General features: G+C 40.3%; 93 protein-coding genes, 1 tRNA gene, 1 other RNA gene, 1 pseudogene and 1 riboswitch (2 of these 97 only partly in view). Of the genes and pseudogenes, 24 read left to right on the top strand and 72 right to left on the bottom strand.

The features are described 5' to 3' along the window. Positions 1-287, top strand: the 3' portion of a protein-coding gene (locus AM608_RS10545) for a helix-turn-helix transcriptional regulator (protein WP_009411287.1). It extends 115 nt beyond the left edge of the window; only the last 287 of its 402 coding nucleotides appear in the window; the start codon falls outside the window, past its left edge; it ends in the stop codon at positions 285-287. 85 nt (positions 288-372) lie between these two features. Here the strand turns inward: AM608_RS10545 and AM608_RS10540 are convergent. The 6 genes from AM608_RS10540 to AM608_RS10515 all read right to left on the bottom strand — a co-directional run bounded on the left by AM608_RS10540 (position 373) and on the right by AM608_RS10515 (position 2,914). Beyond that, positions 373-446, bottom strand: a tRNA-Arg gene (locus tag AM608_RS10540). A 19-nt stretch (positions 447-465) separates the two neighbouring features. Then, entirely contained in the window at positions 466-915 is a 450-nt protein-coding gene (locus AM608_RS10535) for a GatB/YqeY domain-containing protein (RefSeq protein ID WP_053581714.1), read from the bottom strand. A gap of 69 nt (positions 916-984) precedes the next feature. Then, positions 985-1,551: a gliding motility lipoprotein GldD gene (gldD, locus tag AM608_RS10530; RefSeq protein ID WP_053581713.1), complete on the bottom strand. Its 567-nt coding sequence runs from the start codon at positions 1,549-1,551 to the stop codon at positions 985-987. An 81-nt stretch (positions 1,552-1,632) separates the two neighbouring features. Next, positions 1,633-1,935: a hypothetical protein gene (locus AM608_RS10525; RefSeq protein ID WP_002675425.1), complete on the bottom strand. Its 303-nt coding sequence runs from the start codon at positions 1,933-1,935 to the stop codon at positions 1,633-1,635. 51 nt (positions 1,936-1,986) lie between these two features. Further along, positions 1,987-2,676: a ComF family protein gene (locus AM608_RS10520; RefSeq protein ID WP_053581712.1), complete on the bottom strand. Its 690-nt coding sequence runs from the start codon at positions 2,674-2,676 to the stop codon at positions 1,987-1,989. A gap of 22 nt (positions 2,677-2,698) precedes the next feature. After that, positions 2,699-2,914 (bottom strand): hypothetical protein, encoded by a 216-nt coding sequence (locus AM608_RS10515; protein ID WP_053581711.1) that lies wholly within the window; start codon positions 2,912-2,914, stop codon positions 2,699-2,701. A gap of 144 nt (positions 2,915-3,058) precedes the next feature. Between AM608_RS10515 and AM608_RS10510 the strand changes: the two genes are divergently transcribed. From AM608_RS10510 to AM608_RS10500, 3 genes are read left to right on the top strand one after another with little or no spacing between them, the layout of a single operon-like run. After that, a complete protein-coding gene (locus AM608_RS10510) occupies positions 3,059-4,609 on the top strand; it encodes a glycine--tRNA ligase (protein ID WP_053581710.1) in 1,551 nt (516 codons plus the stop codon). 18 nt (positions 4,610-4,627) lie between these two features. Next, entirely contained in the window at positions 4,628-5,230 is a 603-nt protein-coding gene (locus tag AM608_RS10505) for a PAS domain-containing protein (protein WP_009417684.1), read from the top strand. Continuing rightward, positions 5,227-6,264, top strand: a complete 1,038-nt coding sequence (locus AM608_RS10500) for a phosphatase PAP2 family protein (RefSeq protein WP_053581709.1) — start codon at positions 5,227-5,229, stop codon at positions 6,262-6,264. The genes AM608_RS10505 and AM608_RS10500 overlap by 4 nt, the downstream gene beginning before the upstream one ends. Positions 6,265-6,270: 6 nt before the next feature. Here the strand turns inward: AM608_RS10500 and AM608_RS10495 are convergent, their stop codons facing one another. Genes AM608_RS10495 through AM608_RS10485 form a run of 3 tightly spaced genes read right to left on the bottom strand, consistent with a single transcriptional unit; the run spans position 6,271 to position 9,369 of the window. Further along, the gene (locus tag AM608_RS10495; RefSeq protein ID WP_009411280.1) at positions 6,271-6,711 is read right to left on the bottom strand and encodes a dCMP deaminase family protein; all 441 of its coding nucleotides are present in this window, start codon (positions 6,709-6,711) and stop codon (positions 6,271-6,273) included. Continuing rightward, entirely contained in the window at positions 6,674-7,600 is a 927-nt protein-coding gene (locus AM608_RS10490) for a bifunctional riboflavin kinase/FAD synthetase (RefSeq protein ID WP_053581708.1), read from the bottom strand. The genes AM608_RS10495 and AM608_RS10490 overlap by 38 nt, the downstream gene beginning before the upstream one ends. Further along, positions 7,597-9,369 carry a long-chain fatty acid--CoA ligase gene (locus AM608_RS10485; RefSeq protein ID WP_053581707.1) on the bottom strand — a complete coding sequence of 591 codons (1,773 nt, stop codon included), beginning with the start codon at positions 9,367-9,369 and terminating at the stop codon, positions 7,597-7,599. Before AM608_RS10485 ends, AM608_RS10490 begins: the two co-directional genes overlap by 4 nt. Positions 9,370-9,802: 433 nt before the next feature. On the opposite strand from AM608_RS10485, the gene AM608_RS10480 reads away from it, so the two are divergent. Beyond that, positions 9,803-10,162, top strand: a complete 360-nt coding sequence (locus tag AM608_RS10480) for a DUF6567 family protein (protein ID WP_053581706.1) — start codon at positions 9,803-9,805, stop codon at positions 10,160-10,162. 494 nt (positions 10,163-10,656) lie between these two features. Here AM608_RS10480 and glmS read toward each other — a convergent pair whose 3' ends face one another. The 9 genes from glmS to AM608_RS10435 form a co-directional block, all read right to left on the bottom strand. Further along, on the bottom strand, positions 10,657-12,498 hold the full coding sequence (gene glmS / locus AM608_RS10475; protein ID WP_053581705.1) for a glutamine--fructose-6-phosphate transaminase (isomerizing): 1,842 nt from the start codon (positions 12,496-12,498) through the stop codon (positions 10,657-10,659). A gap of 53 nt (positions 12,499-12,551) precedes the next feature. Further along, positions 12,552-13,004, bottom strand: coding sequence for a pantetheine-phosphate adenylyltransferase (gene coaD, locus AM608_RS10470; protein WP_002677379.1), 453 nt, complete (start codon positions 13,002-13,004; stop codon positions 12,552-12,554). Positions 13,005-13,021: 17 nt separating this feature from the next. Continuing rightward, on the bottom strand, positions 13,022-13,975 hold the full coding sequence (locus AM608_RS10465; RefSeq protein WP_053581871.1) for a D-alanine--D-alanine ligase: 954 nt from the start codon (positions 13,973-13,975) through the stop codon (positions 13,022-13,024). 37 nt (positions 13,976-14,012) lie between these two features. Further along, positions 14,013-15,317, bottom strand: coding sequence for a ribosome biogenesis GTPase Der (der, locus tag AM608_RS10460; RefSeq protein WP_053581704.1), 1,305 nt, complete (start codon positions 15,315-15,317; stop codon positions 14,013-14,015). Between the two features lie 59 nt (positions 15,318-15,376). Continuing rightward, positions 15,377-16,300, bottom strand: a complete 924-nt coding sequence (locus AM608_RS10455; RefSeq protein WP_053581870.1) for a DUF4300 family protein — start codon at positions 16,298-16,300, stop codon at positions 15,377-15,379. A 4-nt stretch (positions 16,301-16,304) separates the two neighbouring features. After that, complete coding sequence (gene fic, locus AM608_RS10450) at positions 16,305-16,850, bottom strand: protein adenylyltransferase Fic (protein WP_053581703.1); 546 nt, start codon at positions 16,848-16,850, stop codon at positions 16,305-16,307. A 2-nt stretch (positions 16,851-16,852) separates the two neighbouring features. Further along, entirely contained in the window at positions 16,853-17,380 is a 528-nt protein-coding gene (locus AM608_RS10445) for a GNAT family N-acetyltransferase (RefSeq protein WP_053581702.1), read from the bottom strand. Positions 17,381-17,480: 100 nt separating this feature from the next. After that, positions 17,481-19,949 carry a M1 family metallopeptidase gene (locus tag AM608_RS10440; protein WP_053581701.1) on the bottom strand — a complete coding sequence of 823 codons (2,469 nt, stop codon included), beginning with the start codon at positions 19,947-19,949 and terminating at the stop codon, positions 17,481-17,483. Between the two features lie 99 nt (positions 19,950-20,048). After that, positions 20,049-22,448 carry a TonB-dependent receptor domain-containing protein gene (locus AM608_RS10435; RefSeq protein ID WP_053581700.1) on the bottom strand — a complete coding sequence of 800 codons (2,400 nt, stop codon included), beginning with the start codon at positions 22,446-22,448 and terminating at the stop codon, positions 20,049-20,051. Between the two features lie 885 nt (positions 22,449-23,333). Between AM608_RS10435 and AM608_RS10430 the strand changes: the two genes are divergently transcribed. Further along, positions 23,334-24,308 (top strand): lytic transglycosylase domain-containing protein, encoded by a 975-nt coding sequence (locus AM608_RS10430; RefSeq protein WP_053581699.1) that lies wholly within the window; start codon positions 23,334-23,336, stop codon positions 24,306-24,308. Positions 24,309-24,323: 15 nt separating this feature from the next. On the opposite strand, the gene murI is transcribed toward AM608_RS10430, so the two are convergent. The 6 genes from murI to AM608_RS10400 form a co-directional block, all read right to left on the bottom strand. Then, entirely contained in the window at positions 24,324-25,133 is an 810-nt protein-coding gene (gene murI / locus AM608_RS10425; protein WP_053581698.1) for a glutamate racemase, read from the bottom strand. A 101-nt stretch (positions 25,134-25,234) separates the two neighbouring features. Continuing rightward, positions 25,235-25,768 carry an OmpH family outer membrane protein gene (locus tag AM608_RS10420; RefSeq protein WP_016479699.1) on the bottom strand — a complete coding sequence of 178 codons (534 nt, stop codon included), beginning with the start codon at positions 25,766-25,768 and terminating at the stop codon, positions 25,235-25,237. A gap of 30 nt (positions 25,769-25,798) precedes the next feature. Then, positions 25,799-26,893: an OmpH family outer membrane protein gene (locus AM608_RS10415; protein ID WP_053581697.1), complete on the bottom strand. Its 1,095-nt coding sequence runs from the start codon at positions 26,891-26,893 to the stop codon at positions 25,799-25,801. 69 nt (positions 26,894-26,962) lie between these two features. Beyond that, the gene (gene bamA / locus AM608_RS10410; RefSeq protein ID WP_053581696.1) at positions 26,963-29,497 is read right to left on the bottom strand and encodes an outer membrane protein assembly factor BamA; all 2,535 of its coding nucleotides are present in this window, start codon (positions 29,495-29,497) and stop codon (positions 26,963-26,965) included. Between the two features lie 4 nt (positions 29,498-29,501). Then, the gene (locus AM608_RS10405) at positions 29,502-30,224 is read right to left on the bottom strand and encodes an isoprenyl transferase (protein WP_009411260.1); all 723 of its coding nucleotides are present in this window, start codon (positions 30,222-30,224) and stop codon (positions 29,502-29,504) included. 15 nt (positions 30,225-30,239) lie between these two features. Beyond that, positions 30,240-30,935 (bottom strand): DUF6089 family protein, encoded by a 696-nt coding sequence (locus AM608_RS10400; RefSeq protein WP_034554165.1) that lies wholly within the window; start codon positions 30,933-30,935, stop codon positions 30,240-30,242. Positions 30,936-31,233: 298 nt separating this feature from the next. Between AM608_RS10400 and AM608_RS11900 the strand changes: the two genes are divergently transcribed. Then, positions 31,234-31,380 carry a hypothetical protein gene (locus AM608_RS11900; protein ID WP_371179191.1) on the top strand — a complete coding sequence of 49 codons (147 nt, stop codon included), beginning with the start codon at positions 31,234-31,236 and terminating at the stop codon, positions 31,378-31,380. A gap of 451 nt (positions 31,381-31,831) precedes the next feature. Continuing rightward, positions 31,832-32,773, top strand: a complete 942-nt coding sequence (gene trxB / locus AM608_RS10395; protein ID WP_053581695.1) for a thioredoxin-disulfide reductase — start codon at positions 31,832-31,834, stop codon at positions 32,771-32,773. 111 nt (positions 32,774-32,884) lie between these two features. On the opposite strand, the gene AM608_RS10390 is transcribed toward trxB, so the two are convergent. From AM608_RS10390 to AM608_RS10340, 12 genes are all read right to left on the bottom strand, one after another. Beyond that, positions 32,885-34,807 carry an LTA synthase family protein gene (locus tag AM608_RS10390; RefSeq protein WP_053581694.1) on the bottom strand — a complete coding sequence of 641 codons (1,923 nt, stop codon included), beginning with the start codon at positions 34,805-34,807 and terminating at the stop codon, positions 32,885-32,887. An 11-nt stretch (positions 34,808-34,818) separates the two neighbouring features. Continuing rightward, complete coding sequence (locus AM608_RS10385) at positions 34,819-35,121, bottom strand: hypothetical protein (RefSeq protein ID WP_009411254.1); 303 nt, start codon at positions 35,119-35,121, stop codon at positions 34,819-34,821. Then, complete coding sequence (surE, locus tag AM608_RS10380) at positions 35,109-35,879, bottom strand: 5'/3'-nucleotidase SurE (RefSeq protein ID WP_053581693.1); 771 nt, start codon at positions 35,877-35,879, stop codon at positions 35,109-35,111. The genes AM608_RS10385 and surE overlap by 13 nt, the downstream gene beginning before the upstream one ends. A gap of 100 nt (positions 35,880-35,979) precedes the next feature. Further along, positions 35,980-38,307 carry a family 20 glycosylhydrolase gene (locus AM608_RS10375; RefSeq protein ID WP_053581692.1) on the bottom strand — a complete coding sequence of 776 codons (2,328 nt, stop codon included), beginning with the start codon at positions 38,305-38,307 and terminating at the stop codon, positions 35,980-35,982. A 17-nt stretch (positions 38,308-38,324) separates the two neighbouring features. Next, positions 38,325-39,791 carry an aryl-sulfate sulfotransferase gene (locus AM608_RS10370; RefSeq protein WP_053581691.1) on the bottom strand — a complete coding sequence of 489 codons (1,467 nt, stop codon included), beginning with the start codon at positions 39,789-39,791 and terminating at the stop codon, positions 38,325-38,327. 49 nt (positions 39,792-39,840) lie between these two features. Beyond that, positions 39,841-40,638, bottom strand: coding sequence for a hypothetical protein (locus AM608_RS10365; protein WP_002675362.1), 798 nt, complete (start codon positions 40,636-40,638; stop codon positions 39,841-39,843). Between the two features lie 683 nt (positions 40,639-41,321). Further along, a complete protein-coding gene (locus tag AM608_RS10360; protein ID WP_053581690.1) occupies positions 41,322-42,854 on the bottom strand; it encodes a hypothetical protein in 1,533 nt (510 codons plus the stop codon). 128 nt (positions 42,855-42,982) lie between these two features. Then, complete coding sequence (locus AM608_RS10355) at positions 42,983-44,482, bottom strand: hypothetical protein (protein WP_053581689.1); 1,500 nt, start codon at positions 44,480-44,482, stop codon at positions 42,983-42,985. A gap of 18 nt (positions 44,483-44,500) precedes the next feature. After that, entirely contained in the window at positions 44,501-46,174 is a 1,674-nt protein-coding gene (locus AM608_RS10350; protein ID WP_053581688.1) for a RagB/SusD family nutrient uptake outer membrane protein, read from the bottom strand. A 12-nt stretch (positions 46,175-46,186) separates the two neighbouring features. Further along, on the bottom strand, positions 46,187-49,231 hold the full coding sequence (locus AM608_RS10345) for a TonB-dependent receptor (protein WP_053581687.1): 3,045 nt from the start codon (positions 49,229-49,231) through the stop codon (positions 46,187-46,189). 295 nt (positions 49,232-49,526) lie between these two features. Beyond that, positions 49,527-49,652 carry a FeoB-associated Cys-rich membrane protein gene (locus AM608_RS12190; protein ID WP_157466337.1) on the bottom strand — a complete coding sequence of 42 codons (126 nt, stop codon included), beginning with the start codon at positions 49,650-49,652 and terminating at the stop codon, positions 49,527-49,529. A gap of 8 nt (positions 49,653-49,660) precedes the next feature. Beyond that, the gene (locus AM608_RS10340) at positions 49,661-50,344 is read right to left on the bottom strand and encodes an SIMPL domain-containing protein (protein WP_048748129.1); all 684 of its coding nucleotides are present in this window, start codon (positions 50,342-50,344) and stop codon (positions 49,661-49,663) included. Between the two features lie 430 nt (positions 50,345-50,774). On the opposite strand from AM608_RS10340, the gene uvrA reads away from it, so the two are divergent. Beyond that, positions 50,775-53,531, top strand: a complete 2,757-nt coding sequence (gene uvrA / locus AM608_RS10335) for an excinuclease ABC subunit UvrA (RefSeq protein WP_053581686.1) — start codon at positions 50,775-50,777, stop codon at positions 53,529-53,531. A 55-nt stretch (positions 53,532-53,586) separates the two neighbouring features. Here the strand turns inward: uvrA and ric are convergent, their stop codons facing one another. Both ric and AM608_RS10325 read right to left on the bottom strand, forming a co-directional pair. Beyond that, positions 53,587-54,312 (bottom strand): iron-sulfur cluster repair di-iron protein, encoded by a 726-nt coding sequence (ric, locus tag AM608_RS10330; RefSeq protein WP_016479719.1) that lies wholly within the window; start codon positions 54,310-54,312, stop codon positions 53,587-53,589. A 905-nt stretch (positions 54,313-55,217) separates the two neighbouring features. Continuing rightward, positions 55,218-56,678: a leucine-rich repeat domain-containing protein gene (locus tag AM608_RS10325; protein WP_053581685.1), complete on the bottom strand. Its 1,461-nt coding sequence runs from the start codon at positions 56,676-56,678 to the stop codon at positions 55,218-55,220. Positions 56,679-56,958: 280 nt separating this feature from the next. On the opposite strand from AM608_RS10325, the gene AM608_RS10320 reads away from it, so the two are divergent. Beyond that, a complete protein-coding gene (locus tag AM608_RS10320; RefSeq protein WP_172672754.1) occupies positions 56,959-57,309 on the top strand; it encodes a hypothetical protein in 351 nt (116 codons plus the stop codon). Positions 57,310-57,769: 460 nt separating this feature from the next. On the opposite strand, the gene AM608_RS10315 is transcribed toward AM608_RS10320, so the two are convergent. Beyond that, a complete protein-coding gene (locus AM608_RS10315) occupies positions 57,770-69,937 on the bottom strand; it encodes a T9SS type B sorting domain-containing protein (protein ID WP_053581684.1) in 12,168 nt (4,055 codons plus the stop codon). An 890-nt stretch (positions 69,938-70,827) separates the two neighbouring features. Next, a pseudogene (locus tag AM608_RS12800) lies at positions 70,828-70,948 on the bottom strand (glycosyltransferase). 205 nt (positions 70,949-71,153) lie between these two features. Here AM608_RS12800 and murD point away from each other — a divergent pair. From murD to AM608_RS10275, 8 genes are all read left to right on the top strand, one after another. Further along, positions 71,154-72,488 (top strand): UDP-N-acetylmuramoyl-L-alanine--D-glutamate ligase, encoded by a 1,335-nt coding sequence (gene murD / locus AM608_RS10310; protein WP_053581683.1) that lies wholly within the window; start codon positions 71,154-71,156, stop codon positions 72,486-72,488. A gap of 2 nt (positions 72,489-72,490) precedes the next feature. Further along, a complete protein-coding gene (locus AM608_RS10305; protein WP_009421080.1) occupies positions 72,491-73,723 on the top strand; it encodes an FtsW/RodA/SpoVE family cell cycle protein in 1,233 nt (410 codons plus the stop codon). Positions 73,724-73,748: 25 nt separating this feature from the next. Next, positions 73,749-74,780: a ferrochelatase gene (hemH, locus tag AM608_RS10300; protein ID WP_053581682.1), complete on the top strand. Its 1,032-nt coding sequence runs from the start codon at positions 73,749-73,751 to the stop codon at positions 74,778-74,780. An 85-nt stretch (positions 74,781-74,865) separates the two neighbouring features. Beyond that, entirely contained in the window at positions 74,866-75,411 is a 546-nt protein-coding gene (locus AM608_RS10295; protein ID WP_053581681.1) for a CopD family protein, read from the top strand. A gap of 175 nt (positions 75,412-75,586) precedes the next feature. Next, positions 75,587-77,296 (top strand): 1-deoxy-D-xylulose-5-phosphate synthase, encoded by a 1,710-nt coding sequence (locus AM608_RS10290; RefSeq protein ID WP_053581680.1) that lies wholly within the window; start codon positions 75,587-75,589, stop codon positions 77,294-77,296. 541 nt (positions 77,297-77,837) lie between these two features. After that, entirely contained in the window at positions 77,838-78,857 is a 1,020-nt protein-coding gene (locus AM608_RS10285; protein WP_053581679.1) for a DUF3078 domain-containing protein, read from the top strand. Positions 78,858-78,860: 3 nt separating this feature from the next. Further along, positions 78,861-79,454, top strand: coding sequence for a thymidine kinase (locus AM608_RS10280; RefSeq protein WP_002676216.1), 594 nt, complete (start codon positions 78,861-78,863; stop codon positions 79,452-79,454). Positions 79,455-79,597: 143 nt separating this feature from the next. After that, positions 79,598-80,881, top strand: a complete 1,284-nt coding sequence (locus tag AM608_RS10275; protein WP_053581678.1) for an MFS transporter — start codon at positions 79,598-79,600, stop codon at positions 80,879-80,881. 112 nt (positions 80,882-80,993) lie between these two features. On the opposite strand, the gene AM608_RS10270 is transcribed toward AM608_RS10275, so the two are convergent. Next, the gene (locus AM608_RS10270; RefSeq protein WP_053581677.1) at positions 80,994-82,436 is read right to left on the bottom strand and encodes an arylsulfatase; all 1,443 of its coding nucleotides are present in this window, start codon (positions 82,434-82,436) and stop codon (positions 80,994-80,996) included. Positions 82,437-82,608: 172 nt separating this feature from the next. Then, positions 82,609-82,785 (bottom strand): hypothetical protein, encoded by a 177-nt coding sequence (locus tag AM608_RS10265; RefSeq protein ID WP_053581676.1) that lies wholly within the window; start codon positions 82,783-82,785, stop codon positions 82,609-82,611. Between the two features lie 520 nt (positions 82,786-83,305). On the opposite strand from AM608_RS10265, the gene AM608_RS10260 reads away from it, so the two are divergent. After that, the gene (locus AM608_RS10260) at positions 83,306-85,597 is read left to right on the top strand and encodes an inorganic phosphate transporter (RefSeq protein ID WP_009411219.1); all 2,292 of its coding nucleotides are present in this window, start codon (positions 83,306-83,308) and stop codon (positions 85,595-85,597) included. A gap of 67 nt (positions 85,598-85,664) precedes the next feature. Here the strand turns inward: AM608_RS10260 and pgk are convergent, their stop codons facing one another. After that, positions 85,665-86,855: a phosphoglycerate kinase gene (gene pgk, locus AM608_RS10255; RefSeq protein WP_002675311.1), complete on the bottom strand. Its 1,191-nt coding sequence runs from the start codon at positions 86,853-86,855 to the stop codon at positions 85,665-85,667. A 187-nt stretch (positions 86,856-87,042) separates the two neighbouring features. On the opposite strand from pgk, the gene miaB reads away from it, so the two are divergent. After that, a complete protein-coding gene (miaB, locus tag AM608_RS10250; protein ID WP_053581675.1) occupies positions 87,043-88,491 on the top strand; it encodes a tRNA (N6-isopentenyl adenosine(37)-C2)-methylthiotransferase MiaB in 1,449 nt (482 codons plus the stop codon). Positions 88,492-88,567: 76 nt separating this feature from the next. Here the strand turns inward: miaB and AM608_RS10245 are convergent, their stop codons facing one another. The 19 genes from AM608_RS10245 to AM608_RS10155 form a co-directional block, all read right to left on the bottom strand. After that, positions 88,568-89,071: a metallophosphoesterase family protein gene (locus tag AM608_RS10245; RefSeq protein WP_009417715.1), complete on the bottom strand. Its 504-nt coding sequence runs from the start codon at positions 89,069-89,071 to the stop codon at positions 88,568-88,570. Beyond that, the gene (gene rnc, locus AM608_RS10240; RefSeq protein ID WP_009417665.1) at positions 89,068-89,826 is read right to left on the bottom strand and encodes a ribonuclease III; all 759 of its coding nucleotides are present in this window, start codon (positions 89,824-89,826) and stop codon (positions 89,068-89,070) included. Before rnc ends, AM608_RS10245 begins: the two co-directional genes overlap by 4 nt. A 7-nt stretch (positions 89,827-89,833) precedes the next feature. Beyond that, positions 89,834-91,081: a beta-ketoacyl-ACP synthase II gene (gene fabF / locus AM608_RS10235; protein ID WP_009417598.1), complete on the bottom strand. Its 1,248-nt coding sequence runs from the start codon at positions 91,079-91,081 to the stop codon at positions 89,834-89,836. 97 nt (positions 91,082-91,178) lie between these two features. Continuing rightward, positions 91,179-91,415: an acyl carrier protein gene (locus AM608_RS10230; protein WP_002675303.1), complete on the bottom strand. Its 237-nt coding sequence runs from the start codon at positions 91,413-91,415 to the stop codon at positions 91,179-91,181. 175 nt (positions 91,416-91,590) lie between these two features. After that, positions 91,591-92,679 carry a beta-ketoacyl synthase N-terminal-like domain-containing protein gene (locus tag AM608_RS10225; protein WP_053581674.1) on the bottom strand — a complete coding sequence of 363 codons (1,089 nt, stop codon included), beginning with the start codon at positions 92,677-92,679 and terminating at the stop codon, positions 91,591-91,593. A 17-nt stretch (positions 92,680-92,696) separates the two neighbouring features. Then, complete coding sequence (locus AM608_RS10220; protein WP_053581673.1) at positions 92,697-93,554, bottom strand: NAD-dependent epimerase/dehydratase family protein; 858 nt, start codon at positions 93,552-93,554, stop codon at positions 92,697-92,699. Positions 93,555-93,654: 100 nt separating this feature from the next. Beyond that, positions 93,655-94,026, bottom strand: a complete 372-nt coding sequence (locus tag AM608_RS10215) for a DUF2809 domain-containing protein (protein ID WP_009417662.1) — start codon at positions 94,024-94,026, stop codon at positions 93,655-93,657. A gap of 38 nt (positions 94,027-94,064) precedes the next feature. After that, on the bottom strand, positions 94,065-94,721 hold the full coding sequence (locus AM608_RS10210) for a DUF2461 domain-containing protein (protein ID WP_053581672.1): 657 nt from the start codon (positions 94,719-94,721) through the stop codon (positions 94,065-94,067). Positions 94,722-95,022: 301 nt separating this feature from the next. Further along, positions 95,023-95,553: a hypothetical protein gene (locus tag AM608_RS10205; protein WP_053581868.1), complete on the bottom strand. Its 531-nt coding sequence runs from the start codon at positions 95,551-95,553 to the stop codon at positions 95,023-95,025. 52 nt (positions 95,554-95,605) lie between these two features. Next, positions 95,606-96,067 (bottom strand): hypothetical protein, encoded by a 462-nt coding sequence (locus AM608_RS10200; protein ID WP_053581671.1) that lies wholly within the window; start codon positions 96,065-96,067, stop codon positions 95,606-95,608. A gap of 52 nt (positions 96,068-96,119) precedes the next feature. Continuing rightward, positions 96,120-96,587 carry a hypothetical protein gene (locus AM608_RS10195; protein ID WP_053581867.1) on the bottom strand — a complete coding sequence of 156 codons (468 nt, stop codon included), beginning with the start codon at positions 96,585-96,587 and terminating at the stop codon, positions 96,120-96,122. Between the two features lie 82 nt (positions 96,588-96,669). Beyond that, on the bottom strand, positions 96,670-97,803 hold the full coding sequence (locus AM608_RS10190; protein WP_053581670.1) for a clostripain-related cysteine peptidase: 1,134 nt from the start codon (positions 97,801-97,803) through the stop codon (positions 96,670-96,672). A gap of 15 nt (positions 97,804-97,818) precedes the next feature. After that, entirely contained in the window at positions 97,819-98,133 is a 315-nt protein-coding gene (locus AM608_RS10185; RefSeq protein WP_053581669.1) for a hypothetical protein, read from the bottom strand. A gap of 53 nt (positions 98,134-98,186) precedes the next feature. Further along, positions 98,187-98,630, bottom strand: a complete 444-nt coding sequence (locus tag AM608_RS10180; protein WP_009417717.1) for a hypothetical protein — start codon at positions 98,628-98,630, stop codon at positions 98,187-98,189. Positions 98,631-98,640: 10 nt separating this feature from the next. After that, positions 98,641-100,263, bottom strand: a complete 1,623-nt coding sequence (locus tag AM608_RS10175) for a C10 family peptidase (protein ID WP_053581668.1) — start codon at positions 100,261-100,263, stop codon at positions 98,641-98,643. Between the two features lie 94 nt (positions 100,264-100,357). Beyond that, positions 100,358-102,520 carry a TonB-dependent receptor gene (locus tag AM608_RS10170; protein WP_053581667.1) on the bottom strand — a complete coding sequence of 721 codons (2,163 nt, stop codon included), beginning with the start codon at positions 102,518-102,520 and terminating at the stop codon, positions 100,358-100,360. Positions 102,521-102,615: 95 nt separating this feature from the next. Beyond that, positions 102,616-102,706, bottom strand: a riboswitch (TPP riboswitch). A 44-nt stretch (positions 102,707-102,750) separates the two neighbouring features. Beyond that, on the bottom strand, positions 102,751-104,055 hold the full coding sequence (gene brnQ / locus AM608_RS10165; protein WP_053581666.1) for a branched-chain amino acid transport system II carrier protein: 1,305 nt from the start codon (positions 104,053-104,055) through the stop codon (positions 102,751-102,753). Between the two features lie 39 nt (positions 104,056-104,094). Continuing rightward, positions 104,095-104,976, bottom strand: coding sequence for an SDR family oxidoreductase (locus AM608_RS10160; RefSeq protein WP_053581665.1), 882 nt, complete (start codon positions 104,974-104,976; stop codon positions 104,095-104,097). Between the two features lie 77 nt (positions 104,977-105,053). After that, positions 105,054-105,344, bottom strand: coding sequence for a hypothetical protein (locus tag AM608_RS10155; protein WP_053581664.1), 291 nt, complete (start codon positions 105,342-105,344; stop codon positions 105,054-105,056). Positions 105,345-105,468: 124 nt separating this feature from the next. Between AM608_RS10155 and AM608_RS12185 the strand changes: the two genes are divergently transcribed. Further along, a complete protein-coding gene (locus AM608_RS12185) occupies positions 105,469-105,678 on the top strand; it encodes a hypothetical protein (RefSeq protein ID WP_157466331.1) in 210 nt (69 codons plus the stop codon). Here AM608_RS12185 and AM608_RS10150 read toward each other — a convergent pair. The 7 genes from AM608_RS10150 to AM608_RS10130 form a co-directional block, all read right to left on the bottom strand. After that, the gene (locus AM608_RS10150; protein ID WP_053581663.1) at positions 105,625-106,428 is read right to left on the bottom strand and encodes a CPBP family intramembrane glutamic endopeptidase; all 804 of its coding nucleotides are present in this window, start codon (positions 106,426-106,428) and stop codon (positions 105,625-105,627) included. The two genes, AM608_RS12185 and AM608_RS10150, sit on opposite strands and share 54 nt — an antisense overlap. 38 nt (positions 106,429-106,466) lie before the next feature. After that, a complete protein-coding gene (locus tag AM608_RS12180; protein ID WP_157466328.1) occupies positions 106,467-106,634 on the bottom strand; it encodes a hypothetical protein in 168 nt (55 codons plus the stop codon). Positions 106,635-106,877: 243 nt separating this feature from the next. Beyond that, a complete protein-coding gene (locus AM608_RS10145) occupies positions 106,878-108,050 on the bottom strand; it encodes an AraC family transcriptional regulator (RefSeq protein ID WP_053581662.1) in 1,173 nt (390 codons plus the stop codon). Between the two features lie 192 nt (positions 108,051-108,242). Further along, positions 108,243-108,645: a transfer-messenger RNA gene (ssrA, locus tag AM608_RS11890) on the bottom strand. A gap of 69 nt (positions 108,646-108,714) precedes the next feature. Next, a complete protein-coding gene (locus AM608_RS10140) occupies positions 108,715-109,122 on the bottom strand; it encodes a hypothetical protein (RefSeq protein ID WP_253273477.1) in 408 nt (135 codons plus the stop codon). 68 nt (positions 109,123-109,190) lie between these two features. Continuing rightward, positions 109,191-109,967 (bottom strand): SDR family NAD(P)-dependent oxidoreductase, encoded by a 777-nt coding sequence (locus tag AM608_RS10135; protein WP_053581661.1) that lies wholly within the window; start codon positions 109,965-109,967, stop codon positions 109,191-109,193. Beyond that, the gene (locus tag AM608_RS10130) at positions 109,964-110,191 is read right to left on the bottom strand and encodes a hypothetical protein (RefSeq protein WP_009420217.1); all 228 of its coding nucleotides are present in this window, start codon (positions 110,189-110,191) and stop codon (positions 109,964-109,966) included. The genes AM608_RS10135 and AM608_RS10130 overlap by 4 nt, the downstream gene beginning before the upstream one ends. Before the next feature lie 99 nt (positions 110,192-110,290). On the opposite strand from AM608_RS10130, the gene AM608_RS10125 reads away from it, so the two are divergent. From AM608_RS10125 to AM608_RS10115, 3 genes are all read left to right on the top strand, one after another. After that, positions 110,291-110,623: a MerR family transcriptional regulator gene (locus AM608_RS10125; protein WP_053581660.1), complete on the top strand. Its 333-nt coding sequence runs from the start codon at positions 110,291-110,293 to the stop codon at positions 110,621-110,623. Beyond that, positions 110,623-111,702: a winged helix DNA-binding domain-containing protein gene (locus AM608_RS10120; protein ID WP_053581659.1), complete on the top strand. Its 1,080-nt coding sequence runs from the start codon at positions 110,623-110,625 to the stop codon at positions 111,700-111,702. The genes AM608_RS10125 and AM608_RS10120 overlap by 1 nt, the downstream gene beginning before the upstream one ends. 75 nt (positions 111,703-111,777) lie before the next feature. Then, on the top strand, positions 111,778-112,197 hold the full coding sequence (locus tag AM608_RS10115) for a hypothetical protein (protein WP_053581658.1): 420 nt from the start codon (positions 111,778-111,780) through the stop codon (positions 112,195-112,197). An 85-nt stretch (positions 112,198-112,282) separates the two neighbouring features. Here AM608_RS10115 and AM608_RS10110 read toward each other — a convergent pair whose 3' ends face one another. The 3 genes from AM608_RS10110 to AM608_RS10100 all read right to left on the bottom strand — a co-directional run. Continuing rightward, positions 112,283-113,125, bottom strand: coding sequence for an aldo/keto reductase (locus AM608_RS10110; protein WP_053581657.1), 843 nt, complete (start codon positions 113,123-113,125; stop codon positions 112,283-112,285). A 26-nt stretch (positions 113,126-113,151) separates the two neighbouring features. Then, positions 113,152-113,919 (bottom strand): carboxymuconolactone decarboxylase family protein, encoded by a 768-nt coding sequence (locus AM608_RS10105; RefSeq protein WP_253273476.1) that lies wholly within the window; start codon positions 113,917-113,919, stop codon positions 113,152-113,154. A gap of 567 nt (positions 113,920-114,486) precedes the next feature. Beyond that, positions 114,487-115,343, bottom strand: partial view of an MBL fold metallo-hydrolase gene (locus AM608_RS10100; protein ID WP_053581655.1) — the 3' portion only. The gene runs 148 nt beyond the window's last position; 857 of the gene's 1,005 nt are visible here — the last part of the coding sequence; its start codon lies beyond the right edge, outside the window; it ends in the stop codon at positions 114,487-114,489.

Genomic DNA, 115,343 nt, shown 5'->3' with positions numbered 1-115,343 from the left:
AAGATGACTTTTTATTATGTCGTGATGAGATGAAAGAGTATTACGATGAAATAGGTAAAGAGTTCCCCGATTTAGAATTCATATATCAATACGACACCGCATCTTTCTTAGAATATTACAGCAAAATTATTTCATTGGCAGGATTAGAACGTCTTACTGGAGTAAATCAAGGGCAACTAAGCCACTATCTCACAGGCAAACGTAAACCTAGCGCCAAAACTACTCAAAAAATACAACGTCATTTGCACGCTTTTGGTAAAGAATTACAGCATTTAGAGTTTGCTTAGTATACTGTCTCACATTACACTCTCGTCACTTCACAGAGCACAACCAAAAAAGCAGGTTGCTATATAGCAACCTGCTTTTTTTCCGTGACCGCAAGAGGAGTCGAACCTCCAACCTTCAGAACCGGAATCTGATATTCTATCCAGTTGAACTATGCGGCCTCTTTTAAACTATATATTACTAAGACAATAATCTCTTTACAATCTCCGAAATGAGCTTGCCATCAGCCTTACCTGCCAATTGTTTGGTGGCTACACCCATTACCTTGCCCATATCCTTAGGCGTAGTAGCGCCCACTTGGTTAATAATCCCTCTCAGAGCAGTTTCTACTTCTGCTTCACTGAGTTGAGCCGGTAAGAACTTCTCTATCACCGCCATTTGGGCTAATTCAGGCTTAGCTAAGTCATTCCTACCTTGCTGTGCGTACAAAGCCGCACTGTCCTTGCGCTGTTTTACTAATTTTTGCAACAGTTTAAGTTCATCAGCTTCCGAAAGTTCTTCGGTAGCTCCTGCTTCTGTTTTGGCTAACAAAATAGCCGATTTAATAGCTCTCAACGATTCTAATGCCACTGTGTCCTTGGCTTTCATCGCTTCTTTGAGAGCCTCCATTACTTTAGTTTGTAAACTCATAATTTTTCAGTGTTTTGTGGGGCAAAAGTAATGCTATATTTGTAAACTGCCAACTTTTACCCCTGTTTTTTATTTCCAACGGAGGCTTTCCATTATCCTCCTCACATCTTTCTCTAAATAATTACTCGCAGGTTGTACCGAATCGTAATTAGGAACTACCCTAAAATACACCGAACCTGATATAAAATGACGCACACTATCGGTAGCGTAAAACTGTGCTTGCGAAGCTGCATTGCCATACACTTGGTAAAACATACCGTACACTTTGGTCGTATCGTTCATAAATACTGTCGAAGCAATATTATCTGCCTTAATCGTATGGTCATAAGTAAACTTCTGTGCATCACTCAGCAACTGACGAATATTGCCATTCACATTTTTATAAGTGAGATAAACCGTAGCCTTCATCGCAGGATATTCTATATTAACATCACACGAATGGGGTTTGTATTTCAATTCCGATAGCGTATTTATCTCAAAAGTAAACGGACAATTGGGCAATTCGGTTACTTTCTGATACGATGCTTGCGGGTATTCCAATCGCAATACTCCCTTAGGCTTAGGCAATATATCAGTACCACAAGCTACTAACAATAGCACTACACTACTCAACAGACTATAAATAAGTTTTTTCATACATCACACTAATACCAAAAAACCTCAGCCACTTATGCTAAGGTTTTTCAGTGTAAAAAAGTTTTTATAATGGGTGAAAAATTATTCTACAGGTTTTTCTTCTGCTTTCACTTCTTTTTTCTCACCACCTTTTTCGTGGCAAGACTTTTTGCCATCTTTCTTACCGTCTTTTTTGCAACAAGATTTCTTTTTGCCATCTTTATTGCACTCTTTTTTCTCGCCGTCTTTATCGCAAGATTTCTTCACTTTCACTCCTCCGTTACCATCTTGGTCTACGATAAGGCTTTTAGCGATTTGATTTACATTAAGGGTCATAGCCCCTACATTAGTACTAAATGCAAACATTACAAATGCTGCAACAATTAATTTAAAAGTGTTCTTCATACAATTTTATATTTAGTTATTAATTTTCTGTTTATCAATATATTTCCTTTCTTATCCCAACATCGCATATCCCATTGTAGCAACGCCTATTTCCACATTGGGTACGGTTTTCAAAAGCTCATAACAGTTCGTGAGCGTGGCTCCTGTGGTCACCACATCATCTACCAAAAGCACCTTCTTGCCTTCTATTCTATGAGTGTTTTGAAGAGAAAATATATGCTCACTCTCCTTCAAACGTCGCCACACTACCTTTCGGGTCTGCGTAGTATTAGCTTCAATTTTCACCAATACATCATCTATATAATCAAGGTGTAATACCGAAGCCAATGTCCTGCCAAACAAGGCGACTTGGTTGTATCCTCGCTTGCGTTCTTTGCTTTTGTGCAAAGGCACAGGCAACACCACCTCAGCCTGCTGAAATAGAGGCGCATTCTTTATCTTTTCACCAAGCCATTGTCCTAACCACTCCCCTATCTGCTCATTTCCTTTATACTTTAAAGAATGTATCAAATGTTGTGCCATATTGTCCTTTTTAAAGTAAAATAATGCAGTAGCCGCAAACACTTCGCACTCTTCTGTCAGTCGCTGGGTAAACAAATTTTCCGCCTGCAAATGAAAGTTCGTTTCTTCCAACTTTTCTCTACAATTTACACACAAAAATTGCTCACCTGTAACCAATAATTTTCCACAACCCCTGCAATAAGCAGGTGATAACACCGAAAGTATATCCGATAAAATCATAATTCTTTTAGCTAATAGGTCGTTAATAGCTTCCTCTTAAATCCACCTTCTCTCCTTCCGCTCCTCGTTCATTGTTCGTCTTTTGTTCGTTGTAGAGCCACTGTAGACCCACTGTAGACCCACTGTAGACCCACTGTAGAGCCACTGTAGACCCACTGTAGACCCACTGTAGACCCACTCTTTGTCCATCTATCCTATAAGCTTTGTATAGTCCTCTCCCAATTTCACTATTAACCATTAATCATTAACCTCTAACCATTAATCTAATTTTTTTTCGGCAAATATACTCCTTTTTCCAAAAAATAATAGTATCTTTGTCGAATTATTTTCAATCTCAAACAAGCTTTAATCTATATTTTATAACTGAAAATCAATTGAATATATGGCAAATACAGACGATCAATTCAAAAAAGTTGTTGCTCACGCCAAAGAATATGGCTTTATTTTCCCATCTAGTGAAATCTACGACGGACTTGGTGCCGTGTACGATTATGGGCAAAATGGCGTTGAACTAAAAAAGAATATCCGCGAATATTGGTGGCGCGCAATGGTGCAAATGAACGAGAACATTGTGGGTATCGATGCTGCTATCTTTATGCACCCTACTACGTGGAAGGCTTCTGGGCACGTCGATGCTTTCAACGACCCTCTTATCGATAACAAAGACTCTAAAAAACGCTACCGCGCCGATGTGCTCGTAGAAGATTACGTAGCCAAACTCGACGATAAGATTGAAAAAGAAATCGCTAAAGCTCAAAAACGCTTCGGCGATGCTTTCGACCGCGAGCAGTTTATAACTACCAATCCTCGTGTGTTAGAATACAAAAAACGTGGCGAAGAAATATTACACCGCTTGGGTAAATCGCTTGAGAAAGAAGACCTCGCCGATGTAAAAGCTCTTATTGAAGAACTCGAAATTGCCGACCCCGAAACAGGTTCTCGCAACTGGACAGATGTAAAACAGTTCAACCTAATGTTCGGTACCAAAATAGGCGCCTCTGCCGATGCCTCTATGGATTTATACCTACGTCCCGAAACCGCTCAGGGTATTTTCGTAAACTTCCTAAACGTGCAAAAATCCGGACGTATGAAAATTCCTTTTGGTATCGCCCAAACGGGTAAAGCCTTCCGCAACGAGATTGTGGCACGTCAGTTTATTTTCCGTATGCGTGAGTTCGAACAAATGGAAATGCAATTCTTCATCAAACCAGGCACCCAACAACAATGGTATGAGTACTGGAAAGAAACCCGCCTCAAATGGCACCTGTCCTTAGGAATGGGAGAGGAAAACTATCGCTACCACCCACACGAAAAGCTCGCCCACTACGCCGATGCTGCTTGCGATATCGAGTTCCGTTTTCCATTTGGTTTCAAAGAATTAGAAGGTATCCACTCTCGTACCAATTTCGACCTCGGTAACCACGAAAAGTATTCAGGCAAAAAAATGCAATACTTCGACCCCGAAGAAAACAAGAGCTATACTCCTTACGTACTCGAAACCTCTATCGGGCTCGACCGTATGTTCCTTGCGGTATTCTCCAATTCATTGCAAGAAGAAGCATTAGAAGGAGGAGATACCCGTACCGTATTGCGCTTGCCTTTTGTGTTGGCACCTACCAAATTAGCCGTATTGCCATTGCTCAAAAAAGACGGACTTCCAGAAGTTGCCGAACAAATCGTGAACGAGCTAAAGTACGATTTCAATGTAGCTTACGACGAAAAAGATGCAGTAGGTCGCCGTTATCGCCGCCAAGATGCGGTAGGTACACCTTTCTGCGTAACCGTTGATCATCAAACTTTGGAAGACAACACCGTTACCTTACGCCACCGCGACACTATGGAGCAAGTGCGCATTGCCATTCCCGAATTGCGCGCTGCTATTGCTAAAGAAGTGGATATGCGCAATTGGCTGCACAAATTAGATACGAAGTAAGAGATAAGAGGTAAGAAAATGACTGAAACTCCAACAATCAAACGTCCCGTGCCCATAGACGAAGAAGTATTATGGGATAAAACCACTACCCTGATGAGTCGTACCAACAAGCACGGACATATAATGGAAACCAATAAGGCATTTCAGGAAGTATCAGGCTATACTGAGGCTGAGTTGTATGACCAGCCTCATAGCCTTATCCGCCACCCCGATATGCCCAAGGTAGTTTTCAAAATACTGTGGGAAAACCTCAAAGGGCATAATAATTTCCACGCTATCATCAAGAATCTCTCTAAAAGCGGGCGCTTTTACTGGGTGATTACTAATTTTGAAATAGTACGCAATGAGCAAGATGAGATTACTGCCTTTGTATCACACCGCAAAGCTTTGCCTAAAGCACTTATCAGCGAGCATATAGTCCCTTTGTACGAACGTCTTTTAAAGATAGAAAAAGCCAATGGTTTGGAAGTAAGTGAACGCTATTTCAACGGCTTTTTAGAAGACCGTAAAACTACCTACGATGCTTTCATTCGGCAATTGCTCAAAGAAAACGCCGAAGAAATCAAAGCCTTCTACAACAACGAAAACACCGATAGCTTTTTAACAGAACTCATTCGATGAAATACTTTTTACTATCCTTTCTCCTTTTCTCCCTATATCCTGTTACAGCACAGGAAAACGACTCTATTCCACAAACTACATTGGATAGCATTGCAAATGCTTTGCAAGGCTCACACCCATCTGAAGCAGATTTATCAGGCAAACAATATAAAATCAATGATAATCTAACCTATGTATACCAAAAACCTCGTTTTGTAGATATCTTCAACAAAATACCGCGTAATATAGGAAAATCGGCGGTCGAGATGGTGTCTAAACCGAATTATCCTTACGGATTGGCAGCTATTGGTGCTACTGTTGCACTTATACCCGCTGACCCTTGGCTCATTAGAGAGAGTAGAAATTTGGGAGAGAATTTAGGACTAAATGAAGCTCATACCTATAAGAAGTTAGGCTTTTTGAAGATTATTCCTGCCGATGTAAACTCAGCAATGTACTTTATTGGCAATGGTACGACTTTTATTATCATTAGTGGGGGAATGGCTACTTATGGTCTTATCACAGGTGATTATCGCGCCAAAAGTACTGCTATGCAGATATTGGAAAGCATCATTGTATCGGGTGCTTTTGTACAACCTATCAAGCGACTCACAGGGCGCGAGAGTCCGTTTATAACCGCAGACGACGGGCGTTGGCACAGTCAGTGGACGTTTGCTCCCAGCTTTAAAGCTTACCAAGAAGATACCCCTATGTATGACGCTATGCCCTCTGGACACCTCACTACTGCAATGTCGGCACTCACAGTGATTGCCGAAAACTACCCCGACTACAAATGGATAAAGCCCGTAGGTTACACAGCCTTAGGTTTAATGTGCTACGAGATGATGCAAAGTAAAGTACACTGGGCTTCCGATTACCCTATTGCCCTATTTGTGGGCTATATCACCGGTAAAACGATTGCTAACAGACGCATTACTAAAATAAAAAAAGAAGACACTTTCTTAGTTAATAAAGTAAAATATAATTGGGAATTCTGTACCTCCAACACTTGGGAAGGATATCAGCTACTTGGAGTAAATATTAAATTTAAGTAAGGAAGATTATTCACTTACATCTTCTAAATGGACGACTTCTACACCTGCTTTTTCGAGAAAAGCTAAGCCCTCGTTATCGCGATAGCCTTCCTTATACACCACGCGCTTAATCCCCGATTGGTAGATGAGCTTACTGCACTCTTTGCAAGGTGACATTGTGATATAGAGCGTCGCTCCTTCCGACGATTGTGTAGACGAAGCGACTTTCATTATCGCATTGGCTTCGGCGTGAAGTACATACCAATGGGTATTGCCTTCCTCATCTTCACAACAGTTATCAAAACCAGTGGGCGTACCATTATAACCGTCAGAAATAATCATACGGTCTTTTACTATTATAGCTCCTACTTGCTTGCGCTGTGAATAAGACAATTTTGCCCATTCCATCGCCATACGCATATAAGCTTTGTCATAACGCAATTGCTTTTCTCGCTGTTGTTTCGTCATCTTGTAATTGTTTTTTAAGAAGTGCTACCGAAGAGAACTTTCGTTCTTCACGTAGATATTTTACAAAATATATTGTGAGCTCACGGTCGTAAAGGTCGCCGTTGAAGTCAAAGAAATACACCTCAATAGAAGCCCCTTTACCTTCGATAGTAGGGTTCTTGCCAATGCTCATCATTCCATACACTTTTCGTCTGCCAATGTAACTATACACGGCATATACGCCATCTTTGGGAATGAGTTTGTAGTCCTCAGTTACTTGTATATTAGCCGTAGGGTAGCCTAAGGTACGCCCCAATTTGAGTCCGTGTACCACCGTGCCTGTAAGGCTGTAAGGAGTCCCGAGGTAATGCTCGGCAGTGGTAACGTCGCCTTTATTCAACGCCTCTCTTATCTTGGTGGAACTCACCGATACTTCATCTACTTCTTGCACCGATATTTCTTCCACAGCAAAGCCATACTTTTCGCCAAATAAACGCATATCGTTTATATTTGCGGTACGATTGCGCCCAAAACGGTGGTCGTAACCAATAATCACCTTTTTCACATTGAGATGCTGTACCAAAATAGTACTTACGAACTCCTCGGCAGTAAGTTGGGCAAAAGCCTCATTAAAAGGTTGTACTACGAGCAAATCGACGCCTAATCGCTGGAGTAGTTGCTTCTTCTCTTCCAAAGTGTGAATAAGTTTCAAACTCTTGTCGTGTTGCACTACCATTCGCGGATGCGGAAAGAAAGTGAATATTGTTGCTAAAAGTCCTTCTTGGCGAGCTGTTGTTACTACCCTTTCAATGATTTTCTGATGTCCCAAATGCACACCATCGAACGTGCCTATGGTGAGCACCGTAGGTTGTTGGGTAGTAAAAGTAGTAATATCGGTTATTTCTCTCACTTATTGTAGAACTTATTGTAAATATCTATATACTTTTCTTTAATCACACGTCGTTTGAGTTTGAGAGTAGGAGTGAGATGACCGCCGTCTATCGTCCATTCATCGGGGGTGAAATCAAAAAGTTTTACTTGTTCCCACTTGCCTAAATGATTGTTTACCTTTTCTACCTCTTTAGCAATACGGTCGTGAACGGCTTGATTTTGTATAATCTCTTCGTTGGTCTTTCCTAATTTCACTTTATGACGGCGTGCCCATTCTTTTACAAACGGGAAATTAAGCTGAATAATAGCAGCTGGCATCTTTTCGCCTTCGCCTACTACCATTACATTCTCGATGAAACGAGAGAGTTTCAACTGGTTTTCTATCAGCTGAGGCGATACGTACTTACCGCCTGAAGTTTTGAAGATTTCCTTCTTGCGGTCGGTGATTTTAAGGAAGCCATCAGCGTCAAGCTCGCCTATATCGCCTGTGTGGAAGAAACCATCGGTGATGTTTTGATCCGTTTGCTCGGGGTCTTTATAGTAGCCTAACATTACGTTCTCGCCTTTTACAAGTATTTCACCGTCTTCGGCAATTTTTACATCTACATTCACAATAGGTTTCCCTACGGTACCTATTTTCCAAAATCTACCCGATTCGCGGTTTACTGCAATAACGGGAGCGGTTTCGGTAAGACCATAACCTTCCATAATTTTCAGCCCTGCGGCAGAAAACACTTTCGCCAAACGCGGTGAGAGGGCAGCACTACCTGAGACAATCATCTGTATGCGTCCGCCTAAGGCTTCACGCCATTTACTGAAAATGAGTTTGCGTGCTAATTTTAGCTTGAACTGATACCAAGCGCCATTGGCTCCATAAGGTTCGTACTTGAAGCCCAAATTGAGTGCCCAAAAGAAGAGTTTGCGTTTAATGCCTTTAAGTTCTGCCCCTTTTGCGAAGATTTTGTCGTAAATCTTCTCTATGAGTCGGGGTACTACTGTAATGATATGCGGTTTTACTTCGCGTAAGTTATCACTGATTTTATCGAGAGATTCGGCAAAATAAATGCTTAGGCAATCGTACTGATACAAATAGGTAAGCATACGCTCAAACACGTGGCACACAGGCAAAAAGCTGAGAGCTGTAGAACCTTCGGTAATAGGCAAACGGTCTTGACAGTTCAGTATGTTAGAGATGATATTCCAGTGAGAGAGCATTACCCCTTTTGGACGGCTGGTAGTGCCCGAAGTGTAGATGATAGTCGCTAAATCGTCTTTCTGTATGCTATCTTTGCGCGCTTTCACTTCTGCTTGATTGCTCTCATCGGCGCCTAAATCGAGGATTTCTTGCCAATGGTGAGCATAAGGTACATCGTTGAAGGTAAAAATAGTTTTTAGATGAGGCAATTTATCTTGGATAGAAGAGATTTTCTCCCATAGTTCTTTATCGGAAACGACACAGTATTTACATTCCGAATGGTTGAGGATATACTCGAAATCCTCTAAGTTGATAGTGGGATAGATAGGTACATTCTGTGCACCTACTTGTAAAATCCCGATATCGAGCACGTGCCATTCGGTGCGGTTAGTGCTTGAAATGACTGCTATTTTATCATTTTTTTCAATGCCTAAGCGCAATAAGCCTCGGCTTACGGTATTCGCTTTTTGGATATATTCAGCGGTAGAGGTTTTTTCCCACTCACCGTTGTATTTGGTAGCAAAAGCGACCTCTAAAGGGTGTTTAGATTGTTGATAATAAGGTATATCGAATAAACGATTTACGGTATTCATTGGTTTAAATTTTTGTTACAGAGGGCAAAAGTAATAAATAATTACGAAATACGAAATACGAATGACGAAAAAAGGAAAAAACTTTATTTTTCTGGAAAAAAATTGTCTTTTATCATTTGTAATTTACAATTAATTCATACTTTTGCACCAAATAAAAACAATTGAGATATAGAAGAATAGAAAAATACACATAAGATTTAAAGAGAAAGTTGTTAATATTCCTTTTAAAAAGAATCTGGTAAATTCAATAAAAAAGCAGAGGTAAATTAACAAAAGGTTTCTCGCCCCACAAGGGCGTGAACTGTTTTTGTTACATACCTGTTTTTGGGCATACCAGAGCCTTTTTAAAGTGTGAACAAAACATTCACGCTTTTTTTATGCTCTAAAAGTTGCCCTTATTCGTTTTGTAATATTAAAATTAAATCAATAACAAATGAAAAAAATCGTTTTATTCAGTGTTTTAGCACTACTGTTAGCAAGTTGTGGTGTAACAAGAGAGTTATCACACAATGTAAACAACCATACTACTCAAGTGGTACTGGCTAAAAATAACTTTAAAGTAGTAGAACACGTTAAAGGAGAAGCTTCTAATCAATATTTTCTATTGATTATAGGAGGTGGGAGACGTGCTTTGGTGGAAAAAGCAAGAGCTAAAATGCTTCAAAAAGCCAATTTGGTAGGCTCTTCAAGAGCCGTTATAAATGAAACCGTTGAGTCACATTGGATTTTTATATGGGTAGGAATCCAATATACAGTAACTGTTTCAGCTGACGTAATCGAATTTACTGAATAGTAAAACACAAAAAAGGAGCTGTTCAAAAAGTTTTATTTTTATAGGGGCATTTACAAGCGCCCCTATAAATGTGATACCAATGAGATTGACTATCAATGATTTCAACTTTGAAAAAGCCATAGCAAGACAAGGTGCGAGCTACACGGGCGGACGGAAACTTTGGCAAGGTATAACGGCAGTAAGATGAACGAGGAGTGGGTCTACAGTGGGTCTACAGTGGGTCTACAGTGGGTCTACAACGAACAAAAGACGAACCTAAATAGAAAGTAAGTTAAAGCTAAGATAGAACTAAAAAGAAGGTAGTTAAGGGATTTCTATTTTTGGTAAGAGTCGTAGCGCGAAGAGCGAACAGAAACTTTGGCAAGGTATATAGTAAAAAAGCAATTAAAAAATAGTATTTTGTTATATCGAGCTCACTTCAAACAAAAAAAGAGTCAATTTGTAAGTATACAAATTGACTCTTTTTCTAATTGAGAAATTGGGAAATTACCAAATTATTCTACGGTTACTGATTTGGCTAAATTACGAGGTTGATCGACATTGCAACCGCGCTTGATAGCGATATAATAGGACAACAACTGCAAAGGTACTGAGGCTAAAATAGGGGTAAGCGCCTCACTGATTTCGGGTATTTCAATCACGTGGTTTGCTAAGCCCGCCATTTGGGTATCGCCTTCAGTTACTACGGCTATAATTTTACCTTTGCGCGCCTTTATCTCTTGTGCATTAGAAACTACCTTATCATAATGACCTTTAGACGGTGCGATGAATATCACCGGCATATTCTCATCGATAAGGGCGATAGGTCCGTGTTTCATCTCGGCAGCTGGATAGCCTTCGGCGTGAATATAGGATATTTCTTTGAGTTTTAAAGCCCCTTCCAAAGCGGTAGGGAAATTAAAACCACGACCTAAATACAAGCAGTTGGTAGCTGTTTTATAGCTTTCGGCTATCTCGGCTATCTTGTGATTGACTGTTTCGATAGTGGTTTCGAGCAACTGGGGCACACGTTCTAATTCCTTGCAAAGACGGTGATAGGTTTCCGTACTGAGGGTACCCTTTTTATGTCCTAAATGCAAAGCGATAAGAGTAAGCACCGTGAGTTGGGTAGTAAAGGCTTTGGTAGAAGCTACCCCTATTTCAGGACCTGCGTGAGTGTAAGTACCTGAATGGGTGATACGCGCAATTGATGAACCTACCACATTGCAAATACCGTAGATAAAAGCCCCTTTTTCTTTCGCTAATTTGAGGGCTGCTAAGGTATCGGCGGTCTCGCCTGATTGTGAAATAGCAATGACGATATCCCCTTTATCAATAATTGGATTGCGATAACGGAACTCTGAGGCGTACTCTACTTCCACAGGAATACGAGCGTATTCTTCTAACAGATATTCACCTACCAAGCCTGCGTGCCACGAAGTTCCACACGCTACAATAACAATGCGTTTGGCATTGAGGAAGGTCTCTAAATGATTATCTATTCCTGATAGTTTGGTAGAGTGGTTGGGCAAGAGGCGACCGCGCATCGTGTCTTGGATAGACTTAGTCTGCTCGTAGATTTCTTTGAGCATAAAGTGGTCGTATCCGCCTTTTTCAATAGCTTCGAGGTTGAGTTTGAGTTGTTGTACAAACGGACTCACCTGCTCATTACTGCCTATTTTAATCACTTTCAACGGTTTGTTGAGGTGAATGGTAGCCATTTCGCCATCTTCTAAATACACAGCGTTTTGGGTGTACTCTATAAAAGGAGAGGCATCGGAGGCGATGAAGAACTCGCCATCACCTACCCCTATTACCAACGGACTACCCAAGCGGGCTACTACTATTTCCTCAGGTTTGCTTTCTTCCATTACTGCAATGGCAAAAGCGCCCACCACCTCGTTGAGCGCATAGCGCACGGCAGTCTCTAAATTGACGTTTTCTTTTTCTTTGAAGTATTCGATGAAGTTTACTAATACCTCGGTGTCAGTATCTGAATGAAATACAAACCCCTCTTTGATGAGGTTTTGCTTGATACTTTCGTAATTCTCAATAATACCGTTGTGTACAATGGCAATCTTGCCAGAGTTGGAAAGGTGAGGGTGTGAATTAATATCGTTAGGCACTCCGTGGGTAGCCCAACGGGTATGCCCCATACCGCAGCCATAAGTAGGAACATTTTCTCCTGCCTTGGCTACCAAATCGGATACTTTGCCTTTGGTTTTTTCTCCGTAAAAACTCTCAGCGTTTAAGATAAAACCAGCGCTGTCATATCCGCGATATTCTAAACGTTTTAACCCATCAATCACGATGGGAAAGGCAGCACGTTTGCCTAAATAACCTACAATTCCACACATATTTTTAAGTTTTATTATTATTTCTTCTTTTACTGAGTTCTAATCCCTAATCACTAAACTCTCACACTTTCGGGCACTAATACGGTATAATCACCGTGATTGCGAATAACATCGCGCACAATAGACGATGATATAAACGAAGTGCGTGCTGCCGTAAGTAAAAAGACAGTTTCTATTTGAGATAATTTGCGGTTAGTATGTGCAATAGCTTTTTCAAACTCAAAGTCGGCTGGGTTGCGCAAACCTCTGAGGATGAACTGAGCATCGATTTCTTTGCAGAAGTCTACCGTAAGCCCTTGGTAGGTAGTGACTTTTACTTTGGGTTCATCGGCAAAGGCTTTTTCGATAAACTCTTTGCGTTGTTCTACCGTAAACATATAGTTCTTGTCGCCATTAACACCTATAGCAACCACAATTTCATCGAATAGGTCTAAAGCGCGTTTGATAATATCGTAATGACCTAAGGTAATGGGGTCAAACGACCCTGGAAATAAAGCTCTTTTCAATGATTAACAATTAATGGTTAGTGATTCAATACTCGTTCTATTTCGCTTTCGAATAGTTCTTCAAGGTTAATACCTGCTACTTTAGCTTGTTGAGGTAATAAACTAGCTTCTGAAAGCCCTGGTGTGGTATTCATTTCAAGCAAATAAGGTGTATCGCCTACGATAATGAACTCACTTCGGCTGAAGCCTTCCATTTTCAACAATCGGTATACACGTTCCGCCAAAGCATTGACTTTAGCAGTCATTTCGGCAGAAAGACGCGCAGGGGTAATTTCTTGTGACTTGCCGTTATATTTGGCATCATAATCGAAGAAATCATTTTCGGATACTATTTCGGTCATCGGGAGGACTTTTATTTTCCCGCGATAGTTGATTACCCCGATAGAGATTTCAGTACCTTTCAAGAAACTTTCGATGAGGATTTCGTCGTCTACTTCAAACGCTTTGTCTATATACATAGGCAGTTGAGCCTCTTCATATACTTTATACACTCCAAAACTACTCCCTGATTTATTAGCCTTCACAAAGCAAGGCAAGCCTACTTTGGCTACAATATCAGCAGTGTTGTAGTCTTCACCTTTGTTGAGATAGTAAGAAGGGGCTGAAAGAATGCCAAAAGGTTTGAGTACCGATAGCATATCGCGTTTGTTGAACGTAAGAGCCGAAGCATACATACTACATCCTGTGAGAGGTAAGCCAATCAAATTGAAATAGGCTTGTAAATAACCGTCTTCACCAGGGGTGCCGTGAATGGCATTGAATACGGCATCAAAAGTAATTTTACGTCCGTTTACCGTTACCGAGAAGTCGTTTTTATCAATAGGGTGTTCGTTGTTTTGAGCATCTACGTACACCCATTTATCGCGGTCGATACGCACGGGGTAAGGTACATATTTATCTTGGTTGAGGTTTTTGGCTACTACTGCAGCACTCTTTAAAGAAACGGGAGCTTCATTAGAGTATCCTCCCATTATAATTGCTATATTTTTTTCATTTTTTTCAATAGTATCATTTCTGTCTGAAATACACGTCAATTGGAACACCGTTAAAATCGAAGTTCTCACGGAGTTTGTTTTCTATAAAACGTCGATATGGGTCTTTTACATACTGAGGCAAATTAGCAAAGAAAGCAAACTGTGGCATAGGTGTAGGCAACTGGGTACAGAATTTTATCTTGATGTATTTCCCTTTGATTGCAGGTGGTGGGTAGTTCTCAATAATAGGCAACATCACCTCATTGAGTTTGCGAGTAGGGATACGCTTGGTACGGTTGTTGTACACTGCTACCGCAGTTTCTATGGCTTTGTAGATACGTTGCTTATTCAGTGCTGATACAAACAAGATAGGCACATCGGTGAAAGGTTCTATTTCTTTGCGGATAGTCGCTTCGTACTGTTTAGCTGTATTGTTTTCCTTCTCTACCAAATCCCATTTGTTTACCAATATCACAATGCCTTTGCGATTGCGTTGTGCCAACCAGAAGATATTAGCATCTTGGCTTTCAAAACCACGTGTAGCATCGAGCATCAAAATACACACATCGGAGTGTTCAATGGCGCGAATAGAACGCATTACTGAGTAGAACTCTAAGTCCTCTTTCACTTTGGCTTTACGACGGATACCTGCTGTATCAACTAAGTTAAACTCAAATCCAAAACGGTTATATTTAGTATCAATCGCATCGCGTGTAGTACCTGCAATATCAGTAACAATATAACGATCTTCATCTATAAGAGCATTAATAAATGATGATTTACCCGCATTAGGTCTCCCTACTACGGCAAAGCGCGGTAAGGTGTCTTCTTCTTGTTGTTCTTTTACGGGCAGAAGTGCCACCAAGTCGTCTAACAATTCACCCGTACCGCTACCATTTACACTTGATAGGGCGTAGAGATGTTCAAAGCCTAAGGCATAAAACTCGTGCATATCGTTGCGACGGTTGTTGCTATCTACTTTGTTTACCGCTACTAATATCGGTTTACGGCATTTACGCAACAACTCAGCCACTGATTCGTCCATACCAGTAAGTCCTTCTTCTACGTTTACCATAAAGATAATCGCATCGGCTTCGTCTATGGCTAAGGCGACTTGTTTGTTGATTTCTTTCTCGAAAGAATCGTCACCTCCCGCTAAGTAACCACCTGTATCAATAACAGAAAAAGAGACCCCGTTCCAGTCGGTTTTACCATAATGGCGATCGCGTGTTACGCCACTTACAGCGTCCACGATAGCCTCACGGCGTTTTATCAAACGGTTGAAAAAAGTGGATTTACCTACATTCGGTCGTCCCACAATGGCTACTATAGCACTCATAATACACCTACTTATTTTTTGCAAAGATAGAAATTAATTGACAAATGACAATTATCTTCTTACAATCGCTGTTCTTTTTTATATGGATTGGGGCGATAGCCGTCCATTAGCACATCGTTTTCCATTATAAACGGAATAGCATTAGGTTGCTCCCACTCTACATCATATCGGTTCATTAAATAATCACTGAGCTGGGTGCGATTCTCTAGTTTTATTACCTGATAGGGTTCTTGAAAAGCGAGTTTTTCTATAAAGAGCAACTTGCCATCAAAAGGTACTAATACCCCTACGTGTCCTACAAAAAGAGTGTTCTCCTCTGGGGTGATTTGGGAATGGAAGACTGCCGAGATAAGCGATGCCTTAGTAGGGTCGTTTTTATAACGGAAATTGATTCCGCGCTCTTTCCACGCTTGTTGCATCACCCGCAAATGGGTGTTTATATCTTTGGTATTAGTAGTGGGCACCTCAGTAAAGAGGGTAAAAAAGTTATTTTCTTCCTCTGGGGTAAAGAACTTCTTAGGAGTATTGTGCAAGGATTCACGGTCTATAAAAAGCACCTCGTCTTCCTCTTTGCTAGCAAACTTTTTATCCGTAGGGAAAGAAATTAAATCACGCAAGAGGGTGAAAGAGGTAAGACGACAGTTATAGCCTTGAAACATAGGGTATTTAGCCGTCCAAATGCTTTGTATAGCAACCTCATCATACTTAGGTAGCAAGCTGTCAATAGTGACAAATCCTTTGGGTACTAAGCCTGCTTTATCGCCTACGGTTTGGTTGAAAAGGGCTACACTCTCCAAAAAAGAGGCTACATTTTGCTCAGCTATTCCCGCTGCTATAAGGGCTTTTTGCACTTCATCTTGGGTAGCGGTATCTACTAAATTAGAATAGGTTAGCGAAACACTCGTTTTTTCAGTTGTTGCTTTCTTCTGTTGGCAAGAAATTGTTACCAAAGAAAGAGTAGTTATCAATAGAAGTCTTTTCATTGTTTTAGTCATTACTTTCATAATAATAAGATTGTTCTATACCTTTAAAAATTACTTCACGGTCGTTTACTTTATCAGTAAGGGCAGGTTGCAACAAAAAGCGCAATTCTAAATCGTTGATAGGGCTACGCTCCATTGCTTGGAGGTAAGGAGCTTTATCTATCAGTTGCCAATTCACTACTTTGCCTAAGCGTTTTTTGAGTATCAAGTCGAGCCATATACGAGTAGCACGTGCATTGCCTTCCATAAAAGGGTGGGCAATATTCATCTCTACGTATTTGGCTACAATTTCTTCAAAAGTATTTTCAGGCATTTGGTCTATTACGGGTAGGATAGCGTGCAAAAATATCGCATTGGCAAACTTAAAACCGCCCTTGCTGATGTTTAGCCGACGTATCTCACCTGCAAAATCGTAAAGCCCCTCAAAAAGATAGCGATGTATCTCGCATAATCCTTTAGTGGTACCTACTTCTATCTGCTCTATAATCCCACTCTCAAAAAGATGATAGGCATTTTGCAAACTTTGTGCGTCGATTTCTTGAGTATTCATCTTCAATTTTCTCTGTTTAATGTATATACTAAGCTTGTATGTCTCTCTCCTATAAGTGGAAATAAGAAATCTTCAATGGTATGATGGTAACGGAACCCACATTTTTCAAGTACTCGCTGTGAGGCAATATTTTCCTCGTATGCACCTGCCCATAGCTGGGTAAGATGCAACTCTTCAAAAGCATATTGTATTACCCTTAGGGTAGCTTCAGTAACATAACCCTTGCCCCAAAAGTCTTCTCCAAGCCAATATCCTATTTCAGCTTCACTTTCGCTTATAGGAAGATTGCTCTCTCCTTGTAAAAGCAAGCCTATACTTCCTATGGGAATGTTGTTTGCTAAACAAATAGCAAAACTATGAGGCTTGCTAAGGACAACCTCAATAATCTCTCGGCTCTCTTCTACACTTTTGTGAGGTAGCCAACCGCACATCTTGCCTATAATAGGATTATGAGCTTGTGTGTATAAGGCTTCGGCATCTGTTGTTTTCCAAGGACGAAGCAAAAGACGTGTTGTGTGAAGTGTTTCCATAAACTTAAATATTATAGACACACTTTGCCAAAGGTACGAGCCGCACAGGCAAATAACTTGGCAAAGTTTATCATTAACCACTAATCATTAACCACTAACACTACTTAAACATTTCTTTAATCTCTTCCAACATCTTAATCTGTTTTTTTACCGATTCAGTTTGGTTTAAGCCGCGTTTGATAGTGATTCCCTCGTCCAATACGTTTTTGAGCATCTCTTTAGCAGCAGGGTTCTCCATATCTTTAGCGATTTCTTTGAGTGATTCAGCCAATAGCTCCACGTGTGAAGTATTGTCTAAGTGCATTGCCCACTCATAGCCTTTTTTGAAGTTGACAGCTGTGTCAGGATTGTCTTTTTCAAAGAAAGGATAGTATATAAAATAAGGAAGTATCGCAGGGAGATACTGCTCCATTTGGTTGTCTACAATTACTCCTGATAATCCCGCTAATTGGTCGGTATCAAAGTCTTTAACACTTCCTTTTTCAAGTATACTCTTAGCGCGTGCAGGATCTGTACGAGCTATCCCATTGATAGCAGCATTCTTGATAGCCCCCGAAGGAGTTCCAAGGTATTTTTCAAATAAAGAAACGTATTTGTTTTTGTATTTTGAGGTAGCTAATACCCATATCGCTGCCGATTTAGCCAAGTTCTTAGGGTCAGAAGACGCAATCTTTTCTACCATTGCCATTTCTTTGGCATTCAGTTCATAATTAGCGAGTTTTTGCAATGCTTGTATGCGCACTTGGAAAAAGGGGTCTTTAAGAGCAGCAAGCAAAATATCTTTGCCGTCAGGAGCCATTGGGGCACTTACCGCTTGCATTCTGCTCTTGAGCGATTTAGCGCGTTGCATTTGGTACAAATACTCTGCCCACGTTTTTTGATATTGCTCATCTATCAGCACCACACCTTCGGGGTTCATATCTATCAACTCTGGGGCTTTCTTCATTGCGAAAGTAAAAGTATTTTCTTTACGAGCATCTACCCAAACACTATGACGCTCTGCCTTGCCATTTCTGTAAATATCTATATCCAACGGAAACTGAAACAAGAGGTCTTCGCTTTGTGTTTGAATGATTTTTAAGGTCAATTTACCATTGCTAAACGTCTTTTCTACATTCACAGTAGGATTACCATTACCAAAGTACCATTGGTTAAAGAACCAGTTCAAGTCTTTACCGCTCACTTTTTCTAACGAAAGACGTAATTGGTGAGCTTCCCCCGTGCCGTATTCATTCGTTTTCAGGTAATCGGTAAGCCCTGCAAAAAAAGCCTCATCACCAAGATAATTGCGCAACATATGCAAGATAGCCCCGCCTTTGTTGTAAGATACCAAATCGAACATATCCTCACGTGAATCATAGCCAAAGCGCACCAAATCTTTTGCAAAATCATTGACGCGGTGTTGGTATTGAAGGGTGTTATTGCTAAGGTGGTATTCTGCGGCATCTTTGCCGTATTTGTGTAGCAACCACAAGTATTCGCTGTAGTTAGCAAACGACTCGTTTACGGTGAGATTCGACCAGCTTTCGGTAGTTACCAAATCGCCAAACCAGTGGTGTGCCAATTCGTGTGCGATAATAGGCTCCCAATAGTTTTGGTCAGCCAAAGCTTCTGCGCTCTGATAAGCACTCTCGGCGTGGCTTACAGCCGTAGTGTTTTCCATTGCTCCACTCACAAAATCGCGTACTACCATTTGGGCGTATTTAGCCCACGGATAGTCATAGCCGAAACGCTCAGAGAAGAACGTAATCATCTCGGAAGTATTTCCAAATATCTGTTTTGCAACAGGCTCATATTCCTTTTCTACATAGTATTCAATAGGCACCTTACCGCGCCAAGGCGTATCTTTTACTACGGCAAACTCTCCTGCCCCCATAAAGAAAAGATAAGGTGCGTGAGGCTTGTCCATCACCCAATAATCGGTGCGCATATTGCCTTTCTTATCACTGCTTTTTAGCACCCCGTTAGAGAGGGTAACAAAGCTATCGGGCACTGTCATTTCTATTTCTTGAGTAGTCTTTTGGTTGGGCTTGTCGATGGTAGGAAACCAGCACGAAGAGCCTTCCGTTTCACCCTGCGTCCATACTTGGCGCATAGGCTTGTCGGCTTCTCCGTTAGGGTTGATAAAGTAAAGCCCTTTGGCATCGGTAATCGCACGACTGCCCTTATCGGTTACCTTTTCAGGCTGTGCCGTATAGCGAATGTACACGGTATAGGTCTCCCCTTTTTGGTAAGTTTTGTTGAGTTTTATTCTCAACATATCATTCTTATAGCTATAAGAAAGAGGCTTTTGCTTGCCGTCCTGTTCCAAAGCCACCTTGTGGATAAGCATAGCCTTTGCATCGAGGATAAGGCTATCGGTAGCATAGAAATAAGGAGAAGCAGTAAGCCATTCTTCGCCGTTGAGTGTTTGGTTAGTGAAGTTAAAATCTACCTTCAATTTCGTGTGCTTTAAGGCAGTTTTCTTCTCAGGAGTAGCACGATAGACGCTTCGCCCCGAAGTATCCGTCTGTGCAAAAGTGTAGCCCGAAAGTAACAGGGCAATAATAGTAAAAAGTGTTTTTTTCATTAGCTTATTTTATTGCCTTGAAAAATATATTTCCAAGGGATAATTTCAAATGCAAAGATATAGCTTTTTGCCATTATAGCGAAATAAAACACCGAAAAATCACAACCGTTGTACCTCTTCCAGTTCATTTACGTGTGCCTCTTTAGCTTTTCCAAATTGGTAAGTGAGGTTCAGTCTAAGCTGTCGGCTTTCGCTATTGCCGTAAGCATAAAGGTCTAAGTTAGGCAAATGGCTCTCGCTGTCCCAACGTTGGGTGTGGAAAATATCGGTAAAACTAAAGGTAGCCGTAAGACGATTATTTAAGAAAAGGCGTTGCAAACCGAGGTCTATACCTCCTGACGATTTAGCTGTCTCGTTGATGCCTGCTAATCTGCGCGAATTGTAAACTGCCGTGAGTTCGCCTTTCAGTTGCCAAGGCAAGCGAAAGTAATTTTGCATCGTTAGGCTGTACTGCCAACGATTGAGGTGTAACTCAGTGCCTTCCAACACAGTGCCCTTGTTCTCTATATAACTGAGGTTAGGGGTAATAGTCGTCTGACAGCCGTTGCCCCAGTTGAGTTCTTGATAAAGCGAAAAAAGTAAATGGTGCTGGCTACCTATGTTCTGAGGGATAGAAATAATCTTATTTTGCTGAAAAGGTTCACTAATACTGCTAAAAAAATCAGTAGAATAGCTGTAAGCCATTGTAAAAGATGTCTTTTTATACGAAGCCGAAAGAGTGAGTTTTTGTATCTTCTCAGGGGCTAAAAACGGATTCCCTTTCCAATACGATAATTCGTCTAAGAGGTATTCAAACGGATTGAGATTCTGGTATTCAGGTCGGTTGATACGCGTGCTATAACCTGCAAATAGTTGTAGGTCATCGTTGCATTGGTATTGCAAACTCAGGGTAGAAAAGAAATTGGTATAGTGCTTTTTGTGTTCTTGTTGGCTATTTGCACTGCCCGCAACGGGCAATAGCACTCCCTTAGAAAAAGTGGTCTCGTTGCGCACACCCACCTCAGCATTCAAGCGTTCGGTAATAGGGTAGTGATACTGGGCATATACGGCAAAAATACGCTCTTTGAAGTCGAAAGCATTGGAGCGGTTTACATCTATGATATTGTGGGTTGGCAAGTGCTTGAAGAAATGAAAACTATTATCCGAAAATACTTGTGAATATTTAGCACCTGCTGTAAGACTGCCTCCCCATAACGGTAGCTCCGAACGAAAAGAAGTAGCGAAGATATGTATCTTACGGTCGTTTTCGGAGAGGTACATCTCGTGAGAAAGTATAGTACCCTCAGGCGAACGGTAAGTGTTGGGTTGCCAATTGCCCGAGCCCCCATCAAAGAAAGCGTAATCTATGTCCAACTGATAGCGTTCGTTATCCGAAGGAGTAAACGTGTAGTAAACATTGGCACTGTATCGATTGGCTTTTTGCATAAAGTAATCGTTATAGCCCGATAGCGTCTTTTCCAATACATTAGCAGTATTGAAAAAACGGGTAGTCGTGCTGGTAGTTCCTTTACCAAATAGGGTGTTGGCAGAGAGTTGCACCCCTAAAATATGTTGTTCATCGGGCAAATAGTCATAGCCAATATGCCCTGCAATCGTTTTGCGCTTTTCGGTATCATCGGTAGGACTTTCGTAGCGCAAGCCATTTTGTAGGCGCTCACTGCCGTAATCCATTGCGTAATGCCCCAACTGATGATTATAACCCAAACGCAAAATACCCTTCTTCACGCTGTGTTGCAATTGGAGTTCTGTGTTCTGTCGCAGATTCCACCAATACGACACCCCGTTATTTAAAGAGAAGAACGTGCCTTCCACCGTCTTTTTGTCTAATACTATATTCACCGCTCCTGCTCCTCCCTGTGCCTCATATTCGGCTGGCGGATTAAGTAATAATTCCGTTTTCTTGATTTGCGCCATTGGAATAGATTTCAGGTAGTTCGCCAAATCGTCGGGCTGCATATAAGTAGGCTTCCCATTGATGAGCACCAACACATTGCTTTTTCCGCCAATGCTCAGGTGATTTTGGTTGTCTACCACCACATTGGGCGTACTTTTCAGTGCATCAAGTGCCGTACCCGAGGAGTGTGTTAGGCTGTTTTTAGGTGAAAACACTATCTTGCCTTGCTCCATATACACAGCAGCTTTCTTCTGAGGAGCTGTAAGTACTACTTCTTCCAAATCTACCGCAGTGCTCAGGGCAATAGCAAGCATATCAATATTCTTGTCTAACAGAAAAGGCTCTCCCGTATACGACAAATAATCACCCGTACTTTCAATATAAATGCGCAACTTTCGAGGAGGAGAAGTAAAGCTAAAGAGTCCGTTAGCTCCCGTAAGAGGTTCGCTTACAATAAGGTTCGTATCAGCATTTAATACTTTAATAGCTACTTTGGGAATTCCCTCAAGCGAAGCGTTATGGACGAAGCCTTTTACAGTGTATTGTGCTTGAGCAGAAAGGGTAAGTTCACAAAAAAGAGCAAGAAAGAAAATAAAACTTTTCATTAAAATATTGTTTATGGCGAATAATGGTGCAAATGTAAAATAAAAAACACACTCCATAAAAAGAATTAACTTATTTTATTGTTTTACTTTAACAAAGTTTCTCATTCGTCCTTCGTCCCTCATCATTCGTCATTTCTCCTCTTTTCCCTCGCCACACTCCCCCTTTTCTGTCATACTCCCCCCTATTACCTATGCCCTAAGACTCCAACACCACCCCATTTTCTCATTTTCAAATTTGCTAATTCTCTAATTTCTCTTCCCCTTTTTCCGTCGCTACATTCCCCCTTTGGAGGTAGCCAGCGACAGCTGGGTATGTGTAAAGGGGGGTGTTTCCCCTAGTGCCTATGGCCTAAGGCCTATCACCTCTTCCTCTTTCTTTCGCCTCGAAACCCCGTTTTTACCGTTTTTTACATTGTTGTATTATATTATTAATCAATTATTTATACACCCTTTCTATACCAATCGTCCAAGATTCGTATAAGCTTCCTATAAGCTCTCTATAAGCTAACCCCACCCATCTAATAGCCTTTTTTCACCAAAATTCCTCTTAACCTTCTTCCGAATCTCTCCGATATCTTCCGAAAGTTCAGAACTTCTTTAAGATTCTCCAAAAACTCCGGCGAATCTCTCTCCCCATTTCACAAGGCGTAGACTTGATTTTGTTTAAAATTTGTTTAATTTCTGAGGCACAGCCTCATTCCTCTAACTCAACCTCGCACCTCATTTCCTAATTTGCTAATTTGCTCATTTGCTAATTTGCTCATTTGCTAATTTTCTCATTTGCTAATTTTCTCATTTGCTAATTTTCTAATTTTCTCATTTCTAACATTACTTGGTATTAAAGAATTATTTACTATCTTTGCCCCAATCTATACAAAAGAAAAAATGATGAAAAGAACGATACAATATTTGCTCACAGGTGGAGGAGTAGTTTTGCTCTCTGGTTTTTTGGTCAATGCAATGTCAGTTAAAAAAGAAGAAAACAATATCTACGAACAAGCAGAAGCCGAAGCAGCCCAGAACCCTCTTTCAGCTCAAGAAACTCATCATAAAAGTGATTTCTCTAATGATTACAGAGTTTTTGCCATCGATTTACCCGAAAAATTAGACTTTGCTGGCGAAAGAGTACCTTTGGAAGACCCCGATGTACACGAGCGCTTAGACCGAGAGCTTATCGTAAATACCTATTGGCAATCCAATACTTTGTTGGTACTCAAGCGTGCTAATAAGTACTTCCCTATCATCGAACCTATCCTCAAACGCAATAATATCCCCGATGATTTCAAATATTTAGCCATCATAGAAAGCGGACTCACCAATGCGGTATCACCCTCTGGCGCAAGTGGCTTTTGGCAACTTATGAAACCCGCCGCTCAAGAATACGGCTTAGAAGTAACCGACCAAGTAGACGAGCGTTATCACATAGAAAAAGCTACCCAAGCTGCCTGCGATTATTTAAACAAAGCCAAGCGCAGTACAGGTTCGTGGACGATGGCTGCCGCTGCTTATAATGCCGGTATCTCAGGAATGAATAAGCAAACTTCTTTTCAAGAAACTAATAATTATTATGATTTATGGCTAAGCTCCGAAACTTCACGCTATGTTTTTCGTATTTTAGCCCTAAAAGAGATAATGAAGCACCCTAAGAAGTACGGCTTCATCTTCGAGAAGAAACATTTGTATAACGAACTGCCCACTTACAATGTAATGGTAGATTCTACCATTGAAAATCTCACCCAATTCGCCAAGAGCCAGAACATCACTTATAAAGACCTAAAACTATACAATCCTTGGCTACGCGATAAAAGGCTAGATAATATAGATGGTAAAGCGTATTATATCAGGATTCCCAAGAAATAGTTTTAAGAATAAATATCAGAAAGTAGAAATTTTCAAGTGTTCGACATTCTTGGGCGCAAACTGTTGCAATACTTCTACCTTGCCATTAGCAAGCCAAAGGTGTTGTGCCTCTGCAGTAGCATCATCATTCAGTAAATGATGTTGAGAAAGTATATTGCGCGTTTGTTTAGCTACCGCATACCCCGAATCTATTACCTTTATGTGTGGGGGAATGAGCTCTTGTATTTGTGGTAACAAATAAGGGTAATGAGTGCAACCTAACACCAAATAATCAATCCCTTCGGCAACCATAGGTAAGAGGTATTTGCGTAATAATAGCGTCATTTCAGGACTCTTTATACGTCCCGCTTCTATAAGGTCTACTAGTCCCTCCCCTACTTGCTCTATAATTTCCACTTGCTCTTCCTGTTTAAGGTGCTCACTGGTTTTAGCAAAAAGGTCGCTGGCAAGTGTACTGCGGGTTGCTAATACCCCTATTTTCTTAGTAACACTCTGCAAACTCGCAGGTTTTATAGCAGGTTCTATCCCTATAAAAGGTACTTCTTTATATTTATTCCTCAAATACGATATAGCATTGGTAGTACCCGTATTGCACGCTACTACTATAATTTTTGCATTATTTTCTAACAGAAAACGCGTATTGGCATCGCATAATGCAATGATTTCCTCCTTAGTCTTCTCACCATAAGGAGCATTTCTATTATCTGCTATAAACAGGGTATTCTCATTAGGCATTAGCGCGTTTACTTCTTTCCAGATAGTAGTTCCCCCTACTCCAGAGTCAAACAAACCAATAGGTGCTGTGCGTGATGTTGAGTGAGTCATTTTAAAATAAGGTTCTTTTCAGTTGCAAAAATAAAAAAAAGTGTTCACTTAGCGAACACTTTTCATAAGAAAAAATATCTAATAATTTAAAAATCTACGAACTAAAATCCTAAGTCCTTTTTAACTGTACTGTAAAGGTCATCTCCTGTAGCTACAATCACGCTTGAGCCTGCACTTGAATCCAATACGTACTGAAGTCCTCTTTGCTTAGCAATTTTCTCAATAGAGCTTTTTACCTTTTTAAGCAATGGCTCTACCAATTCTTGTTGCTTTTTCTGTAAATTCTCAGCAGCAGTTTGTTGTGTTTTACGGATATTTTCTTCCATAGTTTTAATTTCCTCTGATTTTTTGAGGAATTCTGCTTCACGAGCTTTAAGTTGTGCCTCTGTAAGAGCAGCAGCTTCATTCTGATACTTTTGAGCCTTAGCTTGCAATTCTTTAATAGCTGCTTGAATATCGTTCATATATCCTTGCTCCATTTTCTTTAATTGTGACTCTATTGATTTTCTTTCAGGCATTTCTTCTAAAAGTTTTTGCACATCAATATGAGCGATTTTCACTTGTGCAGTAAGCATTGTAGTAGCTCCTAAGAATAGAGCCAATGCAATCATCAACGTTCTAATGTTTCTCATCATCTGTTTGTAATATTAGTTATTTAAAAATTTTTACTGATTTGTTGTAGGCGTTTGTGTTCTTGCCTCTTGTTGTTTTTTAAGGCGCTCGGCTTGTTCTTTTTCACGTTGCACCCTTTGCTCTTCAAGTTTTTTTTGGCGTTCAGCTATTTCCTTCTCACGCTGTTCTTTCTGTTCTTGTAACTTCTGTTGGCGTTCGGCTTGCTCTTTGTCGCGTTGTGCCTTTATAGAATCGCGCTGTTGTTGGAACTTCTGCTGGCGCTCAGCTTGCTCTTTCTCGCGTTGTGCTTTAAGAGCATCGCGCTCTTGTTGGAACTTCTGTACACGTTCAGCTTGTTCTTTTTCGCGTTGCGCTTTAAGGGCGTCTCGTTCTTGTTGGAACTTCTGCTGACGCTCGGCTTGCTCTTTCTCGCGTTTTGCTTTGAGCTGTTCGCGCTGTTGCTTCATTTCTTCAGTTTTGCGCAAACGTTCTTGTTCGTATTGTACTCGGCGTTGCTCACGTGCTTTTTCAGCTTCTTTACGTTTCTTAACGCGTTCTTCTACAAACTCAAAATCATAGCTTTCTTTTAAGAGCTGAGCCATATCTTTGTTTCTATCTTCGGCATTGTCTTTCTTCTTCAAGGCACGAAGCACTACTTTACTCAAGTTATGTTGCTCATTAGAGAATAACATAGTGGCGTCACTCTTTTCAAAGATAAAGTCGTATTTACGCATCTTGCCTATCTCTTGCACTATATTGAACACTTGGTCTTGGATAGGCTTAGCAAGCATAAACTTTTGGGTGATATACTCTCCTTCCTTAGCATCAAACTTCTGCTGTTTATAGGCATTCAGGTTGTATTCTAACAGAGCTATTTCTTCTTCTTTATCTTTGATAAGCTCGGGAGTAAGTAAAGCTTTCTCAGCTTCTAACTTATCTTTTTCAGCCTTTATCTTTTCTTGGCGTTTGGCTATTTCAGCCTCCCATTGCTCTACTTGTAAGGCAAACTGCTGGCTTGCTACTTTATAATCTTCGAGGTGTGATAATATGTAATCCATATCCACATAGCCAATACGAGATGGCTTTTGTGCATAAGTAAAACAGGCACTACACAATAGTACTATAAATAACGCTTGTAGTTTGTTCATAACATTTATCAAATGTATATACTACTTTTTAGCCTTCTCTTTCCATAAAAGAAAATATCGTGCCAAAAATTAGAATTGTTGTCCAAAAATAAAGTGTGTTTGCCAGCCACTGCGGTTATTGCTATTGGCAGGGTTATCGAAACCATACCCAAAGTCAATACCCAGCATACCGAACTGTGGCATAAAGAGTCGCAATCCTAAACCTGCTGAACGCTTAATCTGGAAAGGATTAAAGTTCTCTAATCCATTGTGTACATTACCTCCTTCGGCAAATACTAAGCCATAGATAGAAGCCATTGGTTTAAGAGTAATAGGATAACGCAATTCCAGAGAGAACTTGTTAAACACAGTCTCGCCATCATCGGCGGAAAGGGCATAGTTTTCATACCCGCGCATTTGTATGTTTTCACGTCCGTCCATAGAGTAATAGCCTAAACCATCGCCTCCCATAAAGAAACGTTCAAAAGGTACTATACCGCGTTTGCTGTTATAAGCTCCCAAATAACCAAAATCAGCACCAAACTTTAATACAAATTTACTGTAAATATTGGTATACCAAGCTGAGGTAAACTTAAGCTTATAAAACTCTAACCAGTGAAAACGCTCTTGGTCTATCTGTGCTATTCTTTCAGAATCGCCGTTATTAGATGCTGTTTCACGTTCTTCTAGCAGTTTGCCATAATCTATCTTATTGAACAATGAGTAAGGAGGGGTAAGCTTCGCACTAATGGTAAAGCTACTTCCTGACATTGGATAGATAGGGTTAGGACCACTTGAGTTACGCGATAGCGAAATAGTATAAGCTAATGAATTAGAGTTACCATCTTTAAAAGTAAAGAGTCCTAAATTAGGATAATTCTTCAAATCATAATGCTGATAGCTTAAAGTATGAGCGATTTGAAAATAATCATCGGGGACTCTTAAACGTTTGGCTAAACCTACGCTTATTCCTGTGATATACACGCGTTTACTCTTATCTACATCATAGCTCCTGTAACTATACCCGAACTGTTCGGTTCTACTGAATGACACTGAGAACTGCACAGGCTGTTTACCTCCCATCCAAGGCTCGGTGAATGAAAACCCATAAGTGCGGTAGTATCTACTTATTTGGAAACTGAGTGATAGTGCTTGACCGTCGCCCATAGGCACTGGGCGATAGGCTTTGGGATTGAACAAGTTGCGAATAGAAAAGTTATTGAATGAAAGAGCAAGTGTACCTATGAATGAGCCTCCACCATACCCTCCTTGCAACTGTACTTGGCTTGAACCTGTTTCGGTGAGTTTATATTCTATATCTACAGTTCCTGCATTAGGGTCGGCATTTTTAAACTCTGGATTGATGTTTTGAGCATCGAATAGTTGCAACTGTCCTAACTCACGAACGGTACGCACTACGGCATCTTTGCTATATAGATAACCAGGACGTGTGCGCAACTCGCGATAAATTACATAGTCGTTAGTCTTTTCGTTACCTGTTACTGATATTTTATTAAAATAAGCAGGTTTGCCTTCTACCACGCGTATTTCGAAATTGATAGTATCATTTACTACTGAGGTTTCTACAGGGTGTATTTGCGAGAAGAGATAACCACTATTTTGATATAAGTTGGTTATATCTTCGGCATCGGGTTTGGTATTGTCTTGAATGCGTTTTTTGAGCAATACTCCGTTATATACATCGCCTTTTTTGATACCCAATACTTGATTGAGCACACGGTCGTTATAGACTGAGTTTCCTAAGAAGCGGATATCACCGAAATAATAACGCTTCCCTTCTTCTACTGCTATTTTAAGACTTACGTTACCGTCCTTATTTTTAATAAGCGTATCGTTTACCACACGAGCATCGCGATAGCCTTTTTCCTTATAGAAATCTACGAGGTTTGTTAAATCTTCGTCGTAGTCTTTCTTAACATATTTGGAGCGTTTCCAGAAACGACCGAAACGCACTTGTTTTGTCTTTTTGAGCTTCTTGCGCAACTTGGCTGAGGTGAATTGCTGATTGCCTTCAAAAGTAATTTTATCGATTTTTACCTTATTACCTCTATCGATGTGAATGAGCATATCTACACCATTGGCATCGGTAGTATCTATTTTGGTATCGATAGTTACTTTGGTATTGAGATAACCATCTTTTCGATATTTATTAGTGATATAGTTTTTAGTATTAGCAATAAGGCTTTCGTTTACCTTTATTCCTTTTTTAATTTCGGCATCTTTAAGGAGGGTTTCTGCTTTTTTCTGTCCGATACCTGTTACTTTTACATCGACTAATGAAGGTGTTTCTTTGATAGCTAACTCTAAGAATACGGTATCACCTTCTACGCGCTTGATATAAATATTAATATCGCTAAACAACTTATAGCCCCATAGCTTATGAATGATGGAGCTGAATTTTTCACTGGGGATTTCGATTACATCACCTACTTTCAAACCCGAAGTAGTGAGGATAGTTTGTTCGTTATAACGTTTTGCGCCAGTAACTTCAATGCCACCAATTGTATATTTTCTTCCTTTTCCTAATGATATTCTATCTTCTTCTTGTGCACTTACAAGGCTTACAAAAGCCAAGAAAGCAAGCAATAAAATTTTTTTCAGCATAGTTTTACGTAAGTTGTTCGCTTGTTTTTCCAAATCGTCTTTCTCTATTTTGATAGTTTGATAGGGCTTCTTCTAAGTGTTTTTTTGTGAAGTCAGGCCATAATACTTCAGTAAAATAGAGTTCGGCATAGGCTATTTGCCATAATAAAAAATTGCTGATGCGCTCCTCACCGCTGGTGCGGATAAGTAAGTCTACATCGGGTAAGTCGTAGGTGTATAGGTGTTTTTGTAGTGTTGTTTCGGTAATTGTATTAGCAATAAGTGTGCCTTCTTTTACTTTTGCTGCAATTTCTTTTATAGCAGTTAGGATTTCTTCACGTGCTCCATAGTTGAGGGCTAAGGTAAGGGTAAGCCCTGTATTGTTTTTGAGTTTATCGATAGAAGCAAGTAGGGCTTCGCGTGGTTTAGGAGGGAAACGGTCTAAATTGCCAATGGTTTTGAGTCTTACATTATTTTTGTGCAAATTATCAACTTCCTTTTTTAGGAACTTTACCAATAGCTCCATTAGGGCTTTTACTTCTAAGGCGGGTCGTTTCCAATTTTCGGTAGAAAAGGCAAAAAGGGTGAGGTATGGAATACGGTGTTCCACACAATATTCCACTACTTGTCGCACAGTTTGCACTCCTTTTTCGTGACCATAGGCTCTGAGCAAGCCTTGTTTTTTTGCCCAACGCCCATTACCGTCCATTATAATAGCCAGATGCTTTGGATAGTTCGTAATCTCCATTGGTTTTAAGTGAAATTATCTACAATAGCAAGGCCATTCGCCGAAGGTGTAGGTAAGGGTAAGACCTGAGAAGGCGTACCAGTCGTAACTTCTTCCTATGTTACCGAATGTAAAGGATTTTCTTTCGGGCGCACTACCATCGACGTTGTTAGTAAGGGCAAAACGGAAAGCTACTTCACCTCCTAAAACAAGCCTTCGAGTGATTTTGGCTTTAAAACCGAAAGCTACGGGCACAGCCACATCGAAGTCGCGACGTGTAGTATCGGTAGCTTCAACGGGTTTGGGAGAGGAGGGGTCGAAGTACAAATCGTCGTGCCAAAGCCCAGCTATACCTACGAACACATAGGGGGTCATAGGCATATCGAGCAAATTGCCTATTCTGTAGCTAAAGAAATTGAACTCGGTGCCTACTGCCAAATCGGTAATATCACTTGAATAAGCGAACCCTCGGTTGCGTTTACCAGGGATATCGGACTGGACGTCGTTAGCTCTAAGTTCGGACTTAGTAACCTGCACACGAACTGCCATACGTTCGTGGAAATTCCATTTATATATCCCACCAAAAGCGATTTTGTTAGGATATAAATAATAGGTTCTACCAACATCTGAAATGGGGTTGCTTCCACCTAAGAAAACACCGATTTCGTGTTGCTGTGCCGATGCCATATGCATCGCCAATAGTATCAATGTAATGTGTATAAATCTGTACATACGCTATTCTATGCAAGGCGCAAATATACGTGTTTTATATGAAATAACATTTATTATTTCCTATTTTTTTATTTTGGATTTTTTAATTAGCTGTTAAAATTCTTTATATATCATTGATTATTAGCACGATATAAGTATATTTATTTTTATAAAGAATTATAAGTTATCGGGGTAATTTGTGAAAAGTGGGTAGATGAAAGGTGCTTGTGAGGAGGGAGCGAGAAGTACCTTGTGGTTGCTCTGTGAGACATCTGATGGACCTTTAATAAACCTTAAACGAAACTACAGTGGACTTATAGTGGCTCTACAGTGGCTCTACAGTGGCTCTACAGTGGCTCTACAGTGGCTCTACAGTGGCTCTACAGTGGCTCTACAGTGGCTCTACAGTGGCTCTACAGTGGCTCTACAGTGGCTCTACAGTGGCTCTACAGTGGCTCTACAGTGAAGACTAACCGAAGATTAATGGAATACTAACTGAATAGTGATTGGACTTATAGTGCTGCTATCTGCTCATATCACTGGTTCTACTGGCTAGACTTGTCGGGCATAAAATAAGTGACGTGAGCTCGACGTAAAATAGCGAACGAATACTCGGAGTGGGGTATGCGAGAGATTGTGTTTCAGAAATTAAACAAAATTGATTTCAAAATTAAAATAGCATCAAGACTGCGCCTTGTGAAATAACAATGCAAGATTCAACTTTGCCAAAGGTCGTAGCACGACGGGCGATTAACTTTGGCAAAGTGTATACTGCAAAAAAGACTCATCATCAGAATTATTTATCAAACTGATATTAACTTTTAATTTCGTGTGTTTGCTCTAATTGACAAATTGGCAGGTTTGTAGATTGGTATTATTTTTGTAGTTTTGCACCCTAATTAAAAGAAAAAATTACTATGGCAAACATTGAAAAGATAAAATGCCTAATTATAGGCTCAGGTCCTGCGGGCTATACTGCCGCTATTTATGCCTCTCGCGCCAATCTTAACCCTGTGCTTTATCAAGGCGAACAACCTGGTGGACAGCTCACTACTACTAACGAAGTAGAGAATTTTCCGGGATATCCTGAGGGAGTAATGGGTAGCGAAATGATGATGCAGTTAGAGCAACAAGCTAAACGCTTTGGGGCTGATATTCGCAACGGCTGGGTGACTAAGGTAGATTTTTCGGCTCACCCCCACAAAGTATGGGTAGATGACCAAGAGCTCCACGCTGATGCTGTGATTATCGCTACGGGTGCTTCGGCTAAATACTTAGGTTTACCCTCAGAACAGCACTATTTGCAAACAGGAGGAGGCGTATCGGCTTGTGCTGTGTGCGACGGTTTTTTCTACCGCAATCAACACGTGGCTATTGTAGGGGCAGGCGACTCGGCTTGTGAGGAAGCGCTTTACTTAGCGAACCTTTGCTCGAAAGTAACAATGCTCGTGCGTCGCGATGAGTTCCGCGCTTCACAAATTATGAAGGAACGCGTGCTCAATTCGCCAAAAATAGAAGTGCTTTTCAATACTGAAACTGAAGAGATATTAGGTGACGGACAAGTAGTTACCGGCATTAAAGTGCGCAACAACAAAACAGGGGAGATAAGCGAAATAGCTATCACAGGTTTCTTTGTAGCTATCGGTCACAAACCTAATACCGATGTGTTTAAACCTTATATCGACACTGATGAGGTGGGCTATATTAAGAATGTAGCGGGCACTTCGCTCACCAATGTAGCAGGAGTGTTTGTAGCCGGTGATGCTGCGGACACGCGCTACCGCCAAGCTATTACGGCAGCAGGCTCGGGCTGTATGGCAGCGTTGGACGCAGAGAAATACCTTCTTACTCTTGAATAGCTAAGAGGTAAGAGATAAGAGATAAGAAAGCGCGATGTTTATTATTCTAAACATCGCGCTTTGCTATTTAACCTGCCAGCTATCGCTGGATTTGTTTCTTACTTTTTACCTTTATCGTAAACTAAGCTTATGGTTGATAATTCTATCCATATAGTCTTGCATAAAGGCTTTTAAATCTTTAATACCTTTTTGTATTTCGGCATTGTCTTCTTTGCCTAAGAGATTGTTTTTGAGAGCACCGTCTTCTTTCTTGTACACTCCGTTTACCTTGCCTGTTTCGTCGATGATATAGATGTAATTACCTTGCATCATTTGGTACATAAGTGCATCGGAGATAAAAGCACGGGGCGTTTCATCAGGAAGATTGGCAAACACACTGCGCCCCCAAGAGCGGAAAGGCTTATGGTAACCCATTAGGTCTACTAACGAAGGATAAATATCTATTTGCTGAGCAATATCTGAATTTACCCCCTTTGGCACTAAATTAGGGTTAGGGCTGTAGAACATAATTGCTGCTCCTTTGCCTGTAATAGGCTCTTTGTAAAGGTCGTAATAGATTTGGTTAGGGTGGTCATTGACAAAAGCAAAGATAGTATTGTTATACCAAGGTTGTTTTTTAGCACACTCAAAGAATTGTTTGAGAGCGTAATCGGTATAGCCAATACATTGGTGAATTTCTAAATTGCCTTTAGGAAATTTGCCCTCATATTGCTTAGGAATTTGAAAAGGGTGGTGGGAGGAGAGTGTGAAAATAGTGCCTAAGAAAGGTTGTTTCTTTTGAGAATAAGTCCTGCACATATATTGGAAAAAAGGTTCGTCCCAAATTCCCCAGTGTCCATCGTCATCAGCATCGTTATTGTACTCATTTTTACCATAATAATGGTCGAAGCCTAAGATATTAGAAAAACCTAAGAATCCCATAGAACCATTGGGTGCTGAATGGAAGAAAGAGGTATCGTAGCCCATTTCTTTGGCAATAGACACCAAAGACTGTGTGGGTTGCTTCACATAAGGTGATGAGGTGTAAGCGACTTGAAAAGAGGGAATTCCTGCCAACATTGACGACATTCCGTGTATAGACTGACGCCCTGTGCAATAAGCATTGTCGAGCACAAGTGAATGTTGCGCTAACGAGTCTAAAAAGGGAGTATATGATTTAAAGTCAGGAATATGGGTTTTAGTATTCATACAGCCCCAATACTCTTTACCGAAACTTTCTAAAATAAAGAGGACGACATTGGGCTTGGTAGCTACTTCGCGGTTGTACTGCTTAATAGGTTTTAAACTCTCATTGATGTAGGCTTCATCTACAAAGTGATATTCTTTAAATCCTTTGTTCTTACCTATACTGCGAATAAGGCAAAAAGGTGTATTGAGAATTGCATCAGCCTGAGGAGCTGTATTTACGTGTCGGCTAGCATCGAGCATATTGATAGGGCGTGTATCCGAAGTAAAACCACCGCCTCGTATAGCCATCATTATCAGAGTACCGAAGCCTAAGAAAAATACAGCAGACCAACCAAAATAAGATTTCTTTTGAGCAATAGGCACTTCGACGTTTTTCACGCGTTTATAAAGGAAAACCCAAAGAGCTATCAGTAAAAAGAAGCCTACGAACATATACCAATAGCCTCCTAAAAAGCTACTGAATATTTTCATTTTGTTGTTTTCGTGTTCTATAACTGCAAACGATGCCGAAGTAAGGCGAGACTTGCTAAAAGGGTAGTATGCCATATCAATAAAATTGGTGGCATAAGCAATCGTATTAGGTATAAAGTACGACCAAAAAACTGCTTTCTGAAACTTCTTATGGGTATTTACCCACAAAGGTAGTAAGCTGAGCAGTATGAACAGCAAATTAGTGTACATTATAGCACAGTTATCAAATGCTAATCCATAATAGAAAAGGTCGGATGTGTTATAATCACCCATCAGTCCGCGATTCATATAGATAAACAAACCACGTGCAATGGCATAAAATAAGTATACCAAGAAGATACGGTATAAGAAAACTACATATTCTCTGATTCTCATTGTATTTAATTTTAAGTGAATTGTAATAGCAAAATTATAAAGGCTAATACGCACGAAGCGATAAGTACACCACGTGCGCGTTCGTTTTCATAACGATTGATAAAAAAGAAGAAGATAGCAAGGTCTAACAGGGCTCCTAAGAGTATGAGTTTCCCTAAATATCTCTTGTAATAGGCATCTTGCAAGGTAGTAGCAATACTAAATTTAGAGAAAATAAGCACATAGGCTATCACCCCTATCACATTTACAACAATACCTGCTATAAAACCAATGATTTGGTCTTTGCGTTTTTGATTTATATTTAAAAATCCCATTGCTTTAACTCTTGAATATTTTGGTGAGCCGTAAGGTCAAATTGAATAGGCACTACTGAAATGTAGCCGTTTTCGAGAGTCCATTGGTCAGTATCAGTACCTTGGTCTTCATTCACAAAAGTACCTGTCATCCAGTAGTACACTCTTCCTTGCGGGTTCACACGTTTGTCAAAACTTTCTATCCAGCGCGAACGTGCTTGACGGCATACTTTTACGCCTTTTATTTCTTCCTTCTTGATATTAGGTATATTCACATTCAGTACTGTCCCTTTGGGCAACCCATTAGCGAGTACTTTTTCAGCAATACTTTTGATATAAGAGCGCGCTTGCGAAAAGTCGGCATTCCAACTGGAGTCTAATAATGAAAAACCAATAGCAGGAATGCCCTCAGTACCCGCCTCGATAGCAGCACTCATCGTTCCTGAATATATCACGTTGATAGAAGCATTGGAACCGTGATTGATACCACTCACACAGAGATCGGGCAGACGACCATTCAGCACTTCGTGTTTGGCTATTTTCACACAGTCGGCAGGTGTACCACTACAAGCGTATTCGCGAGTAGCTCCGTTATGTGAGGGCATAGGGTCGCAGTACATAGTAGTATCGAGGGTAACGGCGTGCCCTTTACCACTCTGTGGCGAATCGGGGGCTACTACCACCACTTCGCCTAATTCTTTCATTATGTCTATCAGATAACGGATACCAGGAGCGGTAATACCGTCGTCGTTTGTTACTAATATTAAAGGTTTTTGCATACTAAAAAGTAAAGACGCGTTTTGTAGTCGCGTCTTTACGATGTGCAAAAGTACACAAATTTTAAATAAAAGCAATATTACATATGAAAAATATATATTTTTACATCAGTTGGATTTCATCTACAAATAGTAAGGCTGGTGTGCCTTTACCCTCGTGCCATTCAGGGATTACGGTACCTTTGAGCACTACTTTCACATAACGAGTTTTAGTTTTAGCAAAGTTCAAACTGATAGGCACGCGCTTGATAGGGTCGGTCTTCTGGGCTATCTTCAAAGGTTGCTGAGTGATGAGCTGAAAGTTTTTGCCATCAGCAGAGCTGTAAATAGCGACTTCTGAGGCTGGGAATATCCAGTTAGGCGTATCGGACAAAGAACCTGTTTTGAGATTGCTAATTTCTTCTTCTTTACCTAAATCGATTACTGCTTCCACTCCCACTCGACCAGGAAAGCCCACCCAATGCCCATCGATATAAGAATCTTCACCTATTTGGGCATCTACTAAAGCGGTAGCCCCTCCGAAAGTGTATTTAGGGTTGGTTTCGGTGAGTAATTGTATAGGCTTGTAAGTAGCCTTATTAAATAACGACTGGTAGCTAAACACTCCGCTTATAGTATCTTTATGCACAGCTACTGCCTTTAACAGCACCTCGTTGCTGAGCTTGATAGGCTGGGTATAAAGCGTTTTGGTAGCATCGGGGGTAGTGCCATCGGTGGTGTAGTACACCTTGCCATCGCCTACGGTGAGGAGTTCTACCTGAATGCCATCTTTCTTAGGAGCGGGCTGAATCACAGATGTTACACCCAACACGTGTTTAGCATAATGATATCCCTCTTTTTGGTAGTAATTGAGTAAGTTGCCTAAACGCTTCAAAAAGTCAGCATAGTTCTTTTTCTCTGGGGCTGTCCATTGTACCTCAGCTAAGGCAGCCAAGCGAGGCAAGAGCATATACTGGGCGTGTGCAGGACTCGCGATGTACTCTGTCCACAAATTAGCTTGTGCTCCTAAGATGTATTTACCTTGTTCGGGAGTGAGTTTAGGGTCGATAGGCTCATAGTCGTACACCTTTTTCACGGGGAGGTATTCACCTATGGATAGTGGTTCTTTACTGGGGTCTTCGCCTTGGTTATAGTCGAAATACAAACTGTAATGCGGAGTCATAATAGCGCGGTTGTGGCGTTGTGCTGCGGCTATACCTCCTTCGGTACCTCGCCACGACATTACAATCGCTTCTTGTGAAATGTTATCTCCCTCCAAAATCTCGTCCCAGCCTATTACCTCTCTATTTTTCTTCTTGAGGAACTGCTCAACGCGCGATACCACATAGCCTTGTAGTTTCTGTTCGGCAGTGTGTTCAGCATCGCCTTTTAAGCCCAACGCTTTAATTTTAGCCTGACATTTAGGGCAGTCTTTCCAACGTGTTTTAGGACACTCATCACCTCCTATATGAATATATTTAGAGGGGAAAAGTTCGGTAATTTCGTCGAATACGCCTTCTAAGAACTCATAAGAAGCCTCATTACCGGCGCAAAGTACATCGTCGAAAACCCCCCATTTGGTACCTACTGCATAGTCTTTGCCTGTACAACCCAACTCAGGGTAAGCCGTGAGCACAGCTAAGGTATGTCCAGGGATATCTACCTCGGGAATAATCGTAATATAGCGGTCTTGGGCGTATTTTACAATCTCTTTAATCTGTTCTTGGGTGTAGAACCCACCATAAGGTTTGCCATCAAATTGGTGGGGTTTATCTTTGAGCAAATGCCCAATAAGCGTTTCTTTGCGTGTTGAGCCTACCTCAGTAAGGCGAGGGTATTTTTTGATTTCTATACGCCACCCTTGGTCATCGGTGAGGTGCCAATGGAACTTATTGAGGTTATGAAGTGCGAGTATATCAATGTACTGCTTGATAAAATCTACTGTAAAGAAATGCCTGCTCACATCAAAATGCATTCCCCGATAGGCAAAGCGAGGCGCATCGTCTATCACAGCCGTAGGGAACGCTAAGGATTTAGGTTCTGTTACGTCAATCGACTTGCGCAAGGTCTGTATGCCGTAGAACACACCTGCGGGACTTGCTCCATCAATAGTAATTTGCTCACTTGCTACAGTAAGTTGATAAGCCTCTTGGTTAGGTTTTTTAAGGTCGGTTTTAAGACGAATAACCTTCCCACTGTTCACATTGGGCTCAGTGGCAAGAGTGAGCCCTGTGATTTCTTTAAGATAAGAGGCAAGGAATTGGGCATTCCTTTGTAGTAAGGCATCACCTTGTGGATAGGTAATCACGGTTTGAGCATCGAGCTCAAAAGGTTTCTGATGGGTATAACTAATGGATTGTGGTAGCGGAATTACCTCGTAATGAATTACAGGCTCAGTGCCTTTACAAGCCATAAAACATAGTGTTACTAAACTAAATATAAGTTTTTTCATTGGTGGTGGTTTGATTTTTAATATTTAATAGTTGGGATATATTGTGCTCGATAGAAAGTGAAAGGCACCATAAAAGAACGTTTTATGGTGGGTGTTTCGTTGCGGTCGGTAATGATAATTTGTTTTTTGGTACTCAACGTGATTAGTAGCAAGTCCTCACCTATAAATTGGGCATTGCTACGGTTTGATGAGGCTAAATCTTTGGGAAGAGCTACTGCCATAGGAACTGTTACTGTTTTGCTTTGTTCATTTACTTTATACAAAATAGCTCTCGAGCCCGTATCGGAATCTGAACGTGCATTGTCAATCACTAACACCTCGTTAGGTGCTTTCGGGTTAGCACAGTGCATTCCGTGAGTAAAGTATTTTTTCTCAGGTTTTATGGTGCCATTTTCGCCTATGCGATATAATAACTTCCCTGTTTTACCGTCAATTTTCCAAAGTTCTCCATAACGATTAAACGTCATATAGTAATTACCTTCGCTATCGTAGTTAAAGGAGTTGGCGTGTAGCCAATCTTTTTTTACTCCTTGTATTTTTATATTAGGGTCGGTAGTAGGGTCTACATAATCAAAACAACTCCATTGCTGGGTGATTTCTCCTCTTCTATTCATAATCACAAAACCATCACCTTTTACAATATCGGTAGTTGCACCGCCTTGTGCAGTGAGGTCAAAAGTTTTATCAATATAGGTTACTAATCCTATACTGCCATCGGGCATAGGGCGACACTCGTGATGCACTTCCCGTCCGTTAAGTGCAGGAACAGTAGCAAAGTCTTTTTGAAATACTACCTCCCCAAAGAGGTCTATAATTTTAATACTTTTAGCATTGAAAGTATAAGGACTTCCAACAGGGTAAGCAGGATTGGTAAGAATGTAAAACTGCTGACGCTGTGCATCGTAATTTACGACCAAAGGCTCTTCGGGCACTTGCTCATACCATACTACTACTCCTTTAGTATCTGTCAGATAGATGGCTTTTGTACCATTCATACGGGCATTTGCAAAAAAATAACCGCCTATATCTTCTTTTAGGTCGTCTATCAGTAATGTTGCATTAGGAAGAAAAGCCTCCACACTTTTTGTTTTAAAGGTTTTCACTGCCGACTTATCTCCTTTCTCTGTAATGATTTGGCAACTGTATTGCCTATCGGGTTTGAGGAACAATAGCGTTTTACGTTCTATCCCTTTGCCCTGGTAGGTATTGGTTTGCTGTACTTGTGCCGGATGGTTCACTTCCCAATAAGCTATATGGAAGGACGTTTCCCCGCTGAAAGTAGCAGTTACTTCCGCACGAAGGTTATTCGTCTTGCTCAAAGACACCTCAAAAGCGGTAAGATTACTCTGATACGGAGGGGTAAAAGGGTCTTCTTTTTTAGGGGGAATAGGGTCTTCTTTTTTAGGGATAAAAAGTTCGTCTTTTTTACAAGAAACTAATACCCCCCCTATGATTAAAAACAAAATAATAATCGATTTTCTCATATTTTAAATCTTTCTTGTTCCTATATGTTATTTCAATAAGAAAAAAGCGTTAGTCTTTATCGGGATTTACAGGCTCAATAGCATTACTAAAAGGCTCATATGTCACATAATCCCACAAGGCATAATGGTCTCTGGTAGGAATACGGTCGCCTATAAAATCTATATTCTCTACACTGCAAAAAATACGGAAAGGATACTGTTGCCCATAGTTGAGCTCCGTATGAAGGTGTTGCACCCCATCGATGAGCCACGTAGCAATATAATGGTTATTCTGCGGATTGATAGCTAATTTAATCTGAAAAGTATGCCATTGGTCGCTGTCTATAAGCACCTCAGCATTTTGCTTCCAAGGATTATTCTGGCTGGTCATAAACACCACTACCTGCCCCTCTTTTGCGCCCAACTTCTTCCTGCGTTTGGCATCACCTGAGCCCACTTCAAAATCTATTTCGTGCCCCTCACTGTTATACAAGAAAGAGCCTATACTTGCCCAAGCTCCAGTTTCCATCGGCGGAATGTAAGCGCGCCAAGTGTAAATACCTGCCCCGTAACGGTGTACTGTCTTTTGTTTTTTGCGTTGTTCAGTATGAGCTTTCGTCCATATTTTCAGTGCCCAACCATCTTCGGCGTAAGAATCACTTACCACTTTGGCATAAGTTTCTTTGTCCTTCCCTTGTGGGTAATCCTCGTCCTGATTACCTAATAACCAACCGTCAAGCGTTTTAAAATCCCATCGCATCACTTTGGTTTTATCAATGGTCACCTCAGGAATATCGCTCGATTGTTTGCTACAGCTTACAAAAGCTGTCCAACACACTGCCATTAAAAATAGATTTACTCGTTTCATATGCTTTTATTTTTTCGTTTTTGCTTTATTTAAAATTCTCTTTTGCTTTATTGTTTCTTCGCTATTCCTTCTCCGTTTCTTCGTTGTTTCTTCGTTGTTTCTTCGTTCATTATTCGTTATTGCATCGCTACACTCCACCTTTTCCGTCATACTTCCCCTAGTGCCTATGGCCTAAGACCTCACACTTCCCCATTTACTAATTTTCTAATTTACTAATTTCCTAATTATCCCTTCTCCTTTTCCGTCATACTCCCTCCTAGTGCCTATGGCCTAAGACCTATTGCCTATTCCTCTTTCTTTCGCCTCGAAACCCCGTTTTTGCCGTTTTTTGCTTTGTTGTATTACAGTATTAATCAATTACTTACATACCCTTTCTATACCAATCGTCCAAGATTCGTATAAGCTTCCTATAAGCTCTCTATAAGCTAATCCCACCCAATTTACAGCTCATCTTTTACCTTTTATCTAAATTCCTTCTTTTGAAAATCTCCGTTTCCTTCCGAAAAGCTCAAAAGCTCATTATCCTAATAATTTTTCACTTTTCACTATACAAACTGGTGTGAGGGTTGTAATGAATACCGTTTTAACTAACAACAAAGCAATTCTATTAATATTCTATAAAGGTAGATAATTACAACCCCTTTACCAGCCATTTATAAAAGCAATATGTAAGTCTCGTTTTATTAGCGAGGTTTATAAGAATAAGGATATGGTTGATATGTTACATAATCCCATAAGCCTACAACATCTTCTGTAGTAGGACGTTCTCCTAAAAAGTCTAAGTTCTCTACACTACAAAATATATGAAATAATTTTTCTTGTCCATAGTTTAGTTTTGACTTATAACGGTCTACTCCATCTATAGCCCAAGTAATGATATAGTTCTGACCATTAATAGCTTGATTTATTTCCAATCTTATCTGAAAAGTATGCCACGATCCTTTATTTACCCTATCAACTGTAACAATCTCAGTATCGTGATGTAGTTCTGGATTATTTTGGCTTGTAATATAGGCTATCAACTGATTGTTTTTCGTTGCGTGAGCTTCTCCTCTTTTTTTAATAGTCCCTGAACCAACCTCAAAATCTACTTCGTGTTGGTCATCGTTATAAAGCCAAGAACCTACGCTCACTCTTTCACCAATATTCATTGTAGGAATGAAAACACGCCAAGTGTAAATTCCTGCACCAAACATTTGTTTTGTCTTTAATTTTTTCCGCTCTTTTGTCCCTGCTTTTGTCCATATCTTCAAAGCCTTACCATCGTCACAACCATCTTTATAAACTGATGAACAATGGTCTACATTCTTATTAGGTTCTTGGTTGGCTAAAATCCAATCTGAAAGAGGATAAGAACTAAAGTGCCATCTGTAAGTTCCAACAGGATTATCAGGCTTAGGGTCAGGTGTAGGCTTAGGTGTAGGTGTAGGAACTACAGCTCCACTATTGGGCGTATACTTAACATTATCCCATACACCTGTTGTAGGAGTGTTAGCAGGTCTATCACCTACTTTTGGTAAGTTCTCTACACTACAAAAGATATTGAAAAGGTTGTCTTGACCATAATCAAGTGTTCCTTCCAATTTATCCTTTCCTTCCCTTCCATCTACTGTAAGGATAGCGTGATAATTACCATTCACTAACTTCAATTCTATCTTAAACCTATGCCAATCTTGTTGGGTAATAGCTATCTTTTTAGTAGCCATTCCGTAACCACCCAATTCTGCTATTACTTGATTATCAGTAAGTCTCATTTGAGAGCGTTCCGCATTCTTTCCTGAATAGACTTTAATAGCCAATTCGTGACTGTCATCTTTGTAAAGAAAGCAATTCACACTTGTTTGGGCTCCTTTCTCCAATTTAGGAACATACAATCTCCATTCATATACTCCCGCTCCGTATTGTCTTACAGTTTTGAGTTTGTTGCGTTGCAAAGTGTTCGCCTCTGTGTGAATAATAAGTCCACCGTTTGTACAGCCAGGGCTATGTTGTATCTTATAGCAATTAGGCTTACTGTTCTGATTGGCTTCTATCCAATCGTTAGAAGGAGCATCAAACTCCCAAAACATTACCCCTTTTTGAGCCTGTTGTGCAGCATTAAGCGATTGCCCATCGCTTGATGTAGTTGTTGCGTTGCGGGTAGTTTCCTCAGAATCTATCTTACAACCAACATAGATGAACAAGGTCATCAATGAAAAAATAAATGTTTTTTTCATACTAAAATCATTAAGTTGTATGCTTTATTCTTAGTTTTCTCTTTAAGAAAAAGAGGCTGTCTCGTTGTTGGAGGTGAGACAGCCTCAGAAAAATCAATTTGCCATTTATAGATAAACATCGATTACTACTAATAGGCGGTATATTCAATAAAGTTAAACTTCGTTTCTAAGTGTTTTGTAAGAGCTTTATCGAGTTTAGCCCATTTCATCCAAGGTCTATTAGCATCTGCTTCGGCTATAAAGAAGAACTTAAATTCATCTTCACCATAATTTGCAACTAAAGTTTTTAATACCTTACCATCAATAGAGTAAACAATAGTATACTTGTTATTTACTTTTTTAAGGTCGATGGTAAGTTTGTAGTCTTTGTTAGCATCTAATAAGCCAACATATTCATCTACCGCAGGTTCAGCTCCTTGTATATATAGCAATAACTGATTGGGTTTAGCTCCTAAGCGAGCACGATCCTCTTCTGAGCCTATACGAGCCATCATTAAAAAGAAGCGTTCGGTTGCTTTCCCTTTTTCATCTTCTACATAATAATAAAGATTAGCTCCTGATTGGAATTGAGTACCCGCAGGAATGGTTGATACATCGGGGAAGCGGACAGACCACGTATATTTTCCATAGCCCATTTTCATACCCAACTTGTATTGTACCTTAGCAATAGTATTACCACTATCTACTCCTAACACCAATTTACCACTATCTACTTTAGCAATACCCCATTTCAACCAATCGTCGGGGAAGCTGTTGAAAGTCCATTTCTTTACTTCTCCTGTATCTGGTTCTGGTTCTGGGTCAGGTGGGTTAAGTTGGTTTTGAGGTTCTGTAGGTTCCATAGAATATGAGTAGGGAGTATAGGCTACATAATCCCACAAGCCATAATTATCTTTATAAGGCCAGCTATCGCCTACAAACTTCAAGTTCTCAGTACTACAAAAGATATAAAAAGGGTGCTCCTGCCCATAAGTAAGTTGCTGAGCGGCACACTTTACATCATCAATAAGCCAAGTAGCAAAATACTTTCCTCCTGCTAATTTTAGGTCAATTTGGAACGTATGCCACGCATTCTTCTTGATTTTTACTTTTTGGTGTAAAGCTGGGTTATCCTGGCTGGTAATATAAGCAATCACTTCGTCATCAGCAGCTCCTAAGGCATCACGGTCTTTAGCCGTACCAGAACCTACCTCAAAGTCCAGTTCGTGTTTATCGCTATTCCACAACCAAGAGCCTATGCTCACACGTTCAGTAGTTCCTAAATCAGAGATATAGGCACGCCAAGTGTAGAGTCCTGCTCCGTATTGTTTTTTAGTTTTGAGCTTTTTACGCTCTTTGGTACCTGCTTTAGTGAATATTTTCACTACTTTACCATCTTCAGCTTGTGTATTGCTTTCCACTGAAGTTTGTGAGATATTAGCCTGTTCTCCTTGACTGGCATTAAGCCAATCGTTAGTATTATCAAAGTTCCACTTCACTTGTTTAGCAGTAACCAAACTGCCTTCTTGTGGAGTTCCTATCTCACTGCGTGGGTTATCGCTAAAACGCCCATCTGCATCGCTCTTGTCGCAGCCTATCATACTAAGCATCGCAACAGCCATCAGTATTGGTTTTGTATAGGTTTTCATATGAGTTTACATTTAAGATTATTGTTCTCTAAAAGAACGGTTGTTTTGTAGGTCAGGAAATTTGTTACTATACACCCCTGGTATAGGGTAATACCTACGTTTGTCATAAGGTTTAAACGGATTGCTGAACTTAGGATACACTTTCCATTCAGGACTCAAATCATAAGGATTTTTTACTACATTAGGGTCTCTTCTGGCATTTAGATTGGCCTCTTTAGTTTCCAATTTCTGTTTAACAAGATCCATATAAGCATCTAAGCGGTCTTTCCATAATCCCATACGGATAAGGTCTACACGACGAACTCCCTCCATATTAAGCTCAAACAAGCGTTCATCACACAATTTACTACGCATATCTTCTTTAGAAGCAAAGTTTGCCAAGGTATAATTGTGGTTGCTATTTTCAAAAGCTCTCTCACGGATTTTATTAATCAAATCCACTGATTCTTGAGTAGGTCCATTGAGCTCATTAAGAATTTCAGCTTTGCAAAGCAATACATCAGCATAACGCAATAAGATGAGGTTATTAGGTGTATTATAATTATAGGTTCCTGGTTTGGTATATTTGTACTTTTTAGTATATACCGCATCATTCTCTACTATTTGCGGATTACTTTTTTCATTCCTAAGCGTTCCTACTTCATTAAGTTTAGGAGATATGTACTTTATAGGTTTTCCGTACACGTTGTTGAAAGAAGTTACAATAAGCTCTTTGAGGCGTTGGTCATCACTATCAAACTTCCAGTACAATTCCAGAGGCATATTGATATTGTTCCAGCCCATATCATATTCCCAAGGAGTGAAATACAAAGCTAAATCTGAAGAACCTGAGGGCACTTTATCACTTGCTCGTATAGCAAAGATAATCTCGTTATTATTTAAGGTTTCAGGCTTAGAAGGGTCGAACACATCAAACACTTTAGCTTGTAAGGCGTATTTACCTGAGGTTATCACTTGGTCTGCATACATTAAAGCAGCTTGCCAAGCAGCGGTAGCATCTTTACCTTCTTCACGCAAACGCCCTGCTTTACGCATATTAAGACGCATCAAATAGCCATAAGCCGCACCTTTGGTAGGGCGACCTGAAGCTCCCTCTGTTGCAGTACCCCATTCATCGGGAAGGTTATTAGTAGCAATGAGCAAATCTTGTTCTATTTGGTCATCTAATTCCTCAACAGTAGCCAAAGTAGGGTTAGCATCAGCTTCGTAGAAACCATTTGTTATCAAAGGTACTCGATAAAAAGCATTGGTAAGCTGATAGAAGGCAAAAGCGCGCAAAAAGTGGGCTTCGGCTAAGAGCTCTGGTTTCTTATCGGCGGTTTTGAAACGAGATTCGGGAATCATTGAGATATTGTCAATAGCAGTATTGGCACAACCAATCATTTGCCAGTTACCATTGTAGCATCTCGCAAGTTCTACGTTGCCAGAGAGACCATTTTCATTGTATATCTCGAAAGCAATACCATCTTTAAAACAGTCATCAGTAGACATATCGTTGATGTAGAAGTTGCTTGTGTGTGTAGCCCCAAGAAGGTAACGATAAATTCCGTTTACACCTTCTTGTGCATTTTCTTCGGTAGTATAGGCGTTATTGGCATTGTAAACCGAAGTTAAATCTTCTTTGAGTTCACAAGCGGTAAACGAAAGTCCTAAAAGACCTACCAATGTATATAGTTTATAATTCGTTTTCATTATTCTTTTGCGTTAAAAAGTTAATTTCACTCCAAAGTTAATGGTTCTGTAAGCAGGATAAGAGTTTAAATCCAAACCTTGTGCAATAGCACTACTACCATTGGTACTGATATCGGGGTCGAAACCTTGGTATTTAGTGAAGGTAAGCAAATTTTGACCTCCTACAAACACACGCATTGTTTTAAGAGTTTTCATATTCCATTGACTGCCTGTGAAGGTATATCCTAACTCAACATTGCGCAATTTTACGAAATCGGCATCTTCTACAAAACGAGAGTTCACATAAGAGCCGTATTGCAATTTAGCTGTTTTTTGATAACCATTACGAGGCACACTGTTAGAAGCGTGCGCTTTTGTCCAACGGTCAGCTGAATCTGAAAGACGATTATTATCTTCCAAATAAATACGAGTTAAGTTAAGCATCTTGGCTCCTAATGAGGCTTCAAAGAAGAAAGAGAAGTCAAAACCTTTATAGGTAAAACTATTGTTAAGACCTATGATAGTTTTAGGGATACCAGTACCCAATACAGTACGGTCTTTTTCGTCTATTTTACCATCACCATTGAGGTCTTTAAACTTAGGGTCACCGGGTGCTGAGTTAGGCTGTGGTGCATAAGTTTCACCTTCTTGAAGGATACCATCGAACTCATAACCATAAATAGCACTGAGAGGTTCTCCTTCTTTGAGCATCATATATTCTTTTTCGTCATAAGAACCGTGAGGACGTATATACTGAAAACGTGGTTTTCCATCGTTGAGTTTCAATACCTCACTGCGGTTATGAGAGAAGTTAAATGCTGTAGTCCACACAAAATCGTTTTTATTGATATTGGTAGATTTGATAGCCACTTCAAAGCCTCGGTTTTCGATCTCACCATCGTTTACCATCATTGCGGTATACTCAAAACGGCGACCGTCATTCACATAGTTAGGGAAACCTCCTGAAGGGTGAATAGGGTCAGGGTTTAACAAGTCGTGAGTGCGTTTAATATAATAATCGAAGCTGGCTTCTACTCTACCAACCACTAAATCGATACCGGCATTCCATTGTGCAGTGGTTTCCCAGCGGAGTTTTGGATTGTAGGGATTAGAAGGATACATACCTTTAGAGTTCACGTCATTACCAATATACACATCGCGTACAGAGTATTGGTATTGTGACAAACCAAAGCGGATACCATCGTTACCACTAAGTCCATAGCTAGTGCGCAATTTAATACGAGAGAAAAGAGGTTTAGCAAATTTCATAAACTCTTCTTCACCTAAGTGCCAAGCGATAGACCCCGCAGGAAATATACCCCAACGATAGTCAGCACCAAACACTGATGAACCATCGGCACGAACTGAAGCGTTGATAATATAACGGTTATTGAAGATGTATTCGGCACGACCGAAAACAGAAGCTTTTTTGATTGAGGATTCACCTGAACCTATCCAATCTAAATGTTGGGCAGCTCCAATATTTTTGAAAGAGAATACATCGGAAGCAAAACCATAGGCTTGCACTTCATCTCCTTTACCTCTTTGATAAATATAGGAAGTACCTGCGGTTACTTTTACATCGTGTTTACCTTCCATTTTAGGGTGATAAGTAGCCACACCTTCTATTTGGTGTTTTACGTTTTCTTCGTGACTGAGGAATGCTTGCCCTTTGTAAGACTGACCTATAGAAGTAGAACGGTCATAATACTTTTCAGTTTTTAAATGGTCATAAGCATAGGTATAACGACCATTGATAGTAAGTGAAGGCAACAAATCAATATCGGCATAAGCGGTTGCATACATTGTATTAAAATGGCGATAGAGTTGTGCTCCGCTCATTTCTTCGAACACAGCAGGACGACGGTCTTTAGTTCCAAATACATCGAAACCTTCTTTATTTTTCCAAGGTTCCAAATTAAAGATACGATACATAATGTTTTTATCAGAAGAGACTGTACCCATATCTAAGAATTTCTTTTTAGATTTGGAAAAACTCATATTAGCACCCGCTCTTACTTTCGGACTTATCTTGTACTGCAAATTGATACGTCCTCCATAACGATTATAATCGGTATTGAGCAGAATACCAGGCTCGGTAAGGTAGTTACCTGACATAAAAGCAGATAAGCGGTCAGTACCTCCTGATACAGAAAGTTGATGCAATACAGTAAAAGCATCGTGAGTGGTTTCTTTGAGCCAATCGGTACCTTTACCGCGATAGGTAGCTTGTTGAGCTGTCCATTTGCCATAAGCGGCGTCTTGGGTTTGTTCATATAAGCGACGGGTAAGTGCTATGGTTTCTCCAGCATCGAGCAAATCCCAAGGATTATACATATTCTTATAAGAAGTTTGGTTAGAGTACTCTACATTGAAGCTACCTTCTTTACCTTTTTTAGTAGTAATAAGGATAACCCCATTAGCACCACGAGCTCCGTAAATAGCAGTAGTAGAGGCATCTTTTAAGATTTCGATTGATTCGATGTCGTCTATACTGATTTGCGACATATTATCTGTTTGGAATCCATCGATTACATAAAGTGGTTCGTTATCGGCACTTACTGAAGAAGCGCCACGTACACGGATAGATACATTACCACCAGGCTCGAGTGAGTTTTGGCGCACTTGTACTCCTGAGGCACGACCCTTTAACATCTGTGACATATCGGCTACCACCCCTGCTTTTACATCATTGGTCTTGATGGAGGTAATAGCACCTGCTAAATCACGTACTTTGGTAACGCCATAACCTACGACCACTACTTCGTCTAACTTTCTTTGCTCTTCGGCAAGAGCAATATTCAAAGGTGAAGGTGTATTGGCGGTTACTTTTACATTTTGAGTTACATAACCCATAAATGAGACTTCTAAGGTTTGCCCTACCGATACCTCTATGGTATACTTACCGCTCATATCGGTACTGACACCCTTACTAGTTCCTTTAATTACTACCGAAGCACTCATTAGGGGCTCTTTGGTAGTAGCATCGCTGACAGTTCCACGGATAGTGCGTTGTTGCGCATAGCTCCAACTCACTAATAAGAACAACAGAACTGATAAAAATAGATTTCTTTTCATACAATGGTTGTTTGTTCGTTTGTTTTCGTATGGTTTTGATGGTTCAAAAGTACAAAATAGTTGAAAAAAAGGAGGTTTAAAATCGTCTATAAAAGGTTTAAAATCGTCTAATGAGTTTTAAGATATTCATAATCAAAGGCTAAAAAGAAGCTCTAAGAAAGTAATAAAAAGAAAAATAGCCTATAACAAATAGAAAAAAGATAAAAACAAAAGAATAAAAGATAAAAAAAGCCCCCAAAAAGGGGGCTGCGCAATTTAAAAATATATTACAATGCCGAGAAAAATCTCGTTATTTTTATCCACACTTACAATCAGTTCCTCCTCCACAACTTTTCTTTTTCTTTTTAAAAAAAAGTGCTTTTACGAGATAGCCCACTGCTATAACAACTAATATATAAGCGATGATTTCTTGTGTATTCATAGAAATATCTATTTATTGAGTAATTCAAAAGCTACATTTATTTGTGCTTCTACCGCTATTTTGCCTATTGCTAAGGTGTCGTCGTTAGCTTCCGCTCCGCTACTACCTAAGCTCATTTTACTGGATCTGAAAGTAGGTTGTACATCGTTAAAGTTTGATGAGAGTTCTTTAACAGCAATGGCTTTGCCTATATTTTGGTCTAAACTTACCGCATAGAGCAGTGCTTTTTTACGAGCATCTTCAATGGCAGCTACACGAGCGTCTTGCAAATGCTTTTCTTTATTCTTCACATCGAAACTTACACTATTGATACGGTTTACGCCTGCATCGAAAATAGCGTTCATTAAACTATCGTATTTGCTAATATCTTCTAATTTGATAGTAATATTTTGTAAAACGCGATATTTATTAATCTTGTTATAATCGTCTTTATAAAGTGAAACATAGCTGGTTTGGAAGTTTTCCTTTGGCAGTTCTTTACTCAAAGTCTCCAAAACTTTGGCTACTTCTTCACTGTTTTTTTGTCTCAAATTTTTAAGGTCAAGTCCTTCTCTTTCTATACTGATGGAGATGTTTACGACATCGGGGGTAACATATACAATGCCTTCACCCACCACTTGCACTGAAGGCGTTTGGGTTTGTGCTATTGCCATTGTAGAGACCAATGAGAATAATAAAATGTACTGTTTCATATGTTTGTTTTTAGTTTATTATATGCAATTTATATGCCAAAGGTGCGAGGTTATAGCACGACAGGCAGGCGGATAATTTGGAAATTAGCTAATAGTTAATGATTAATGGTGAATGGTTAATTTGGGAGAGGACTATATAAAGCTTATAGGATAGATGGACGAAGAGTGGGGCTACAGTGGCTCTACAGTGGCTCTACAGTGGCTCTACAACGGAGACTAACCAAAGATTAACTGAATACTAACTGAATACTGATTGAGTTTTTAGTGCTCTTATCTGCTAATATCTCTCGTTTTACAGGTTAGACTTGTCGAGCGCAAAATAACTAACAACTTAGGTTAACCGCACGAAATTGCGGTTGCTATAATAAGATTTTTCCCAATTAGCCTATTTGTTAATTATTTCGTACCTTTGCCCCCCTAATAGATAAAAATGAAAACCAAAGAGATACTTATAAAGGGTGCGAAATTGCACAACCTTAAAAATATAACTGTAGGAATTCCTCGTAATAAGTTAGTGGTGATTACAGGACTTTCGGGCTCGGGTAAATCATCATTGGCGTTTGACACGCTTTACGCCGAAGGACAGCGCCGTTATGTGGAGAGCCTATCGTCGTACGCGCGTCAGTTTTTGGGTAAGTTAGACAAGCCCAAAGTAGACAATATCATAGGGATTGCCCCTGCCATTGCTATTCAGCAGAAAGTAAACACCTCGAACCCACGTTCTACTGTGGGCACTTCTACCGAGGTGTACGACTACTTGAAACTGCTCTTTGCTCGTATCGGGAAGACGTATTCGCCAATTTCGGGACAAGAGGTGAAAAAACATACCGTTACCGATGTGGTTGATGCGGTGATGCGCTATCCAGAAGGCACAAAACTGTTGCTTTTAGCCCCTGTGAGTATCCCCAAAGACCGTACCGTAGAGCAAGTGCTCAAACTCCTATTACAACAGGGCTATGCACGCATTCTATACAAAGAAGAAATCATTCGTCTTGAGGAAGACAATTTGCCTAAGAATCTCGACAATTTCCAATTGGTAATAGATAGGGTGATTGTGCGTCACGACGAAGACTTTCAGCACCGCCTTGCCGATGCCGTAGACACGGCTTTCTTTGAAGGGAAGGGTGAATGCTACATTCAAGAAATGGACGGAGTGGTACAAACGCATTTCAGCAATCGGTTTGAGTTGGACGGTATCACTTTTTTAGAGCCTAACGTACACTTGTTCAGCTTTAACAACCCTTATGGGGCTTGCCCAAAATGCGATGGTTATGGTGATACTATCGGACTTGATGAAGATCTTATCGTACCTAACACAGGTCTTTCGGTCTACGAGAATGCTATCTATCCTTGGCGCGGCGAGACGATGAGTTGGTTTCGTGACCAATTGGTGAATAACGCCTATAAGTTCGATTTCCCGATACACAAGCCTTGGTTTGAGCTCACTGATAAGCAGAAACAATTGGTTTGGGACGGCAACAAGTATTTCACAGGACTCACCGATTTTTTCAAAGAGTTAGAAGAGAAAAGTTATAAAATACAAAACCGAGTGCTCTTGGCGCGCTATCGCGGAAAAACGCGTTGTCACGAATGCCACGGCAAGCGTTTGCGCAAAGAGGCTAACTACGTGAAAATAGCAGGCAAAAGCATTTCGGACTTGGTAGAATTGCCTATTGAAGAACTACAAATCTTTTTCAAAGAACTCAAACTCACCGACTATGAGCAAGAGGTAGCCAAACGATTGCTTTTAGAAATTAACAACCGCCTGCAATTCCTCACCGATGTTGGCTTAGGTTACTTAACACTCAACCGAAAATCGAACACGCTCTCAGGAGGGGAAAGCCAGCGCATTAACTTAGCGACCTCGTTGGGCAGTAGTTTGGTAGGCTCTATGTACATACTCGATGAGCCCAGTATCGGTTTGCACCCGCGCGATACCGAACGACTGATAAGCGTACTAAAATCCTTGCGCGACTTAGGCAATACGGTGATTGTGGTGGAGCACGACGAGGATATTATGAAAGCTGCCGACTACATCATCGATATAGGTCCTAAAGCGGGCACGCACGGTGGCGAAGTAGTAGCGACAGGCACTTATGAGGAACTTCTAAAAGCCAACACCCTTACGGGGAAATACCTCAGTGGGCGCTTAACAATTGAAGTACCCCAAAAGCGACGCACTTCGCCTCACTACATCACTTTGGTAGGCTGTCGCGAGAACAACCTTAAAAATATAGATGTTACCTTCCCTTTGGATATGCTCACGGTAGTTACAGGGGTATCGGGTAGTGGAAAATCGACTTTGGTGAAAAAGCTACTCTATCCTGCTATTCAAAAAGAATTGGATTTAGGCGGAGAGAAAATCGGTCAGTTTACGAAGATAGAGGGCAAATACAAGCACTTGCAAAGTGTGGAGTTTGTAGACCAAAACCCTATTGGCAAATCCACCCGTTCAAATCCTATTACCTATATCAAAGCTTATGACGATATTCGCGCCCTCTTTGCAAGTCAGAAGTTGGCAAAGATGCGCAATTTCCAATCCAAACACTTCTCATTCAACGTTGATGGGGGTCGTTGTGAAGTATGTAAAGGAGAGGGTGAAGTAACCATAGAAATGCAATTTATGGCTGATGTGCACCTCACTTGTGAGGCTTGTGGAGGCAAACGCTTCAAAAAAGAAGTGCTTGAAGTGATGTACGAAGGCAAAAACATAGATGACCTGCTAAACACTACTATTGACGATGCCGTAGCCTTCTTTCAAAAGCACAAACAAACCAAAATAGCTGAAAAACTCAAACCTTTGCAAGATGTAGGTTTGGGGTATGTAACACTGGGGCAGTCCTCCTCTACCCTATCGGGTGGGGAAGCCCAACGGATAAAATTAGCGTCGTTTCTATCGAAATCGGACAGTAAAGAAAAGGTGCTTTTCATCTTCGATGAGCCTACTACCGGCTTACACTTTCACGACATTCGCAAGCTCTTAGACTCGCTACAAGCTCTTATAGAAAAAGGGCATTCGGTAATTATTATAGAGCACAATGTAGAGATGATAAAATCGGCTGACTACGTGATAGATTTAGGCTTAGAAGGCGGTGCTAAGGGAGGTAAGCTCATAGCGACAGGCACGCCCGAAGAAATCGCTAAAAACAAAAAGAGCTACACAGGAAAATACTTAAAACTAAAATAAAAAAGAGTTCGGTATTGTTACCGAACTCTTTTTTTTTGATAATCCTAATAATAAACTACGCTTGACGAAGTTGCTTTTCCAAAGCAATAGCTTTAGGGAAAAGAATATTGTTTTCGAGGTGAATATGACGATTTAAGTCAGTTTCAAACTCTTGCAACATTTGATAGGTTACCTTGTAAGTATTACAAGCGTCGGCAGGAGGCGTATAGTTATTGGTAAGTTTTACTATTTCCTCGAAACGCTCACCTTCTGCACTGTGTTCGTGCATCATCATTGCGATAGGGTTCTCTACCGTACCGAAAGGTATATCGCCAAGAGGTTGCCCTGATTGTTGTGCTTTTACGAGGCTTTCGATAAAAGGGAAAAGCACTCCTTCTTCTTTTTTAAAATGCGACTCGAGGTCACGAGCACTCTCATTAAAAATACGATTGATTTCAAAGAGCTCAGGGTGACGCTCGCCGTGCACACGACATAGCTTATCGAGAAACTGCAAAAGCATAGGGGTTTTGTCGCGCACGTATTGGTGATGAATGCGCACAATATAGTTAGCAAGCAAGTCGAGAGGCCAATCGCGTACATCGACCTCGTTGCTATTGCCTTTGGGGAGCGCTTCTAACTCGCTAATAAGCGCGTTTTTCTCTACTCCTTTTTTCTCACAGGCTTCGTCGATAGTACGACCACCTTTACAGCAAAAATCAATACCGTGTTTTTTAAATATAGCGGCAGTGCGAAAATCGTCGGCTACGATTTCGCCAATGGTTTTGTTTGTTGTTATACTCATAATGATTTAATTTGAGAGGGCAAAGGTACGAAAAGTATTTGGATAATAAAAGTGTATTATATCTTTTTTGTTTGTTATACAAATACTATACCTTAGGAATAAGGTAGTTTTTGCTTTTAACATTCCTTTTACATTAACAAATATTTAAGACCTTCATTTTAACATTAAGAAGATGCTTGAATCCTTTTATCGTTCTAAAATGAATAAAGGAAAGGGTAACACAATAGCTTTTTTATAAGGATTTTGAGCATTTTAAAGAAGATAATATTGTCTTAAAAGGACAAAAATAAAATTTTAACATTCATTGCGTTATTCTCGGGATTTTAACATTTTCTTTGCGTTTTATCTGTTAAAAACGGTTTTTTAACAGATAGAACGCAGTGTTTTTAAAGATTTAGTGTGTAATTATTAACAGTAAAATAAGAATTTCAGCGACAATAGTTATATTTTTTTGCATATTTTTTTGAATATTTTTTGGTAGTTACATTTTTTAACGTATCTTTGTGCCATCAAAAAAGATAAGAGACTTTTTCATAACCAACAACAAAGAAATAAACGAACTACAAGTTGTGTATAAAAACAAGAATGTAATTGTAAACAAAAAGTTTTTTTCATAATTTTTATTTTTAAGTTTTCTTTTTTATTATTAAATTCAAGAGGCTTCTAAGGGGTTAGAAGCCTCTTTTTATTTGAGCCGGCCGACCGTAGCTCGGCAGGCACTTTAATTAGGCAAATACAATTTGAGGCGAATTTGGGCTAAAGAGTGAAACTATGCCTCAGAAAAAGTAGTAGCACGACGGACAATTGATTTTAGAATTGGAGTGCTTGAAAGATTGCACATAAAAAAACCGTTATAAGTATAGCTTATAACGGGTTTTATAATTATTATTTTAAATATTTAATTCTTATGGGATAGGAAATGGTGTATAACCATTATTTTGCAAACCTCTGAAATTAGAGGTTAATTCACCACTCCAAACTGTTTTATAGGCTTGTATACTTGAAGCTGGCACATATAGTACTAAGTTTTGAGCAGTTCTTATACCTCCAAAACTACTATCAACAGCAGGAGGAGTTGTAGCTCTACAAGTTACTTTTACAAGGCTTGTACCTGAAAAAGCAGCTCTTCCTATTTTTTGTAAAGTAGCAGGAAGGTCTACTTCTTTTAATTGTGTATTTTGATCGAAAGCTCGTTGTCCTATAATTTTCACATTAGACATTTCTACTCTACGTAAATTGAAAGTTCTTTGAAATGCGTTTAATTCTATTTCTTCTACATTATTTAAGTTGATACTTTCCATCACGCTTTGATCTTTAAAGGCTTCTGCAGCTATTTTCTTCACATTTGCAGGGATAATAACTGCTCCTGTAAGTGTTACTCCAGCTTTCACACCTTTAAGTACATCTCCTTCGATAATAAAGTTAGAGGTATCTACTTTGCTTACTGTAATGGTTAGGCTAAGTTCACGACCTTTGCCGTTATCACCATCGCTATTAGTGAGTTTAAATGTAAAAGTACCCTCTTTTTTACCTGTTACTTTTATACCTGTAAAATTACCATTAGAAAGTTCTTTTCCTACACCGTCTAATTCTTTTGCATACTCAACAGTGGCAATATCATTATTTACACCTTCGAAAGTAAAGGCATTGTTATAGATATTGGCTAAATCAATACGTTTGGTTTGCCCAACTCCTACTTCACCGCTTTGTACTGCAAGGAAAGGAGCTCGTACGTGCACGATAAAACTTCCTTGAGGAAATTCACCTTTATCGTTTTTCTCACCTGCGGTATCTTCAAAGTATACTTCACCAGTTAGTCCCTCGCCTATTCCTGTTACAAAGAATCTATTTCCATCTTTGCGTACTTGTGCCAAAGCAGTGGAAGTAGATTTTATATTTACCTTATCTATAGTACCATTGTATTTTTTGAGCAAATTGGTAACTTCTACTTCTTGGTCTCTATCAACAAATACGGTTTTACCCAAAACGGCTATACCTCTATCTGTTTTCATTTCGTCTTTTACAGTTACATTGATATAGGCAACTCCATCACCGTTTTTACTTTCTATTTTCACACGGGTTTCGCCTACTTTACCGCCTACTTTTTTGCTAGAAATAATAACATTAATATCTCTTCCCATATTGGCGATAGCCACGTCTACATCTTCAGATTCGGGCTTTTTGATACCGTCGGGGGCAGTTACTTTCACGGTTGTTTGCCCTCCTAAGTTAAGGGTGACAGCCGTTTTCTCTAATATGATATTAGAGTCTCCCTCTTTATCGTCTTTTTTGCAGCTGAACAGGGTTGCTGAAGTCAACACTGCTAAAGCTAACATCATTAGTCTAGTTTTCATTGCTAAATACATTTAATTAAATTTCGCTACAAAAATAGGTATTTTTACAATACAAAACAAACTTTTAGAGATAATATTATCTACTATTTTGTGTTATTTGTAACATTTTATATTTAAACATCTGATAATCAAGTAACTTTATAAGAATTTTATTAGAGTAAAATTATTGTTTAATAAGAGAAGTATGGGTTAAACGTACGAGGTTTTCCTTAAAGAAAATCAAACAAATAGGTAGAAAGCTACCCAGAAAGTCTTTCAATTGACAATTGATAATTGACAATTGACAAATGTGATGTGCACGGAACTACAATGGTTTTATAGTGATTCTACAGTGGCTCTACAGTGGCTCTACAGTGGCTCTACAGTGGCTCTACAGTGGCTCTACAGTGGCTCTACAGTGGCTCTACAGTGGCTCTACAGTGGCTCTACAGTGGCTCTACAGTGGCTCTACAGTGGCTCTACAGTGGCTCTACAGTGGCTCTACAGTGGCTCTACAGTGGCTCTACAGTGGCTCTACAGTGGCTCTACAGTGGCTCTACAGTGGCTCTACAGTGGCTCTACAGTGGCTCTACAGTGGCTCTACAGTGGCTCTACAGTGGCTCTACAGTGGCTCTACAGTGGCTCTACAATAACGATTAATTAAATTATAATCGAACATTAATTGAGTTTATAGTGTTTTAAGTTAATGTGAGATTGGTGTAAAAAAAAGTGTAGCTTACGCTACAGAAATCTTACAAATCTTAAAATAATCAAACAAATAGGTAGCAAGCCTGGAAGTCTCGCACAGATTTCACGGAACAGTAATGAATAAATTGTAACTGACGTTAATTATGATGCATAAGATAGGGGATAAAACTGATAACACCTGAAAAAGCCAATAATACCAGAAGTGAGGAAATGAGAGAATGAGGAAATTAGCAAATGAGGAGTGTATAAGATAAAAATAAAAGGCAAAAGGTAATAAATAAAGTAAAGGAAAATACAATGACTATTACAGTTGGGATAGCAATAAAATTTTTAAGAAATGAAAAAGGGCTACCCTTAGCGGATAGCCCTTTTGAAATAAATATTAATTAATGTATAACCTATGAAGCAAACAAATCTTAACGATATAGTGTAAAGTTACCGTTGAAGGTACGAGTATCGTGTTCGTCGCTAAGTTCTACGAGGTACCAATAGTCGCCTGTTGGCATATCTCTACCGTCGTACTTACCGTCCCATTCTTCGCCTGCTCTAAGCGTTTTGAGGCGACGACCATAGCGGTCGTAAATAGTAGTACGGATGAACGGATACTTATCTACCCTGCGTGGTGCCCACGTATCGTAGTTGCCATCGCCGTCAGGAGTAAAGAAGTTCGGTATGAATACATCGAAGTATTCTTCATAGAACGTTTTGGAGAACGTACAGCCTGCTGCATCGTGTACTACTACATCTACTATTTTGAGTTTCTTACCGCTTACTGGATCGGTGTACTCACGGTCGTTCATTCTCAATTCGTAGACATTATTGGTATCGTAGTCTTCGCCATTGAACTCATAACGATAAGGTTTCACACCGTTTACACCTTCTACTTGTAGTGTATTGATAACGGTAGTAGGTGATTTCACAATATTGTTCAACTGGCGATACTCTACCACAGTTACTGATTTGGTAGCCATTTGAGTACATTGCTTAACAGCTCCAGTAACTGAATGGACATCGGTATAGACGATTTCTAAGGTTTGTGTTGCTATACTCATATTAAACCTGTTCTGGTCGATATAGCCGACATTCACACCGTTGTTACGCGAGAAGGTTTGTGGTGTAGTAGCTCCGTTGAGTTTGTAGGTTATCTTATTGAAATCTACTTCGTCTTTGAAGCGTACTTCTATCCAGGTTGTAAACTCGTTATTATCACAACTGAAGCCTTGCTCGGTAGTCGGGTCGAGGTCAGGAGCTGAGTAAACGCTGAACTTATAAGTAGGCGACATCACACAGCCGTTGGTTGTACTGCTTACGCTATCGGTTACCACAATCTCGTAATCGCCTTCGGTTAAGTTAGAAGCGCGGATTACGGTTGCTGATGAGGTAGCATAATCGGTATGTGCAGGAACGTTAGAGCCTTGTTTCATTATAGCGATGTCGTAGTTAGGACGACCGCCATCAACGGTGAACTCTATCCAAGCGTCGTTACCTTTGTGGCATACGAGCAAGTTAGAATCGGTTACATTCACTACGATAGGCTTAGGTTCTTTTACTTCCAATTGTCGAACGATGAGGTTACAACCCCAAGTATCCCAAATTTCAACGGTGTACATACCAGGGAGCAAGTTGCTAAAGGTAGTTCCCGATTGAGTGAAAGCATTTAAATTGGAATCTACAATAGTATAAACATAACTACCTGAGCCACCTCTAACGCTTGCTGGGTCGATAGTAATCTCACCATCGTGGTCACCTTGACAGGTAACATCACGAGTTACAGAGACAGTAGCGGTAATTGGGTCGGGTGATTTCAAGCCTACTTGAGTAGTACCAGAAACTACTGAACAGCCCCACGCATCGGTAACGGTAACGGTATAGGTTACTACACCACCAGGAGTACCCGTAGATACTAAGCCTGTGAACAAGGCACTATCGCCATTGAGAGCTATAATTTTCCGACCTGTAATAGCACCGCCTTGGATATTGACAGTATAAGGAGCCCAACCACCTGATACGGTTACAAGTATCTCACCAAGGTTGTTATCGCAAGTTACGCTGTGCGTTTCCTTAGCAAAAGCAGTTATAGGAGCTTCGGCTTGTACTATCTCGAAGGTAGTTCCGGCTTTACAACCTGAAATAGCGGAGATAGCTTCTACCCTGTACTTGCTTGCTGGCAAGCCTGCGTGTGCTATGGTAGCACCTGTAGAGTTACCTGTAATAGGAGTACCTACTGGCAACGGATAGATTGTATAGCTAAATCCGTTAGCCACTTGGTCGCCGTCAGAAAGACGGGTATCGGTAAGTTCTAAGGTAATAGAGCCTGTACCGCCGTAGCAAGTTACCCTTTGTGGGTTCTTAGCTTCTAACAATAAGGTGTTAGGATCGAGCACGGTATAGTTGGTACTTACCTCACAACCCGTAATCATATTCTTAGCTCTTATCACATAAGCGTAAGGTTCGGTAAGGGTGAGTGTATAAGTAAGTGAGTTAAGCGTTACTGGAGGTATTACGGTAATAGTACCCCAACCTACTTTGCTCACTGAGTACTCGATAGGTTCGCCACTGTATACGGTGGTAGTGCTGAGGGTTACAGAGATGTTTTCATCTACATTACAAGTCTTCGCTTGTAACTGAGTAGCGGTAAGACCGCTCATCATAAGTGTAGGTGAAATAGTCACTGCGGTAGTAGTTGCACTACAACCATTGGTATCGTACACCTGTGCATAATAACTATTAGCGGTAGTTAAATAGTTTGGTAAGGTGTAGCTATAAGAGGTTACTCCCGGAGTTACTTGCTGTTGATAGAGCAAGGTACCTGAGGCAAGCTCTCGGTATTCAATACGTGTATAAGACTCAGTACCACCTGTTACATTATTCAAATCGAAATGCAATTGTGGATTAGTAACTTCACCTGTATCAGCATCGCAAGTGTACTCTTTTTTGCTAAGGGCATTGGTAGTTGAGATTACATCAGGAGAGGTAACCGTTACTTCAATGGTTGATGAACAAACTTGTGCACTTACAGCTGTAATACGGTAGGTAGCACCACCTAAGATGGCTGCACCTGATGGTACGTTATTAAAGGTTACATAATTACCATTTAGAACCTGAGTAACACCTGGTACTGCTACCCCTGCATTATCGGTGATTGTGAAGGTATATGGAATACCATCAACAGGGTTTGCTTTTATACGTACGGTAGCAGTTTCGGCATAACAAGTAGGTGTAGTAACCGAAAGAACTTCGAGTCTAGGTATTTCAGGAGGTCTTACTACGAAGTCTAACGACTTAGCACATTCGGCAGGAGTACCCCAAGTAGCTGCATCATAGATATTGATGAGGTAGCTACCTATACCACCATTGGTTATTACACCGTGTGCATTACCTGTAACATTAGCCCCTGTAACCACTGGTACAGCACGTTCGTTGGCAGTACCTTTGTTAATCACACGGTAGAGACTAAACTTATAAGTACCTGAACCACCTGTGATATTAGTTACATTGATAGTTACTGTATTAGTAGCACCACAAGGCAATAATGGTAAGTGACTTGCATCAAACTTAATCATCTCGTGTACTCTAAATGTAGTACTAGTTTCGCAACCATTAGCATCTTTAAATGAGATGGTGTACGGATTTGGATTTGGTGCTAAGCGTATTGGTAAAACAGTTTCAGTAGCTACTGTTATGTTTTGCCAGTTCACAATACCGTCTATCTTGTATTGATGTTGACCAATACCTATGCTGTTAAATTTCACTCTAATAGGATAATCGGTATTATCGCTACAAGCGTCATCGACAGTAATTGAGGCAACAGAAGGTTGAGAATCGACGGTTACGGTAACTGTGTTTTCTCTCAAACAGCCAGAAGTATCTCTGACGAATACTTTCCAAACACCTGCTTCTACGTCTTTTGATTCGTTATCAGTAGAAGTAGTGAGGGCAGTCTCTAAGGCAGTACCGGTAGGTGCTGCTGATATGGTTGTATTGTGATAGTAATACTGATAAGGGGCTGTACCTCCTGTGGCATCTACTACTATCTTACCGAGACCTTGTGGTTGCGGTGCTTGACAGTTTGCCTTACGGGTAACCGTAGCAGTCATTGTCAATAAAGACGCTGACTTACCTATGGTAAAGTTGGTAGTACCTTGTGTACAGTTAGTACCACCCTCAGTAAAGAGGACAAAATATCTACCTGCTGGAACATTTGGTATTACTATATCTTGACCCACTGCTGGAGTTGCTGTTAATGGTGGCGTAACAGGACCACTCGCTACAGCAGTTCCTAATGACGGATAAGTAGGTGTATAACGGAATACTTGATAGGTAACATTTGGATTTGTCCAGTTCTTCAAGCGAACGAACACCTTACCGTCATTGGCATCGGCACAAGTAGTAGAAGCAACACCTGTGATAGTAGCTTCCAAGTGCGATTGTGTAGGTACAGGTATATTAGCTTCCTTGATAAAGGTACACTTGCTATTTGCATCGTACACGATAAAGGTATAGGTTACCCCTGGTGTAACACCTGTAAAGGTGTAAGTAGAGGCGTTTTTAACACTACTATCGGACAAGAGAGTAGGTACCACAGCACCACCGTGGAACCAAGTATCGGTACCACCAAGAGGGTTATTAGTTGTTTCTTGTACACTGGTAGTGGCTCCATAAGGAGGAGTAATACCTTCACGATATACGGCGATGTATTGGTTAGCACCAATAGTTCCTCCTGACTTATCGTATACTGAGATAGCTATTTCACCGGAGTTGGCAGCACAACCTATGGTGGCTGTACCTCGTGCGTCTAAGCCATTAGCGTCGGATTTTACGACAAAGTCATAAGTATACTTACAAGACTTAGCATCTTCTACCACTATTTGGTAGTTACCAATGTCTAAGTTCATAAAGGTTTCTCTTGAACCAGTAGCTACATTAGTACGAGTAGCATTCACCACGCCGTTCTTATTTAAAGTAACAGTGAATGGTGCAGTACCTCCTTTATTCACCCAAGCACTTGCCTGAGCTTTCTGAGTACCCGTAGTAGAGCACTCAAGATCAGTATGAGTAACAGAGACTACCATTGCAGGTACTTCGGTAACAGTAAGACCTAATGGGTCGGATTTACAGTTTGAAGCATCTACAATTGTAAGAGTATAGATTCCTTTTGCTAATCCTGTAATATCTCCTACTGGACGTGTAACGGTGGTAAGACCATTATTAAACTCTATAGTATAAGGAGCTACTCCTCCTGAAATGTTGGCATTATTGAAGAGTATCTTACCTGAATTAACGCCTGCGCAGTTAATACCTTCAACAGTAGGCGTAACTACAAAAGCAGGAGCATCTTTCTTGATTTCTTGTTTAGGCGAAATCACTTCGCAGTAGTCACCATTGGTCATTTGGTAACGTATCTTAAAGTAGTAATTACCTGGTATCTTAGTTTTGAAAGTATAAGTATTACCAGACTGGCTAATAGCAATACCTGTAGGGGCTGCTACTGTAAAGTTGGCAGTAGGTGAATTGCTCCACAAGAACTGACGAGCACCCCCTGCTTTACCACCAGAGTAAGTAATATCATACTCAGCTTCGCTATTAGGTACACAAGTTAAAGCTGCTTTAGAGATCACTTGCATACGCAATGGGTTATCTATAGTATAAGAAGTGCTTGTACGACAGTCGGCACCATCTTTTACTTCAAAGTTATAAACACCAGCCGATAGGTTTTCGTAAATGATAAAGTTTGTAGCGCTGGACTCAAAAGTTGCGCCTCCGTCTTTACTAAACTGATAGCTACCATTGCCATTTATTACCTTCACTTGCAAACGACCTGTAGCACCACCTTTAAAGCAAGGTTCTAAGTCTACTACTTCTATTTGCAATGGCTTAGGCGCTGGCACATCAAGAGTAGCCGTCATTGTACAACCATTGTTATCCTCTACTTCAATTACATAAGTACCTACCTGTAAGTTAAAGTCAGCTTCGTTATTTACAGCCGATTTCGATTGTGATGGTGTAGCACCTGTTATAGGAGTAAAGCGGAATGTTTTATAAGGTCTTGCACCTCCTTCGGCAGTAAAGCGTACTGTCGCAAAGGTATTGAAGCAAGACACCGGAGCTGTAACTGTAGCCGTAACTGTTAAAGGTACAGGCTTGTTAATAGTATAGTTAAAGGCTGTTTGGCAACTGTGTTCATTAGCTTTGCGCACCAATAACGTACCATTATTTACTGCTGGGATTCCTGTAAGAGTAGCCACCCCTTGAGCAGGGTTAAGCTGTGTAAGGGTAACACTCGTCCAAGTAGTAGTACCCGCTATTTGATATTCTATTACAAATGTAGAAGGTGGATTATCAACTGTTAAGAAGATAGAACCATCATTCTTGCCACATTTTTCATCGTAGGTAGTACCACGTGCTTTAAAGCCTTTGTTATTGTCAATCTTCACTGAAAGACCTTCTGCACGCACTTGGCATATCTTAGTAGGTTGTGTAATCAGAATATCGTCCACTGCTAAATCACTACCCACAGTAGAAGCAGCTGCTATATTTCTAATCTCAAATATATAAGCATTAGCAGTTATATCAGTAGTTGCAAAGGTTACTTTCTTATTAAGCCAAGCTCCTGTACGAGGAAGTTCACCTAATGACCTTTCAACGTATTGTGCTGGGTTACCAGGATTGTACAAGCGTACTACCAAGTTAGGGTTAGTACCACCTATATAAGTAACAGGTAATAAGTTGAACAAGTTCACTGATACACTCATTTCTTGACCGGCTACTACGTCTCTAATCGTGCGCTTGTAAACAATACCATTGTCATTATCAGGGCTACTTCCGTTGATTGCTAAATAGCGACCATCAGTTACTCCCGAAGCGTCTGACGGTGGTGTAGATACCCAGTAAGTTCCTGTAGTAGGCACTTGGCGTGTAATCATATACTGGTTATCACCCAAAGTAGTACCGTTGGCATTACAAGTAATAAATACCGACTCGGAGTCGCAAATATTCTTACCTTTACCAAAGTCTTCTTTAAACAACACATTAGGAGTTGTACCCGTAGCTGTCTTCGGTGTATACCGCACATAAACACTATAAATACCTGGGTCTAATGTAAAGACATTAGAAGTACGTGTTTCGCTGAGGGTACCATCGTCTTTTACAATGTCGTATTCGTAGTTACCTGCTGGGTTAGTAGTTACCGTAAAGGTACCTTTACCCTCACAGTCATAAGTAACAGTAGAAGCACTTACGGTAGCAGGCACTATTGGTTTTATGGTAATAGGTATTTCAAGAGTACATTTATTACTATCGCGTACATATACCACACTTGCTGTAGAACCTACACGCAAAATAGGCACGGTAGTAAACGATACATTATTAGTACTAAACTCATAACCTGTACCAGTACCTCCTGACACATTGTTAATATGTACTATATACTCTTTGGTAGGACTTGAAGTATCACAAGAGATATCCTCAGCCACTCCTGCATAAGCACGCAAAGTGCTTTCTATATCTTTAATTACAATATTGCGGTTCCTATAAGTACATATATTAGTAGTAGATAACTGTATTTTTATTTCTACTTCATACTTACCAGCTTCTAGGTTATTAAAGAAACCTGTAGAGTTGGTACCCATATTTTGTACTCGTGCTCCTGTGTCGTCTAACTTGTAAAGGGTAGACTTCACGTTTTGCTGTGTGTTATAAGTAATAGACACCTGTCCTGAGTTATTAGCAAAGCCACACAAGATATCGCGAGTTTTGATTGTATAGCCTAAGAGTCCTTCTGGATAAATATCCACAGGAGCAGTAAGAGCATAAGCTGAGTTAGCATCTTTGGCAATGAACACATATCTACCAGGTTGGTCTATATGTATATCACGCTCTACAAAGCTACTACCCGCAGGTATAGTAGCTATGAAAGCTGAAGCAGGTACATCGGAGTAATCAGTATAGCCGTTTTGTACTACGCCGTCAATACTCCAAATAGCAAACTGATAAGGATTCTTACCTCCATCGGCTTCAAAGCGAGTAGTAAGTGAGTTACAGTTCTTCCAAGCCTTAGGAGTTACTTTGGCAGTAAGTGTAGTTTGCTTTTCTATTCTTTGTATAAAAGTTGCCTTACAAGTGCTTGGCAAAGCAGTTGAAGTAACCTCAACAGTATAAGTATCAGGGGCTATGGTTATAGGCACTCGATATTCTGAATTAGTAGTAATCACAAAAGCTTGTCCGTTTTGGTTCACTACATTACCTGCTGAGTTTTTCAACACATATTTATAAGCAAGACCTGCCGTAGCCATACGTATAGTAATGAAACCTTGCTGATAGCTGGTTACATTGGCAAAGTCTATTATTTCACCTGAAAGTGAATTGGTAAATACATCAAAATAGAAGTATTTCTCACAGTTGTTATCCTTGTCTGACACACGCAAGCGGAAATGACCTTGTGCGTTGGCAACAAAAGTATTGTTGTTATGTACATCTTCCCAAGCGCTATCATCTAAGTTCGGACAGTTCAAGCTTGATGGCGAAGAGCCTGCTTTTAGCTTTTGCCACATTATATTGCTATCGCGGAAGTTCACCACTATATTACGTGAAGGTTGATTACACAATATAAAGTGACTTACCCATAAGTTGTTACCCGCACACACATCACCTCCGTTAGCTTGAGGTCTGATAGGGTCTGGTAGGTTATTGCTGGATATGAATTTTATTTCTTCACTGGTAGTGTAGGTTACATTACCACATTTCATCAATTTATCTACTCTATAAGTAGCAGGGTCGCTTACCTCTATATAATTATGGTTTAACGGGTTTGGTATCTGTGTACCGTTCTTATACCAATTATAAGCAGTAAAACCATCAATAGCAGTAAGTCGTGTATTTATGCCAGAACAAGCAATCTCAGTACGTGAACACTCTTGCGTAGATATTGCAATAGTTTTAGAGCCTGTGCTAGTTTGTTCAGGAATAGTACAAGCTGCCATTCCTCCTGAGTAAGTTAAAGAGTAAGTAGCTTGCAACACATTCATACAAGGCTTACCGATTACTGAACACTCTCCTTTTAATGAAATAGGAATAAGTATGGTACGCACATTACCCCCTGCTGTAAGTGTTTGCTTAGGCAGTGTAAAGGTAATCACATTACCCGATTTAGTAAAGGTAGGCTTGAAGATAGTAAGGGAAGCCCCCGTAACATCAGGAGTACCTATGGTAATGTTAGGGTGATTAGGCAAAGTAACCTCCAAGGTCGACGATACTACCCCTGCGGTTCCTTTATTTCTATAAGTAATACGATAGTTGAAGTTCTCAGTAAGTGATAAATCGCGGTTGATAGGAGCTCCTGTACCATCTACAAAATCATTGGTAACCTCCATATCTACAGCACGCGATTTTACTACCACGTTAAAGGTACAAGTAGCTGCATTACCTGAGGTATCCTTAAACACATAGGTTACTGAAGTCGTTCCTATCGGGAAACGCTCTCCACTTTGGTGAGTCTGACTCCAAGAGCCTATACGGCAGTTATCGGTTGCCGTTACCACTCCCCAATGTGCTATTCCGTAACACTGGTTAGCTACTGCAGTTACTTCAATATTTTGCGATGGGCAACCTGTAATCACAGGAGGTATGGCGTCAGGAGCAAAGTTTACGGTAATAGTATGACTGCCCGAGTTAGTAGTACACAACCCGAGGTCTTTCAAACTGTAACGCACCACATACTGAGTATTGCGTGTTACCGTATCACTAATAGTTTGTTCACTACCCAAGAAAGTTTCAGTGGCATTAGCTTCTATACGGAACCACTCTATATTGAAGAGTTGCGCCGAACCGCCAAAGGTAAGGTCTACCACATCACCATTACAAGGGTTCGTGCTTCTTGCTACATAAGTAACTCCTGGTGAAGTATAGTTATTTGCCGCTACCAAAGCCGAATCAGGGTAATCACCACAAGCGTGAGAAGTGGTCACAGCATAAGTACCGTCTGGTACGTTCTTAAATACGTACCCCGTAGCGGTAGATGTAGCTCCAAATACTGGCGATTTAGTTTCTACTCCTGTAACGGTATTTTTAATACTGAATTGTAATGGATAACGGATATACTCAGGATTGGTAACGTTCACCGCTATAAGTCCTGTTCCCGATGCCGCACTACACGAAGTACCTACCACATCGCGTTTGAGCTCTCCCGTAGGGCTCACGGTTAAGTACACACGACTGACGTGAAAAGCTCCTGTACCATCATTCACTGGGTCAGAAGGTTTATGAGTGTCAGAAGAAGGGATTACACTATACAAATTCAGACAATCAGCTGGATCCGTAAAGCGTTCTTCTCTCTGTGAAGCTTCTCCTACACTCCATAGTTGTTTTATACGTGCGTAATAGAAATAAGTAGACTGTAACAGATACTCTCCTGCTGATAAGTTATTAAAGGTGTGTGAACGGTCGTTACTTCTCCCTACTACTTGGTCATAGCCTGTAGCAGTCTTTTTTAATAAAGTATATTGTGCATAACGAAGTGTCCCTACAGGAGCCGCCTCTATTTCATACGAAATCTTCGCTGCTCCCACACATCCTTGCTCTACTTTCACCTCATCTTTGTCATACTGCATTGGGGTGTCTAAGTTGAGTTCTTTGGTAGCTTCATTGCCACAACGGTCTTTAATAGTAATATTATACCTACCTGGTGGAAGGTCTCCAAACTCAAAACGATACGTTTCATTAGCGGTATCAGGGTTTCTCACCTCTTTTACCATAGGGAAAGTATACGTTACTTTGTGTAGTGGTTCAAAAGGTAAAGCGGTTTGGAAGTCAAAAGTACGAGTAGTACCACTGTGTCCATCGTCTAAATAATCAACAGTCACAGTGATAGGGTAATTAAATTGGTTTCCTGCTACCCATTTGCGTATAGATACAGTACCTTTAAATATCCCTCTATTAATTTCTATCCCGTCAAAACGCTCACCTATCTTATTAGGCAGAGGAGCCATATTCACAATACGCTCCGGCTCATAACACTGAGTAATCCCTACAGTTTTAAACTTCACCTTATAGTAGCCATCAGCTTGCAAAGTTAAATCAGCATACAAACTACCGTTGTTGTTTATCCAAGTATAGTCAGTTCCTGGTATAAGAGGTTTCCATTTAGTAGGGTCGCTTATTTCTGACTGTGTATAGGTAGGATTCCAACTGGGGTCGCTTGCACCTATATATTTATATATTTCAAAGTAAAATCCTTTGGCTCCTGGTGCTGATGGATTTTTTACCCAGTCTGCTGGAGTAAAGTTCTGCCAGTTGTAGAACCCAAAATACATCTTATCAGAAGCATCATCTGGGTTAGGCAATTCTATTTTTTTCCAATTAGCCTCTACGTACAGATACTTAGCTGAAGAACCACTGGGGCAAGGATTAGCAGGGTCAGCGTTTAGGTCTGAACGGTTCACTGCTAATATCGCTGTCGAACCTGCTCTGTCCATATATATAAATGGATCTCTTGAGGTCGTAGAGTTCAATTTGTTTCTTAGAACATCTACTAAGTCCTTATCAAGTTTGAACTTCTTAACTATAGGTGTTTTCCCTAACTTAATAATCAGTTCAATAATATCTCCTTCTTGAAAATGTACTCCAGCTATATCATTGGTAATAAAAGAATAAGCACTGGATTTTTGTGGGCGAGCCCCTGTGCGATAAGAAGAGGTAATATCATAACTATTGATATAATGCCCTGCTGAGTCATAGTGTTTTATAACAGCAGTGCCGGGTTTCCCTTTAATTTCATTCTCTAAACTTTGTTGTATACCTACATTGTCTTTTCGTTTTATACGAAATGAAAAATTAAACTTACAATCAGCTCCTACGCGTATGCCTGAATTCTCATTGTCGAGTTCAAACTCCATACAGTCAATATTCAATGAAGAAGCCGCTACTGAAAAAGTAGTTTTATTGGTTTCCCCACAATTCGGAGTTCCATTCATTGTATCTTCTACGGTAAGCTCATAACCACCTCCCGTAGTAATCGGTTTAGCATTAGTCCCTTGAATAGTGATTTCCAAGTCTTGCCCCGCAACAGCATTATGAGTGGCATTATACAGCTCAGTACCCCCTTTGGTAAGGCGTACTTTAAAAGGTCCTTTGGCTCCTTTCTGTATACTGAAAACCACGCTACCGTCATTACCATTCCCTGTACAAGACGGCGGTACCGATTTAAAACTTTTAAAAGTTGGTGGTACGTACGAAGAAGTAACCGTTACCACTTTAGGTAAAGTAGATTTCTGGTTATTAGCTACATTCACCATTGTAACAGTATACGTACCCGCTTTAAGCGTAGTAAACTCGTGTTCATTTTTACCCGTCACTCCTATTTCCATAGGCCACGTACGACCACTCGGGTCACCAGGTACATCGAGTTTTACCTGCAACTTGGTACCTACAGGCCCCATAGTAGTAGGAAGTGTTACCTTAATCTTCCCATCTGAGGCACATTGCCCTGGTGTTGTGGAAACATTAAAGTTGTTTAAGTTCAGCGGTGTTTGAGCCGAAAGCCCGAAGACCGTCATTACTATAAAAACAATTGTTAGAAAAAACTTTCTCATAATGCTATATATGCTATTTTGAAACAATAGTATCACTATACTTTAATGCACAAAAGTATATATTTTTCTCGAAACAGCAAAACTCTTTTATTGCGAATGTTAAAACAAAAGTTGCTCTTCTACCCCTTCCCTACCCTGCTCTTTCAACGGAAAAACCTTACACAACTACAACATTATTAATTACATACAACTGTGAAAAAGAAAAACAATCTACCCTTTTAGCCCGCTATTTTTTAGCTATATTTTAACTTTTTGTATACAAAAATTTAACATTTCCAAGACACTATTTTGGTAAAAAACACCCTCTTTTTTCACTCTTTTTCACCTCCTTTACACAGATAATTGGAAGTTTTTACACAAAAACTTTTATCACCTTATTTATATTATGTATTCTATCTCAAATTCATCTTCGTTTAATGTCTATCCAATCTATATAGTTCAATGCTTATCCAATGAGCCCTACACTTTGCCAAAGTTTCTATTCGCCCGTCGTGCTACGACCTTTATCAAAATTGAAAATCACTCACCCATACTCTCTGAGAGTTACCCGTAGTAGCCGAATAAGTGAATAAAGAGAAAAGTTTTTCTGAGTCTCTCTAACTAATTTCCAAATTTTCTAATTTGCTAATTCTCCTTTCCGTCGCTACATTCCCCCTTTGAAGGGGGCTAGGGGGATGTTTCATTATTTTCTCCGTCGCTACACTTCCTCCTTTCCGTCACACTCCCCCCTATTGCCTATGGCCTAAGGCCTAGCACCTCTTCCTCTTTCTTTCGCCTCGAAACCCCGTTTTTACCGTTTTTTGTATCGCTGTATTATGCTATTTATCAATTATTTATATACCCTTCCTATACCAATCGTCCAAGATTCGTATAAGCTTCCTATAAGCTCTCTATAAGCTAACCCCACCCTCCCTACACCCTTTTTTCATTAAAAACTCTCCCTCCTCTCTTCCGAACTTCTCCGTTTCCTTCCGAATCCTCCTAACGCTCCCAAACACATCGCTTTTTCATCTCAAACTTTGGCAAAGTTTAAAACTTTGCCAAAGTTAATTATTAGCATTATAAGCATCTACCCCATTTTCTAATTTCCTCATTTCCTCATTTGCTCATTTCTGTCATTATTTATTTTTTTTTCGCTTTCTCCCTTGCTAATTCCTATTTGTTTTGTACCTTTGCCCAAAAATAATAAGCACCTCAACAAAACGAGGTTTTATCAATGAAACGTTTAGTAATATTAGGAGGTGGTGAAAGTGGTGTAGGAACTGCTATTCTCGGTAAACAAAAAGGCTGGGAAGTATTCCTTTCCGATAAAGGCTCCCTAAAACCTCACTACCGCGAAACTCTTAACAAAGAAGGCATTCAGTGGGAAGAAGGCACACACACCGAAGAGAAAATTCTCTCAGCCGATGTGATTATGAAAAGCCCAGGTATCCCCGATAAAGCTCCTATCATCAAAAAAGCTCACGAAAAAGGCATTGCTGTGATTTCTGAAATAGAATTTGCAAGCCAATATACCGATAGCCTCATTGTAGGCATCACAGGTAGTAATGGTAAAACCACTACCACCTTGCTCACTTATCACATTTTCAAAGAAGCGGGATTGCAAGTGGGACTTGGCGGAAACATAGGTTATAGCTTCGCCGAATTAGTAGCTACCGAAAATCCACCGTATTATGTACTCGAAATCAGTAGTTTTCAGTTAGACGGCATAGAGCATTTTGCCCCCCATATCGCCGTATTGCTTAACATAACTCCTGACCATCTGGATAGGTACGACTATAAGTTCGAAAACTATATCAACTCTAAATTCCGTATCGCGATGAACCAAACTGAAAATGATTACCTTATCTATGATGCCGACGACGAGGTAATTACACAGTGGCTCAGCACCCATACTATAAAATCTAAACTCATACCTTTTTCTATAGAGAAAGAACTCCCACAAGGAGCTTTCTTAAAAGATAATAAAATATACATTATGTTAGAGAATCAAACTACTGAAATCGACGTTGAAGAAATTAGCCTTCGTGGCAAGCACAACATTAAAAATACAATGGCAGCAAGTGTAGCTGCCCGCTTGGTAAATATCCGCAACAATTCATTGCGCGAAAGTCTCAAAGGCTTTAAAGGTGCTCCCCACCGTCTCGAAGAGGTGAAAGTAGTAGATGGCGTCACTTACGTAAACGACTCCAAAGCTACTAACGTAAATTCAGTATTCTACGCTCTCGACACCATTAAAACTCCTATCGTGTGGATAGTTGGCGGACAAGACAAAGGCAACGACTATAACTCTCTTTTGCCTTATGTACACGAAAAAGTAAGAGCTATTGTATGTCTCGGAGTCGATAATTCCCCTATTATTCAATCGTTTCACAACACAATAGGCACGCTTGTCGAAACCCGCTCAATGGACGAAGCTGTAAAATTAGCACAAGGTTTTGCTCAAGAAGGCGATACAGTACTATTATCTCCCGCTTGCGCCAGCTTCGACCTCTTTAAAAACTACGAAGAACGCGGAGACCTCTTTAAAGTAGCCGTTCAGAAACTGTAATAATGCGCGAATGGATAGCCTCACATATCAAAGGCGATAAAACCCTTTGGGCGCTCATACTCGTCTTTACCCTCTTCTCCTTCTTGGCGGTGTACAGCACCAGTACCAACCTAGTGTATGTAGTGGGGAAGGGTACTCCTTTTGGCTACCTCATCAAGCACTTAGTGTTTGTAGGGGTTGGCTATCTCACTCTTTATATCGTGCATCGTACACCTTATCGTTTTTTCCGTCCTGCTTCTAAACTGGGTCTCATCTTAGCGGTGCTCCTGCTCATCTTTGCAAACCTTTCAGGAAGCACCATCGAAGGGGCAAACGCCAGCCGATGGCTCAGCGTAGGGGGTTTCTCCTTTCAGCCTTCCACCTTCGCAATGGTAATGCTGATGGCTTATGTAGCTTCTTATTTAGCTAAAAACTACGGCAAAAAACTCTCTTTCAAAGAAACTATCTTACCCCTGTGGATGCCCGTAGGAGTGATTGCAGCCTTAGTACTTCTTTCTAACCTATCTACCGCAATGCTAATTCTCAGCTCAGTGCTGATGCTCACTTTCTTGGGTCGTTTCCCAATGAAACATATCTTTTCAGCTATAGGCATTGCAATTGTTTTCCTTGCACTTTTCTTATTAGTAGTAAAAGCCTTCCCCGAAGCTTTCCCCAATAGGGTAGATACTTGGATGAGTCGTATCGAATCGTTTATGGGAGGCGAGGACAACAAAGAAGGCTATCAGATAGAGCGCTCCAAAATGGCTATTGCCAAAGGAGGTATAATGGGACAAGGAGCAGGTAAAAGCACAATGAAAAACTTCCTCCCTCAAAGTTCCTCCGACTTTATTTATGCTATCATCACCGAAGAATATGGCTCATTAGGAGCTATCGTTATAATGGTGCTTTACATACTACTGCTCATTCGCATTGTAGTCATCTCACAAAAAGCACCTACCCTCTACGGACAGTTATTAGTATTAGGCTTAGGTTTCCCAATACTCTTGCAAGCAATCATTAATATGGGAGTAGCGGTAGAACTCTTTCCCGTAACGGGGCAGAACCTACCTCTCATCAGTAGTGGAGGTACATCACTGTGGATGACGTGCTTAGCCTTAGGGTGTATTCTCTCCGTAAGTGCCCAAAAGCGCAAAGACGGTAAGATGGAAAAAGACAAACCCGAAGCCGACGTAGAGGAAGAACTCGCTGAAAGCGCTCTCAGACAAATGAAAAATGCGAACCGCACAGGCGATTAACTTTTAACTTTTCACTTAACTAAAAATGCCCAAAGGAGTATTACTCGTAAATTTAGGATCACCCGATTCCTTTGCAATAAAAGACATTAAACGATATCTAAAAGAATTTTTAATGGACGAACGCGTCATCGACCTGCCTTACCTATTGCGCTATGCTCTGGTACACGGGGTTATTCTCAATACACGTCCACCTAAAACCAGTAAAGCCTATCAAAAAATATGGTGGAGCGAAGGTTCTCCTCTCATTGTCATTAGTCGTTGGCTTACTGAAAAAGTACAGCGTAAAGTCTCTGTACCCGTAGTATTAGCAATGCGCTATGGCAACCCAAGTATCGCCAATGCAATAAAAGAATTACACAGCAAAGGAGTTGATGAAGTACTCCTCATTCCTCTTTATCCTCAATACGCAATGGCTACTACCGAAACCATTGAAGTCCTCACCGAAAAACTCATCAAAGCCTCTTATCCTAATATGCGCCTCACCAAGTTTCCTGCTTTCTTCCATCGCCCCGAGTATATCGAGGCTTTAGCGCAGGTAGTACGCGCTCATTTAGGGACAGCTCCTTTCGACCATTTGCTCTTTTCTTATCACGGTGTACCCGAGCGCCATCTCTACAAAACCACACCTACCTCTGCACACAAACACATTGTAGAAGGTGTAACTTGTTGCGACCCTTACAGCGAAGAAGGAAGGCACTGCTACCGCAGTCACTGTTTTGAGACTACTCGCTTATTGGCAGAAAAGTTGGGATTAGAAAAAGGAAAATACTCACAAGCGTTTCAATCGCGTTTGGGGAAGGATAAGTGGATTACCCCTTTCACTTCCGATAAAATTATAGAACTTGCCCGAAATGGTGTAAAAAAATTAGCGGTCATCGCTCCTGCCTTTGTCGCCGATTGCGTAGAAACTCTTGAAGAAATAGAAATAGTAGGAGGTAAATCTTTCCGCAAAAATGGTGGTGAAAATTTTAAAATGATTCCTTGCCTCAACGACTCCGACCTGTGGGTACAAGCTCTCTCCTCTTGGATTAATGAAGAGACAAAAGATGAAAGATAAGATTAAAACTTTTCGGACGACTTCTTTTTTTATTTTAGCTGATTAATTTCTATCTTTGTAATCTGAAACGCTTAAAATATTTCTAATGACCGATTACCTTATTGCTAAAAGCATACATATCATCTTTGTAGTGAGCTATTTCGCAGGGCTCTTTTATATGGTGCGACTATTTATCTATCACACCGAAGCCTTGGAAAAAGATGACCCCGAACGCTCAATTCTCCACAAACAATTCAGCTTTATGGAAGAGCGCTTGTGGAACATCATTACCGTGCCGGCGCTGGTGCTGATGACTCTTAGCGGACTCTATATGCTATACGACGGTGGCGAGTGGACGCTTATTAAACAAGGATGGTTTCACGTCAAACTGCTATTCATCGTCTTTTTGTTTGTGTATCATTACTATTCTTGGCACATAATGAAACGACTCCAAGCGGGGCGCGCCTCTCTTACTTCGGTGCAACTGCGAATGCTCAACGAAGTAGCGACAATTATCCTCTTTGTGGTGGTATTCGCCGTGATACTAAAAGGCTTATTCATCACCTATTGGTATTTTTCTTTAATAGCTTTTGTAGCAATGGGGGCTCTGATAATGTTAGTAGTGAAATTGGTCAATAAAGGAAAGAATTAGCATATTTGAAAATTAACATTTTAGCCAATGAGTGCGTCGCAAACTTAGCTAAAGTTTCAAATACAAGCTACACTTCTTTTTTAATTGTTTGATTTGAATAGATTTGTTTGATTTCTAAGGCACAAACCTTATCCTTTTTAATTTCTTTGTTGAATTTCTATAGCGTAAGCTTAATATGCAACAACTAAAAAATACTCCTATAACCTCTCTTCCTGCTCTGGCGCAACAAATCCGCAACCGCATTATAGAGGTTATTGCTACACGAGGTGGGCACTTAGGTGCAAGTCTCGGAGTGGTAGAGCTTACTATTGCATTGCACTATGTATTCGATACTCCTCACGATATACTAGTATGGGACGTAGGGCACCAGAGTTATGCTCATAAAATCCTCACCGGTAGAAACGAGGATTTTACACATATACGCGAGCGTGGAGGTATCAGTGGTTTTCCTAAACGTGCAGAAAGTCAGTACGATGTTTTTGGTACGGGACACTCATCTACCTCTCTTTCTGCTGTCTTGGGTATGGCAATGGCATCGGCTTTGGCAGGCGATAAAGAGCGACAACATATAGCCGTGATAGGCGATGCTTCTATTATGAGTGGTATGGCTTTCGAGGCACTGAACTATGCAGGCACCACCGATGCCAATATGCTCATTATACTGAACGACAATGCAATGGCTATCGACCCCACCGTAGGAGCGTTCTCTCATTACCTTGCCCAGCTGAAAACCGAACACGCTACCCGCAGTGCTTTTTTTAGTGCTTTGGGGATTACCTACAAAGGCGTAATAGACGGGCACAACCTCCCCGCGCTCATCTCGGCACTCAAAGCCGAAAAGCAAGCCCGTGGAGTGCGCCTCATACACGTTGTCACCACCAAAGGTAAAGGATACCCCAAAGCCGAAGCCTCACAAGTATTTTTCCATTCCCCTTCACAATTCGATAAAATCACAGGCAACCCTCTGCCTGAAAATTCTGCTCTCCCTGCTAAATATCAAGACGTAGTAGGGCAAACCCTCACCGAACTCGCCCAGCAGAACCCCAAGATAGTTGTCATCACCCCTGCAATGAGTAGTGGTAGCGGACTCACGGTTATGCAAAAGGCATTCCCTGATAGGGTAATGGACGTGGGTATTGCCGAACAACACGCGGTTACCTTTGCTGCCGGTTGGGCTACACAAGGTTTTATACCGTACTGTGTGGTATATTCCACATTTTTACAGCGCGCTTACGACCAGCTTATTCACGATGTAGCCCTCCAAAACCTGCCCGTAATATTCTGTATAGACCGTGCAGGACTCGTAGGCGAAGACGGTGCCACCCATCACGGAGTGTTTGATATGGCATTCTTGCGCCCTATTCCTAACCTCATTATCGCTTCACCGCGTAATGCTACCGAGTTGCGCAATTTGCTCTATACCGCCCAGCAATCACTCGAGCACCCCATTGCCATTCGTTATCCTCGTGGTCGTTGTACACAAACCGATTGGCAACAACCTTTTCAACAGCTAATTATAGGCAAAGGCGAACAGCTAAAAGAAGGTAGCGAGATAGCCGTACTCACCATTGGCGCCATTGCCGAAAATGTACAACAACAGCTCACTCAAACTGCTGAACCCGAAAAATATGCCCATTACGATGCCCGTTTTCTCAAACCTTTGGACGAGGCGATGCTACATCATATCTTCTGTTCTTATAAAAAAGTAATCACAGTAGAAGAAGGAAGCACAGGCGGTTTAGGTAGTGCCGTAGCCGAATTTGCTACCCAGCACAGCTATACCACTCCGCTGAAAATCATCACTCTTCCTGATAGTTTTATTCCTCACGGCAAAGTAGAGACGCTCAAAGAAGAGTTTTTAACAATTAGAGATTTAGCAGATTGACAAAATAAGCCAATGTGTGAAAGAATAAAAACTGCTTTTTCTTCAACCATTTCACGTTTTTAACACTTTTTCCTCAACAGTTTTAAAAGCCCTTTCTTCCTATTGACATTCAACTAACTAACACCTTTCCTTCGTCTTAGGTTCGTCTTTCCTTCGTCTTAGGTTCGCTCTTCCTTCGGTTAAGCTTCGGTGAAGAGATAAATATGATAAATCTTTTATTTAACTGAATAATAACATTTTAACTCTTTTTACAGCATAAGAGACTATATTGTATTTTTCTTTTTAATAATTGAAAAAAATACATACATTTAACAAACATTAAGATTTTTTCAGCAATCTGTCAAGCTTCTTTTTTGCTAATCTGATAATTACTTCTCATTCTATACCTCTCCCCTACTATTATATTTTCATTACGCTTTGTCTGTCAAGCATTCACCAGCTATATTCATTCCATTTTACATTTATTAGTTCATTTGCTAATTGCCAAATTAGCAAATTATCATTACCTTTGCACCCTGAAATATTTAGCACGATTCTCTGTATGAAAAAACTCATTGTTCTACTGTTTCTTACCTCCTTTACCGCTTTTGGGCAAGTGCGCAAAGCAAGAACCTACGAAGCTCCCGTAAAGTCCGATACGGTAAAGGTAATGAAAGATACCGAAGCGTTAAAGTTCACTTTCAACCGTTTTAAATTAGCACAACAAAAATGGTTCAAATTCAATCAAGTGAGCCTTAATATGAGTGAGGTAGCTTTTTCTAATTGGAGTGCAGGAGGAGAAAGTTCTATTTCGGGGATATTTAATGCCAAATTCCGTCGCCGTTATACCGAACGCACTTTCTTTTGGGACAACGAATTAGAAATCAACTACGGTATTAATGCTCAAAAAGGACGCGAAGTACGCAAGACCGACGATAAACTCTCACTCATCTCATCGTTTGGCTATCGAGGCGACTCACAGTCGTTTTGGTATTACACGGCGCGCTATCAGTTTCTTTCACAAATCAGCAACGGGTACAACTATCCCGATGTAGAAAAGCCTATCTCCAAATTCTTTGCCCCTGCTTATATCACCTTTGGTTTGGGTACTGAATATGCTCCTTCAAAGATAAAATTCAGTATTTTCCTTTCGCCTATCACGCTTAAAACTACTGCTGTACTCGACCAACGTTTAGCCGATGAAGGTGCTTTCGGGGTAGAAAGAGCCCAGCGCGCTCCTGACGGTACTATTCTGAAGAAGGGTAAGCGTACTCATAACGAACTGGGTTTTTCAGTGTCCGGTCGCTGGGACAAGAAAGTGATGGAGAATATGATACTCGATACTTCCTTCAATTTCTATGGCGATTACCTTAAAAACTTCGGAAATATAGATGTGGATTGGGAAACTAATCTCAACTTGAAGGTAAATAACTACGTGCAGGCGCGTATAGGGGTGCATATCAAATACGACGACGATGTGAAGTTTTATTCGTACAAAGCACCTAATGGTGAAGTGCACAACTATGGCGCACGCACTCAGTTCAAGCAAGTATTAGGAGTAGGAGTACTATATACTTTTTAAGTGATGTTTTTAGAGAATACTGTAAATAACAACGAAAAAGCGGGCTGGATAGAAGTAATATGCGGGTCGATGTTCTCAGGCAAAACCGAAGAACTGATTCGCCGATTACGTCGTGCCCAATTTGCAAAACAGAAGGTAGAGATATTTAAACCCAGTTTCGACACGCGTTATGATGATACCAATATCGTATCGCACAACGCCAATGAAATTCCTTCTACACCCGTAGAAGCCGCCGCCAGCATTATGCTTCTTGCCGATGGTTGCGATGTGGTGGGTATAGACGAAGCACAGTTTTTCGACGACGAGATAGTACACGTGTGCAATGAGCTCGCCAATCGCGGGGTACGCGTAATCGTAGCAGGACTCGATATGGACTATAAAGGAAAGCCTTTCGGACCTATGCCCTTCTTAATGGCTACTGCCGAGTATGTTACTAAGGTACACGCTGTTTGTACACGTACTGGCAACCTCGCCAATTATAGTTTTCGCAAAGTTTCTAACGACCAGCAACGCTTGTTAGGAGAAGCCGATAGCTATGAGCCTCTCAGTCGCGCTGCCTTCTATAAAGCAATGAATGCTAAGAAAACAAAAGAATAATAACTGCACTTAAAGTACTTAATTGATATGTTATTTTGGTATATTTAGGGTATTTTCAAACTTGCTAATCTGTTAACTTGCCAATTTATAATTATTTTGTACTTTTGTCTGATTTTTAAAATGAAGTAATATAAACAACCATTATGAAAAAGAAAAATCCTATTACTTGGGTGCCTACCACCTATTTCGCTATGGGACTTCCCTTTGTGATGCTTTCATTAGTTTTTCCTATTATCTTCAAAGGATTAGGTATTCCTGACGACCAGAACGCTTTTTGGACTTCTTTACTCATCTTACCTTGGTCATTAAAACCTATTATCAGTGTAATAATGGAGCTCTATGGTACTAAAAAACAATATATTGTCATTACCGAATTAGTATCAGCAGCCTTATTCGGTTGTATTGTATTTTCGTTACCTCTGCCCAACTTTTTCACTGTGTGTTTAGCCTTATTAGGAGTGATTGCCCTTAGTGGTTCTACTCACGATATTGCAGGTGACGGAATGTATATGGAACAATTGGACACTGCTACCCAAAGTGTATATTCTGGCTGGCAAGGTGCTTTCTATAACTTAGCAAAAGTGCTTGCCAATGGTGGTCTTATCTTCTTAGCAGGTTGGCTTGTAAAAGCAAAAGGTATGAGTGTAGTTGCTTCTTGGCAACTGATTCTTAGTATTTGTGCTACTATTTTAGGTCTCGTAGGTCTATATCACCTTTATGCTTTGCCAAAAGATACTAAACCTCAGCAAGCTGGTGATTTTAATGTAAAAATGAAAGAACTATGGGGTATTTTTGTAGCTTTCTTCCAAAAGAAATATATTTTTTATTATTTGTTTTTTATCTTCTTATACCGTTTTGCAGAAGGATTAGCTATGAAGATAGCTCCTCTTTTCCTCATTGCTAAAACTGATAAAGGAGGCTTAGGGCTCACCGAACAAGAATATGGCTTAGTATACGGTACTGCGGGAGTTATTGCTTTTATTGTAGGCTCTATTTCAGCTGGCTATTTCGTCTCTCGTGTAGGGTTGCGCAAAGCTCTTTTCACTTTGGCGTGTGCTTTTAATATTCCTTTTGTAGTGTATCTACTTTTTGCTTATTTCTTGCCCTCTCATTTGCCTACTATCGCTTTGGGAATTGTAGGTGAGTACTTTGGTTATGGCTTCGGTTTTGTAGGTCTTACCCTCTTTATGATGCAACAAATAGCTCCTGGTAAATACCAAATGGCTCACTATGCTTTCGCCAATAGCCTGATGAACTTAGGAGTGATGGTTCCTGGTATGATTAGTGGTTTTCTAAGTAAATATTTAGGTTATCAACACTTCTTCTTATTGGTAATGATTTGCACTATTCCTGCACTATTAATCACTTGGAAAGTGCCTTTTACTTATGACTCCAAGCAGAATAAAATAGATGAAAAAGCTCATTAAACCTACTTCTTAGAGCATTTTTAAGGTCTATAATATCAATACTTAAAAGCCTTTACCTAAATACTGATTAGGTAAAGGCTTTTAAGTTATCATTCTTCCTCCTTAGTAAGTTTTATTTCTTTGCCTCCCAATCAAAAGGAAAGAGCTCTGAGCGTGTATGACTTTGTTCCATAAATCGGTCTATTTTCTTCACTATCTTAGGATATTTCTCGGCGAGGTTGTGCTGTTCAGCAGGGTCAGTAGTAAGGTCGTACAACTCAATAGGAGCTTTTTTATCTTTATTCACGTTTAGGCGTACTCCTTTCCAGTTTTTATAACGCACTGCTTGTCTACCTCCCATTTCGTGAAACTCCCAATAAAGGTATTTATGCTGTTGCTGTTGTTTCTTCCCTAAAAGCGTAGGTAAAAACGACACCTGATGCCTATCAGGCACATACTTCTGATGCGTAATCTCAGCAAAGGTAGGCATCATATCCCAAAAAGCCCCTATGTGGTCGCTTACGCTACCTGCCTTTATCTTGCCTTTCCAATACACAATGTAAGGGGTACGTATACCGCCTTCGTACAAGTCGCGTTTAATACCCCTCAATCCTGCTGAGGAGTTGAAGAACTTAGGGTCAGCACCACCTTCGCGATGTGCCCCATTGTCGCTCGCAAAGATGATAATGGTATCCTCATCAAGCCCTTTAACTTTAAGGAGCTTGCGTATTTCTCCCAAATACTTGTCTAACCGACTCACCATAGCCGCATAAGTGGCATAAGTATGCGGTTGCGACATATAACCTGCCCAGCCAAAAGGTTTAGGAGTAATCTTGTCGTAATCCACCCCTTTATAAGGTTTCTTGGGGAGATATTCGTACGAAGCGTAAATACTGTCGTGAGGCACTACTAATTCGGCGTGTGGGAGTGTATAGGTAAGCCACATAAAGAAAGGCTTATCAGCTGTTTGTTTGCCTATATAATCCAATATTTTTTCTTGTATGAGGTCTTCGCCATAAACCTCTTGGCGCTCATAGTTTCCGTTTTCGGGAATGAGCCCCTTTTCATTGTCGTGCCACAAGAAAGCAGGATAACGGCGATGAGCGCGGAACTGCGAGTTATAACCAAAAAAAGTATCAAACCCTTGTTTTAGCGGATTCCCTTCGGAAGGAACGATACCCAAACCCCATTTACCAAAACAACCCGTATTATAGCCTGCTTTCTTAAAAAGTTGTGCTACCGATGGGTCGTTGGCAAGTAAAGGTGCTTGCCCATCTACTGGCTCACGCACTTCTTCATTACCGCGTATGTGCGTTTCACCCGTAGTTTGCCCTGTAATAAACGAAGCGCGAGAGGGCGCGCACACAGATGTACCTGTATAAAACTGAGTAAACTTCATTCCTTCATCAGCGAGTTTGCTGAGTTGGGGTGTTTTGATAATCTGCTGACCGTAAGGCTCTATATCGCCGTAACCTAAATCGTCAGCCAAAATAAAGATAACATTAGGAAGTTTTTCTTGTGCGTTGACTCCTATGGTGCATAAGGAAGCTAAAAAGCTGAATAGTAAATGTTTCATAATAGTTAATAATGAGTTATAAATGGTTAATCATTAATGCGACAAAGATACAAAACAATTTACAATTAGCAATAAAATAGATTATCAAACTCACATTAATCAACGTTCGTTCGATATGATCATCACCACAACTCCCCTTGCGTCTCTATTGTACCTCTCCTGCGAGTCTCTCTCAAACATCTAATAACTCCGCTTTGGTCGCTACAATTCCTTTTTTGAAGATAGCCAGCAATAGCTGGGTATGTGTACCGCGAGAGCAGAGTATGTGTAAAGGAGGAGGTTTGTCTCCTTTTCCAGCTTGTCCCCCTTCGGGGGTTCGGGGGCTTACCGAATAAATGACTCGCCACATTCCCCCTCATTGAGAGGGCTAGGGAGAGGTTTCTCCCCTACTGCCTATTGCCTAAGACCTCATACTTCCTCATTTTCTCATTTCCAAATTTACTAATTTCCTAATTATCCCTTCTCCTTTCCGTCACAACATTCCCCCTCATTGAGGGGGCTAGGGGGAGGTTATCCCCTAGTGCCTATGGCCTAAGTCCTAGTACCTATTCCTCTTTCTTTCGCCTCGAAACCCGGTTTTTAACATTTTTAGCCTTGTTGTATTATACTATTTATCAACCACTTATATACCCTTTCTATACCAATCGTCCAAGATTCGTATAAGCTTCCTATAAGCTCTCTATAAGCTAACCCCACCCTCCTTACACCATTTTTTCACCAAAACCTCTCTCAGCTCTCTTCCGTTATCTTTCGATATCTTATGATACTCCAAAAAATCCAATTACCAACCCCCAATTAGTAAAACCTAACCTTTTTTTGCTAATTAAAAAATGTTTCGTACTTTTGCGTCGTAAAACTGATATAGTGTTATGGAACAGGTGTACATCTTTATGCTGTTCGTGTTCTTGGTGCTCGCCGTTATCGATTTGGTGGTGGGTGTGAGTAACGATGCAGCTAACTTTCTTAACTCTGCCGTAGGCTCCAAAGTAGCCACCATTCGCACCATTATGATAGTCGCCAGCGTGGGGGTAGCCATTGGTGCCGTCTTTTCTAGCGGAATGATGGAAATCGCACGTAAAGGCATCTTTAACCCTCAGCTCTTTTATTTCGATGAGGTAATGGTTATCTTTATGTCGGTTATTCTTGCCGATATCCTCCTCTTCGACCTCTTCAACTCTATCGGTCTACCTACTTCCACAACCGTTTCTATCGTATTCGAACTCTTGGGCGCTGCGATGTGTGTCGCCACTATCAAAACGTTTATGAGTGACGAATCGCTTTTTAACGCTTTCAACTATATCAATACAAGCGAAGCAGGCAAAATTATCACCGGTATTTTCACCTCGGTAGCCATCGCTTTTACAGTCGGTACGATTGTACAATATTTAGCCCGATTAGTATTCTCATTTAAATATCAAGAAAATGTAAAATATGTAGGAGGTGTGTTCGGCGGGCTCTCGCTTACAGGGCTTTCCTACTTCATTATCTTTAAAGGACTCAAAGACGTCGCTTTCATTCCTAAAGAAGCCATTGCGTGGATAGACACGAATATAGTGCCGCTACTCATTGGCTGTTTTATTTTCTATTCGGTGCTCTCACAAGTGCTTATCCGTATGAAAGTAAATATTTTTAGGGTAATTATTCTCAGCGGTACTTTTGCTTTGGCAATGGCTTTTGCGGGTAACGACTTAGTGAACTTCATAGGGGTACCGGTAGCAGCTTATCAGTCGTATGATATATGGCATAATTCAGGAGTAGCTCACGACGGCTTGTTAATGGGTGCTTTAGCCGATGGGCAAATCTCTACTCCTACCGCCTTGCTATTGCTTACTGGTTTTGTGATGATTCTCACCCTTTGGTTTTCCAAAAAAGCACGTCACGTAATCGATACAGGCGTCAATCTATCTCGTCAAAACGAAGGAGGTGAAGAGAAGTTTTCTTCTAACTTCTTATCGCGATTCTTGGTGCGTATTACAGTGATTTGTGCCAATGCCGTGAACTTCATAATGCCAAAGTCGATTAGCAACAAAATAGACCACCGTTTCGAAAAACCTGAACCTGACCCTAATGTAAAAGAAGAAGACCTTCCTGCTTTCGACCTCGTGCGTGCTGCTATCAACCTCGTGGTATCCAGTAGTTTGATTGCCATTGGTACTTCCTTTAAGCTCCCGCTTTCTACTACTTATGTAACCTTTATGGTAGCAATGGGTTCTTCCCTTGCCGATAGAGCTTGGGGGCGCGATAGTGCTGTATATCGCGTGGCAGGGGTACTGAACGTAATCGGCGGTTGGTTTTTAACGGCTATTGTCGCCTTTATCGGGGCATTTTTAGTAGCAGGCATATTGTATTACGGAAGCGTGATTGGGCTTATTGTGATGATAATGGTAGTAGGCTTTGTGCTCATTCGCAACGCAATTATCTACCGCAATAAACAGAAAGCCAAAGCACAAGGCAAACGCTTTGAGCGTGCCGACTTGGCTACCATTGGCGGTGTCATCAAAGAAAGCTCTAACTATGTATCCGAAACGATTTTCCGCATCGACCAGCTTTATAGCAAAGTGGTGAAGAATCTCGGTACTCAAGATTTAGGCAAACTCACCAAAAACAAAAAGAATGCTAAAAAGCTCGAAAAAGAACTCGATGAGCTGAAAGGTAATGTGTACTACTTTATCAAATCGCTGAATGAAAGTTCAGTAGCGTCCAGCAAGTTCTATATCCTTATTTTGGACTGTTTGCAGGATATGGCACAATGTCTTACGGCTATCACACTCAATAGTTATGAACACGTAAACAACAATCACAAGAACCTCAAATTTAATCAGCTACGTGACTTAAAATACATTTCCGATAAGATGGAAGATGTGTTTAAGGCAGAAGCCGAAATATTCAAAGGTTCAGACTATAACAAGTTACACGTAATTTTCGAAGATTGTAAGGTGTTGAAAAACGAAGTGTCAAAGATGGTACAAAAACAAATCGACCGTATTCGCACTACCGAAACCAGTCATAAAACTACTAAATTATATTTTAGTATTTTATTAGAAACCAATGCGCTCATCCGTGCTAATAACAACTTGTTAATGCAGTTCGATGAATACCAAAAACAGCAAAATAAGAAGAAGAAAATGAACCTTATCACCCAAGTAACAGGGAAGAAATAATGAAGATATAAAAAAGAGGCAACTAAGTTAATTTCTAGTTACCTCTTTTTCTTTTTCTATATTTTAACTATTCGTTAATAGCTGCAATACCAGGGAGTACCAATCCTTCAAGGCTTTCAAGCATCGCTCCTCCACCGGTAGAAACATAACTTACTTTATGCTCAAAACCAAATTGTTTTACAGCAGCTACCGAGTCGCCACCTCCTACAAGTGAGAAAGCACCTTTTTTAGTAGCTTCAGCCACGTAATCACCTACGGCTATGGTACCTTTAGCGAAGTTAGGCATTTCAAATACTCCTATAGGACCATTCCACAAAATAGTTTTCGATTTAAGCAATACCGATTTGATATTTTCAAGAGTCTTAGGTCCTGCGTCCAATCCTTCCCAACCATCGGGAATAGCATTCACAGGTACTACTTGTGTTTTGGCGTTGTTATCGAAAGCATCAGCAGCTACTACGTCTATAGGCAAGTGTACTTCTACTCCTTTAGCTTTGGCTTTGGCAAGGATATCAAGTGCAAGGTCGAGTTTATCGTCTTCGCAGATAGAACTACCTACTTTTCCGCCTTGTGCTTTGATGAAAGTATAAGCCATACCCCCACCTATGATAAGGTGGTTCACTTTATCTAAGATATTTTCGATAATAGTGATTTTAGAAGAAACTTTTGAACCACCAAGGATAGCAGTTACAGGTTTTTCGCCGTTCTTCATCACTTTATCAATACTTTCAATCTCCTTAGCGAGGAGGTAACCAAAGCATTTGTGGTTAGGGAAGAATTTCGCTACAATAGTAGTCGAAGCGTGAGCGCGGTGAGCGGTACCAAAAGCGTCGTTCACATAGATATCGCCGAGTTTAGCAAGCTGTTTAGAGAATGCTTCATCTCCTTTTTCTTCTTCGTTATGAAAACGCAAGTTTTCAAGTAATACCACACTACCAGCAGGAGCAGCTGCTACCGCTTTTTCGGCTACTTCGCCTACGCAATCATCTACAAAAATCACTTTTTTACCTAATACTTTTTCCACTTCACTTACAATGTGACGCAAAGAATACTTGTCGTTGCGTTCCCCTTTAGGGCGACCTAAGTGGCTCATAAGTACTGCGGTTCCTCCATCTTTGAGAATTTTCTCGATAGTAGGTTTCGCAGCCTCAATACGAGTGTTATCAGTTACTTTAAAATTTTCGTCCAATGGCACATTAAAGTCCACGCGAATAAGGGCTTTCTTGCCCGCAAAATTAAAATTGTCTATGGTTTTCATATATCTAAAACTACAATAATTTTATTCAAGCCTCAAAGGTACAACAAAAAAGTGATATACACAAAACTTTTTGACAATAATTTTATTTCGCCAATTACCCTTAATGGTAAAATTGGCACACTGACAAATTGGCTAATTGCCAAATTATCTTTATCTTTGCGCCCTCAATTCAGAAACTCAAACCTCTATGGCTAAAGAAATAAACGAAAGTAAACAAGGACAAAGCCTTGTTTTACAAGCTGATAATAACAATTCCAAAAAACTATATATCGAGAGTTACGGTTGCCAAATGAACTTCTCCGACAGTGAAATTGTAGCTTCTATTCTCTCCAAAGCGGGATATAATACCACTGATACTGTTGATGAAGCCGATTTGGTACTTATCAACACCTGCTCAGTGCGCGAAAAGGCAGAACAGACTATTCGCAAGCGCTTGGAGCAATTCAATGTGTACAAACGCAAGAAACCCGCTATGAAAGTGGGCGTATTGGGCTGTATGGCCGAAAGGGTAAAACACGCCTTCCTCGAAGAAGAAAAAATAGTGGATATGGTGGTAGGTCCTGATGCTTATAAGGATTTACCTAACCTACTTGAAGAAGTGGAAGAAGGTCGTGAAGCGGTAAATGTGATTCTCTCTAAGGACGAAACCTATGCCGATATTGCGCCTATCCGTCTCAATAGCAACGGTGTAACAGCTTTTGTATCGATTACGCGCGGTTGTGACAATATGTGTACTTTCTGCATTGTACCTTTCACTCGCGGACGTGAACGCAGTCGTGACCCTTATTCTATCCTCAACGAAATCGCCGACCTCCAAGCGCGTGGATTTAAAGAGGTTACTCTACTGGGACAGAATGTGGATAGTTACCTTTGGTATGGAGGCGGGCTCAAAAAGGATTTCAGCAAAGCAAGTGAGATGCAACAAGCCACCGCTATCAACTTTGCTAAACTCCTCGATATGGTGGCAACAGCTCAGCCTGAAATGCGTATCCGCTTTTCTACCTCCAATCCGCAGGATATGACCCTTGATGTGATTGATACGATGGCAAAACACCCTAACATCTGCAAGTATATCCACCTGCCCGTACAGAGCGGTAGCAATCGCATCTTGAAAGCAATGAACCGCCTCCATACTCGCGAAGAATATTTTGCGCTGATAGACAGCATACGCGAACGCATTCCTGAGTGTGCTATTTCGCAGGATATGATTGCTGGTTTCCCCACCGAAACTGAAGAAGACCACCAAGATACGCTTTCGCTAATGGAATATGTGAAGTATGATTTTGGGTTTATGTTTGCTTATTCGGAGCGTCCTGGTACATTAGCAGCACGCAAAATAGAAGATGATGTACCCGAAGAAGTAAAGAAACGCCGTCTTGCTGAGATTATCGACCTGCAACAGAAACACAGCTTGTACCGCACTCAAGCACAAATAGGCAAAACGGTAGAAGTGCTTATAGAGGGAAACTCTAAAAAATCGGATAAAGAGTGGATGGGGCGCAATAGTCAGAATACCGTAGTAGTATTCCCCAAAGAAGATTATAAAATAGGCGATTTTGTAATGGTAAAAATTACAGATTGTACTTCTACTACCCTAATAGGAAAAGCAGTAAAAATTAGTAATGAAAGACAATAGAGAAGAAACAAAATAGGCTGTCCGGTCAAGGGACAGCCTATTTTGTATTACTTTTAGTTGTGATAATATTAGTAACTTAATTACCTGTCGTGCTACGAGCTAACTCTATAATCTCTAAGTTTTTAATCTCTCCTGCTTCTATCTCAAAACGAAGCATCGTACGCACGGTTTGCCAACCATAAAGACCAGCAGCTCCTGGGTTGAGGTGTAACAACTGAAACTGTTTATCGTATTGCACTTTTAGAATATGTGAATGCCCCGAGATGAAGAGTTTAGGAGGGCAGGTTAGGATTTCTTGTTTTGCCAACGGACTGTATTTATTAGGGTAACCGCCTATGTGTATCATCAGTACCTCCACGCCCTCACAAGCAAACCGATTTACTTCAGGGAATTGTTGTCGTATCTCTATGCCATCGATATTACCATAAACCCCACGCAAAGGTTTTACGGCTTGCAACGCCTCTATCACTGCCAAATTACCAAAATCGCCACAATGCCACACTTCGTCTGCCTCGCTGGCGTAGTGCAATATACGATCGTCTATATACGAATGAGTATCGGAGAGAAGAAGGATTTTCATTGTACATCTAATTTGTGATGTTGTTTACCCTGAATCTTGTAGCAAGCGCGTTTGGCAGCAATCTCTTCAGCTTTTTTCTTAGACGTAGAACGCGCCCGAGTTACCGAAAAGCCTTGTACGTGCACTTTAGCAACGAAAAACTTAGTCTCAGAACAATCTTCTATATCTTCTTCAGCCTCAAAAGCAAAGTCTAACTTATGTTTTTGACACCATTCTATCAACAAGCTCTTATGGCTAATAACCTTTCCTTCTAAATTCTTGATGTTGATATACGGCAAAATGAGCTCACGCTCAATGAACTTAAAACAAGCCTTATAACCTCTGTCTAAATAAATTGCTCCTATAAGTGCCTCGAAGAGGTTACCAGTGATATTATTACCTAATTGTCGCGGAGTAAGTTTAGTGCGCAAGAAGTCCAAGAGCCTCATATCCTTACCGAGCTGATTGAGGTTACGGCGCTCTACGATTTTAGAGCGCATTTTGGTAAGATAGCCTTCGTCTTGTTCAGGAGCATTGGTAAAAATATAGTCGGCTATCACGGCGCCAAGAATCGCATCACCCAGAAATTCAAGGCGCTCATAGCTCTTACGCGTCGCTTTTTGGAATTGGTAAGAAGGGTGTGTAAAAGCCTCGCTGTAATACGATAAGTTTTTAGGAGGGAATCCTAAAAGCTCTTTGATTTTAGTATAAAAAATCCCGTCTTTCTTCTTAGGAATAAGACGGGGAAAAGTTAATATTTTCTTTAAGCCGAACACTTATAGTTTATATCTTTTTGAATAATAAGCACGCATTGTGTCCACCGAAACCAAAGGTGTTACTCATCGCTACTTTCACGTCGCGATGTTGCGCTTTGTTGAAGGTGAAGTTCAAGCGTTGATCTATTTTTTCATCGGGGTGTTCAAAGTTGATGGTAGGAGGAACGATGCTGTGTTTGATAGCGAGAATAGACGCTACTGCTTCTATTGCTCCCGCAGCTCCGAGCAAGTGCCCCGTCATCGATTTGGTAGAGTTAATATTGATATCGTAAGCGTGCTCACCAAATACATCTAATACTGCCTTAGATTCAGCGATGTCTCCTAATGGAGTAGAGGTGCCGTGCATATTGATAGCATCTACTTCGTTCACTGATACTCCTGCGTCTTTAAGACAGTTAATCATCACGTTTTTAGCACCAAGTCCTTCAGGGTGAGGCGCCGTCATATGGTAAGCATCAGCAGAGAGACCTCCTCCTGCCAATTCGCAGTATATAGTAGCCCCACGAGCCACTGCGTGATTGTACTCTTCAAGCACTACCGCACCTGCTCCTTCGCCTAATACAAAACCATCGCGATTAGCATCAAACGGACGAGAAGCTTTGGCAGGGTCTTCATTGAAAGTAGAAAGGGCGTGCAAGGCGTTGAAACCACCGATTCCAGCAATAGTAACCGCTGCTTCTGAGCCACCTGATACCATCATATCAGCATAGCCAAAACGAATGTAGTTTAACGCATCTATCATAGCATTGGCTGCAGAGGCACACGCTGAGACTGTAGTGAAGTTAGGACCCCTAAAACCATAGCGTATAGAAATCACACCTGCTGCGATATCAGCTATCATTTTAGGTATAAAGAATGGATTAAAGCGTGGCGTACCATCGCCTTCGTTGAAGTTGATTACCTCATTTTGGAAAGTTTCTAACCCCCCAATACCTGAGCCCCAAATTACCCCTATGCGGTCTTTATCAAGCGTATCCATATCAAGATGAGCGTCTTTTACGGCTTCATCAGCAACCACTAAGGCATATTGAGCAAATTTATCGAGCTTACGTGCTTCTTTTTTGTCTATAAAATCCTCGACATTAAAGTTCTTTACTTCGCAAGCAAACTTTGTTTTAAACTTTGAAGCATCGAAATGGGTAATAGGCGCAGCACCGCTCTTGCCGGCTACGAGTCCTTCCCAAAACTCTTGGGCGGTATTACCTATAGGGGTAAGAGCCCCTATACCTGTAACTACAACACGTCTTTTCTCCATATTAGTTTTAACTTTTTAGCATTTAGGTTTAGAACAAAAAGCATTAGGCAGTAAGCTACCAAGTGTATACGTTGATAGCCTACTGCCTATGAGCCAACTATTGTTTAGCGTCTTCAATATATTTGATTGCTTGACCTACAGTTGCAATGTTTTCAGCTTGGTCATCTGGAATTTGAATATCAAATTCTTTTTCAAACTCCATAATCAATTCAACAGTGTCTAATGAATCAGCTCCTAAGTCGTTAGTGAAGCTCGCTTCTGCGGTTACTTCATTTTCGTCTACGCCTAATTTATCAACGATAATGGCTTTAACTCTTGATGCAATGTCTGACATAATTTTCTTTTTTTATAATTTGATAATAATTACTGCCGGCAAAAGTAACACTTTTTTTTTGAAACACAATCTTTTTCGTACAAATATTCTTATTTTTTACTTTTAAAAAGTACAAACCTACTTATTATCATAGATTTATCATTTTATAAATATTCTACTTTTTACTTTGCTTTTTTCACTTTTTCACTATCACACTTATTCCATTTCCGCCAAATCCTACCGCATTAATTAATATATGTTCGAGTTTATCAGGTACAGATTCGGGACTACTAAGGTAAGGCACCCCTTCAAAACAGTTATTCTGTAACATTCGTATTGCCATTGCGAGGTTCTGTGCTCCACTCGCCCCATAGGTATGTCCATGTCGCCATTTATTATTGGTGAGTAAAGGTTTTTCTTCGCCAAAAACCGCTTCTATGGCGTTGAGTTCAGCTTGGTCACCTTTGATAGTACCAGTACAATGGGTTACAATCACATCTATTTTGGGGTTCCCAGCACTTGTCAAAGCACGACGCATAGCTTCTTGTAAGCACTGTCCGTTTTTAGAGAGCGATACGCTATGGGTAAGTTTTTCAGTGGCAAAGCCTATCCCTACGATATAAGCTAAGGCGTTAGGTCGTTCTCCTTTTTCTAAACAGGAACAACCTGCCCCTTCCCCTAACACCATTGTGCTTTGTTTTTTGCTCATATCCATCGCCCTACAAGGATAAGGCAAGGGCAGACTACTGTATATTTTCAGAGCTTTCACTTGTGCAATAGTAAAAGGAGTGAGAGGTGCCTCGCTACCACCTACCAAGAAGCGGTCTTCCATACCACTTTCCAGCCACGCAATGGCATTGGCGACACCGTGTAAAGCGGTAGAGCAAGTAATAGAATGTGAGAGCTCAAACCCCTCATTGCTTAAATCCTGCGCTACCCAAGTGCTGATATTGCCTAAAGTAGTAGTAGGCGAAGCTAAGGTTTGGCAACTGCCTTCTTTCAGAAAATGACTAAAATGCTTTTCAAACAACATTGTTGCTCCTCGCGACGACCCTATATTGATACCAAAACGAACTCCTTGCCAGCCTGCTTGTGCAACAGCTCTTCGTGCAGTATGCAAGGCATAAAGAACGGTAGGGTCTAAGGGCTCATAAGCAGAATTAGAAGCTCTGAGTTGTTCTATAAGTTTTTGGTCACGGTCAGAAAGTCGCCCTTGTGGAATATTATTGTAAAGAGAGAGTGCCTCAGCTGCGAGGGTACTCGCCCCTGTAATAGCTATTTTCATTTCCCGCTTGCTAATTGTTAATTATCAATTGACAATAGTTCTATATATTCTTTAATATGCTTCTTTGCTTGCCAGCCCAAGGCTTCTGTTTTTTGGGTAATAACTTCAGCAGTCATACGGTTACCTTTGCGCTCCGGTAGCATTTGTATCTCGCCCCCAAAAAGCTGAGCAATTTCTAAAACTGTATAAGTCTCCGGACTGCCAATACCATAACCGTCGCCTTTACCTTTTTCACCTACCAAGAGTAAGCCCGCTACTATATCATCTATATGCGTAAAATTGCGCTGTTGAGTACCTGGGGCTACTACCGTGAGAGGCTCCCCTTTCCTCATCTTCTCCTTAAAGAGTGCTATAAGTGTCGCATATTTTCCTGTATTAATTTCGCGTTTGCCATAAACATTGTAGAAATACACAATAGCATAGTTGAGCCCATACCATATACCGTAGTTCTTGATAAGCTCTGTATTCGACGATTTGCTCCAAGCATACGGACTTTGGTCTTTCCCTAAACCGCCGTCACCAAACTTGGTGCTACTACCCGCATACACGAGTTTAGCTCCGTGTTTTCTGCAGAACTCTAATACTTTCAGCGTACCTATTTTATTAAACAACAATACCTTGTCGATATCCTCAAAACTCTGTTCCACCCGTGAGTATTCACCTAAGTGATAAATAATATCAGGTGAAAAACTGATAAGTTCGAAGATATGTTCGGTACTTCCTTCGATATATTGCACCCCTTCTACGTGATTTTCACGCTTACCAGTGAAATAATTGTCTAACGAATAGACCTCGTTGTTAGGGTCTTTGGCAAGAGCTTCACAAAGATTAGAACCTACAAATCCTGCCCCCCCCGTTACTAATATTTTCTTCATTTATCCTAATAATACAACCTTAGTTCAATATAATATTATCCCAATTTTACAATTGCTTTGCGTTACATTATGTAGGGGCGAAATAACCTTTCACCCTCATTTATTTATTCTTACTTGTGAATTGCAAAATAAGACAACCAATGGCGTAACACACCACATCTGCCCACGAAAAGTGATTGCCTAAGAGGATATACCCCAAGCTTCCTCTCGTGAAGCCCAAATAAGTAGCTACCCCCAAGTACTGCATCACTTCTACGGCTACCGCAAAGGCAAATATACCCCAGATGAGTTTATCTTTGTGCTTCACTTTCACGAACGAAAGCACTAAGTAGTACAGCAATATCACTACTAGTACATCGCCTATATAGCCTCTGATAAAGCCCATACTGCTAAACACTGTCGCAATAAGCAGTTCTGCCCCCAACAGTGCCAACGCCCATATAAAGTACTTTTTGTTAAATGTTAGTTTCATATCACACTTACCTAGCTGTCGCTGGCTTTGCCTCTTAACTAAAAGAAACTTTCTCCATTCAAATCCGTCGTCAAAGCTTCTGTCATAAAGTCTAAAAACGGACGCATTGCCAAAAGTCCCTGCACTACTTTCTTATCAAAGTCCTTCGCTGTGGCTTCTTGTCGTGTATAGTCGTGTTTTAAGAGAAACTGCTTTTTGCGCAAATAGGCAATCATCGGGTCGTCTTTCTCAAAACCTTTGGGGGCAGTCTTCACCTCGTCACCCCATAGCTTCCCGTCAAATTCTTTCTTTATCCCCTCACTATTCATCACTTTTTGAAAATCCCCAGCATTGAGAGAAATTTCCTGACGCATACGCAATAAATCTTCTTTGTTAGGGTCAAAAAAACCTCCCCCTATAAAGGTCTCTTGCGGACTAATATGCACGTAATACCCACCGCGGTAATACGGTTGTTTGCGTTGTATATAGCAACCGAAGTGCGTCTTGTAAGGTGTTTTGTCTTTAGAAAAGCGCAAATCGCGATAGATACGGTATATTTTCAGTGGCGCAAGGGTATCGTGCTCAGCAAGCCCAGTATAAATATTATTGAAAAGCAATGTAGCTTCTATTTTAGCACATTCATAAGCCTCCTTATGAGCATCGAACCACTCTTTATTATTGTTTTTAGCGAGGTCTGTAAGAAAAGAAAAAATCATAATACTAATTACAAATGACAAATAACCAATAACCAATAAGGATATCTTTGTTGTTAGAAGTGCAAAGATAGTAAATAATTGTAAATAGAAGACAATTAAATAACTATTTTTTAGTTTAGAGATTTTTACTAAAATTAAGAAATCATATAGTTTTCCCTTAAAAATTTTAAACTTATAAAAGTATGCAATTCAATGTTTTATATAGCCTTTGTATACCTATCGTCCAAGATTCGTTCAAGCTTCCTATAAGCTTTCTATAAGCTAAGCATACCTACCCTATATATAAAAAGTCTTAAAATTTTCAGATTTTCACACTTACCCCCACTTTAAACCAACGTACATTACCTAAAGCCGCTTGACCGTTGATTCCTACTTTTTTGAAGATGAAGTAACGGAAGCCTAAGTGAGCGTTCCAAGCTATAAAATTATTTTCGTGATTGTTTCTAAGACTAATATCATAAGTAGGAGGTGTTATCACACAGCCAGTGTTGCCTGCATTTTCGTAAGGGTCATTGCTTTGCCAAATAAAATAGCCTCCTGAAAGTCCTGCATACCAATCGATAGTAGCACGTTTGCCAAAGTGAAAATCGGCAGTGAGTTCGGGTAGAAAAGAAGTAATGTACTTATCGTTGAAGTTAAAACTTTGACTATTGAACTGAGCACCCACCGAAAACAATGGAGCAAAAGCATAGTGTATTTCTCCAGCATAACCAACTCCTGCATTACCTATTGATGTTTGCACATCAATAAATACATCGCCTTTAGTATAGGCTTCTTGAGCGCTTATTTGCAATGCAAAAAGCAATAGAATAAAGAGTAAGAAGTTTTTCATATTGATTATTTTTTTACCCTTTGGCAGAGAATCCTCTGCCAAAGGGTTAAGGTTATTTTGCTAAATAAGGCACTTCTATTTTAGTACCATCTACACGAATTTCATTCGTAACAACATACTTTCCACATTCTGTATCCTTCATATAACCATTTACTTCTATTTTATAAGTTTTAGTAGCATTCTGCAAATAAAGTGTTTCTATTTTGCCCGTGTAAACATCGTTACTAAAAGGAAGAGTAACTGAAATGTATAAATAAGTCTTTTCTGCTTTGGTGGTTTCAAAACTATTATATTCATACGTCTTTTTCTCTCCTTCAAGTAATTTATATAAGCTAATATTTGCTTTATCAATTTTTCCTTCTTCATTTATAAATTCCTTGTAAAGTTTAGAAGTTTTGTTGATAGCAAAGGTTAATTCAGGAAGGGGGAGAGAACACGCTCTTTCTTCATCTTTCTCTCGACAAGAAATGATACTAACAAACAATAATATTGTAAGATATAATATTCGTTTCATAATACTTATTTTATTACCCTTTGGCAGAAGGCTCTCTACAAAAGAGCTAAAGTTATTTTGCTAAGTAATGATTTTCTACTTTTACACCGTCTACACGGATTTCATTTGTTATGGATACGCGACCACATTTTGTATCTTTCATATAACCATTTACTTCTAATTTATAGGTTTTGGTAGCATTTTGAAGGTAGAGCGTTTCTGTTTTGCCAGTATACACATCATTTTCAAACCAAAGCTGAGTTCCTATATGCAAATAGGTATTTCCTCGAGGGTCTGTTTCATAAAGGAATCCTATTGGATACTCTTTTTTTGTATTACCTACTTGTTTGTATAGGGCAATATGAGTAGAGTCAATATTTCCTCTTTCATTGATAAATTCCTTATGAACCTCAGAGTTTTTGTTTATCCACATACTAAAAGTAGGAGGTGGTGGAGAACATATATAATCTTCCTTATTTCCTTTACTTTCTTTACAAGCTATTAGAAGAAATAATGTTGTAAGGCATAATATTTTTTTCATATAAGGTTTGTTTTTTGAATTACGCAACAAAGGTAGGGAAAAATTAGCAAATTAGCAAATTTGAGAATTAGAAAATTATAAGCTATTTATACGAGAAATGAAACCTTGTAGCTCTATACCACGACAATTGTTTGTAATAGTTGTTTAGCTTTTCATTCTTGCCAAACAAATAGACACTCAGCCCGTTGCAATGTGTAAGCGCAATATTAGCAAATCTTGGTGTGTGTCTTTCAATTTTACAAAACTTTTGCCAAATAGGTTCCATAGCCACACTGGCTTTGCTCTCCAAAAGCACTTGTTTGAGGTCAAACAAATACTTTTCGTTATTCCTACTGTATTGTTGCAAATGGGCTAAAGACAACTCAGAAGTGTTGAGTTGTTTGCAGAAAGAAGCTAATGCTTCCAACTGCTCACTATCTACCAAAGTAACCGTAGCCGACTGTCGTGCGCCCTCCAAAGCATTGTAATAGTTGTAGTAAGCTTCGGTTGCTTTTTCTAATTGTAATTTCCCTATAAGGTAAGGCAATAGGTGATGATAAGGAAAACCATCGGCAAGAATTTCGGCAGGCGAAGCAATAAAATAACGGGCAGAATGTCGTAATTCATAGAGCACCTCTACCGACCCCATAAAGCAAGCGTCAAAAAGGATATAATCAAACCGATAAGGGTTTAAAACTTCCGCAAGGTCAGGAAGCTCTATAGCCCCCTCTCGCGGACTCATATCTTTCCCAAACGATTTTACCTCCACTCCTGATTTGTTTTCGGTTTCTATATGATAACCTTCTGGTAGCCACGCATTGCCGTGCGACCAAAGCACAAGTCCTTTATAACGATTGTCGCCTTTGTAATAGCCTAAAGCATCTCTCAACACATTGCTCATTACGGTTTTATCAGTTGAATTTTGTTCGGGGTAAGAAGCGATGATTTTAGAGGCTATTATCTCGGTGGTATCGTGTACAATTTCTAAAAGTATAGGGTGTGAAGGCAAAACGGTAGAAGTATTGCTATCGATATACAGCAAGAGTTTGTCTCTTCCGTTAGGAACAAACCCGCGTTCTATTTCGTTGAGGTCTTTTAAGGCATAGGGAGCGAGGTCGTTATCAGCAACCATATACACGAGTGTGATTTCGTGAGGAGGTAAAGGCTCAGGAGTTGGGCTATCTTTTTGGCAAGAAAGTAACCCCAAGCCAATAAGAAGCAAAGAGTAATAACGCATAGTTTAACAAAATGGTTAATGAGTAATGTAGATTTTTCCTTTAGGACAGATTTCAATAGTGAGCTCAGCCGTACTGCCTTGTATTTGTACTGTGCTTTCCAAGCGTAGGCGTGAAGCCGTGATAGCTACTACTTTATAAGTATCTTTAGGTAAAGTAAATGCCTTAGAAATAGTATTGGGTGATAGCTTTTCAGAAAAATACTCACCTACCGAAACGGTTACTGCTTCAAAATAGCGATTTTGTACGTGCAGGGTATAGTTTTCAGGCTCTATGGCTTCTTTAGAGCAAGATAGGGCAACGACTGCCAATAGATATATAAGGTAACGCATAGAAAAATGGTAAAAACCTCTGGCAGGGGGTGTTGCCAGAGGAGTTAAGGTTATTATTTTGCTAAGTAAGGTACTTCTATTTTAGTGCCATCTACACAAATTTCATTAGTAACTGCATACTCCCCACATTCACCACTTTTCATATAACCATTTACTTCTATTTTATAGGTTTTAGAAGCGTTTTGAAGGTAGAGGGTTTCTGTTTTTCCTGTATATACATCGTTTGTGAACCAAAGTTGGGTTGTTACTACTAAATAATCATTATTAGCAGTATAGTACAACCTAACATCATACGGTTTCTTTGTGCTATTCACTTGTTTGTAGAATGCAATATGAGCCCTGTCAATCTCTCCTTTTTGATTGAGAAAATCCTTGTATAACTCAGATGATTTATTTATGAGTAAATAGAATTCAGGAGGAGGAGTTGAACAATCTAAATCTCTTTTGCAATAGGTTAATGTTATTAACATTATTGCTAAAAATAAAAACTTTTTCATAGGACAATGATTATTTAATATACATAGTTTTTATGTCGTATTGGTAATTCCCTTCGGAACCTGATTTATAAGTATTTGAGGAACTGTGACGTCCTTTAGTGTCAAAAATACCAGCGTGATACCAACCTGTACTACCACTATAGCCATAAGTACTACCTCCCCAACCGAAATTATTATGTATTAATTCTATAGACTTAGAATCCGTTTGAACAACTACTTTTGTAGTTTTTTCTAAGCCTCTCCATATAGGACATTCAATATAATAGGTAATTCTTTCATTCTGATATACATACCCATCAAGTAACCAAGCGTGTCCACCATCGTAGGTGTTGTAGAAGTTTATGCCTAAAAGGCGATGTTCTTTCTTTTTACTTTTGCCCCTTATATAAACAGGATTGTTATTTACTATTTGTTGAACAACTAAGTCATTGTTATAATCACTTTGCTGAGCTACTATATACCCTAATTCTATAAAGGTTTCAATAGCTTTTACTATATTTGAACCACTACTACCACAGCCATAATCCATATTCAAGAGATCACCATCACCTAAATAAGCTAACAAATGTTGAATATCTTCTACAGCAGTTGGGTTACTTCCCACGCTATAGTTATCAATAGAAGAAAACATAGCGCCAGCATCCACTTTGGTCATATCGTTCCAATGCATTGTTCTACCTTTGAAAACAGCTGGTTTTTTATAATAGGCTAACATTTGTCCTACAGCTACAGCTACACAGCCTACTGGAGCTTCTTCATTTTTAGTGCATTTTACTGGTACTTTATCATTATAATCTCTACTTTGTTCCCATAGCGTTTTTATTAATGGAGCTTTAACTACATTTGTTTTCAATCCGGTAGATTCTGTTTTTAGCAGTACCCCTCTATGGTCATCTTCGTCTTGCTTTTCATCCAGACCTGTTGAAATACGTCTAGGTCCCACATAAGCACAAGTACGAAGAAGGTCAGGAGTGCCTTTGCTAATTATCCTCTTCCCATTTTCATCAAAGTAGCCTTCTTTAATCAGTTCTGCTTGTTGTTCTTTAGAAAGCTGTTTAAAAATGGCTTCTTCGGCTTGGGTAGCCAATTTCTCTTTATTAGCTTCAAAAGCGGCACGCTGTTCTTCTATATATGCCTGCATATAGCTAAAGAGTATCGCTTGACCTGGGTTGCTAATAGTATCACCGAGATGTCCGTAGGAATTATAGGCTAATACGCTAGGAATACGCTTATCAGCTGAGGTAATTACATAACCTTGGTTATTGGCAAAGTTTACAATGTACACATCGGCTTGTTCGGGTTTTGCGTTGCCTTTTGTGGGTACGTAAGGCTTACGAGTGTTGCCTTTTACTACCTCAATCGAGCCAATTTTTAAGGGAGCTTTGGTAACAATACCCTCTACTTCACGCATTTGTATAGCGGTAGCGAGAGCGGTTTCTTGGGCTTCTTCTGCCGAAATATGAGTTTGCCCTGTGAGAGCTACCCAACCTAAAAGTCCGTTGTCAGAAGCTTTCGTTTCAGTATTGGGTAATACTGAAATATCTGTGTCGGTTGCGAACGGGGCGTCAGCCTCTTCGCGTTGGCAGGAAAAGAAGAGTCCTGCTACGATAAAAACAGATAAAAACTTTCTCATATAAGGTTTGTTTTTTATTCGCGACAAAGATAATAAAAGAAATGGAAACTTCAAAACAAAGTAACAAAACATAGCAGACTTTATCTTTTATCTCCTAAAAACTGAGCGTTACGCCTGCTAAGTAATTCGCTTCGGCAGCGGGAATATACACCATTCCGTAGCCGTTATCGCCGTAAGGAGTGTATTTGGTATTAAAAATATTATTACCCATTACCGAAAACAATACCGATTTGAAAGTGCTTTTAGGTTTCCACTCATATTGCAAACTGAGGTTATTCACGAAATAAGCATCGAGCTTTGCTCCCTCACGTTCGGTGTTATCTACATATTGTTTGCTCACATATTTAGAAATTAACCCTATTTGAAAACCCTCAATAGGTATAAAAGTAATGGTATTACCGAGCACTACATCGGGAGAATACGAAATGCGAGTATCACCCCAGCTAATGGTGCGAGTGGCTACCTCAGCATCCTGACTCTTATAATCTCTGTTTATATTTTTGCTAAAAGCTACGTTAGGCGACCACAACCAACGCTCTGAGAGTTGCACCATCGCATCGGCTTCAACTCCTGCACGATAGCTCTTACCTACATTCTCACGGATAGGATAACCAGTACTGTTGAGCTTCCCTGAAAGCACTAATTGGTCTTCATAGCCCATATAATACCCATTGAGATTCAAACGCACTTTGGGGGTGGTGAGTCGCCAACCGAGTTCGATATCGTTTAGCTTCTCGGCGATAGGTTTTTTAGCATTAGGGTCGTCCTGTAAGGCTTCGTAATAGCTCTTGTAATCGGAGCGGTTAGGCTCTTTGGTAGCACGAGCATAAGAGAGGTAAAGGTCGTTATGTGCATTCAAGAAGAAGGTAATACCCGCCTTAGGGTTGAAACTGTTAAGGCTTTCGTCTATTTTGTATTTATTCGCCTTATACCCTACGTGACGGAATTGTACATCGGCAAACAGGCTCCATTTAGGGGCAAATTGCCAAGTGACTTTGCCATAGCCTGCTGCTTCTTCTTTGGTGTTGAGCCCTTCGTAACTATAACGATTGCCATACACAAAAGGCGCTTTTTCTGCCCATAGCAAATCCTTGTAATGCGACCCTTCATAGCGATTGAGCAATCCTCCAAAGAGCAGTTGCACGCCGTCTTTCTGATAGTTTGCCGAAAAGGTAGTACCCCAGAAATCGTTGTTCAATCCTTGTTGGTGAATGATGTATGCTTTTTGCTCCTTGCCTGCCCCATCGAGCACTTTGGGCAAGCCTACCTTAGAGTATTTTTTCTCCTCATAGTTCTCCCAATAGCCTTTGCCTTTGGTGTAATGGAAGGAAAGTTGTGTATGCCACGCTGTATTCCACTGTTGTGTCCAGTGCAGTTGGGCGTGGTCTTGCTGATAGTTATCAGTTTCGTTGTCGTAGAAACGTTTGTTACCTGCAGCATCTTTGTATTCACCCGCGGGATTATAACGGCGATTGCTATTCAAAGTCTCTTTATCTACTCCCAGATAAGTGAGATAGACACTTTGTTTGCCTCCAAACACCAATCCTTTGATGAGCGTCCCCCCGTGGCTATAAGCGCCTTGTAAGAAGTAGGATTTAAGGTCGGAGGAAGCGCGATCGCGATACCCATCACTCTTGATAACAGAAAAGCGTCCGTTGAGCTCAAAACGGTCATTGAGTTTTCCAGTGGAAAGTTTAAGGCTGTGTTTGTGTGTGTTATAGCTACCGTAGAAGTTGGCGAGTTCCCCTGATGCCTGCTCTTGTACGGCATCGGTGAGGACGTTGAGGCTTGCGCCAAAAGCTCCTGCTCCATTAGAAGAGGTTCCTACCCCGCGTTGCAATTGTATGCTCTCGGCAGAGGAAGCAAAATCGGAGAGATTGTACCAGAATACCCCTTGTGATTCGGAGTCGTTGAGCGGTACCCCGTTGATAGTAACATTAGTACGGTACAAGTCGCTCCCGCGTACAAACATATTGCTACTACCAAAGCCCGAACCATCTTCGGAATAGCTCACCACATTAGGTAACTGAGCTAACAACAAAGGCAATTGCTGACCGAAATTTTTGGTCTTGATTTCCTCCTTAGAGAGGTTAGAAAAGGTTACGGGAAGTTTTTTGGCAGCCCTCACGGACGATACTAATACTTCGTCTAACTGAATGGGCTTAGGTGAAGGGACGATAGAGTCAGGCTCTATTGTCTGTTGTGCCATTGCCGATGTAGTAAGGCAAATAGCAGTGTACAAAAGTACATTTTTCATTGTAAAATAAATATTTACAAATAAAAGAGGCTATTATTTGGTGTGTTAATAAAATAAAAAAGCCTGTTTATGCTACCCAAAAGCAAAAACAAGCTCCAATTGCTTAGTTTCATTCCTTCAACGGGATTATCCGTTCAAGTTCAATGGGTATAATCTCAGCCTGTTACAGCACCCCTTATGAGACGGCGCAAAAGTACAAATAAATATCAAAACCGCAAATAATACGCTAATTATTTCTTCTTAAAGCTTTTTATGAAAGCTGTAATAATAAAAGTTAGCAAGGCAGGTAAAAACCATTCTAAACCGTAATCGCTCAAAGGTAATAGGTCTTTAATTTCATAAAGCTTATAAAAGGGAAGTCCTAATGTTTGACAGCTATCAATAGTGGAAATAATAGCAGTGACCAATACGCTTAAAATATAGGGTAATTTGCTATTTACAAAGCGGTCGAAGAATAAAACGGTTATAATGAGAGTAGAGACTATCGGGTATATAAATAGCAGAATATAAATCGCATAATTGATAATATTATCCACCGTGTTAATTGATAATACTACTGAAATGAGCGTACAGACTATAGCACCTACTTTGTACGGGATGCGTTGGTGAGTTACTTCTTCAAAGAACAAGCCCACTGCCGATGTAAGAGCAATAGCCGTGGTAAGACAAGCAAAACCAATAGCTAAGGCAACAGTGATAGTACCCCATTTTCCTAAAACAGAATGAGAAATGTGTAACAAAAGCTCAGTGCGTTGTACGCTATCAGTTAAAGGGTAATCGGTAGTGGCGCCTAAGTAAATAAGCCCTCCATAAATAAACAACAAACAGAGCGTAGAAAGCATTCCAGCCGCAAAAGTAACAGAAACACGCTCATTGCGTGAGGTATAGCCACTATCTATTACTGCTGCAATAACAATACCTGCAAAGATAACCGAAGCCAGCAAATCCATTGTTTGATAGCCTTCTAAGAAACCTAAGGAAAAACTTTCGGTGGCAGTAAATGCCGTAGAGGTAATACTATCAGGAGGAAAGCATACGCCTAAAACAATAAGCAGTACTAAAACTATCAGCAGAAAAGGAGTGAGAAACCTGCCTATAATGCTTACAATCTTGGATTTCGATATAGATAATGCGGTTACAACGGCAAAGAATAAAACGATGAACCACACCTTAGGAAAAGCAGGTAATAAGGGTTGTATGCCTACCTCAAAAGTAGTAGCAGCGGTGCGTGGGATAGCTACCAAAGGACCTATGCATAAAATAACTAATAACGTAAGGATTTTAATGAGCCAAGGGTGCGTTTTCTTCCCTAAATCAGTGAAGTGAGTGCCTGTTTTAGCCACCATTAACACCCCTAAGAAAGGAGCTAAAATAGCGGTGATAAAAAAGCCTAACAACGCCATACCCCATTCCCCTTCCGTTCTCAAACCTATGAACGGAGGCAATATAAGATTACCCGCCCCAAAGAACATCGCAAATAAAGCGAAGCCTACGGTGGTAATAGTTTTCCATTTGCTTTTACGAATATGATGCATAGAGGTAGAGAATAACTTTGCAAAAATAGTAATTTTATACTACAAATGCAAATATTTATTTCGAAGTTCCTCAAAAAATGCCTTCAACCTATGTTTTCCTACCTTCATTGGCGCTACCGAATCCATTGCCATTACGGTGAAAACGAATTCTATAGTGCCGTAAGCACTTTTAGGCAAGAGATATTTGCCTATTTTCAAAACGGACTTCCGTACCCAATCAGGCAAAAAACCAACCTTCACAGGCTTATGTAACACCTCGAAAGCCAAAGTAGCGATTTCATACTGGGTGAACACCTCAGCCCCTCCTACATTCACTTCCTTTTCGGAGCTCTCTAATTGCGCTACACACACCTCGGCTAAATCCTCGCCGTGAATGGGATTCATAGCGTATTGTCCTTTGCCAAACAGACGCACTTTACCTTCTTTTGCCATTGAAAAGATGGTAGCTATATCGCTGTAAAAAGCCGATGGACGCACGATACAGTAGTCCATTCCACTGGTTTTAAGGGTATCTACAAAACGCTCTTTGGCAGCCCCAATGGCAATAGGACGTAGTGCTTCGCCGTTTAATACGGAAATATATATGAACTTACGTACCCCTGAGCGCAGTGCTTCGTCAAGCAAGTTCTTGTTAGCTGCATAATCTACTTGCTCGTAGGTGAGTTTGTCTTTCTGCCGAGTAATTCCGACAGTGGAAATCACTTGGGTAACCCCCTCGCACACACCGAGTAAAGTATTGGGTTTTGTTACCTCAGCCTCGACGACTTCTAATAGCGGGTGGGTAAGTAAGGCGGGAGGTAACTTGGCTTTATTACGCACCACAATGCGGGTAGGGTATTCTTTTTTTAAGAGTTCAGCTAATATAAACTGACCTAAATAACCGGTCGCTCCGGCTAATAATATTTTTTCTGATGATTTCATACTGTTTTAATAAATTGATTTAAGACTTTCAACTTAGCTAATGTTTAAACTTTGGCTAAATTTTTGACGAAAAATAACTAATCGAACACAATTTTTCCTACGATTTTAGCGCCTTCATACACGTTGAGCTCGTGAAGTTCGTCTAAGATATAAGCGGGGGCGTGGTCAAAGAGAAACCTCACTTGGCACAAAGCACTGTATTCACTCTCTTTCATAGGCTCTTCAAATTCAATAATAATGCTCCAATTTGGTTGAGGCAATTGCTCGATGTAAGTGGTGGCATAATAGACCTCACCGGTAGGAGGGTGTTGCCGTCCGCCTTCTTCTTTGATAAGAAAATGAATGACACCTGATTTTGATTTCTTCATAGTCAGAATACAATTTGGTTTAACAAAAGTACTTCTTTATTTACTAACCGCCAAATAAAATAACGAATAACGAATGACAAATGACAGATAGATATATTTTAACTATACACTAAACGAATTTAGAGTGGCTCTTCAGTGGGTCTTCAGTGGGTCTTCAGTGGGTCTACAGTGGGTCTACAGTGGGTCTACACAGGACACTAATTATAGATTCACCGAACACTACCTGAATATCAGTGATTTCTTACCTTTGAGGATTGGCTTTTTCGGTGGAACGGAGGCTTTATTTACTAAAAAACAATCGTCTCTCTTTTATGAGGATATACCCCACGAGTAGGGCGAATAAGCCTGTTTGTATCAGTTTGCTGTCGGGGTGGGTGGCGAAGATTTCGTTGGAAATATTGGCTACCAAATGGAATAATATGGCTACCAGCACGTTGCGCCCCGATTTGTAATACAGCCAGTTGATGATAAACACAAAGGCAAACAGACTCACAAAAAAGTTAGCTGTATAGAGCCACCCCTCAGCTTGTACATTGCTTTGGTAGTAGTCTTTTATGAAGAACAAGGGCAAATGCCATAACCCCCAATACACAGTAAAGATGAGCGATGAGGTGAAAAGCGTCCACCTGCTGCGCAAGGCATCAGTGCCATAAGTATGCCAAGCCAATTCTTCGAGCACTGGCGCCAAACAGAGCACAAACCAAGCGTTGAAAGGTGCTGAACTGAAACTAGGCTCTCCCGAAATGTAAAACTGGTCGAGGCTATGCCCTAAATCAAGCGAAAGTAGTTGTGCCACCACAATGGAAAGGGGTGGAAACAAGAGGGTAATCCAAAAATAGCGGTTGGTGAGCAATTTTTTGCCTACAAAACGCCCTTTAAGGTCGGATAATAGTTCCTTATTGCGTGTAAAGAGGTAGGTAGCCACGCCCACAGGAGCCAATAAACCTGCCAATTCAAAAAAGCCTGTCCAAAAAGCATTAGGAGCTTTGGGTTGGTGACTCCAATAAGCCACCACAAACCACAATACCCAAGGAATCACAAGGGAAAGGGTAAAAAACAAAATAGGATGATTATATTTTTTCATTTTATTTAGATAAGAGATAAGAGGTAAAAGATAAGAAGTCAAAATTCTATTTTATAACTGATATTTGGTATTATAAGGGTAGCTTTGCTGAGCTCTATCTGTCCGGTTTGGTCATAAATAGTACCTCTAAGTGTTTGGGTAATATCTTGTGCGTGTGCTACAAGCGGAAGCACTAAAAAAAGAACGATGCTCAAAAAGGTTTTCATTGCGTAATACGTTTAAAATTCTGGGGCAAAGGTATGGTGGAAAACAAGGTGCATCGCCCAAGCGTGAGGGAATGGACGTAATTGTAATGAACAATTGATAATTGACAATTGACAAATGGTAGTGACGCAAGGGGTTAGGGAAGTTTTGTTCGTGGGAAGAATTGTGCGGGGCGGACGGATCGGAGGGAGTGGAAAGAAGGGGGAGCGTGAGAGTTTGGACGTGCTAAACTATGCTTCTCGCACCTAATTCAGAAATTCACTTGGTGTTTTACCTGTTATCTTCTTAAACACTTGATTGAAAGAGGACTTAGAGTTAAAGCCCGCTTCATAGGCAAGCCCTAAAAGATTAAAATTCTTATCAATGTCTTTCTTTGCCAAGGTGATAAACTCTTCGACACGATAACTGTTCACAAAGTCATAAAAATTCTTTTCTTCGTATTGGTTGATAATTTGTGAAAGGTGGTTAGGAAGTACACCTAACATTTCAGCTAATTGAGCTAAAGAGAGTTTAGGTTCGAGATAAGGTTTTTCGGTAGTCATTAGTGTGAGCAACTGTTGGTGTAAGCTGGTTGCATCTTCCGCTTTCAAACCGGATTTGCGGTATTCAGGAGTTTTGGAGAATGAAGAAGGTTCGATATTGTCTGACCTATGAGAATTGTCAGACAAGACTAAATTCTTTATAAAAGGCTTTTGTTTTTCAACACTAAAAATTCCCTGATGCCGTATGCCCCAGAAGCCAATAAGCCCTATAAGTAAGACAAAGAGTGTTAAGAAAATAAGTTCTATATTAACTCCTATCTCTATTTCTAAGAGAAATTGCACTATATATCCCACTATCATCACTGAGAAAATCAGCCCGAACCCGATGAGCAACAGTCGTAGCCATTGCAAACTAATACCTTCGTTATAGCCAAAATTGTCGCCTATTACCCGCTCATACTGATTGATTTTCTGATAAGCCAATACAATATACACCACACTCACGGTCACAAAAGCTACAAACGAAGTTGTAAATAACCATTGATACGGGCTATGGTAATCGGCTTGGTCTATCATTGCTTTTTCAGCCGCCGAATAGCCAAAAAGAAAAGGAAACATCACAACGTAGGTGAGCAAAAAAGGTAAAAAGTGCAAGCTATCGTGCCAATGAAAATGTTGGTCTTCACGTGAACACACCAATACGTACAAATATACAAAAGGAGCAAACAAAAGCGGAAAAGGGTGCGTCGCTCCTACTAAATGAGGATATTTCTCCCAATAGCCCAAATAATGCAGGTAGTAATTCAGCAGATAAATACCAATGCACACCAACCATATCCCCAATACCTTATCCGATAAGGCTTGAGGGCGTTTGGCAAAGAGCAATACAGAGAGGAAAAAGCAAAGGAAAATGCCGATAGTAAAGAGCGTATTCATTATTATCTTTGTTGTTATTAAAGGCGCAAATATAAAGATAATACAAGAAAACGCCAATAACTTTACTACTTAATGATAAATAAATGAAAAAATATAACAAATATAGTGAATAAGGCACCTAAAATGAATAAAAAAACGAGAGCTAAATAGACGTGTTTTTCTATTTAGTTCTCGTTCTATAATGAAATTGTAATGTGGAGTCGGAGAGAATCGAACTCTCGTCCAAATAAGTCATCAAAAAGCTTTCTACATACTTAGTCCTCGTTTGATTTTCGTCGCAAAACTGACCGAGCACCGCCCATTTTGCGCTTAGCTTCCTTTGCTTAAGAACCGTTAGCAGAAGCGTACCGCAGGTTCAATGTTGACTTTTATGGTGCCTCTGTACGAAACGCCGTCAACAAGGGCTTTTCAGAGACATCTCGCTTCCCTACCTTGTAGGGACTTAGCCAGCAATCTTACTAAACTTCAGATTAGGCAGCAAGAGCGTAGTTATTCTCGCCATTTAAAATTTTGAAATAGAGATTATCGAGCATTCATTTCACAGCTCGGTATGCTTACTATTTAATGCCACTTACTGTCAAAACCGGTCGACCCCAAGTGTTCATTTCTGTAATTCGGTGCAAAGGTACAAAAAATAATCATACTCACAACAATTACCCATCTTTTATTTTATACTTTTACATAAAAAGAGGATTTGGAAACCAGCTTCGGGGGCAAAGTAATAGGGGGAGAAATTCAGTTGAGGACGCAACATCAGCACAGGGATATCTATAAAACCACTGTGAGACTCATCGGTTCTTAGCCAAGCAGAGAGTTGTGCTTCAGGGATAGCGACTAATCTGTTTTCCGAACGAAAGTTGCCCGCAAGTCCCACTGATAGCGCAAACTTTTTGCTGTCATAACAGTTGAAATGTATTCCTAACTGTCCGTAATTACTACCTTGTTCGAGGTAACTCACATCTATGATCAGGATTTTGTTGTCGGAGATTTGCGCTACAGCGGGGAGTGCTGCCCATACACATAGCAGTAAAAAGAGTTTTTTTATTTTAATTATTGTATTTTTTAAGTGCATATTCTACTGCAAAAGCTATCGTTGGACAAAAATAGTAATAATTAGCAAATTAAGAAATTGGCAATTTTTTAATTTGTAGTGACTCCGCCATCAACGGCGAGCACAGTGCCTGTAATCCACGAAGCATTGTCGCTGGCTAAGAATACACAAGCTTTGGCTATATCTTCAGGCGTGCCAATGTGTTGTAAAGGGTAAATTTCCTTTACCATAGTCTCAAAAGCGGCTTGTTTTTCGGGGGTAAGAGCTTGCAAATTGCGGTTGAATTGCGGGGTAGAAATACTTCCAGGGGCAATGGCATTTACGCGTACGCCCAACTGTCCTATTTCAAAAGCTAAAGCCTTGGTAAAAGAGTTTAACGCTCCTTTAGTAGCTGAATAAACGGTTGTTGCGCGGTTAGGAAGCATTCTATGGGCAAAATACGACGAGATATTAATGACATTCCCCTTGCTTTTCACCAAAGCAGGAAGCAGACTTTGGGTAAGGAAATAAGGTGCTTTTACATTGAGGTTGAAGTGGGCATCGTATAAGGCATCGTCCACTTGCTCAAAAGGCACGAACTTGCCTAAACCGGCGTTGTTTACTAAAATATCTACCGTAGATAGCAGTCGCTCAATGTCTTTCACTACCTCAGTTACTGTCTCTGTTTTTGATAAATCAGCAGAGAGGGTGTGTACTTGCACGCCAAACTCATTTAGTAGCTCTTGTTGGGCTCTTTGTAGTTTCTCAGGGTCTTTACCTATGAGCAATAGGTTCGCGCCCTCACGGGCAAAGGCTCTGGCTATTCCTAAGCCAATACCATCACTTCCGCCGGTAATCACGGCATTCTTGTTGTTTAAGTTTTTCATTTTGATATTTGTTTATTGATTTTACATTTTCTTCTTTTATACCATTTTACTAAGGAAACATAAAGTACTGCCTGAGGAAATGATATTGCGTAAGAGGTTAAAAACTTCAGTCCCCAATCATTCCAAAGATTAAACTTATCGCTTGTAATAAAGCTGTTTACCAAGCAAAGCGGTGTTGCTATAAAAAAGACAAATTGCAGAGTTTGTTTAAGTTCTGTATTCATTTGTTAATTATCTTCTTTAATTGTAGATTATTTACAAAATGCAAAGGTAAAGTATTTATTTGTATATTTGCAACTTATTTCGTAATTTATTTACAATCTATGGCAAAAAAAGTACAAAAAGAACTCTTGTTAGACTTTGATTTTCTGCGGAAATTGGTAGTGGGCATAGGGGAAGTATCGCAAATCACTGGTATCCCTACCCGACAAATACGCTATTGGGAAGAGAAAGGAATTATCAGCAGTTTAACAGAAGAGGAAGGGAAAAACCGCCGGTATGATTACCTTAATATCAAAAAAATACTCCTCATCAAAGAACTCCTTGATGAGGGGTACACGTTAGATGCTTCAGTAGAGAAAGTAAAGAAGCGTATGGCGATGATAGAGGAAACGCTCTCCAAGATGAATCAATTAGTTAATAAGCAGATGAGTTGATGAGAACAATAAGTAGGCAAGAGGCTATTACACTGAGATTGTTGCACCAGCAATTGCTTTCTCCTCAATATGAAAAACCTGAGGATATTGTAGTGTGGCAAGGGGCTATACAGGCACAGGACTATAACTATTTCCGTTGGGCGATAGGTATACGGCAATGTACTCCGCAATTAACCCAACTCCAAGAAGCTTTTGCTAAGGCTGAACTTTTGCGCCTTCATCTCTTGCGTTGTACGGTGCAAGTGGTGAGCAAAACGGATATAGGCTGGTTACTCCCCTTATGCAAGGAACGCAATCTGAGTACTTTGCAATCTTGGCAAAAGAGTATCAGTACAGCGTTTGCCCAAAATTACTTTGAGGAGGTAACCCACGCTCTACGTGAATTGTTAGTTGGTGGTAAGTCATTGTCTAAAAAAGCTATTGCTAACAGACTCACAGTTTTGGGATTTTTACCTGATGACAAACTGCTCAACCCCCTATTATTGCGTGCTGAGATTGAAGGACTTTTGTGTTCGGGGGTAATGCAAGGCAAGGAAGCTACTTGGGCTCTATTGTCCGAAAGAGTGCCCACAACAACTGTTATTACCCTTGATAAAGCTTTGAAACGACTGGCACAGAAGTATTTCAGGAGTCATTCGCCTGCCTCGTTAGAGGATTTTGTGTGGTGGTCGGGATTGCCTAAAATGCAATGTAAAAAAGCTATTGAGGGGATTGCCTCTGAATTAGAAGAAGTTTTGGTAGAAAGTACTCCAATGTATCTGTATCGCAATAACTTTGAGGCTACCAATTACGCAAAAACAATACATTTGCTTCCGCCATACGATGAGTATCTGATAGGCTATAAAAGCCGCTGGGTAGCTCTCGACAAAAAGCACGAAGCAAAGGCACACAATAAGTTTGGTATATTCAAACCAGTTATTCTGCACGAAGGCAGAGTTGTAGGCAATTGGAAAGCGAGTATTGATAAACAAGCTGCTAACCTAACTACCGACCTTTTTACTGAGAAAACCAAAGTAAGGAAACGGAGTTTGCAAGAGGCTACTGAGCAACTTGTAAGGTTTTGTAAAAAAGATAACTAATTTTCTAATTTCCTCATTTGCTCATTTGTTAATTATGTATTACCTTTGCAACATTAAAATATTAATAATATAATTATGAGAAAAGTACTTTTAATGGGAGTGTTAGCTTCCTTTATGCTAGCGAGCTGTGGTACAGCTAAATCACCAGAGATGAAACGCTTGGAAAAACAACAACAAGCCTTAAAACTCAATTCTGAGCTCAACGAATTGCAAATGAAACTCACACAAGAGCAAACCGATAATCAGTCGTTGCAAACTGAGGCTACACAAGCTAATGAAGAAGCTACCAATCGTACGGATGCTTTTAGTGATGCCAACTCGGCTTCGGCAAGTGCTAAAAAAGCGAACAAAGCTCAAAAGGCATTGCGCAAAGCTAGTAGGGCTAACAGGAATTTAGCCAAAAGTAATCGCCGTATTGAGAAATTGCAAAAAGACATCACTAAATTGCAAGAAAAGATAACTAAACTAAATGCTGAAGTAGAATTTAGCAAATAGATGCAAGTTAGATGTTTTATTAAAAATTCCCGTGTGGTACAAGTATCACACGGGAATTTTACTAATTAGCAAATTTGCAAATTTGCTAATTACCATATTGTACTATCATCTCTACAAAATCAGGGTCTCGGTGAGAAGCGAAGAGTGTTTGCTGGGTGTCGAGAGTGGCTATTTGGCTCATATCCTCCGCTGAGAGTTGGAAGTCAAATACATTAAGGTTTTGTTCCATACGCTCTTTGCGCACCGACTTAGGAATGCAGATAATATCGCGTTGCAAGAGATAACGCAAAGCTACTTGGGCAGCACTTTTGTGATACTTTTCTCCAATAGCATTGAGAGTAGGATTGGCAAAGAAATCGTTTTTACCCTCAGCAAAAGGTCCCCACGACATTAGCTTGGTGTCATATTTCTTCATTAGCTCTTGGAGGTCTTGCTGTTGGTAGAATACGTGTGTTTCCATTTGGTTTACAGCAGGTTTTATCTCGCAGTGGTATGCCAAATCGAGGTATCTATCAGCATAGAAGTTGCTCACCCCAATAGCACGCACTTTACCCCCTTTGTAGGCTTCTTCCATAGCGCGATAAGAGCCATAATAGTCGCCAAAAGGTTGGTGAATGAGCAAGAGGTCTATATAATCAGTTTGTAGTTTGTGCAAAGAGGTTTCGATAGAGGCTTTTGCTTTTTCGTAGCCACCATTGCTTATCCACACTTTGGTAACGATAAAGAACTCTTTGCGGTCGATACCACTTTTCTTAATAGCGTTACCTACACCCTCTTCATTTTTATAGATTTGGGCAGTGTCAATCATTCGGTAGCCTACCGAAATAGCATCGCTTACGCAACGCTCACATTCTTTAGGGTCTACTTGGTATACTCCATAACCCAATAGGGGCATTTGTACCCCGTTGTTTAACTCAATGTTTTTCATTTGTATTTCTTATTTTTAGTTTTTTGTTAATTGTCTGTACAGCTTGCACCTAATTTCTCGTAATCTTTTTGGCTTACAGGTTCTAACCATTCGGTTTGGGCTTTAGCGGTATCCATAATAGAGAGGTGAGCAAACCAACTCTTATTACTTGCTCCGTGCCAGTGTTTTACCCCTATAGGCACTACTACCACGTCGCCTTTTTGGAGCAATCGGGCAGGCTTGCCCCACTCTTGATACCAACCTGTACCTTCCGTTACTAATAGAATTTGCTCAGTGGTGTGCTTATGCCAATGGTTGATACAACTAGGCTCAAAAGTAACATTGGATACATTGATAGTGTTGTTCTTATCGGGTACTACTAAAGCGTTTAGGTAGCTTTTGCCAGTAAAATATTGTTTGTACGCCTCATTAGGTTGTCCTATGGCAAAGATATATCCTGCACTGCCTTTGCTAAGGTCGGTAGCTATTTCATTAGCATAGACTTCTTTAGCAGCAAGGAAAGCCCCCCACGCCTTAGGCCAGCCTGCATAGAAGGCAATATGGGTAATTATCTCGGCTATTTCGTCTTTGCTGATGCCATTCTTCTTGCCCTCGGTAAGATGGGCTTTGATAGTAAATTCAGGTGCTCCACTACCTATTAGGGTAGCGATGGTTACCATACTGCGGTCACGAGGAGAAAGTTCTCCTTCACGACTCCATATTTGCCCGAAGAGCACATCGTCATTCAATTGGGCAAATTTAGGGGCGAAATCGCCAAGACGGTCACGCCCTGCTGTTTGTTTTTCTTTTTTCATTGTATTTTGTTGTTTTACTTGGGCACTCATCGTCACTGTTAAGAGTACCATTGCAAAGATAATAATTTTTTTTCATATTCATATTCACTTAAAAAATCGTCACAAAGGTATACGGCGGTATTTTGAGCAGATTCTTAGACAAAAGTCGGTAGTTTTTACAAATTTTCCTTATCTTTTTAGCTTTTCTTCCTCCGCCTATTTTTCTCGCTTTGTACAACAACATTTAGGGGTAAGTCTGAGTGAATTTTATTTATTGTTTGTTGTGCTACAACTTGCGTGTCGTGCTATGATTCCTCAATTTTAAGATAGTCTTTTGCCTTTGTATCAGCAACATCAGTAAGATACATTTTTCCATCAACGCTTTTAACTTCAAAGCGTTACAAATTGTAACGGTTTCATTTCCCTATTTTTTGAGTCGTTCTTTTAGTTTGTTCCAATACTTTCGAACAGTAAGAAAATCTTTACTATATAATTAATAATTGACAATTAACGATTAACAAAAGCTCCCTGTAGTGCATTCTGTATAAGTAGTTTGCATACGAGAATTTTATTTGTGATTTGTTCTCGTTAAATGATTACATCTTCAGGAGAAGCATAAGAAAAAGGCACCCATCGGTAGTCCTTCTCTTTGCCTATATATCCCAAACCAGGGAAAGGTAAATGCCCTGCAAGAATAAGTGTATGCTCTTTGTAGCAGTTTTCGAGTACGCGTAGGCGTGTGTGAATACCTTGCTGATAATCAGTATCCCACAACACACCCCAATCGGGTTTAGCAATGAGCAAAGGCGAGTGAACCGTATCGGCTAAATGCTTTAACGAACGTCCCTCTGAGATGATAGTTACAAGCGTATGCCCCGGCGTATGTCCTTCGGCTAACTCGGTTTTTAATATCCCAAAAAGAGTATCACCTGCGCTGAAGAAGTGCAGATGATTGCCAAGAGCTTTGAGAATATTGCGCGAATAGTTTAAGTATTGTTCTAACTGCTGAGGAGTTCTCTTATATTTAGTTTTAGAAAAATCGGGATTAGGTGATAGCCAAAAGTCGTATTCCTTTTTGTTGATATAACATTGCGCATTAGGGAAAGTGAGTTTGCCATCGGGAGTGGTAAGTCCCCCAATATGGTCGCCGTGAGCGTGAGTGATAAATACATCAGTAATATCAGAAGGAGAAACACCTATCCTTATGAGATTTTCGGGGAGTCTTCCTATATTGGTTTTCCCAGAATGTTTGCCATTACCTGCATCGATTAAGATATACTTATTAGCCGATTTTATAAGCAATATATTCACCGACATCTGCATCAGTTCGGGGTTGAGATACAGTTTTTGCATCTGGTTTACAAAGTCCTTTTTAGGTATTTGAGGGGCAAAGATAGATTGAGGAGGAGTGACGTTCATATATCCATCAGATAGGAGAAAGAGCT

Source organism: Capnocytophaga sp. oral taxon 323, from assembly GCF_001278825.1.
In the GTDB taxonomy this organism is placed as follows: Bacteria; Bacteroidota; Bacteroidia; order Flavobacteriales; family Flavobacteriaceae; genus Capnocytophaga; species Capnocytophaga ochracea.
The sequence above is the reverse complement of the archived record's forward strand: the minus strand, read 5'-3'. Positions and strand labels throughout refer to the sequence as shown.

Coding starts and splice junctions, on each gene's coding strand:
- AM608_RS10175 (WP_053581668.1), bottom strand. CDS start 100,263: ATGAGAAAGTTTTTATCTGTTTTTATCGTAGCAGGACTCTTCTTTTCC.
- AM608_RS10290 (WP_053581680.1), top strand. CDS start 75,587: ATGCAACAACTAAAAAATACTCCTATAACCTCTCTTCCTGCTCTGGCG.
- AM608_RS10415 (WP_053581697.1), bottom strand. CDS start 26,893: ATGAACAAACTACAAGCGTTATTTATAGTACTATTGTGTAGTGCCTGT.
- AM608_RS10280 (WP_002676216.1), top strand. CDS start 78,861: ATGTTTTTAGAGAATACTGTAAATAACAACGAAAAAGCGGGCTGGATA.
- AM608_RS10170 (WP_053581667.1), bottom strand. CDS start 102,520: ATGAAAAATGTACTTTTGTACACTGCTATTTGCCTTACTACATCGGCA.
- AM608_RS12180 (WP_157466328.1), bottom strand. CDS start 106,634: ATGAAAACCTTTTTGAGCATCGTTCTTTTTTTAGTGCTTCCGCTTGTA.
- AM608_RS10315 (WP_053581684.1), bottom strand. CDS start 69,937: ATGAGAAAGTTTTTTCTAACAATTGTTTTTATAGTAATGACGGTCTTC.
- AM608_RS10515 (WP_053581711.1), bottom strand. CDS start 2,914: ATGGTTAATAGTGAAATTGGGAGAGGACTATACAAAGCTTATAGGATA.
- ric (WP_016479719.1), bottom strand. CDS start 54,312: ATGAGTATAACAACAAACAAAACCATTGGCGAAATCGTAGCCGACGAT.
- gldD (WP_053581713.1), bottom strand. CDS start 1,551: ATGAAAAAACTTATTTATAGTCTGTTGAGTAGTGTAGTGCTATTGTTA.
- AM608_RS10120 (WP_053581659.1), top strand. CDS start 110,623: ATGAGAACAATAAGTAGGCAAGAGGCTATTACACTGAGATTGTTGCAC.
- AM608_RS10190 (WP_053581670.1), bottom strand. CDS start 97,803: ATGCGTTATTACTCTTTGCTTCTTATTGGCTTGGGGTTACTTTCTTGC.
- AM608_RS10360 (WP_053581690.1), bottom strand. CDS start 42,854: ATGAAAAAAACATTTATTTTTTCATTGATGACCTTGTTCATCTATGTT.
- AM608_RS10275 (WP_053581678.1), top strand. CDS start 79,598: ATGAAAAAGAAAAATCCTATTACTTGGGTGCCTACCACCTATTTCGCT.
- der (WP_053581704.1), bottom strand. CDS start 15,317: ATGAGTGCTATAGTAGCCATTGTGGGACGACCGAATGTAGGTAAATCC.
- AM608_RS10145 (WP_053581662.1), bottom strand. CDS start 108,050: ATGAATACGCTCTTTACTATCGGCATTTTCCTTTGCTTTTTCCTCTCT.
- AM608_RS10210 (WP_053581672.1), bottom strand. CDS start 94,721: ATGATTTTTTCTTTTCTTACAGACCTCGCTAAAAACAATAATAAAGAG.
- AM608_RS10265 (WP_053581676.1), bottom strand. CDS start 82,785: ATGTGGCGAGTCATTTATTCGGTAAGCCCCCGAACCCCCGAAGGGGGA.
- AM608_RS10200 (WP_053581671.1), bottom strand. CDS start 96,067: ATGAAACGAATATTATATCTTACAATATTATTGTTTGTTAGTATCATT.
- brnQ (WP_053581666.1), bottom strand. CDS start 104,055: ATGCATCATATTCGTAAAAGCAAATGGAAAACTATTACCACCGTAGGC.
- AM608_RS10495 (WP_009411280.1), bottom strand. CDS start 6,711: ATGACGAAACAACAGCGAGAAAAGCAATTGCGTTATGACAAAGCTTAT.
- AM608_RS10435 (WP_053581700.1), bottom strand. CDS start 22,448: ATGAAAAGTTTTATTTTCTTTCTTGCTCTTTTTTGTGAACTTACCCTT.
- AM608_RS10130 (WP_009420217.1), bottom strand. CDS start 110,191: ATGAATACAGAACTTAAACAAACTCTGCAATTTGTCTTTTTTATAGCA.
- AM608_RS10270 (WP_053581677.1), bottom strand. CDS start 82,436: ATGAAACATTTACTATTCAGCTTTTTAGCTTCCTTATGCACCATAGGA.
- AM608_RS10230 (WP_002675303.1), bottom strand. CDS start 91,415: ATGTCAGACATTGCATCAAGAGTTAAAGCCATTATCGTTGATAAATTA.
- uvrA (WP_053581686.1), top strand. CDS start 50,775: ATGAAAACCAAAGAGATACTTATAAAGGGTGCGAAATTGCACAACCTT.
- AM608_RS10215 (WP_009417662.1), bottom strand. CDS start 94,026: ATGAAACTAACATTTAACAAAAAGTACTTTATATGGGCGTTGGCACTG.
- bamA (WP_053581696.1), bottom strand. CDS start 29,497: ATGCTGAAAAAAATTTTATTGCTTGCTTTCTTGGCTTTTGTAAGCCTT.
- AM608_RS10500 (WP_053581709.1), top strand. CDS start 5,227: ATGAAATACTTTTTACTATCCTTTCTCCTTTTCTCCCTATATCCTGTT.
- AM608_RS10125 (WP_053581660.1), top strand. CDS start 110,291: ATGGCAAAAAAAGTACAAAAAGAACTCTTGTTAGACTTTGATTTTCTG.
- AM608_RS10520 (WP_053581712.1), bottom strand. CDS start 2,676: ATGATTTTATCGGATATACTTTCGGTGTTATCACCTGCTTATTGCAGG.
- AM608_RS10220 (WP_053581673.1), bottom strand. CDS start 93,554: ATGAAGAAAATATTAGTAACGGGGGGGGCAGGATTTGTAGGTTCTAAT.
- AM608_RS10105 (WP_253273476.1), bottom strand. CDS start 113,919: ATGAAAAAAGAAAAACAAACAGCAGGGCGTGACCGTCTTGGCGATTTC.
- AM608_RS10195 (WP_053581867.1), bottom strand. CDS start 96,587: ATGAAAAAAATATTATGCCTTACAACATTATTTCTTCTAATAGCTTGT.
- AM608_RS10325 (WP_053581685.1), bottom strand. CDS start 56,678: ATGTATTTAGCAATGAAAACTAGACTAATGATGTTAGCTTTAGCAGTG.
- hemH (WP_053581682.1), top strand. CDS start 73,749: ATGCCCAAAGGAGTATTACTCGTAAATTTAGGATCACCCGATTCCTTT.
- AM608_RS10355 (WP_053581689.1), bottom strand. CDS start 44,482: ATGAAAACCTATACAAAACCAATACTGATGGCTGTTGCGATGCTTAGT.
- AM608_RS10535 (WP_053581714.1), bottom strand. CDS start 915: ATGAGTTTACAAACTAAAGTAATGGAGGCTCTCAAAGAAGCGATGAAA.
- AM608_RS10400 (WP_034554165.1), bottom strand. CDS start 30,935: ATGTACAGATTTATACACATTACATTGATACTATTGGCGATGCATATG.
- AM608_RS10295 (WP_053581681.1), top strand. CDS start 74,866: ATGACCGATTACCTTATTGCTAAAAGCATACATATCATCTTTGTAGTG.
- glmS (WP_053581705.1), bottom strand. CDS start 12,498: ATGTGTGGAATTGTAGGTTATTTAGGCAAACGTGCTGCCTTTCCCATC.
- AM608_RS10390 (WP_053581694.1), bottom strand. CDS start 34,807: ATGAGAATCAGAGAATATGTAGTTTTCTTATACCGTATCTTCTTGGTA.
- AM608_RS10185 (WP_053581669.1), bottom strand. CDS start 98,133: ATGCGTTACCTTATATATCTATTGGCAGTCGTTGCCCTATCTTGCTCT.
- fabF (WP_009417598.1), bottom strand. CDS start 91,081: ATGGAGAAAAGACGTGTTGTAGTTACAGGTATAGGGGCTCTTACCCCT.
- AM608_RS10465 (WP_053581871.1), bottom strand. CDS start 13,975: ATGGGAGGATACTCTAATGAAGCTCCCGTTTCTTTAAAGAGTGCTGCA.
- AM608_RS10205 (WP_053581868.1), bottom strand. CDS start 95,553: ATGAAAAACTTCTTACTCTTTATTCTATTGCTTTTTGCATTGCAAATA.
- AM608_RS10285 (WP_053581679.1), top strand. CDS start 77,838: ATGAAAAAACTCATTGTTCTACTGTTTCTTACCTCCTTTACCGCTTTT.
- AM608_RS10345 (WP_053581687.1), bottom strand. CDS start 49,231: ATGAAAAGAAATCTATTTTTATCAGTTCTGTTGTTCTTATTAGTGAGT.
- trxB (WP_053581695.1), top strand. CDS start 31,832: ATGGCAAACATTGAAAAGATAAAATGCCTAATTATAGGCTCAGGTCCT.
- AM608_RS10350 (WP_053581688.1), bottom strand. CDS start 46,174: ATGAAAACGAATTATAAACTATATACATTGGTAGGTCTTTTAGGACTT.
- AM608_RS10305 (WP_009421080.1), top strand. CDS start 72,491: ATGCGCGAATGGATAGCCTCACATATCAAAGGCGATAAAACCCTTTGG.
- AM608_RS10440 (WP_053581701.1), bottom strand. CDS start 19,949: ATGAAAAAAACACTTTTTACTATTATTGCCCTGTTACTTTCGGGCTAC.
- AM608_RS10370 (WP_053581691.1), bottom strand. CDS start 39,791: ATGAGAAAATCGATTATTATTTTGTTTTTAATCATAGGGGGGGTATTA.
- AM608_RS10180 (WP_009417717.1), bottom strand. CDS start 98,630: ATGAAAAAGTTTTTATTTTTAGCAATAATGTTAATAACATTAACCTAT.
- surE (WP_053581693.1), bottom strand. CDS start 35,879: ATGCAAAAACCTTTAATATTAGTAACAAACGACGACGGTATTACCGCT.
- AM608_RS10340 (WP_048748129.1), bottom strand. CDS start 50,344: ATGAAACAGTACATTTTATTATTCTCATTGGTCTCTACAATGGCAATA.
- pgk (WP_002675311.1), bottom strand. CDS start 86,855: ATGAAAACCATAGACAATTTTAATTTTGCGGGCAAGAAAGCCCTTATT.
- AM608_RS10405 (WP_009411260.1), bottom strand. CDS start 30,224: ATGGAGATTACGAACTATCCAAAGCATCTGGCTATTATAATGGACGGT.
- AM608_RS10320 (WP_172672754.1), top strand. CDS start 56,959: ATGTGCACGGAACTACAATGGTTTTATAGTGATTCTACAGTGGCTCTA.
- miaB (WP_053581675.1), top strand. CDS start 87,043: ATGGCTAAAGAAATAAACGAAAGTAAACAAGGACAAAGCCTTGTTTTA.
- AM608_RS10480 (WP_053581706.1), top strand. CDS start 9,803: ATGAAAAAAATCGTTTTATTCAGTGTTTTAGCACTACTGTTAGCAAGT.
- AM608_RS10110 (WP_053581657.1), bottom strand. CDS start 113,125: ATGAAAAACATTGAGTTAAACAACGGGGTACAAATGCCCCTATTGGGT.
- AM608_RS10260 (WP_009411219.1), top strand. CDS start 83,306: ATGGAACAGGTGTACATCTTTATGCTGTTCGTGTTCTTGGTGCTCGCC.
- AM608_RS10455 (WP_053581870.1), bottom strand. CDS start 16,300: ATGAAAAGACTTCTATTGATAACTACTCTTTCTTTGGTAACAATTTCT.
- AM608_RS10245 (WP_009417715.1), bottom strand. CDS start 89,071: ATGAAAATCCTTCTTCTCTCCGATACTCATTCGTATATAGACGATCGT.
- AM608_RS10155 (WP_053581664.1), bottom strand. CDS start 105,344: ATGAAGAAATCAAAATCAGGTGTCATTCATTTTCTTATCAAAGAAGAA.
- AM608_RS10420 (WP_016479699.1), bottom strand. CDS start 25,768: ATGATGAGAAACATTAGAACGTTGATGATTGCATTGGCTCTATTCTTA.
- AM608_RS10225 (WP_053581674.1), bottom strand. CDS start 92,679: ATGAAAATAGCTATTACAGGGGCGAGTACCCTCGCAGCTGAGGCACTC.
- AM608_RS12190 (WP_157466337.1), bottom strand. CDS start 49,652: ATGAATACACAAGAAATCATCGCTTATATATTAGTTGTTATAGCAGTG.
- murD (WP_053581683.1), top strand. CDS start 71,154: ATGAAACGTTTAGTAATATTAGGAGGTGGTGAAAGTGGTGTAGGAACT.
- fic (WP_053581703.1), bottom strand. CDS start 16,850: ATGAATACTCAAGAAATCGACGCACAAAGTTTGCAAAATGCCTATCAT.
- AM608_RS10385 (WP_009411254.1), bottom strand. CDS start 35,121: ATGGGATTTTTAAATATAAATCAAAAACGCAAAGACCAAATCATTGGT.
- AM608_RS10140 (WP_253273477.1), bottom strand. CDS start 109,122: ATGCACTTAAAAAATACAATAATTAAAATAAAAAAACTCTTTTTACTG.
- AM608_RS10160 (WP_053581665.1), bottom strand. CDS start 104,976: ATGAAATCATCAGAAAAAATATTATTAGCCGGAGCGACCGGTTATTTA.
- AM608_RS10525 (WP_002675425.1), bottom strand. CDS start 1,935: ATGAAGAACACTTTTAAATTAATTGTTGCAGCATTTGTAATGTTTGCA.
- AM608_RS10485 (WP_053581707.1), bottom strand. CDS start 9,369: ATGAATACCGTAAATCGTTTATTCGATATACCTTATTATCAACAATCT.
- AM608_RS10135 (WP_053581661.1), bottom strand. CDS start 109,967: ATGAAAAACTTAAACAACAAGAATGCCGTGATTACCGGCGGAAGTGAT.
- AM608_RS10365 (WP_002675362.1), bottom strand. CDS start 40,638: ATGAAACGAGTAAATCTATTTTTAATGGCAGTGTGTTGGACAGCTTTT.
- AM608_RS10375 (WP_053581692.1), bottom strand. CDS start 38,307: ATGAAAAAACTTATATTTAGTTTAGTAACACTATGTTTTATGGCTTGT.
- AM608_RS10505 (WP_009417684.1), top strand. CDS start 4,628: ATGACTGAAACTCCAACAATCAAACGTCCCGTGCCCATAGACGAAGAA.
- AM608_RS10150 (WP_053581663.1), bottom strand. CDS start 106,428: ATGAAAAAATATAATCATCCTATTTTGTTTTTTACCCTTTCCCTTGTG.
- AM608_RS10445 (WP_053581702.1), bottom strand. CDS start 17,380: ATGGAAACACTTCACACAACACGTCTTTTGCTTCGTCCTTGGAAAACA.
- AM608_RS10115 (WP_053581658.1), top strand. CDS start 111,778: ATGAGAAAAGTACTTTTAATGGGAGTGTTAGCTTCCTTTATGCTAGCG.
- murI (WP_053581698.1), bottom strand. CDS start 25,133: ATGACTCACTCAACATCACGCACAGCACCTATTGGTTTGTTTGACTCT.
- AM608_RS10430 (WP_053581699.1), top strand. CDS start 23,334: ATGATGAAAAGAACGATACAATATTTGCTCACAGGTGGAGGAGTAGTT.
- AM608_RS10510 (WP_053581710.1), top strand. CDS start 3,059: ATGGCAAATACAGACGATCAATTCAAAAAAGTTGTTGCTCACGCCAAA.